We start from the raw sequence: 115,343 nt of genomic DNA, 5'->3' as shown, positions 1-115,343 counted from the left end.
ATTAAAGGTTCTTACAAATAATGAAGTAAGACCTTCTTGATTATTATTATTATTATTTTAGAATAATAATTTCATGTAACTTAAAAAAGTCCGTAAAGGGCTTTTTTGTTTGTACAATCCTAATAAACGTGACTGGTCCATCCATGGACTTCCTATAATAGCATAAGATTTTTTTGGAAGATAATATGGAACCATTGGTGGAAAGGTGATTGTGTTAGTATTTTTGAAGGTAGAGAATATTTTATAATAGATAATAATTTTCATTGACAGTGAAAATCATTCTCTATTATAATTGAAAATGTAAATGATAATCATTATCAAATAGAAAATCAAAACAAAACCGGGGGAAAACAACATGTCGATTAAATTTAAAATGCTAGCATCTTTGGCGGCCCTTTCATTAATGCTAGGGGCTTGCGGAAAAGCAGAAGAAACGGAAAGCAAACCAAAAGTGGAGAACAAGGAAAAAGCTTCGGAGAAGAAAGAAGCTGTGGAAAAAGAAGATGCAGCGTATGCTGATGTTTTTACAGAAGCATTAACAGAGCTTGAAAAAGCTAAAGAAGGTAAAGATGTTGATTTTGATAAAGTTACAACGTTATATAATGAAAATCTAAAAGAGTTGGTTAAAAAGAGAGACGCAGAATTTGAAGATACAATTGATGATAAAATCACAACAGCACTTACTGCTGGTAAAGATGGAACGATGGATAAAGTAGTAGTTAAACAAATTTTTGATAAATTAATGCAAAAAGTATTTTATACATCCATTAAACACGATTTTACAGAAGTAACAGAACTATGGGGTGAAACGGACGAAGTTAATGGTGAACTTGAAGAAGCAAAAGAGCACTATGCAATCCTAAAGACAACTGTTGAAAAGCGTGATGCAGCGTATGGAACAAATCTTGTCAGTGTTATTGATGGCGGATTTAACGAAATGGATGAAGCCGTAAAAAATAATGATCTACTTAGCTTTAACTTAGGAAAACAAGTCGTTGATAAAACCTTAATGAAGACTTTCTATCTTGCTACTGGCGCCCTTCCAAACGGATATGCGACTAAAGCGGCAGCTGAAGCGAAAAACGACGCAGCCCTAGCTAAAGTGGAGCAGGCAGAAGGCTGGGCGTTCTTCCAATCATTATCCAGTTATATAAACAGTCATGCCGCGGAGGAACATGCTTTTATTGAAAAATCTTTTACACTTGAATCTGATGTAAAGGCAATTGATCCAGATGCTGTAAATAAAGCCTTTGTTCGTGGGTTTGCTAAGATTGCCATTGATGAATATGGGGAAAGTAAAGAACTAATTGGCAAAGATGATAAAGCCGTTGTTACTGGTTTAGAAGGTGCATTATTTATTGACATTATCGGTGAGGATATCAAAACCCTTCTAGGTGAAGATGCTTACAAAACCTTAACTGAAAAAGCGCAAAAATATGTTGAAACTGCAAAAGCGAAAGATAAAGCAGCTGGGGAAGCGCAATTGAAAGAACTTATTTCCACTCTGAATACAATCGTAGAAAAAGCGAAATAATGCAGAGGAAAAACCTTGTTCTAGTTGTGCAAGGTTTTTCCTTTTTTCTTGTATATGAGAGAATAGGACTTATTGAACAATTTAGAGGTGTTTTTGATTGAAAATAATCGTAACTGGAGGGGCCGGATTTATTGGTTCCCATCTTACAAGAAGATTGATAAAAGAAGGGCACGAAGTACTAATTCTTGACGTCCTTCACCCATATTATTCGATTGAGAGAAAAAAGCGCCACCTTGAATTTGTGAGTGAAGCAGGGAAGTTTGATTTTTATCAAGAAAGCCTTATACATAATGAAAATAGAGTCAGAGAAATATTTATTTCCTTTAAACCGGAAATAGTCATTCACTTGGCTGCCATTCCTGGAGTACCACACTCTATTGCCGCCCCAAATGAGTATGTTGATTACGATATCAAAGCAACGATTAATGCTCTTCGCTTTGCTGGGGAATCCCATGTAAAACAGTTTATTTTCGCATCTTCGTCATCGGTTTATGGTGAACAAAAAAATGTTCCTCTTAAAGAGGAAATGGCAACGGGACGAGTTGTTTCTCCATATGCAGCGGCCAAGTTTGGTGCGGAAGCGTTTTGCCATTCTTATTCTTCTTTATTTGATTATAAAGTCTCAATCCTTCGCTTTTTTACAGTATATGGACCATGGGGCCGACCGGATATGGCGATTACAGGGTTTATCAAAAAGCTGATGGATAAACAGGAAATTACCCTTTTTGGAAATAGGACGGCTAGGGATTATACCTATATAGATGATTGTATAGAGGGAATCCTTCGTGCGTTTAACCAACAGGAAAAAGTGGGCACCTTTAATATTGGCTCTGGCAGCCCTATTTTCCTTGAAGAATTAGTAGATCACCTCAGGCTGTATTTTCCAGATTTAGCAGTAAAGCAGGCTGAATTTCGCCAAGGTGATGTTCATTCCACTTGGGCAGATACTTCGAAGGCAAGGGAGCAGCTTGGATTTCTACCATTGGTTTCTTTTTCAGAAGGCCTTTCCAAGACAATAGAATGGGCAAAAAAACATGAGTCGGAAATCAGTTAAGCGTCTACTGATAAGACTAATGGGGTTCATTCTTGCAGGGATATTTATTGTTCTGTCACTGCGCTATTTGCATGTTAAAAAGTTATTTAATGCAATGCAGGAGTTTTTTGTTGGAAACCCTTTTATTATTGCAGCTGTGACGGTTTCTTACCTGTTATCTTTTATTCTAAGGGCTGAAGCATGGAGATTATACTTAGGAAAGAAAGTAAGATTCTATAGCTGTCTGCAGGGAGTGCTCCTAAGCCTTTTCGTGAATCATATTACTCCAATTAAGGTGGGAGATGCAGTTAGAATTGGCGTTCTATCCTGGAGGGAAAAAAACATAAGTCCGGAAATTTCAGCCCATTCTGTTATTGTCCTTCGAGCAATAGATATGTTTTTTCTCCTTATGTTTTCATTTATTGGACTCATTGCCTTTTCAAGGCCATTTGTCTTTCGTTATTCACTAGGGTTGTTGTTTATTTTAGTCATCATGATTTTAATGGGATTCTTTTTCGTCAAAAAACATCGTCCGCGGTTTGTGGAAAAGCATATACAAATCATAAAAACAAGCTTAGCTGGGAAAAATTTTATTTTAATTATGCTTTTCATTGCGTTTAGTTGGGCACTTGAAGGAGCTGTTGTCTGGAGTGTAACCGCATCGATAGGTAATGGTCTGCCGCTTTACAAGGCCATTTGGGTTAACTCGATCACGGTAGGGGGACAGGTTTTTCAGATTACGCCTGGTGGGATTTCAACCTATGAATCCGTCATGACTGCTGCTCTAGCAAGTTTTCATTATCCATTAAAAGATGGGTATATGGTGGCACTTATCAGCCATAGTTATAAATTTATTTTTTCCTATCTAGTTGGATGCCTATTATTAATCCGTTCACCGGTAACGAAAATAAGGCAAATAAGAGAGATTTTATTAAGGAGGGGAAGACCTGAATGAAAAAAGCATCATCATTTGAAAAATTTGCCGCCAGGTGCTGGAACCTTTTAAACGAGGGAAAGCCATTTACACCGATTTTTACCATTGGAATCATGCTGATCTATTCCATTTCAAAGCTTGGCAATCCTTCATTTTTAGGAGATCTAACCCTTGGGTTCCTCGCAATCCTGCCAATGCTGATTATTTACTATTTGTTCGATTACCCATTATTCTTAAGAAATTATTTATGGATTCCCTTTACGGTATACCTAATTATCTGGGATCATGTGAATCTCAGTTTGCTGCTGACAGCGGTGGGATTATATTTCTTCTTTACCGTATTTTTTTGGGGAACGTTTTATTATCATTTGCGAATTGGCACGTCATGGCTTAATTTTACGCGCTTCTGGAAACTTGTGCTAAAAAATAGCGATTCAACAAGCGGAAATGCTCAAGAGCAATTGCCTAAGTTTCTTTTATTATTGTCACTTTGGAATTTAGTCACTTCGGAGCAGTCATGGACTGGCGGGGAAGTTGGAGTACTAATCTTTTTTTATGCCGGCGTCCTCTTATTCTCATGGATTCTCCATAAAAACCTATTTGATTGGAAGCCGAAAATTATTCCAACCTATACGTCCAATATAGAGGAGCGGACATCTGCCATTAATGAAAAAGTGATTGTGATAGTCATCGATGGTATGCGGAAAGAACGCTTTGAAGAAGCCAATACGCCGTTTCTCGACTTCTTGAGGAAAAATGGTACAGAGTATACGAATATGGAAACCGTTTACCCTGCAAGAACCGTTGTATGCTTTTCCTCTATGTTTACAGGAACGTATCCCTTCGAACACGGCATAAAGTCCAATATGGTGTGGAAGCTAGGGATCAAAGTCGAAAGTGTTTTTGATAGTCTGCGAAAAGTAGGGAAAAAGGGTTCATTATTAGCTGTAGCCCATCTCGTTGATTCCTTTGGTAAGGATGTTGAGACATTCACTGCTGTTATGAAAAATAATTTAGTGGATCGCGGGATTATTGAACGAGCTAAAAATATCATGGAAGAGCAGGATCCAGACCTGCAAATTGTTCAATTAATAAGTACAGACCAAACTGGGCACAGCCGTGGTGTTTTATATGATGAATATATTCAAAAGATTGAAGAAGCCGATTCTCTGGTAGAAGAATATTTTCATTGGTTAAAGGATAGAGGAAAGCTAGAAAATTACACGTTTATTGTTTGTGCCGATCATGGTCAGGCAGATGGTATCGGCGGGCATGGGCATTTGGATGAAGGTGAAAGATTTGTTCCCTTTTTCATGTATGGCCCTTCGATCGAGAAAGGAAAGAGTGTGGAGGAGAAGCATAGTTTAGTATCCCTCGCATCTACCATCTCTTACTTACTGGGTGCACCATTCCCTGATAAAGCCCGAGGCCCAGTATTAATTGATGCAGTAAGGAAGGAAGTTATTGATTATGAAGCAGCAAAAAGTAATAGTTTTTCTGCCAGCCTATAATGAAGAGGACTCCATTACAGAGGTCATTCGAAAAATACCGAGAAATTTTAATTCCCATGTGTGTGTAGAGGTCCTAGTGGTAAATGATGGTTCTAGTGATCGGACAGAAGAGCTATCATGGGCAGCGGGAGCAAATTATGTTCACACGTTTGTTAGAAATCAAGGTTTAGGGGCAGCCGTGAGAAAAGGGCTGGAACTGTGTGTCTCATATGGAGCAGATATTGGTGTGATGATTGATGCCGATAATGAATACCCAGCTGAACAAATTCCGGAATTAATTGAACCGATTCTTTTGGGAACTTCTGATTATGTGATGGGGTCCCGTTTTCTTGGATCGATTGATGGGATGAAATGGAACAGAAGAATCGGAAATTACTGTTTTACCATGCTACAAGCGCTTCTCCTCCGTAAATGGATCTATGATGGTCAATCTGGTATGAGAGCATTTTCTAGACAGGCCATGGAGGAAGCGGAAATTATTCATGATTACAATTATGCCCAAGTGGTCACATTAAATTTAATTCGAAAAGGGTTTCGCATGAAGGAAATTCCGATTCGATATCAGGTTCGTAAAACAGGTGAATCATTTATTAAGTTTCGTTCTTATATGACCTCAGTCTTACCGGCTATTTTAAAAGAAATGAGAAGGCCAGTAAAAAAAGTACACACCAAAAAGCAGACCTATCGGACGCAAGTCGGCAGGGTGTTTCCAATCATAGATAGAAAACAGGATTAATTTATCAGATAAGTACGATAAATATGTGACAATCTTCATTGCTATATTGACAGCGAGGATGATAATCATTATCATTAACCACAGGAGGGAATTTGGATGAAAAAACTCTCAGTTTTATTTTTTATTGTAATAATAATTGTTAACAGCCTTTCCATTCGTGATGCCCGTGCTTACTCATATGGTGACCCGAATGAAGAAAAGGTTGCTGAGGTATATAAGGAAATGGTCACTAAGCTTGATGAGACCCCTCCGAATTTCACATCTGCGAAAAAGCACTTTGATACCGTTAAAGAAGAAATTGATATGCATATGGGTCCTGAGCCTGCCAAGTTGATTTTGAAAAATATCGAAGCAGAAGATAAAAAAGCTACTTTAGAAAATATGGAAAAACTTCTTGTTTTAAATATTGCCAGACGTTTGGAGAATATTGAGAATAATTTCAAGGAATATGACACAACGAAACGACTACTTGCGAAAGGGTTTGCTACATACGAAGCTTTATCCCCAAAGGTTGAAACTGAAAACCCTGATAATGATAAAAAAATCCGAACCGATTTTGATCAGGCGCTGGAAGCATTGGGGAACCCTGGTTTGTTTGGGGTAGGAAAAAAAGAGGCAAATTTAGAGGCTTTTAAGGAAAATAAAGAAGAAATTCTGGATAGCTTACAATCAGAATTTAAACTAAAAAGCCTTGAAGTAGGGCATTTTTCTGAAAGTGCCACAGAACAACAAAGCACTGGGAAAAAAGATTGGACGGATATATCAAATATCCGTAACTGGATCCCGCTCATTTTAATTGTAGTAGTTATTATCGCTGTTATTATCTTTGTCATCCGCAAAAGAAGAAAGTAAACGAAGGCACCATGGGGGAGGAGAAGGACTGTGGAAATTCAGGCACTGTTAATCACATTCCGGGAAGTGTTAGAGGCCTTATTAATTGTAGGAATCATTACAACCTATCTGAAAAGAGTAGATCATAAGCAGTACACAAAATATGTTTGGATGGGGGCAGGTCTTGCCGTATTGGCAAGTATCGGAGTAGCCCTATTATTCCAAATTGTATTTACAGGGTTTGCAGCCATGGGAAGCGAAATGTATCTAAAAATAGGAATTATGCTTGTATCGGCCGTTTTACTGACCCAAATGGTTTTCTGGATGGCTAGTCACAGTCGTGATATAAAAGGGAATATGGAAGGGAAAATGAATAAGTTTATTTCCACTGGAAATGTTGTAGGTATGGTCGTCCATTCCTTTCTTGTTGTTCTACGCGAAGGTGTGGAAACGGTATTCTTCTTTGCCGCCATTACTGGAGGAAACATCGGTGCCGCGATGGAAGGCTGGGGTGCGATTACAGGTGTAGTCATAGCAGTTATCGTTTCTTATTTGTTCTTTAAAGGAACAATGAGGATTCCATTAAGCAGCTTCTTTAAATTAACAGGAGCTTTCATTATTCTTATTTCAGCCGGACTGTTGGTTCAAGCTATCTCCATGATGCAGGATATTAACATCATTGGAAGTGTCCTGCCGCATGTGTACGATCTTACTTGGTTTTTACCAGAGCATCCGATTGATTATACTCATTATCTTCGTGATACTGGGACAGCGCCCATCCTTTCAGGAGATATTGGAGTTTTCTTGAAAGCATTATTTGGTTATTCTTCCATGCCTTCGATTGAAGAAGTTCTGGCCTATATCGGATATTTTGTAGCCATTTTTCTGCTAACCTCCTCCAAACCAGCAGCAAGTCAGCGGAAAAAAGAAGATGCTTCACAGAATGGTCACATTCTTAAGACACAAGTGAAATAACCATAAACAAAAAGTACAAGGCTTTTGCCTTGTACTTTTTCTCTGAAAAGGCGTGTGAATGAATGAAATTATCCGATAAGTTAAAAAAAAGCCTAGTAATAGGCTTAAGTATTACAGCAATAATGATTGTTTTTCTATCACAGCTTCTTTATGTAAATCCTTATACTTCCTCGTGGGACCAGGTTGATTTTTCTCTTGCTGTGCAACGCTTTGATTTAATGGCTATGCAGCCGCATTTCCCTGGCTATCCTTTATTTATTTTAGGAGGCAAATTCATTCATCTATTTGTGAATGATCCATCAAAGGCACTGACTTTGTTTAACATTCTTTTTTATGCCAGTACTGTGTTTCCAATATATAAATTATGCAGGAGCTTTTTAAGCGACGGCTATTCATGGCTATCTGCTGCGATCATTTATTCTAGCAGTTTTTGCATCATCATGGTTAACCAACCAATGTCTGAAGGTGCGGCGCTTGCTGCCTTTTGGTGGTATTTGTTGAGTTTGTTTTTTGCTTTTAAGAAGACGAATTCAACATTTATTTTGATCCCCTTAGCCATATTAAGCCTTATGCTGGGAATTCGGCTTTCTTATCTGCCATTTTCCATCGGCATTCTTTTTCTTTTTTATCTTAAAGATAAAAATAAAACGATTACCAGGGTAGATTTAATTTATTACTGTCTGTTTGGCGTCGCTTTTCAAGCCTGCTGGATCGTTGCTCTTATTGTTTCAGAAGGTAGTTTGATTGGTTTTATCAAGCTATCATTAGCCTTTACATCTGGTCATTTTAATGATTGGGGCGGTGCAATAGAAACATCCAAAATAAGTTTTTTGGAGAGGCTGTCGAAATTCTCATGGGGGAATATTGTCTGGACAGGCATCGCTGGCAAATCTCTTATCACTTTAGTTATATTCATTTTTTTTCTGGGGGTCATCCTATTTCACCGCTATAAAAAGCAGGAAACAAAGCCTAATCACCCCTTTATACAGCTACTTTACCTCATGTTTTCCTGCTATTTTGTTTGGGGATTGCTCGGACAAAACATTGAAAAGGCCCGGCACGCACTTCCATTAATCATTCTGTTGGTCTTCATTATTTGTATCCATCTTTTTTCAAAAAGGGTATCCTATCTAATACTAGGACTAGCGTTCATCCTCTTAGGACATCAAGTTTGGAAAGATGTTATATTATTAAAGGCAGAAGGAACAGAAAGTCCTGCTGTCTATAAGATGAATGAATATATATCGAAAATGGATCAACCTGTGATTCTATATACATGGGAAGAAACAAGGGTACTCCAGTATTTAAATGCACCATATCCGCATAAAAGACTCGAAACGTTTGATTTTTTCAAGTCCGATTCAAAATATTTCAGAGGAAGAACGATCCTTCTAACGGATAAAGTAGTAGAGGGATTCCTCACACAAGGCCATTCATTGGATGGCAAAATAATAAAAGTAGCAAGCTTTCAATCAAATGAACTTTTTGATCCGGTTTATCATGATATTACTTTATATAAATGGATTGGAAATGAAGCAGTTCATTAAGAATTAGAAGATATTCATAAAGGAAGGGAAAAATGCTTTGAAAAAAATAGCCATTGCTGGTACAGGGTATGTTGGACTTGTCACAGGGGTGTGTTTAGCGGAGATCGGCCATGATGTCATTTGCGTGGATCGTGACCCTCAAAAAATAAATACTCTTCTTAAAGGCGAAGCAACCTTCTATGAACCGGGATTAGAAGAGTTAATGAAAAACAATCTCGAGGCAGGAAGACTTATCTTTACAACCAGCCCGACTATCGGTTATCAGGATGCAGATATCATCATGATCACAGTTGGAACGCCAAATGATCCAAATGGTTCGCTTGATTTACAATATATTGAACAGATTTCAAAAGAGATTGGCAGAACAATCACTAGAAATAATATCCTAATTGTAACGAAAAGCACGGTACCATTAGGAACAAATGAGAAAATTAAAGAATGGATTCAGTCTGAATTGCGTTCACCCCTTTATTTTCATTTAGCAGCCAACCCAGAATTCCTTAGGCAGGGTGCTGCCGTTTATGATACTTTCCATGGCGACCGTATCATCATCGGATCGGACAGTAAGGAAGCGCTCCATACATTAGAAGAGTTATATAAACCACTGCACATTCCAATTATTAAAACAGATACAAAAAGTGCAGAACTGATTAAAATTGCCTCCAATTCATTTTTAGCCTTAAAAATTAGTTATGTAAATGCTCTTTCTAGTATTTGTGAACAAATAGGTGGAAATATAGAAGAAGTCACCCTGGGGATGGGGATGGATGCAAGAATTGGAACCTCGTTTCTAAATGCTGGAGTAGGTTTTGGAGGCTCTTGTCTGCCTAAAGATACGAAGGAAGTTACTCATTTAGCAAATGAAGTGGGAGAACCAATCAGACTTCTAGATGAGGTTCTGGAAATTAATAAAAGGCAAGAATTAAGGCTAATTGACAAAGCCTTAGCTCGGTTTAAAAGCTTAAAGGGAAAAAAGGCCGCATTGTTAGGGTTATCCTTTAAGCCTAATACTGATGATGTCCGTGAGTCTGTTTCTATCAAGATGGCAAAAAGATTGGTGATGGAGGGGGCAATCGTCACTGCTTATGATCCTGTTGCAATAAGAAATGCCAAAAGAGAATTGGGAGAGATCATTTCATATTCTGATACATTGGAACAGGCTTTGATGAATGCGGATCTTGCGTTCATTGGAACGGAATGGGAAGAGATAAAAAATATTCCGATTACTATGTTTTCTGAATGGATGACAGAGCCTGTTATTTTTGATGGCAGAAATTGCTTTCAGCTTGATGCCATGAAAGGCTTCCCGATTGAATACCATTCCATTGGGCGACCATGTGTGATTGGGAAAGAAAACATCATAAAAACATTCGGTTTAGGCCTTGGATAGGGAAAAGGCTCCAATTGTAATATGAAAGATTTTACACTACAATATGTAATGGAAGGGAGGATGTTAAATGACAGTCAATAATTTTCGTTTTGACCAAGAAGGGCTTAATCGTTTTTTCGGTCCGCTTGAGTCTAAAATAATGGACATTCTTTGGGACGGCAATGAAAAGAGTATAAAGGACGTTCAGCAAAAATTAGAAAATGACAAACCTCTCAACTTTAATACGGTCATGACCGTTATGAACCGTCTTGTCGATAAAAACATCCTTACGAAAAGATTGGAAGGAAGAACATCTCTCTTTAAACCAATAAAGACGAAAGAGGATTTTATTAGCGACCAATCAAAAAAACTAACAGATAACCTTTTGGACGAATTTGGCGGATTAGTGGTTAATCATATGCTTGATTCTTTAAATGAAGTGGATGATCATTTACTTCAGAAACTGGAACAAAAAATTGAACAATTAAAAAAGGGCCGAAAGTAATATGATCTGGAAACAAAAATCCACTGCCGTGTTAGGATTAGCCCTTTTCTTTGCGATTATTTTATTTGTTCAAATGGCTATGTTTCTAGTTAATACTTTATTTGGCCCATTAGAGCTATTTAATATTTTTAACTTTTGCGTCAGCATATTTGAAAAAGGCACGTTTGCCTACTATGCTGTCTTAATAATTGTGAATGTGTATATTTTTTATACAGTTTTCATGATTGGTAAAAAGATTATCCAGCAAGTTCTAGTCTTACAATCATTTCAAAGTAAAATTCATCACCTGATGAATAAGGGTAAATCCCAACAAATAAATCAAATCTATAACAGAAAAAATGATGATATTGTTGTGATCAATCACAACAATCCGTTGGCATTTACCTTTGGGTTTGCGAATCCAGTAATTGTCCTTTCTACCACACTAATTGAAATGTTAGATGCAAAGGAATTAGAAGCAGTTATCTATCACGAGACATCGCACCAAAGGTATTATGATGGAATAAAGGTATTTATTTTACAAATGATTTCAGAATCTATCTGGTATATCCCGCTGACGAGATGGTCCTATCAGAATTATCGGATTATGATTGAACTAGTCGCAGATATATATGCGATTAATCGAATGGGTTCAGAACTGGGATTGGGCAGCGCTCTTTTAAAACTAATCAAGAAGCAGCTGAAGATTAATACGAATCTAACTCCAGCTATGGTGCATTTTGCAGATAGTACAGTTGATTACCGCCTTCAGCAATTGATTAATCCGCAGCAATCGATTCCGGTTAAAGTAGAAACACGAACAATCGTCATCTCATTAAATGTATTTATTTTAATACTATTGCTATTAGTTATTGCCTAATAAGGATTGGAGGTTAAATCCAATCCTTATTAAATAGGCTGTGTTAATTTGTCTGTTGATTTCCGTTCCAGGCACTTCGCTTTCCGCGGGCGTGCCGGGGAGCCTCCTCGTCGCTTTGCTCCTGCGGGGTCTCCCCTGCCCCGTACTCCCGCAGGAGTCTTCGTGCCTTCCACTCCAATCAACAGACGAAGTAATAATCACTTGACCATTTGCAACAACTTACACTACAATTAGTAGTGTAAAATAGATTAGTTCGTGTAAATAGAAGAGCTTGTTACTCTTTTACACTACAATCTGTAGTGTTGGTTACATACAATTTTACAATACTTTGAGAAATTAGAGGGTGAATAGATGTCTTCAGGAAAAAGGAAAACAACAAAACCGAAAAATCAATCATCTAAATTTATATTCTGGGTGATTGGTTTAATCGCCGTTTGTCTCGTCGGGTTAATTTTTTTATCCAATACGGCTAAAAAAGAAGCAATGAACTATGAGGGACAGCCATTTTTAGGGGAAAAATCAGCCCCTGTAAAAATCGTTGAATTTGGTGATTATAAATGTCCTTATTGCAAAAATTTTAATGATACACTACTTCCAAATATCGAAAAGGATTTGATCGATACAGGAAAAGCTTCGTTCTATTTTATGAATTATTCGTTTATCAATGTGGACTCTACGCGTTCTGCCAAATTTGCGGAAACCGTCTTTAAGGAACTAGGAAATGAAACGTTTTGGAAGTTTCATGAACTGCTATATGAAAAACAGCCTGATGATACGAAAGCGGAGCAAATGGATATCTATACGGAAGCCTTTCTTAAGGACACTTTAGGTGAAATTGCCTCTGAAGCAGAGGTGAAAAAAGTGGTCAATGCCTTTAATAATGACCAATCAAAAGAGGCATGGGAGAAAGATATGAGTGCAGCTAATAAGTTAAGTATTACAAGCACCCCTTCCATTTTTATTAATGGTGTGAAATTTGAAGGGAACACCTATAATGATTTCAAGAAAAGAGTAAACGAAGCAGCAAATGAATAAGGAATACAACAAAAAAGGTGGTACATCGTCTTGGAGATGTATCACCTTGATTCCTTCTAATTATTTTACGAAAAAAGCCGTAAAATACATGATTAATAGTCCAAGTGTAAAACCAGTAAAATTCATCCATGATACAACTGGTTCCATCTTCTTTTTGTGTTCTTCAATCAGCATTTTGGAGATAACAAATATTACCTGTAAAATGGCCCCCGCACCAATTCCTAAAAATATGGCACCCCAAATTGGTGAAAAGATAAAACCGCCAAACCATGTTCCCAAAATGGCGGGAGCACCAGCAATCGTACCTAATAAAACAAAAGAACTAAATTTTGGTTTGCTTTTTAACAATGGGGCAGCAATCCCTATCCCCTCAGTAATATTATGCAAAGTAAAACCGATGACTAAAAAAGTACCTAGTGCAGCCTCTCCGAGGGCAAAAGAAGAACCAATAGCCAACCCTTCACCAAAATTATGAAGGCCAATTCCTGTTGCCATCAATAATGAAATTCCCAGCGGTGAATAACCCGTTCGTTTTTGTCTTTGACGTTGATATTGATCAAATCCGACCAGTAAAAGAAACGAAAGGACGGTACAAATAATCACCACCATGTTGCCCTGGAAGACAGACGGTGCTTCAGCGCCAATTTCAAATCCATCAAATAACGTACCAAAAAATAAGAATAATAGAAGTCCTACAGTTAGGGCAAGAATGGCATTAATCCAGCTTTTTTTCAAACGCTTCATAAATGGATACCACAATAAACCTAGAGTAATCGGTACAATTCCGACATAGAAGCCGATAAATCCGTAGTTCAACACATTATCCCATGAAAATTCGGGAGTTAATGTGGCCGCATCAATCACAGCTTCCGTTATGATCCCATTCTCTGATATTAATAGAATGGTATGGGGGTCGCCTTCAACCCACGGATAATTTATGGTTACCTTTCCATCTTGAAACCTTTTGAGCTTTGAACTAGGAGTCATCGAAAAATTCCATACAGAATCATCAACAATCACTTGAGAAATCGTCAGTGTTTCTGGGCCTGTATTACTTACATCTAACTCAAAACCAGATGGAACAATTTTAATTTGTTCCACATTAAGCACTTCGATGGGAGCGGCAGGATCTCGTTCTACTCCGGCCCCATTCTTAAATACCCATCCCAATACAAGTATTAAAAGAACCAGCGGGATAAGACCAGTAATCACCCATTTTGATTTCATGGTTTTCACTCCTTCCTATTCAACCTCAAAGAATCCCATCCAGCCTAGTTCCGCAAATTCGCTGACATGTGCGTGAAACATATATTTTCCCTTGTATGGGAAACGAACTTCAATAATTCCACGTTCTCCTTGGCACTGCATAATGGTATCGGTAAATTGACTGGGGTTGTCATTTCTACCTGTTGGTATATACGTAAAAAAGTTGGCATGTAAATGGAAAGAGTTTACTAAGTCAAACTCGGTTAAATTACTTAAATAGATTCGGACAAGTTGATCCTTTTTTATCTTTATCGGATGATTCATAAAGGCAAACGCATACCCATTCACCGTATAAAATTCATTTGCCCCATCTAAATCTAAATCAAAGGCATTCATGACCATATTTAATTCTAGTGCTGGTTCTCTTGGTGTTTTGGGATCAATAATAAAATTTCCATATAGGCCTTTATGAATATGCCGGCGCAAAGGTAAAACATGACAATGGTAAAGCTGTAATCCATATGGTTTTGCTTCAAATTCATACGTAAAGGACTGACCTGGAGCGATAGGGTCTAATCCATCCATTTCTGGGGGATGAATACCATGAAAATGAATCGAGTGTGGATGACTTCCTTGGTTAATAAAATGAAATCGTAGTAGATCCCCCTCAGTACAACGGAATGTTGGTCCTGGAATCGTTCCATTATAGGTCCATCCAGGGAACTTAATCCCCTTTGCGATTTCTATTTCTTTATCAACTGCAACTATTTGATATTCACGCAAAGTACGACCGTCTAATTGTTTGGTAGTTTTTCCATAATCAAACTCGGTTAAAAGACGTTTAGCCATTTTATACCCTTCTGTTTTCGTAGAATCATACATGTTTGAGTGATTTGCAGAATGATTATGGTGACTTGTTGATGCATGGTCCTCAGCATGAACTACTTTAGAAATGGGTGCAACTTTATTTAAATAAATACTTCCTGCTATCCCTAATGCTCCGGTCGTTCCCATTTTTAAAATATCTCTTCGAGAAATATTATTTTTCGACATGTTTTTACCCCCTCCTAAAAAGTTTCCTTCAAGCAACTTTATTGTCCTTGTCAATACTTTAAGATGCGGACATTCTTCTTGTCAATACATAAATCAAAAAACATTCAAATAATTATTTGACCATTTATACGTAATTACATATACTGATAATCAAATAGGCGTTTGAATATGGGGGTATGGAACTTTTGAAGCACGATGATGTATGTGAAGTAACCTGCGTGGATGGAGAAAAGGTAAAAAGGGTAAAAGAATCGGTATCCCAACAAAATACAATGGCCGTTTCACAAATATTTAAAGCTTTGTCCGATGATACTAGGATTAAAATTGCCTTGGCTTTAAGCGAAGAAGAGGAATTATGTGTATGTGATGTAGCCAATATCGTAGGTAGTACCACCGCTACTGCCTCCCATCATTTACGGCTTCTTCGTAATTTAGGATTAGCGAAATATCGAAAAGAGGGAAAATTAGTTTTCTATTCTTTGGATGATGATCATGTAAAACAATTGATTCAAATTGCATTTGAGCATCAAAAGGAGGTGAAATCATGAGTGCCGCTTTGGAAAAATCCAATGAAAAAACCGTGTACCGTGTGCAAGGATTCACCTGAGCAGGCTGTGCGGCAAAGTTCGAAAAGAACGTACAGCACCTGGATGGTGTTGCTAATGCAAGTATAAATTTTGGAGCTTCTAAACTCACCGTTTATGGTGAAACGACCATAGAAGAATTAGAAAAAGCAGGGGCGTTTGAGAAGATAAAAGTCATCCCTGAGAAAGAACGATTTGATGTGAAAAAAGAACCGTTCCTGAAACAATATTCAACGGTTTTCGCCTCATTTGTATTCTTGCTTATTGGATGGATTTCATCACAAATCAATGGGGAAGAAAGTATATCTTCGATCCTGCCCTATGGGGCTGCCATCCTAGTAGGTGGTTATCGCCTTTTCACCACAGGAATAAAAAATATTTTTCGCCTGGATTTTGATATGAGAACTCTCATGACCATCGCCGTAATTGGGGCGGCGATTATCGGTGAGTGGGGAGAAGGTGCAACGGTTGTCATCCTGTTCGCCATCAGTGAGGTTCTAGAGTCTTACTCGATGGATAAAGCAAGACAATCCATTCGTTCCTTAATGGATATAGCTCCGAAAGAGGCCTTCATTCGCAGGGGCGATAAAGAGTTTACAGTAGACGTGGACGATATTCGAATTGGAGATATCTTAATCGTAAAGCCTGGACAGAAAATCGCGATGGATGGAAGGGTGGTAAAAGGATTATCGTCTGTGAATCAGGCAGCGATTACTGGGGAATCTGTTCCAGTTTCCAAAACTGTGGATGATGAAGTATTTGCTGGAACTCTTAATGAAGAGGGACTTCTTGAGGTCAAAGTTACCAAACATGTGGACGATACTACGATTGCAAAAATCATTCATTTGGTGGAGGAGGCACAAGCGGAAAAGGCCCCGTCACAAGCATTTGTTGATCGGTTTGCGAAATATTATACTCCTGTCATCATATTGATTTCGCTATTAGTAGCCGTACTGCCGCCTTTATTCTTTGATGGGGATTGGAGCAAATGGATCTACCAGGGGCTGGCCGTATTAGTGGTAGGTTGTCCTTGCGCACTCGTTATTTCCACACCGGTTTCGATTGTAACCGCTATTGGGAATGCGGCCAGAAATGGGGTCTTGATTAAGGGAGGAATTCACTTAGAGGAAATGGGCGCGATTAAAGCCATTGCCTTTGATAAGACAGGAACCTTAACAGAAGGAATTCCAGTTGTAACGGATTATCTTCCACAAGAGAATACAAATCCAAAGGAACTTCTATCCATTATCGCTGCATTAGAAAATGGTTCACAACATCCTTTAGCTTCAGCAATCTTGAAAAAGGCTGAACAAGAACAATTACCTTATCAAGACCTGGCGATTGAAGACTTTTCTTCTATTACAGGGAAAGGCATTATGGGTAGAGTTAAGGATCAAATATATTATGTGGGAAGCCCTCATTTATTCGATGAACTATTAAGCAATGGAATACCAGCGAAGCTTAGGGAGACGATATCTAAACTCCAAAATAAAGGAAAAACAGTTATGGCGGCTGGGACTGAATCACAACTATTAGCCCTGTTGGCAGTTGCCGATGAAGTAAGAGGAAACAGCCGAACAGTTATCCAGAAACTTCACTCATTAGGTATTCAAAAAACGATCATGTTAACGGGTGATAATAAAGGAACGGCCATTGCAATTGGCCAACAGGTGGGCGTTTCTGATATTCAGGCTGACCTTTTACCTCAAGATAAACTTGCCTTTATTATACAATTAAGAAATAAATACGACCGTGTGGCCATGGTTGGGGATGGTGTGAATGATGCCCCAGCTCTTGCAGCATCGACTGTCGGTATTGCTATGGGTGGAGCTGGAACGGATACAGCTCTTGAAACAGCCGATATTGCATTAATGGCAGATGATTTAGGTAAACTGCCATTTACGTTAAAACTAAGCAGAAAAGCCTTATTTATCATCAAACAAAATATTACTTTTTCATTAGGAATTAAACTCTTCGCCCTATTATTAGTGATCCCCGGCTGGTTAACCCTATGGATTGCAATATTTGCCGATATGGGAGCGACACTTATCGTGACACTTAATGGTTTGCGGCTTCTCCGGGTAAAGGACAAATAAAACGGGGCTCCCCATATTGGGGAGCCTTTTAATGGGAAGGGCCAATCGTGAATAATGACTCATTATTAAATTACCCGGTACCGATTGGATTCGATAGTTAAAATGTGAATAAAGTAGTTGAAAAACAAAGCATTTTGATTCAAGATGAAAAAGTTATGTTGAAAAGATTGTATAGAAAAATATCGACTGCCAAGAAAGGATATACAAAATGAAAAAATTACTTTTCGTACTAATTGTTATGTTGGTCACGCTTCCTTCGATTGCAAGCGCCCATACGGAATTAACCACATCCAATCCAACTTCGGGACAAGTTGTTAAAGAGGACCTTAAGGAAATCGTGCTTACCTATGAAGGAAAGATTGAATCATTAAGCACCATGACATTAGTAAAAGATGGTAAGAAAATACCATTAGTAAGTGTTACTCCAAACGACAATCAACTAATCGGTTCATTATCAACACCCTTAGAAAATGGTACCTATTCCATTCAGTGGAGTATTGCTGGTGAAGATGGTCACCCTATATCTGGTGAAATCCCCTTTACGGTGCAAAAAGTAGTGAAGGAAGAACCGAAGGCGGAAACAAAACAGCCCGTTACTCCAAAAAAAGAAGAACCTAAAAAAGAGAATTCTAACCAGGAAAAAACAAAAAATGATTCGGTAGATTCTACATCCAATATGAAGAATATTATTATTAGTGTGGTCGTCCTCATTTTAATCATTGGAGTATTCCTTTTATTTAGAAGGAAGCGTTAGTAATGGGACTGTTAATTCCTATCGCAGAATTCGGTAATTATTTGTTGTATTCGATTCTTGTTGGACATGTGGCTTTGCGGTTTGTACCTGAATCCAATAAACCAAAAATCAATATTCCAATACCTGTTTTACTGCTTTCCACACTTGGAATTATTATTTTCTCATTAGGACCTGTTGTTCAGACGGTTTCCTATTTTCAAGGTGGAGTGGGTCTTCCTTTAGCCATTAAATCTGTGTTGTTGGACTTCCAAGTAGGAAAAGCATGGATTTTTATTGGGTTTATGGCGACCTTCTTATATCTAGCCATTTTGCTAAAGGGCTCCAAATATGTGCAATCCATTTTGCTGTTCCTGATGATAGTAGCTGTTGGATATTCCAGTCATTCTGCTTCACTGTCATTTTGGCCAGGATTGCTGTCACATAGCACTCATTTTCTAATCATTACATTATGGACAGGGATCCTTATTCAAGTTGCTTGGTTCTCGACAGAGTGGTCAAATTGGTCTAAATTTTTACGGTGGTTTACGCCTTTTGCCATTTTCTGTATCCTCATCATACTTTTTAGCGGGATTTATCTAATGCTATTTGTAGTTGAACCTAGAGATTATGTTCGAACTTGGGTTTTGCCGTATGGACAAATGCTTCTATTAAAGCATATAAGTATCGTTCCCGTATTGGTTTTTGCCTTAATAAATGGTGTGCTTTCAAGGAAAACAGTAAAACTCCCTGCCTTTAATCCGAAACCGTGGGTAAAAGCAGAAAGTATTATTTTATTGTTCGTTTTCTATTTTACAGCGGTGATGGGAACGCTGTCGCCGCCACATGAGGTTGAATTTACGGTGAAGTCGGAAGGAGCATCAAAGTGGGTAGAATGGTTATTGGGAAAGAATATTCTTTCCACCTTACAGTTGAATTTAGTACCATCCCTTCAAACGGGACTACTAATCATTGTTTCTATCCTATTTTTGTTCCTGATTATCATTAGTTTTAAAAGGGTAAAGCCTATTCTAGGAGTCGTCTTTGGTGTCGGTTTTATCGCAGCATTGTATTTTGGTTTAATTCTGTCTATTGCCATATAAGTACAGTTAGTAAACACTAACAACACATACGTTAGAAATAGCGAGGGTTTATACCCTTGCTATTTTTGTTATTAATTGCTATTTCATCATTTTACGAATTACGATGTAGCAAACCATTTTCGCAGTCTCCGTACGATTTCGTGTAGGTATGAGAAATCATAGGCGGAGAATTTCCGGCTATTGTATAAAGAGGGGGCTTAAGAAGCAGATATAAGCGGAGATATTCCGGTTAACTTCTCTTTATAAGACAAAATCCAAAGATTTGGATAATATAACCGGAAAAACTTCCCTTATTCTTAAGGAAATATAGGTATTTCCCAATTTAGCCGGAAATTTTCCGTTTATTTTCCATATACATTGAAATCACCAGTCAGTTCTAACAGATCCTAACCTTAATTTCAAGAAAATTCAGTTGACTTATTTTTTAGTTGTTTTAATATATAATTATAAAACAATGTTTTACTTATAAAACAAACTTCGTTTGGAGGGGAAAGCATGCCATTTTTACAAGTAGAAGATCTACAGATTCATTATGAAATTGGGGGAGAGGGACCTCCATTAATCATCTTACATGGAATGGGTAACAACTCGCAGTCCTGGAAAAAACAATTACAGGGCTTAGCTAAGCAGTTCACGGTGATTGCCTGGGATGCGCCTGGATACGGGAAAAGTTCAGATCCTGTAGTAGAATTGAAAGAATTTAGTCAGTTTGCGGATGTGTTAAAAGGATTTATTGAAAAATTAAACTATCCATCCGTCACGCTCCTAGGACATTCTATGGGTTCGGCGATTGCGCTTGACTTTTGTTACCGCTTTCCTGAAATGGTGGATGCGTTGATTATTTCAGATGCAACCAGAGGGGCAGCAGCCCTGAGTAAAGAAGAGAATGAACGAAGATTAAACAACCGTCTCCATAATATTGATATTCTAGATCCAAAAGAACTTGCCAAGCTACGTGTACAGGAACTTTTATCACCGCAGCCGGATCCTGAAATACTGAAAGAGGCAGAAAGAATCTATTCGCAAATCAGACCGATGGGCTTCCGCTCTGTCGCCTATTCGCTTTCTTCCCTAAATCAAATGGATATTCTTCCATCGATCCATGTTCCTACGCTGGTTATTTGCGGAGAATTAGATCGGGTGACACCTGTTAGTGAATCGCAGATATTTCATGAGGGAATTAAGGAGTCCACTTTTGTGACGATCCCTGGAACCGGACATTTGTGTTATCAAGAAGACCCTGCTCGTTTTAACGAAATCGTCCGAGACTTTCTAACCTCTTTACCGATAAATCAATAAGGGAATATCTTTCTTTGCGTAAATTTTGATAAAATAGTAGTATAAGTAAATTAACAATGAGTTGGTGAATTGCTGATGGCAAAAGAAGAAAAGGACAGATATAATGCCAATTCGCTAGTAAGGGGATTGGAGATTTTAAAGTTATTTAGTGAAGAGCGTCCGACATTATCCTTAGTAGAAATCGCAAAAGAACTGGATGTGAGCCGAACCGTTCCGTTCCGATTATTGTATACACTCCAAACACTTGGCTATCTCGACCAGGATGAACACACGAAACGCTACAGTTTAACTCCAAAAGTGCTTGAATTAGGTTTTGCCTACTTAAGTACATTAAAACTCCCGGAAATTGCGCAGCCTTATTTGGAAAAATTACGGGATGAAACAGGGGCATCTTGTCATTTATCCATTTTGGATGGACAAGAAGTCGTGTATGTTGGCAGTGCACCTGTCCGCGGGGTGTCCGCGGTTAATGTGAATATTGGGTTAAGACTGCCCGCCCATGCGGTCGCCAATGGAAAGGTCCAGCTGGCGTACCAGTCACAAGAAAAACTGAACCAAATATTATTTGGTTCGAATTTAAAACCTTATACGGAGCGAACACAAACCGATTTTATGGATTTTGGACAGGATTTAGCATCAATCCGTGAAAAAGGGTATGCGATTACAAAGGGAGAATTCCACCATGGAATTCAGTCTGTGGCAGCACCTGTCTTTGAGCGGACAGGCAAAGTAATGGCCGCGATTAATTTGGTTGCAACTGAGGCTACGTTCAACCAAGAATTTATTGAGAAAATTGCTGTACCTAAAGTGCTGGAAACTTCCAGAATTCTATCTGGTTTTATGGGCTGCCATACAAAAGTGAACTAGAAAGCTTGCGAACAATCGCAAGCTTTTTTGTTGTATGTTTTACATACAAAACGTATTTTATTTAATAAAACAAATTGCATTATTACTGTTGACACAATTTTCTTAAAACTTTAAAATAAACATAGTAGCAAACCTTGTTTTGCATATGAAACGTTTTCATTGCTGCTGGAAAATATTAAAGGAGGGATAAAAGTCGGGTTGGGACATCGAACTATTGTATAATAAGATCCTGTGGAAGCGTATTCATTGGAATTCAAAACTAAAAGGGGGCACTTTTCTTGCTGAAAACGAATAAACGTTGGATTTATATTGCCATGCCTATTTTCTTTTTTTGGTTTTTTGGACAAATTGATAAATTAGGGATTTCGATTATTCAAACCGATCAAGGTTTCTTAACGGATCTAGGATTAACTGGTGACGATAAGAACGCAAAAATTGGATTGATTACTTTTATCTTTACGATTTCTTATGCCATATCCAACATCTTCTGGGGATTTATCATAGACAAGCTTGGGGCAAGGAAGACAGGGATCATCGGTCTCATTGTATGGGCGATTACAATGGTGATTGGCGGGTTATCTACTTCCTATGAGATGTTTATCTTGAGCCGTGTCATTCTTGGTATTGGTGAAGGAATGATGATCCCAATTTGTGGGAAATTTATCTCCAATTGGTTCCACCAGCGTGAACTGGGTCGGGCGCAATCTTCCTGGCTGTCAGGAAACTATTTAGGACCGGCGTGTGGAGCCATTATCTTAACACTTGTGATTGCTACTTTTCATTGGCAAGCCGCCTTTTTTGTTTTAGCAGCGTTTAATATTTTCATTGTTCTTCCTATGTTTATCTTCCTTACACGTGATACACCTGAAGAACATCCACGTTTAGATCCACAGGAATTAGCGTATATTCGTCAGTCAGATTCCAATGCACCAACGAAAAAACAGAACTTTGCTCAGGACTACCGTTATTGGATTGTTTGGTTCGGCATGTTAGTATCATCGTTCTTATTTTTTGGAATTAGTATTTGGCTTCCTACTTATTTAGTTGGCGCGAAAGGATTCTCAAGAGAGGCGATGACTGGAATCACCTCGTTATCTTGGCTCTTTGCCTTGGGATTCGTTCTCCTTTGCGGGTATTTGGCCGATAAAACAAAGCGTCCTAGCTTGCTTGCGACGATTCTATTTCTTTTGACAGCGACCTTTTTAACGGCAGCGATTCTTTCTCCGCAGCCAGTGATGGCAGGGGTTTGCATGGGCTTAGCGATGGGAACGCAAGGAGGAGTATTCCATTTAAGTAACCTATTTATGGTTAAATTCTCGACACCTGAAACAGCCGGCCGTGCAGCAGGATTAATGGGTTTCACGAACATTCTAGGCGGGTTTTCCAGCTATATTATGGGCTTTATGGTTGATATCGCTGGCGGGGACTTTGGACCGTCCATTGTGATGTTGATTATCGCAGCGGCGCTCGGATTCGTTGCGTATCTGTTTACATTGAAAAGAGAAGCCTCTGAACTCAAGATTGAGAGTATACCTCCCAACCGGGTGACGATTTAATATGTTTATCGAAATTAATGTTACGTATATAAAACATAGTTTTAAATATTAAATTTTCTCAATATTTTTAATTGACAATTAGAGTATTGGGATTTATTATTGGTTTATAAAGAAAACAATGTTTTATATACAAAACAAAAGGAGTGTTATTAATGTCTGAGGAAAAATTTTCGGTAGAAGCATTTGAGAAAAAATATGTGGCGAGGTTACAAGATCGAAAGCTTGATTGGAATGTGTTGAAGTTCCAGGAAGAAATTGATCCAGCTTATCGCCGAGCACAAATGAGATATATTGGCCGCGGTGCCACAGCGAATAATGATTCGAATGTGATTGCAGCTGAACACTTTACCTTAAGCACAATGGTTTTACCAGCAGGGTGCATGGGCCCGCTTCATTTACATGATGATGTCGAAGAAGTTTTCTTTGTGATCAAAGGAAGTGTAACTGCTCTTATTCAAGAAGAGGGCGAAAGTGAAGTCCATGAAATTGTCTTAAATGAAAGGGATTGCATTAGCTCTCCGCCAGGCGTCTACCGCGGCCTTCGCAACGATACGGCGGAAGAGGCATTAATGCTTGTCATGTTAGGCGCAGTAAAGCCGAATTTACCGACCTATCCAAAAGACAGTCCGTTAGAAGAACTTCGTATTCAGCGGGCAAAAGAAAGAGAAGCAATTATTAACGGAAAGTAATTTGACAATTAGGCAGATGTTTAAGGGAAACGTACTCCCTGATTACTTTGTTGACAGGGATGGTCCGCTTACTTTTTAACGGGATCATCCCTGTTTTTAAAAATTGGAGGTGGCGAATGTGTTAGGGATTACTCATTTACGGCATATCAGCTTAATTACCCCTGTTCTCCAGGAACAAGCTGATTTTTATGAAAAGATATGGGGCCTAGATAAAGTGGCGCAAGATGAACATTCGGTTTATTTTCGCGGCGCTGGCCCTGAAAACCATATATTAAGCTTGCATGCAGGTGAGAAAAGAGGACTGCACCATATCGCGTTTGGAATGGTCGATAAAAATGCTGTCGACCGTGCAGCGGAAATCCTTGCTTCAAAGGGTGTCAAGATAGTTTCCCCGCCAGGATATTTAGACGAAGAAGGAAAAGGATATGGCTTGCGCTTTGTCGATCCAGAAAATCGCTGCATTGAATTATCCGCTTGGGTTGAAATTCATACGTCGATTTGGAACAAGAAAAACGTCGATCCGGTCAAACTGAACCACGTCGTAATGAACACGAAAGACCTGGATATGATTACGGATTTTTATACGAACGTCTTAGGGTTTAAGGTGACGGACTGGAGTGAGCACCAAATGTCCTTCTTGCGCTGTAACCGAAAACACCACTCGATTGCTTTTAATCAAGATGCTCACGCCTCTGTGAACCATATCGCCTATGAAGTGGATACCGTAGACGAGGTCATGAGAGGAATCAGTAATGTAAGAAAAGCAGGCTATCAAGAGATTTGGGGCCCAGGCCGCCATGGTCCTGGTAACAATGTATTTTGTTATTTCCAAGATCCCGGGAAGTTTGTCATGGAGTATACCTGTTACTTAGAAACAATTGAAGATGAGTCTGAATGGAGAGCGCGTGTCTGGAAGCGGGTCCCACATCTAATGGACCAATGGGGCATTGCCGGACCGCCAAAACCGGAAACAAGAGCGGCGATGGGTGGAGTACCGGATCCTGGATGGGTCGATGTAAAAACATTGGTATAGCTAAAAAAGGGGTGTCATGATGGATTTAGGATTAAAGGGTAAGGTAGCGGTCGTTATGGGCGGAACCTCTGGTGTTGGCTTAAAAACAGCAGAAATGTTTCTTCAGGAAGGGGCCAGCGTCGCGGTTTGCGGCAGAAATAGTGAGCGCAAAGACCAAGCTTATGATCACCTCACAAAGTTTGGAACAGCAGCCTCCATTTTTGCCGCAACCTGTGACGTCACCAATAAAGAGGAAGTCAACGAATTTATCAGCGGTGCAGCAGACTATTTTGGCGGAATTGATATTCTTGTCAATGCAGCCGGACAAAGCGTGATGGGACATTTCTTTGATGTTACCGATGAACAATGGCAGCAGCAAATCCAGTTGAAATACTTTGCGATTATTTATGCGGTGAAGGCAGTTCATCCTTATTTGGTTCAACGGGGCGGCGGCCGCATTGTTAATATTAACGCAACCTTAGCAAAAGAACCGGAAAGACATATGATTGCCACGGCGGCAACGAGAGCTGGCTTATTAAATCTAAGCAAGACATTATCGCAAGAACTTGCTTCCGATAATATTTTAGTCAACTCTGTCAGCTTAGGCTTAATACGAACCGATCAATGGGAACGGCGCAGATTGAAAAATGCTCCGGATATAAAAGCCGAAGATTATTATGCAGACTTAGCCAAAAAGCGAAATATCCCTCTAGGCAGAGTAGGAGAAGCAGAAGAAGTAGCTAGCGTGATTTTATTTTTATCCTCAAGTAAAGCAAGCTATGTATCAGGTTCAACCATTGAAACAGCAGGAGCGCTCGGGAAAGCGCTTTAATTAGATGCAAATGGATAACTCATTGTTGATTGGAACGGAAGGCGCGAGACTCCTGCAGGAGTACGGGGCAGGGGAGACCCCGCAGGAGCGCAGCGACGAGGAGGCTCCCCGTCACGCCTGCGGAAAGCGAAGCGCCTGGAGTGGAAATCAACAATCTATTAACATAGCTAAAATCATAGATAAAGGCAGGAATGAATAATGAGTGAAGATAAGCAATTAGAATTTACAACAGCTGACGCAGTGGTCCAAGAACTTATTCGTGCTGGTGTAGAGGTAGCGTTTGGAATTGTGAGTATCCACAATATGCCGATTTATGATGCAATTCTCCGCGAAGGAAGTATTCATTTAGTTTGTTCCCGCGGGGAAAGTGGAGCAGCCAATATGGCGGATGGCTATGCAAGAGCAACAGGGAAATTGGGCGTCGTGATTACGAGTACGGGAACAGGGGCCGGAAATGCAGCCGGTTCGCTAATTGAAGCATGGGCCGCAGGCGTACCGGTTCTTCATCTGACCGGCGAGGTGGCCTCCCCTTACTTAGGAACGGGCAGAGGCTATATACACGAATGTAAAGACCAGTTATCGATGATGGAAGGCGCTTGTAAAAAGGCCGTTCGGTTACGAAAACCTGAGCAAGCAGGTGCCGTCGTTAGACAAGCGATCCAAGAGGCATTGGCTTATCCAGCAGGACCTGTAACACTTGAAATCCCCATTGATTTTCAATCGGCGATTATTCCTAATCATTCGATTGAGGAAATCAGCGTAATTGCTCCAACCAATCAAACCATCCCAACCTTACCTGAAGAGGTAGTAAGCAAAATTAGTCATGCTCGCCGTCCGGTCATTTGGGCAGGAGGAGGGGTGATTACTTCTGGTGCATCGAAAGAGGTGACAGCGCTTGCCGAAAAGATTGGGGCAGCCGTGATCACCAGCCAATCGGGTAAAGGAAGTATATCTGAAGATCATCCACAATGTATCGGCCACTTTGCTGCGAATGAATTAACGAAAAACCTCTTGAAAGATGCTGATTTGTTGATCAGTATTGGTGTGAGATTTAGAGGGAATGAAACAGCGAACTGGAAAGTTCCTGCTCCAAAAGAACATATCGCAATTGATGCTGACTTCCAGGCGATGAATCGAAACTATGAAACTAGCTATGGACTTGTCGGCGATGCCAAACAAATTTTACAAGGTTTAAATCAAGCATTAGCTCAAACGTCAGTGGCTCCGGATCCTTCTTATCTTGATGAAGTGCAGTCCGTTCGCGAAGAATTGCGGACTCAGTTACGAGCGACACTTGGTCCTTATGAGCAAATCCTCGATGGCATGCGAAAAGTATTGCCTAAAAACACCATTTTAGTCCGGGATGTAACCGTTCAGGCAAATGTATGGGGAAGCCGGTTATTTGAAATCTATGAGCCAAGAACATCGATTCACGCATCAGGCGGGGGAATTGGTCAAGGGCTGCCAACAGCCATTGGTGCACAAATGGCCAATAAGGATCAGTCTGTTGTATTAATGGCAGGAGATGGCGGCTTTATGGTTAATGTCGGTGAAATGGCCACAGCTGCCCAAGAGAAACTGCCGTTGATTGTTGTTCTATTTGATGATGCTGGCTACGGAGTGCTTCGAAATATTCAAGATGCGGCATATGGCCGTCAGGTAGCGGTTGATTTAATGAGTCCTGACTTTGTGTTATTAGCGCAATCAATGGGATTTGACGCCGCGCGAATTGGTTCAGCTGCAGAATTTGTCACAGAACTGGAAAAGGCCGTCGCAAGTAAAAAGCCTAACATGATTGTGGTCGATATGGAAGCGGTCGGACCGATGGCAAAACCATTTGGAGGTCCTCCTGGGGCAGCCGATGCTTTTAAACCGAAAAAGTTGTAGGGAGGAATAAACGTGATTTCAACACATCCATATGTTTCAGGAAAATACTTAATTGGCGGTCAGTGGATCCAAGCTGAAAAAACAGTAAAAGTCATCAATCCAGCACAGACGAGTGAAGTGGTCGGCGAAGTGGCACTATGTTCAAAAGCGGATGTAGAAGAAGCAGTGGGAACCGCAGCGAAAGCCTATGAAAGCTGGTCGCAAAGTGAGATTGAAGACCGGGCCAACCAGATGAGGCTTGCAGCGGAAGAGATTAAGGCCATCGTGGAAGAGAATGTTAGTTTACTAGTTCGCGAGAATGGCAAGGTACTTGTTGAAGCGAAGAAAGATTTGCTGCGTTGTGTCGATATCATGAAGCAAGGAGCAGACGAACTTCTTGAATGGTGGCAGCCGGAAAGCCTGCCAGGGGGTCAAAAGGTGCAGATCCGCAAGCGTCCACGCGGGGTAGCGGCAATTATCTCTCCGTGGAACTCCCCGCTGATTCTTACCTTTAAGCGAGTTATTCCTGCGGTGCTGGCAGGAAATACCGTCGTGGTGAAGCCGGCAACGAGTTGCCCTTTAACGATTATGACGTTTTTAAAAGTGGTCGCTTCCTATTTTCCTGCTGGGGTCATTAATATCGTGACAGGTTCAGGCGGTGTGATTGGGGATGCACTTTGTTCCGACCCGCGGGTGCGCACGATTGCATTCGTTGGCAGTACCGAAACGGGCAAAGAAATTATGCGCGCTGCTGCCGGGACCGTCAAAAAATTGTACATGGAACTGGGCGGGAATGATGCAGCGATTCTTCTTGCTGATGCGAATTTAGATGATGAAGCGGTGAAGCGTCTTCGGTTTGGTGTTCTCCGTGCGGCAGGGCAAGTGTGCTCCGCCATTAAAAGGATCTATGTGCACGAATCACGTTATGAAGAGGTCGTTGAAAAATTAACGAAGGAATTCAGCCGCATTCGGGTAGGAAATGGGATTCAACCGGATGTCGAAATGGGTCCATTAAATAACAAATCCCAATATGACTATGTAAACGGCTTGATCAAACAGGCTGCTGATGCAGGCGCAAATGTGATAACAGGCGGAATTCAGCTCGACCCAGAATCGTGGGAACAAGGTTATTTTATTGCACCAACGATTATTACTGGAGTAGCGCAATCCAGTGAAATTGTGCGTGCGGAACAATTTGGTCCGGTGATTCCGATTTTACCGTTCTCAGATGTGGATGAGGTCGTACGACTAGCTAATGACAGTGAATTTGGTTTAAGGGCGTCTGTTTGGACAGAGGATGAAGCATTGGCCGTGAAGTTAGCGGACCGGTTGGAGGCAGGGGCTGTTTTTCATAATAATCATACGGTTTTCCAAGACCTTCATCTTGATTTTCCTGGATTAAAGGAAAGCGGTCTTTCTCGTGAAACAAGGCATTGCGGGCTCGAATATTTCGCAGATTCATATGGTTTGGCTAACTAAGGGGGAGTCGGGATGAGAATAGGGTTAATTGGGGGAGGAAATATTGGCAAGTTCCTTCTTCAACGCATCAATATCGAAGGACTTCTTCCGGATGGTAAAATTGTCGGCCTCTATACAAGGAACAATCAAACGGCAGAGCAGCTTGCTGCTGAGTTTGATACAGCAAATTTTCAGGATGTTCAACTGTTAATCGAAGATCCTGCGATTGACGTAGTGATTGAAGCTGCGACCATTGAAGTGGTGAAAGACCATGCGGCTTCTATTCTGGCAAAGGGAAAAGATTTAGTGTTAAGCAGTGTGGGTGCCCTGGCCGATGTGGATTTTTATAGGGAACTTGAAGGAATCTGTCAAGCAAGCGGCACGAGAATCCATTTACCTGCAGGGGCCATCGGAGGCTTGGATGTCTTGAAAGCAGCTAAATCGATAGGCGAACTAGAATCGGTTTCGATTATTACAAGGAAACCGCCGCAAGCATTGCCTGGAGCACCTGCTGACCGAGAACAAGTGATGTTCGAAGGCTCGGCAAATGAAGCAATTGAATTATTCCCGAAGAATATTAATGTATCGATTATTTTGTCTTTGGCGGGGCTGGGTCCAGAACAAACTGGTGTGAAAATTATCTCTGATCCAACCGTGAGGAAAAATAGTCATTCCATTGAGGCAACAGGATCTTTCGGAAAACTATCACTACAAGTGGAAAATGATCCAATGCCGAATAATCCGAAGACAAGTTACTTGGCTGCGCTGAGTGTGTTGTCTGTTTTGAAAAATAAAGATGCGGTTGTTAAAGTGGGATAATGATAAAATAATTTTATAATAGTAAAAAAACAGGGGGAACCCGAAGAGTTGATCTCATTCTCCTGTAAATATGAGAAAAATTAGGGGGATAGGCCTATGATTAAAACGAACATCAATCTTGAAGAAATGTCACAAAAAGAAGCCATTGAATACTTAATCGAATCCGTTCGACCAGAAGAGGGCTCCATTCCTGCCTCGCTTTTAGGCGACCCAAAGATTTATGACATTGAACATAAGAAGGTATTTTTAAAAACCTGGTTGTTTATTGGTCATGAATCGGAAATCCCCAATAAAAATGATTTCATTACGAGAGATGTAGCGGGTTATTCTGTCATTCTTACACGCGGTGCGGATGGTGAAATTCGCGGCCTCTATAATATGTGTACCCATCGCGGCATGAAGCTTTGCCGGGCGGATGCTGGAAATAAATCTTCCTTTACATGTCCATATCATGGCTTTAATTTTAAAAACAATGGCGATTGTGTCGGCGTACCGCTACAAAAGGATATTTACGGTGAAGGCTTTGATAAATCGGGTTTAGGGCTTCATAAAGTCAGAATCGAAACCTATAAAGGCCTGATCTTTGGTACATGGAATGACGAGGCAGAATCATTGGAAGATTTTCTAGGAGATTTTAAATGGTATCTTGATATTTTAGTGGGACGTGCCGAAATGGAAGTGGTCGGGCCGCCGCAACGGTTTATTATTCAATCGAACTGGAAAATTGGTGCCGACAATTTTGTCGGTGATTCCTACCATACGATGGTGACGCATGGGTCGATTGTTAAATTGGGAATGGTTCCAAGTGCTACCTATTCCAAAAAAGGGTATCAAATCCATACAAGTCATGGACATGGCTTAAATCTTGGGACACCGAATCCGGATTTTGCTTTCCCTGAAGAGCTGAAAGATGAATATAAATCCAATTTAACCGAAGAACAATTTGACGTCTTGTCCAATTTAAAAAATATGATTGGTAATATTTTTCCGAATCTCTCCTTCTTAATTTCTCATACAAAGGTAAAGGGCCAGTTGATCTCGAATACTTCAGTTCGTCTCTGGAGGCCGGTGGGTGTCGACAAAATGGAGGTCATTACTTGGTTTTTAGTCGAGAAAAATGCATCACTTGATTGGAAAAAGCGTTCTCGTGAGTCGTTTATATTAACCTTCAGTCCGTCTGGTATCTTTGAACAGGATGATACAGAGGTATTTACGGATATTACCGCAGCTGCCACTGGGACAATGCCGTTAGTGAAACAATTGACCTTTAACTATACGATGGGGTTGCATCGTCAACCTATCGGAGATTTTGTAGGACCTGGTGTGGTTTTTGATGATAAATTCACGGAGGCCAATCAACGGAATTTTTATCGGTACTGGCTCGATCTAATGACTACCTGATGGATGAGAGCCTTTTGAAATACGTGTGAATGATGGGAGGAGTCATGTATGAGTTTAGAGAAAATGCTGGCAACTTATGAATTTGAACAATGGCTGTATGAAGAGGCAAAGTTCCTTGATGATATTGATTTTGATGGCTGGTTTAACATGCTGCATCCAGCTATCTCCTATCAAATGCCGGTTCGGGTCAATAAGGAAGGGATTGAGCGTCCCGATTATTCCTTAGATATGTTTGCGTTTGATGATGATATTGAATTATTGAAAATTCGCGTTGACCGTTTAAAAACCGATTACGCTTGGGCTGAGATACCGCCGTCGCGGACACGGAGGTCTGTCAATAACGTGCGTCTCATCGAGTACGTTCCGAATGAAAAGGCAGTCGTCCACAGTTATTTAACCATCTACCGCAGCCGCAGTACCGATATCCATCACGATCTAATCTCTGGCGAACGGCAAGATGAATTTACCTATGTGGAGGGGGAATGGAAGCTTTCTAAGCGGGTATTCATTGTGGATCAAACGACATTAAATACTAGGAATCTGGCTATTTTTGTATAGTAGCTAAAGTAGAAAGGAGCACCATGATGGCTCAACTCACAGGAAAATCAGTCTATTTGACCGGAGGTGCCTCCGGGATTGGAAAAGCTGTCACTGAGGCATTTGTGAAGGAAGGCGCGGCTGTCACCATTCTTGATCGGTCACTAGTCGGACTAAATGAGCTCAAACAGCAATTTGGAGAACAGGTTCAATGCATTGAAGGTGACGTGACTGTCTATGAAGACCATGTGCGAGCCGTACAAACAGCAGTTGAAACCTATGGAAAATTAGATGTGTTTGTGGCGAATGCCGGTGTATTCGATGGATTCGCCAAATTTGAAAATGTCACTCCTGAAGCAATGTCTGCGGCCTATGACCTCCTATTTACGATCAATGTAAAGGGATATTTCCATGGGGCAAAAGCAGCCACTGCGGAGCTGAAGAAAACAGCCGGGAACATGATTTTCACCGTTTCTGGCGCCGGTTTCTATCCAGATGGGGGCGGTGTTTGGTATACGGCGAGCAAGCATGCCCAAATTGGGTTAATGCGACAACTTGCGTTTGAATTAGCACCTGACATTCGAGTCAATGCGGTTGCGCCTGGAGGAACGTTAACCGCGCTTCATGTCATTCCGCCGCTGCAGCCCTTTGTAAAAATCGTCGATAATGAGACAAAAGAGAAGAGTATAAAGAAACGGAATCCACTCCAAATTGCGATGCAATCGGAAGATCATGTCGGAGCCTATCTCCTGCTCGCTTCTGATCAGGCCCGCGCAATTACAGGTGAAGTGATTTCAAGTGATGGAGGCTTGGCCGTGCGCGGACTAGGTTGATATTAGCATGAAAAACTGGGGGAATATAAATGACCGAAAAATCATTGACAGAATTAAAGCCGTTAGCTGGAAATAACGTCATTAATCAAATTGCATTCGTCGTTCGAGATATTGAGCAGGCTTCCGAAGCATTTGCGAAACTTCTGGGGATCCCGACACCGAAGTGGTTTCTAACAGGCGACCGTGATGTTTCTAAAGTGGTCTTTCGCGGTCAGCCAACCGATTCCCGAAGTAAACTCGTATTCTTAAACACACCAACCGTACAAATCGAATTGATTGAACCTGACACCGAACCTGGCACGATGCGTGAATTTTTGGATACGGCGGGGGAAGGAATCCATCATATCGCTTTTGATGTGGACTCTATTAAAGAGAAGCTGCCTGTTTTTGAAGAGAACGGATTTCCGTTGCTGCAAAGCGGGGAATTTACATCTAGTGATGGAAGATATGTATATGTGGATACGTTAAATAGTCATAAGACACTCATGGAACTACTAGAAAGTGCTGAGCCGAGAGATACGGCACCTGCTGCAGATGTATTCACTCCCTTGTTAGGAACCAATAAAGTTGAGCAGCTAGCCATTGTTGTGAGAGATTTGGACGCTGCAGCTGATGCATATTGCAAGTTACTAGGTGTCGAAAAGCCACCCGTGATTCAATCTGGCCCAAGTGAGCTTACACAGGTTACTTTTGAAGGAAAGCCAACGGAGGCTGACTCCAAATACATGTTTATCAATACCCCATTACTTCAACTAGAATTAATCGAGCCGGGTGATTCACCAAGCACGTGGAAAAAGCACCTTGAAACATATGGCGAAGGAGTTCACCATATTTCCTTCGTGGTCGATGACATGGAGGAAAAGATGAGATTACTAGAGGACATGGGCCATCCCGTCATTCAGAGAGGTAATTTCTGGAATGGGAAAGGTAGATATGCCTACATGGACACGACATCTACATATAAAGTAATCATAGAATTACTTGAGAGATTTTAATTTCAACAACTGCAAGAAAAGCCCTAATCGTGACCGATAAGGGCTTTTTTTCATGGAAATGGTCACAAATAACTGCTAATCGTTCCCGTCTAGGGCTTTTTTCCATGGAAATGGTCACGAATAACTACTAATCATTACCGTCAGCCTCGTTTTTCAAAGGGAACGGTCACAAATTAGCGCGATCCTTTCACACAACAGATAAACTCCTTTCATTCCCGCCCGATTTTTGTCGAAGTTTAAGAAGTTTTTAGCTTTATAGATAATGATAGAATGAAAAAATAATATACTACCGTTTTTATAGTAGTAACCAAATGAATCAGCAATGGGGCGGATAACAATGAATATTCTCGTCGTTGGAAGTATAAATATGGATATTGTTAATCGGGTTGCAAAGCACCCGCTTCCAGGTGAAACCATTAAAGGGCAGGGGACTGATTACTCACCAGGAGGAAAAGGGGCCAATCAGGCGGTGGCTGCTGCATTAGCAGGTGGTCAAGTGACGATGCTGGGTGCCGTTGGGAAGGATCCGTTTAGTTTGGAGCTTGTCGCTTCGTTAGAGAAATCAAATGTCGATACAAGTGAAATTATCAAAAAAGACGGAACATCAGGAATGGCCTTTATCACCGTTGACGAGTCTGGAGAAAATACGATTATCTTATCGGAAGGCTCTAATGGAAAACTCTCGATAATAGATGTAGAAAAGAGGCTGCAGTTATTAGAAGAGGTGGATATTCTTTTATTACAAAATGAGGTACCGTTAGCAACCACCCTATTTGTTCTAAAAGAAGCTGCAAGGCATAATGTCCAAACGTATTTTAATCCAGCCCCAGCATTGGAGATTCCTATCGATGTTTTTCCGTTCATTGATTTTCTTATTTTAAATGAAACCGAAATGGAAGTGGTCACTGGTATACGTATTGACACAGAGAAGGAACAAGAGCGGGCGATTAATTGGCTGATTGAAAAAGGAGTAAAGTCAGTCATTTTAACGCTTGGTGAGCTAGGTTCGCACTATTATTCTAGGGAAGAAGGCAGGATTATTACAAATGGATTTAAAGTGAACGTAATTGATACAACAGCAGCCGGGGACACGTTTATCGGTTCTTTTGCATCCGCTAAAGCATCTGGACAGGATACAAAGGACGCCCTATTGTTCGCTACAGCTGCATCAGCAATCACTGTTACACGGAAGGGAGCGCAACACTCGATTCCCGTGAAGAAAGAAATTACCGATTTTTTAGAAGTGAATAAGGAAGGCATCGATCAGTAAAAGGCAGAGTATTTTTCATGGGAGTAGCCAGTTTAGGAAAAGGAACTATAAAACTAGTTCCTTTTCTTTTTGGAAGGCTGTGTTAAAGGATAATGGTGATTTTTGCACACTGTTGACCTTCGTTTCAGGCGGCGAAGACTCCTGCGGGAGTACGGGACAGGAGAAACTCCGCAGGCGCTGAAAGCGAAGCCGCCTGGAACGAACGGAAATCAACAGACTAGTTTAATGTAGCCAAATAAAAAAGGCGGGAAAAAAATGTTTCCATTGTCAGGCCCCTTTTTGCTTTTGGATTCTCCTAGATTACCTTCATAAAACCTTAAGCACCCTGGGGAAATTGTTCTTTGTCTGCTTTTTTAATTAATCTTTTTCTTAACAATGGCATGGACCAGCGATCCAATCCAATTCTCCCAGCATTTATTCCAGCGATTAAAATAAACAATCCTAGTAAAACCATTTGAGGATTTGTACTGGTTGTTCCAGATAACATATAAGCAAAGTTCATCGTAAGACCCATTATTATAGAAAATGACGTGAAAATACCCAAAATTAATCCGAGACCTACTAAAAATTCGCCCCAAGGAACTAATATATTAAAAAGATCCACATATGGTAATGCTACCTCACTTAAAAAATTCCCCCACCAAGGTTGAACAGCAGGGTGTTCTCCAGACATGTTTTTAATGGCTCCAATCATAAAGCCGCTGGCATCAAATTTCCCACTAGAGATTTTTCCCCACCCAGCAGTTACCCACTGCCAGCCAAGATAGAGACGAAGAATTGTAAGTAGCGGTGACACATAACGGTTTTCCTTTAAAAATTGAATAAACATAATAACCTCCCTTGAATAATTGATAACGATTATCATTATCGTTTAAACGAATATCTTCGTCAACAAGTGAAAAGTACTAAGTTTTTTCGTTAGGATAGATAAATATCCCTATTACTAAGAAAAGGATATGTAAGCAGCGTTGAGTGAGGAAGAGCATATTTTTTAAAAATAGCTGAAAATTCGCTCTTTATTATTGACGTTGATAATCATTTTCAATTATTATTTATATTAGGTATTGATAATGATTATCAATAAGGTCTGCGATTGATAATGAGTAAAGTACAAAGTGTAAAGTCTATATGAAGTTATTGGAGTTAATGATCTCCTTTAAATTATCCTGAATGGCATTAAGGAAATTTGCTGAAAGTAGGTATCATCGTGTTTGTTTGTAAAAAACATGTAAGGGAAGCACTCAAAGGACTGGAAGTTCCTCATGTTGTTAAAGTTGATAATTATCATTGCACCTGCTCATTTTGTCATAAAGAAGCAAATCTAAGAATCTTTTATTCAATTCCTTTCTTTCAAACATCTAGTAAAAAAACAAATAATAGTTGGAACTGAACTAGATTACTAGTGATATGACTTGAATGTATTCGTAAAATAACAAATCAAAACTACTAATCGTTCACCATGAAAAAATGTAAAATAAGGAAGTGATTCATGGGTAAAAATAAATTAATGAAAGGGGGATGTGTATGGATTTATCAATAAACTGGAAAGGGAAAATGGCATTTTCGGGGGTCACCCCCACCGGGCATGAATTTATTATGGATGCGGCACCAGAAGTGGGCGGGGAGAATTCCGGTCCAAGACCGACGGAGCTGCTGCTAGAGGCGGTTGCCGGCTGTACGGGGATTGATATTATCTCGATCTTGAACAAAATGCGTCTTGAGCCATCCGCATTTCAAATGGATGTAAAAGGAGAACGTGCCGAGGAGCATCCGAAGCGCTTTACGACGATTAATATTCATTATGCGTTAGACGGAGAGCTGCCTGAAGATAAAGTGGTCCGGGCGATACAATTGTCGAAAGACAAATACTGCTCCGTCTCCCATTCCTTGAAAGCAGAGATCACCGTCAGCTATTCGATCAATGGGGTTAAAGGGGAAAAAGCGATATAACATCAATAAGAAGTAACGGCAATGGGTTGTTACTTCTTATTGATGATCATTAATTACCGATTATCCGTAATCAACATATATCTTAATACCGCAGCAAGTCCAGCGCCATGCTTGAATTCGCCTTTTTCAATTAAAGACTTCACTTCGTGCATCGTCAATTTATGTAATTCGATTTGTTCGCTGCTTTCCAGTCGTTGCTCGACAGCGTGAAGGCCGGTAGCTGCGAATAAATAAATTTCCTCGCTGGTAGAGCCAGGTGACGGATAAAAACTGCCTAAATCGAGCCAATAGTCAGCTGTATTACCAGTCTCTTCTTCCAATTCTCTTTTCGCCGTTTCGATGGGAGCATCGTTTGCGTTGTCAATCATTCCAGCGGGCAATTCCCATTCCCAGCTTTTAATCGCATGGCGATATTGTTTTAGACAAATGATTTCTTTATCCGCCGTGATAGGAAGGATACAGACGCCCTTTGCAAAATCTAAATAGGAAAAATTCCTTTCCTCCCCGTTTGGGACAATGACCTTTTCAATCACTACCCCAAAACGATCCACTTGTTCTTTTCTTGAACTATTAATCTTCCAAACCATCTTCCTTCATCCCAACCTTTCATGAACATAAACCTATTGTACACTCTTTTTGGAAATTGGCTAATTCCAGCTGGGTATGGATATTTATGACATTATTTGTAAACACTAGCTGAGACATATGTTTTTTGAAGGGGGAAAGGACAACAAGTGAATCAAATACCTCCGTTTCGAAGGCAGCGATCATATCTTTCCCAATTTACAACGGGACAATTACATTTAAAGAATCCTTGGATTACCGCTTTCTTTTCCTTCTCCTATCCCGGGTTTGGTCATATCATGCTGCATCGCTACATGGCTGGCTATATTCTTATTCTTTGGGAGACTTTCATAAACGAACAAGCGAAAGTGAACCTTGGCATTTTATATACGTTAATAGGTGAATTTGAAAAGGCAAAAGATGTTCTGGATAATCGGTGGTTAATTCTGTATCTGGCGATTTACATGTTTGGTATTTGGGATAGCTATCGGACAACCATTGATCTCAATAAGCAGTATGTCTTGGCCGACCGCGAGGACGCGCCAATCTTAAACATAAAAATGGGAACATGGGACACGAACTTTTTAGATAAACGAAAACCTATCAATGCGTTGATCTGGTCCGCTTTATTTCCTGGTCTTGGTCATCTATATCTCCATCATGTTATTACGGGGTTCTTTATTTTTGTTTATACCGTGGCGATCACGTATTTGGGGCATATTCCACATGCCATCCATGCCTCGATGACTGGAAATTTTGCTCATGCTAAAGAAATATTAGATATGCAATGGGCTTTGTATTTTCCTTCGATTTACTTTTTCATTATTTATGATTCTTATGCTTCTGCCATTGAGCACAACAAATTGTGTGAAAAAGAAATGTCAAAATTTCTACGGCAAAGATATCAAAGTAAAGACTTTATTTTTCCTCTATAGAAAGTGAGTGTTAATCAGGTGTATGTCATAGCCACTTTCGAGAATTCCTTATTTATTGAGTTAGCTATCTCTGCGATCGAACAAAAGGGGATACCTAAAGAAAAGATTCTCGCTGCCCCGCTTGATAAACGTTCGGAGCCAAGGCAGTTATTTGATACGATCCACCGGGCGGATGGTTTGAGTTTGTTTGACGGTGCTGCGATGCTGGGAACTTGTTTTATGCTGCTCGGTGCCATTTACGGATATGTTCTAAAATGGGGACCGATTATTTGGGGAATTATTGGTGCGGTCAGCGGGTTACTTTTGGGCTTTTTCATTAAAATACTCCTTGTCAAAAATAAGCAGCGAGGAGGAAAAGGCATCACAGCGGAAATTGTTTTAATAATTCGATGTGAAGATCATCAATGGGAAACCATTGAAAAGATTTTATGGGATCATACGGCTCTTGGAATAACGAGAATACATAATGGGATTAGCGCTATACTTACCCAAAGTTAAGGAGCGAAAACACAGATTTTTTTCTTATTCTAGATTATTTGTCAAGAATGTGAACTTTTTTGCACAAAGTTACCAAGTTTTCGGCATATTCCGAGGAACAATTTAGGAGTAGGTGTCATAAACAACGTGATGATAGTTAATAATGTCGATATTTGATGACGAAAACTAGTTACTTGTAGGCGCTTTCAATTGATAAACTTTTAAGTACATAGTTCATATATTAAGGAGTTTAGTGATGATGAATAACGACGATCTTTTTGTACAAATCGAAAATTTGAGAAATAAAATGATAGGAGTGGGGCTATCGGAAGGTTTAAATTCAGTGGAAACTGTAAAGCTAAGCGAAAGACTTGATAAGTTAATTAACTTACAAATGGGGTTATTTACGAAGATTTCTGCTTGAGTAATTATTTTGGGTTTAGCTAATACTATGAAAGCAACTAGAATCATAATCATATCCCAGTAAAAAAAGCGTACAAGTCCTCTCTGTTGGGATCTTGTACGCTTTTTTTACTTAGATCTACTAATGCGGGCAGTCTCTATAGGATAAGGCTGCAAGAATTTAATGTCTAATCCTATTCAATCATGATCTTATTTCTTGCTATAATAGGTAAATGATGTAAATGGGGGAGGGGGTTGTTAACGTATGAAAATAAAGGTCATCATCGCAGATGATAACTCATTTATTCGGGAAGGCCTGAAAATTATTTTATCTACATACGAAGAATTTACCGTGCTCGACACCGTGAGTGATGGAAAAGAGGCAGTCGATTACTGTCTCGCTCATGAAGTTGATCTTGCCTTGCTTGATGTTCGCATGCCCATTATGAACGGAGTGGAAGCAACGAAGCTGATTGCCGAGCAAACAAGCACTAAGCCGATTATTTTAACGACCTTTGATGATGATGAATATATTCTTGATGCCATTAAAAATGGGGCAAAAGGCTATTTGTTAAAAAATAATGATCCGGAACAAATCCGGGATGCAATGAAGAGTGTGTTCCACGGAAACAGCATTCTTCAGGATGTCATTTTTGAAAAAATAAAATCCAATTTGTCTCCGGTCAATAATGGAGCTGAAACAAAGATTGACCTCACCCAGTTTACCGAGCGGGAACGTGATATCCTCTCATTAATTGCGAAGGGATATTCCAATAAAGCCATCTCCAAGGAATTATTTATCTCAGAAGGGACAGTCGCGAATTACATCACGTCTATTTTAGGAAAGACAGGTCTAGAGCATCGCACTCAAATCGCGATTTACTACCTCACCGGGAAAATCGATTAAGATGGAAATTTGGATTATTATTACGAAGATGATTTTGCTTGTATATATCGCGATTCAATGTGCGCAGGTCAATGTCAGCCATATCTCCTGGGTGGTTCTTGCGTTTTTGGTTTATTTTTGCGCCAATATCACACTCTATCTTTTTAAAAATCATACCGTTAAAAAGGTTCTGCATGTCCTGTCCATTGGTATTTTGACAGTGGCTTATCTAATCGTAAATCCTTTATTTTATTTGCTGTTGCCACTTACAATTATCGAGCTTGCGGCCAGTTTTATCGATAAGAAACTTGCGGTTTTATTGTTATCTTTGCTTCCCATCCTCTATATGAAAGCGTGGCTGCAGCCTATTTATGGCTTAGCCGCTTGTCTTTCATTTATGATTTTTTCAATCACGTCCATTTATGGAGAGAAACTAGTGAAAAATGAAGCGCAAAAGGATGAGATGCGAAAGCAGCTCCAGAAACTAACCAAACATATTCATGAAAATAGCGAATACATCCGCCAGTCAGAATACACCTTTAAATTAGAGGAGCGCAATCGAATTTCACAAGAAATCCATGATAAAATTGGCCACTCAATGACGGGGGCTCTTTTTCAAATGGAAGCGGCAAAACGGCTGGTGGAAACAGATCAACATAAAGCCACCGAGCTCCTCCAAAATGCTATCAATATATCCAAAGAGGGGATTGAAAACATCCGCCTGACCTTAAAAAATATGAAACCGCCGACAGAACAGGTGGGGATTCACCGCTTGAAGTTGCTGGTAGATGATTTCAATGCCAAACAGACAATCAAAACGGTCCTTACCCATGAAGGCAATCTCGATATCATCGCACCGATTCATTGGAAAATCATCCATGAAAATGTCACGGAGGCACTGACGAATGCAATGAAATATTCTTATGCCACGCAAGTATCGGTCAATCTAATGATCCTGAATAAAATGATTCGAGTCGAAGTGAAGGATAATGGAGCAGGAACGGAGATGATCAAAAAAGGTCTAGGCATTATTGGGATGGAAGAGCGGACGGCTGCCGTCAATGGAAAGATCATCGTTGATAGCACGAATGGTTTTTCCGTCACCACTCTTCTTCCGTTGGGCACATGAGGATCACATGAACATCTCACGTTGAAAATATGAATATTCTCATATGAAAAGAATGAACGATTGCACTTATGCGCGTTCATTCTTTTTCTATATACTGGAAGCAGACAAACGAATTAGGGGTGAGAGGATGAATGTTTTAGAAATTAAAAATTTAACGAAAAAATTCGCTGACTTTATTGCAGTTGATAATATGAGTTTATCTGTGGCCGAAGGTGAAATCTTTGGTTTTCTTGGCGCCAATGGAGCTGGGAAAAGTACGACGATTAATATGATTTCGGGCCTGCTCCGCAGCAATGAAGGGACGATTAACATACTAGGTAAAAATAGTGCCAAATACAGCCGCTTTGCCAAAATGAATATTGGCATGGTTCCGCAGGATCTCGCTATTTATGAGGATATGACTGCTTATGAAAATGTGAAATTCTTTGCGGGACTTTACGGCCTGCGTGGTGCTGAACTCAATGAGCGAGTCGAGGAGGCCCTTGAATTTGTTGGTCTCCAGGATAAGCATAAAAGCTATCCGAAGAGTTTTTCGGGCGGGATGAAACGGCGCCTCAATATCGCCTGTGCGATTGCCCACCGTCCGAAGCTGATCATTATGGATGAACCAACGGTCGGGATTGACCCGCAATCCAGGAACTATATTCTTACGTCGGTCCGTAAGTTAAACGAAATGGGCTGTACCATCATTTACACGAGCCACTATATGGAAGAAGTCGAAGAGATTTGCTCACGGATAGCGATTATTGATCATGGAAAAATCATTGCCGAAGGAACGAAGGAGCAGCTGAAATCGATTATTACCAATACGAAGGACGTTTGGATTGAGGTCAAATCGACGGAAAAAGTGGACCTAGCAGCGATTAAAAGCATTCATGGTGTCGAAGCTGTTTCCGTGGATGAACACATGATTAAAATTAACTCCGATACCGGGGTCAATAACCTAAACAAAATCATTGAACACTTTATGAGCAGCCACATGGAAATTCGCTCCTTACAAGAAAAAGCTCCAAACTTGGAGACGGTATTTTTAACATTAACGGGCAGAAATTTGCGTGACCAATAAGGGGGATTCACTTTGAATATACTCAATATCGCCTGGAAGGGAATTAAAACAGACTTCCGGGATACCCGAACGTTGTTTTTCATGTTACTTTTTCCGATTTTATTAATGTTGGTCCTCGGAACGGCATTGTCGAACACATTTACAACCAGTCTCATTGTCGATGATATCGATGTTTTATATAAAGATACAACGAACGGTGAGTTTTTTCCTCATTTTATTAATGAAGTCGAAAAATCGGGGCTTCATTTTACAAAAGCAGCCGGTTCTACGGATGGCGAAAAAGAAGTAAAGCAGGGTACCTATGATGGCTATGTCGAAGTAACGGATCAAGGAATTCAGCTCTATGTTAATAATGGAACCAGTATTGAAGGGACTATCCTTCAAGGCATGCTCGCCTCGTTTGTCGATCAATACAATATCACATCGGAGATAATAAAGGTGGCACCGGAAAAGCTGGAGAGTGCCTTTACACGTGAGAAGCCGGCGGATTTTATTAAGGAGACCTCCCTCCTTCCCAATCAGCAGCCTGGTTCCATGGATTATTATGCGATTGTAATCACGACGATGATTATTCTGTACGGGGCGATGTCGGCTAGTTCGTTAATTGTGAGCGAACGTGTACGAAAGACGGGTGACCGGCTAATCGCTTCACCGGTTTTAAAGAGTGAAATTTTCATAGGAAAAGTGCTCGGGAGTCTTGTCAGTAACAGCATTTGTATCGTTCTGGTCCTCCTTTTTAGCAAACTCATTTTCAAAGCAAATTGGGGCGATCATTTAGGCTTGGTATTCCTGGTTCTCCTAACAGAAGTGGTGTTTGCGGTCAGCATGGGGATTGGCGTTAGTTTCTTGTCAAAAACGAGTGCGGGTCCAAAGGTAATTATCATGTTATTTGTTCAATTATCGTCCTTTTTTGGGGGAGCCTATTTTAAAATTGAGAATCCTGAGGGTATTTTTAAATTAATCACTGATCTCTCACCGCTGACTTGGATGAATACAGCGGTGACGAAGATTATTTACGCGAATGATTTTGCGGCGGCCATTCCGGCGCTCACCATTAATCTATCCGGGGCGCTGCTATTCTTGCTTGTAGCGATCGTCTCATTGCAACGACGGGAGGGAATATAATGAAGGATATCCTCTGGTTAATTCAGAACACACTCCGTGTAACGTTTCGGAAAAAGAAAAACATTATTATGTACCTGTGTATGCCGTTAATTGGGATCCTCGTTGCCCTGCTCGTCTATGGCGGTGATCAAAAAACAATCCTGCATGTCGGGATTGTTAAAGAGGACAAAAGCGTAATCACTGCGGATACCATCGACTTTTTAAAGGGATTGGAGAATGTCGAGATTTCAATGATTGCTGCTGGGCAAGTCCAGGATAAAATCTCTTCTGGGAAATTAGATAGTGTGATTACCTTTGAAAAAGGGTATGCAGACAGTGTCTTAGCAGGGAAGCCTGACCATATCGAATTGACCTCCATCAAGGGGGCAGCCATTACCGCTTACGTGAAATCGTATTTGCATCAGTATATCGATAATATCGCGACGATCAGTTATGTGGCGGGCGGAAATCAACAAAAGTTTGAGCAGATGTATAGCGATTTTCAGCAGACGAACTATAAGCTCACGACTCATTCTCTAGAAGACGGTTCGAAAAATAAAAATATGACCAACCAAACAATTGGCTTCTTGATCATGATCATGTTAATGTCAGCCGGGAATATGGCGGAAATCATACTGTTGGAAAAAGAAAGCCGCACCTATTTTCGATTGTTATCGACACCGATTAATGCGCGGAAATACATTTTCTCCAATATTGTGGTCAACATGATTGTAATGACGATCCAGGTAGTTATTACGTTAACCATCATGAAAGGCGTCTTTCATATTGGCATGAACATGTCGTTTTGGTCCGCAGCCTTTGTGATGTTACTGTTTTCATTAATATCAGTCGGGATCTCTTTAGTGATTGTTTCTTTTTCTAACAGCCGCAGTGCCGCTGGTGCTTTGCAAAATTTAATTATCACACCGACTGTCATGCTTTCCGGCTGTTTCTGGCCGGTGGAAGTAATGCCCAAATCCCTGCAAAAAATTGCTGATTTCCTGCCCCAGCGCTGGACCTTGGATACGTTAACAAAGCTGCAGGAAGGAAATGCGATGAGCGGCCTGTATATGAATGTCATTATCCTATTTGCCTTTGCCGCCGCCTTTTTCTTGATTGCGATTTATCGGTTTAGTAGAAATAATACGACACAGAATTTTGTCTAAAACGCATTTTCTGAAAAGGAACGACCAGCTTTTGACCGCTCGATTGGGCGGTTATTTTTTTGTGGTTTTTTAATATATGGAATTTTGGTAGGCGGAAATTAAGAATCTTTCACGAAACCAGACGTTTTTATTCGACTTTTTCTATAATTATTCTACATAACATTACAAATTCATTACATTTTCCCTAGTTCCATTGTTATTATTCTCTTGGAAACTTAAACTATAAATATATAAAACGGAAAAATTTACTTTTGGAAAAGGTGAGAATAGGAATGAAACGGAAACTAGTAATATATTCGGTAATGGTAGCTCTATTATCGACGATCTTTCAAGCAACCCCGACTTTTGCAAGTCCAACGGTTACTCAAGAACAAATCAATGAGACTGAAGGACAAATAACCGCAACACAAAATCAAATTGAAGAGATAGAAACAAAGATTCAACAACTTGACGACCGTATCGTCATTGGTATGGAGAAAAGCAAACAACTAAACAATGATATTAAAGTCCAACAAGGTCAAATCGTAAAAACGAAGGCAGACATTGAAAAAGCCAAAAAGGATTTAGAGACGAACAAAACCTACTATACTGCAAGATTGAAAACAATGCAGGAGCAAGGTCAGCAGCCGATGATCACATATGCTGAGTTCATTCTTTCTTCTGAAAGCTTTTCACAGTTACTAACTCGTTCTACAGCTATTATGCAAATTCTTGATAATAATACAGATATCATGAAGACGCTAGCTAAAAAAGAGGAAAACTTACTAGGTGCGGAGCAAAAGTTAGAAAACGAATTGGCGCAATTAAAAAAGAGCCAAAGTGACTTAGTTTCTGAACAAAAGCAGATTGAAGCAGATAAGGCCGAAATTAAAACCGTATTGGCAGAATCAAAAAATACCTTAAATCAACAACTAGCGCAACTTGCTAATCAAAAAACACTGAAAAGTGCACAAGATAAAGCACGTCAAGAAGCACAAGCAAGAGCAGTACGTGAAGCACAAGAGAGAGTTGCAGCTGAGGAAAGAGCACGTCAAGCAGCAGAAGAAAGTGCAAATCAACAAGCGCCTGAAAGCCCAGCGCAACCAAAACAAGAATCTCCGGTGGAAAAACCGGTGAAAAAATCAGTGAAAAAACCAGCGAAATCCGTTGATACACCGAAAGAAACAGTGACTAATTCAGGAGATGCCGATGCGTTAATCTCTTATGCTAAACAATTTTTGGGTGTTAAATACGTTTGGGGAGGAACAACTCCAAATGGGTTTGACTGTTCAGGGTTCACCCAATATGTGTTCCGTCATATTGGTATTTCCCTTCCGAGGGTCTCTCGTGACCAGCAGGATGTAGGAACTAGCATTTCTACTTATAATGTACAAAAAGGTGATTTAGTATTTAGGGGTAACCCTGCCCACCATGTTGGTATCTATATCGGCGGTGGGAAGTATATCCATGCACCACAAACAGGTGATGTAGTAAAGATTTCTGCGTATAATCCGTCTAAATTTACAACTGCAGCACGAGTATTGCGTTAAGAACAAGGCTTGGAGGAAAACTCCAAGCCTTTTTTGTGTGTTTTTGGGGAAGATAATCACATAGATTAGAAGAGGTGAAAAGAACATTTTTCTAAGAAGGTGTCTAAGATAACCACAACCGAGGAAATTGCTGCCATCCTTGCCGGCTTTGATCATCCACTGGCCCCGTATTGGCTTAATAACGACCTAATCAAGAAGACGATCGCAACCAGTTATGATTATTGGGTAGAAGATACAGAAATCCCAATGTCATTGGCCGACTTTGTGTTCCAATATCTTGAACATGCCGAATATCTCGGCGGAATTTTTTCAAACATACATGATCCCAGCTGATGGACAGCTGGGATTTTCTTTGGTGTCAGGCACCCTAAGACAAAGGTAAGCAAAATAGGTTCCAAAAAATTGGCCATTCCTGAGATAACCTTGTCATTATAGTGCAACTGTGGCCGTTCAAAAGTTCGCCATAACATTTCAAACAAAGTGTGAACTTGTCACTACACCCATATTGTTTATCCGAAAAAAGGAATATAGTGTAAATATAAAGAACAAATAAATTTTGAAAGGCGGAATCATTTATGTTTAATAAATTTTTAAGAGAAAATAAAATTGCAGCGGCCATCTTAACTGTCTTACGATTATATCTTGGTTATTCTTGGTTTACAGCAGGTTTTGGAAAATTATCTGGCGGCGGCTTTGATGCTTCTGGATTCTTAAAAGGAGCCATCGCCAACCCAGTAAAAGGTCCAGACGGCGCGGTCGTATTTGGCTGGTATGTAGACTTCTTAAAACACTTTGCACTGCCAAACGTGGATGTGTTCAACGTCATTGTTCCTTGGGGCGAAACTTTAATCGGTTTAGGATTGATATTAGGATGCTTAACAACAACAGCTATGTTCTTCGGCCTAGTGATGAACTTCAGCTTCTTCTTAGCAGGTACTGTATCTCATAACCCAAGAGACATTTTCCTTGGCTTCATCATTCTAACAGCAGGTTACAACGCTGGTAGAATCGGTTTAGACCGCTGGGTGGTTCCCTTCTTCAAAAAGACTAGCAAAAAAGGTACTGGGCATGAAAAAGCAAAGGTAAGTGCATAAATAATTTGTAAACAAAAGACGATTCGGGCTTCATACCGAATCGTCTTTTGTTCTATTTTGGTATAGAATGACCTGGTTAGTTATCGTGAACGATGGGTTGGTCAAATAGATCCGAATTTACTGAGGTCGTTGCACTTGATCCGTTAACAGTTGTGATATGAACCCCTGTATTGGAAGAACCTGAGCCATGTGCAGTTTTCACGGCGCTTTTAGGAGAAATAAACAAGGAATTGCCAAATTGGACAACCCCGCCACTAATTGTATCGATTTTCACTGGAAGTCGAAACTCAGACATAGAAGAACATCCTTTGCACTTTAATATTTTACTATATGTGAATCAGCAATCTTTTGTTCTCAGATTGCAATTGGGTGCCGTTCAAAAGTTCGTCATAACATTTCAAACAAACTGTGAACTTGTTACTATACCCATGTTGTTTAATGAAAAAAGGAATATAGTGTAAGTATAAAGAACAAATAAATTTAGAAGGGCGGAATCATTTATGTTTAATACATTTTTAAGAGAAAATAAAATTGCAGCGGCCATCTTAACTGTCTTACGATTATATCTTGGTTATTCTTGGTTTACAGCAGGTTTTGGAAAATTAACTGGCGGCGGCTTTGATGCTTCTGGATTCTTAAAAGGAGCCATCGCCAACCCAGTAAAAGGTCCAGACGGCGCGGTCGTATTTGGCTGGTATGTAGACTTCTTAAAACACTTTGCACTCCCAAACGTGGATGTGTTCAACGTTATTGTTCCTTGGGGCGAAACTTTAATCGGTTTAGGATTGATCTTAGGATGCTTAACAACAACAGCCATGTTCTTCGGCCTTGTAATGAATTTCAGCTTCTTCTTAGCAGGTACTGTATCTCATAACCCAAGAGACATCTTCCTTGGCTTCATCATTCTAACAGCAGGTTACAACGCTGGTAGAATCGGTTTAGACCGCTGGGTGGTTCCGTTCCTTACTAAAATGAACAAAAAAGGCACTGGTCACACTGGTCATGAAAAAGTAAAAGCTTAACATTAAGAAAAGCAGAAGCAGCTCGTGTGAGAGCTGAACTTCTGCTTTTCTTTTTAGTTAAAATATTCGTCTTCAATGGACGGTGAAATTTCGTTTAATATGGTGTCTTTATCGATTACATCTGAATGGATAAATTGGAATACTTCTTCGATCCCTGCTTGTATTTGTTCCTTTGGCAATCGGTGTATATGAGGAGACGGTCTAAAATATAGGTACAGGGGAAGCCCGCCATCGTTTGTGGGGAGTTTATAAGAGATATTTAGTCTTCTTGCACCCATTCGTTCGTAAAAGTTTATTCTTCGTATTTGTTGCTCTCGTGAGTCTGAATCTTCTTCTGGTATTTCCACTTCTACAAACGTCCCAATATACCCATCCCGCTTTGATTGAGTGATTTGATAAAAAAAGAGGGACCCATAGCCAGCATTCCGGAATTGCTGATCGATTGCCATATAATCAAGCCAAATTGCTGGTAAGTGCTCAAATTCATAAATTAAGGCATAGCCAACGATTTTTTCCTGTTGCCTTGCCCAGATGAGTTTGTATTTTTCGTTAGCTAAAAGCAATTGAAAATGCTTGTAATCTTTTAATTCATTGGCTGGGAAGTCCATTTGTAAGCGTTGATAGACGTTATGCAGCTCGCTTAAATTACCCTCCGTTATGCTAATTTCATTGACTCTCATTGGGGTTGCCTGCCTTTTTTGATGTTATAGGTAATAGTATCCTATAATTTCGAATTTGAAAACGAATTTGAAAGATTGCGCCAGTAAAAAGCTGTTATCCGCCAGTAATGTGGAGTTATCCGCCAGTAAAACCACACCACAAACCTGCATCATGGTGCCTGACACCATCATTGAATTACCAAAATTATTTAGAAAAACTAAATATTTCTTAGAATCAGTTCATTTGTCATAGTATAATAGTTTTATGAGTCTATTCGACATTTAAACTATTATATTAGGAGGAAAAATGAAGAAAGTTGTCATCTCTGTTTTGTCACTGTTACTTTTTATTTTAGTCCATCCCTCTCTTATGAGTGCAGCGGGTACAACCTATCCCAATGTGAATGATTATATCGCTTCTAAGAAACTAGTCCCTGCGAAAGGAGAGAATCAGCACCAAAGCATTTTTACAAAATTCGCGTATCGGAATGGGTATGGTGAGGTTGAGGGTGTTGTCGCCCATGAAACAGCCAACAGCAACTCGACGATTACAGGCGAAATTGCCTATATGACGAGAAACCATAGAAATGCCTTTGTTCATGCATTCGCAGATGGTTCGCGTGTCATTGAAATCCATAACCCGAATTATGGCGCTTGGGGTGCAGGGTACTACGCAAACCAGCGTTTTGTACATATTGAATTAGTACGTGTGAAGACGTTTGATCAATTTGCCCGTTCAATCAATAACTATGGGAATTACATCGCCTCCATACTCTATGAGTATAATTTACCTTTGATAAGTGCCGAAAGAACAGGTGTGGGTACTCTATGGTCGCATGGTGCAGTCACCAAGTATCTTGGTGCATCGACCCATACGGATCCACATGCTTATTTTAAAAAGTGGGGCTATAGTTGGGATCAATTTGTTCAGTTAGTGACGATGAAATATAAAGCTCTCCCTGATAAAACGGAGAATACGAATCGTTTAGGGCAAATTCCAAGCAGTAAAGTTTTGATTTATAAAGATTATAAAGATACGGCAGCCGCCTCTCCAGCAGGAGAAACGTATACGAATCAAACGTTTTATATTAAAAAATTAGCCTTTGTAAACGGACAAACGTATTATCTGCTAAGCGAGCAGGCTAGTAGTGTAAACGGAGTAATCGGCTGGGCCAAGGCCTCGGATTTGCTTACTAATCCAGAATCAAGTCTAAAGTCTACATCAAAAACATTGTATTTTACGGGGAAGGGCAGCGCCTATAGCAAGGCATGGGGGATGACGAAAGATGTCGTCTATTCTTCTCTATCTAAATATAAAGATCAAGAATTTAAGGTGAATGCAACAGAAACGGTTGGAAATATGGTTTGGTACCGTGGGAATTTGGACGGAAAAACCGTGTGGATTTATTCGAGCAGATTAGCACCAAAGGTGGAGCGATCGACCAGCAGGTTAGGTCAGATAAAAAATGGCAGTGTCAATATTTATAAAACGGTCGGCACTGAAACTGGAGCGTTTCCAGCCGGATCCACTTACACTGGAACCGTCTATTACATTAAGAAACAAGCGACCATCAACGATCAAACATATTATTTAATTAGTACACAGCCAAGTAGTGCAACAGGGGTCATTGGCTGGGTAAAAGCCAACGATATCACTACTTATTCCCATACTTCCTATGACAAATATGCAAAAACGATGTATTTAACGGGTAAAGGTATCGTTTATAGCAAGCCATGGGGCAGTACGAAGGATGTTGTCTTTAAAGACCTTTCGAAAAATAAAAACCAACAATTTAAGATTAATTTAACAGAAAAGGTTGGCACTAACACGTGGTATCGTGGTAGTTTCGCTAATAAAACGGTATGGATTCAAAGCGCCTACCTAAACCAAACGCTGGAAAGTGCAGAGAACCGTTTAGGCAATATCAAAAAAACCGGCATCAAGATTTATAGAAAGTTAGGTTTAAGTTCCTACTTTAAGGCCGGATCTACTTATACCAATAAGGTTTACTATATAAAAAGAAAAGGTAAGCTGAATGGTCAAACCTATTATTTAATTAGTAAAAGTTCCACTGGTGCGAACGCCATCGGCTGGGTACATTCCGCCGATATTTCCGATATAAGCTATGCTGTAGTAAGCCAAAAAGCCAAAACCATGAATATCAAAGGAACAGGCAGTGCCTACAGCAAAGCATGGGGCGGAAAGAAAGACGTGGTTTATAAAAAACTTTCTGCCTACAAAAATAAGAAATTCACGGCCGAGCTCACGGCAAAAGTAGGGAGCACGAACTGGTATAGAGGGAAATTAGCCGGTAAGACCGTGTGGTTGGTGCAGTAACTGCAATCTTACAAAGGAAAAAGGGGCTTATGGTAGCCCCTTTTTTCTATTATTCTATTGAATTTACCGTTTCTTCTTTGACAACTTGTGGCAGCGGTTTTTGCTTCTGGCTCAGGAAGAAGAACACACCGAGCAGGACGAGCATTCCTCCAACAATTTGCCAGGTGACGAGATGTTCATTTAAGAGAATCACTGCTAGAATTGTAGAACCAACGGGTTCACCTAAAATACTCATCGAAATCGTTGTTGCATTGACGTATTTTAAGAGCCAATTATTAATCACGTGACTAACGGTTGGAACGGTGGCGAGCAGTAGAAAGATACCCCATTCCTTAGCTGGATAGCCAGTTAAAGAAACACCTGCTGATACGTTATAGATCGTAAGGACGATCGCAGCAGCGAAAAACACACAAAAACTATAGAGCCAATGTGAGACTTTTTTGACGATGGATTGACCAATTAATAAGTATCCGACCACAGCAATGACACTAAAGAATGATAGTAAATCCCCCATCATCGCATCCGAGCTTAATCCGAAATCTCCCCAGCCTATCATCATCGCTCCGATAATGGCAATCCCCATCGTCATCAATGCAGATACAGTGGTTCGTTCCTTAAATAGAAGAAAGCCTCCGATCAATGAAACGATTGGCTGCAAGGCCAGGATGATGGTCGAACTTGCGACTGTCGTTAATTTCAAAGACCCGAACCAAAGGACAAAATGGAGAGCTAGAAAGACGCCTGAAAAAAATAAAAACAACCATTCTTTTTTTTCAATGTTCTTAAATTCTTTTCGTTTATTCCAGACGATCGGTACCATTAAGAGACTGGCAAACCACATCCGGTACATACTCAAAATCGAGGCTGGTGCGTCTGACCATTTGACAAAAATCGCCGAAAATGAAATGGCAATGATGGAAATGGTAAGCGGCAGCCCGATACCCCTTGAACCTACTTCTTGTTGTTTCATCATATCCCCCTCTGCCTTTTGACAGGTCTATTTCTTAATATAAAAATTCTTTCGCCATCCGAAATCTGCGCAAATATTGTTTATTATATCACATGGTGTCAGGCACCAGCACAGTAAATATTTTCATTAATAAAGGTTTGTTGGATTTTGCCTTCATCTACCATTGACGAATGGTGTGGTGTTCTATATGATATGAAGAAGAGATTACCCGTACTTGCGGGAGAGGTTCATAGCTGATACCCTCTATAAAAAACTATGGATACATGACTATTAGGCCATGTCCATATTGGACGTGGCTTTTTTGTTGGGTCCTGTTAGTTGAAGAGTAGAGCCACCGCGGAAACTCTTTCTTGGAAAAAGTGTGGGGCAGATTGCAAGGAGGTTTTTTTTATGTCTGGCAGAAGCCATGAGGAAGGTTTAAAAGATTTAACTTTATTAGGTAATCAGGGGACTACCTATTCATTTGAATATGCGCCGGAGGTATTGGAGGCGGTTGATAATCTTCACCCGGACCGTGATTATTTTGTGAAATTTAATTGCCCGGAGTTCACTAGTTTATGCCCGCTCACGCGCCAGCCGGATTTTGCAACGATGTATATTTCGTATGTTCCGGACAAAAAGATTGTTGAAAGCAAATCGTTGAAGTTATATTTGTTTAGTTTCAGGAATCATGGGGATTTCCATGAAGATTGTGTGAATATTATTATGAATGATTTAATTAAACTGCTTGACCCAAGGTATATTGAGGTGTGGGGCAAGTTCACTCCACGTGGTGGAATTTCCATCGATCCATGGTGCAATTATGGGAAGCCAGGGACCAAGTATGAAGAGATGGCCCATTTCCGTTTGATGAATCATGACATCTATCCTGAGAAAGTGGATAATCGTTAATTAGCAGGGGCCGGGTTTCCGGCCTCTTTTTTACGATCCGTTCTGTTTAGCAAGGGGAGCTTGTCCGCCAGTAAGTGTCGGGCATCCGCCAGTAAAAGCCGGTCGTCCGCCAGTAAGTGCTGGCCATCCGCCAGTTAAGCGCACTTATCCGCCAGTAATGCTGAAAAGCCACGGAGCCGTCCGTGGCTTTTGGTGTCTGGATTACCATGCGTAATCATCATGTTCTTCTTCTTGAAAGTCATCATCATCATTTAGTCGGTTGACTAGCCATTCGTCGTGGGTTATTCCGGTGAACATCATTTCGTTTTGAACTTCTTCGCTATTCCATTCATCTGCCAGCATATCCCCGCGTAAATTCGGATCTTTTGTCATCGTTTTTTCACCTCCTCTACTATCTATGCCCATTTTTTCGTGACTATAATAGAAAAAATGCGGTCATCTGAGATGAGCCGCATTTTTGTATTATCGAGAAAATTTTGTTTTCTCTATAATGGCTTTTCAGCCACTTAAACAAGTTCATAGTCAGTCACGCTGCGATCGATAACTCTCGCACCTTTAGAAGAGACAAACTTGCCGCTGCTTGTAGTGAAAACCTCAGCGGCAATAATCTGTGCCATCGATAGCTTGACGATTTCTTCGTCAATTGGATCTTTGGGATTATCAACCGTTAGACGTGCTGTCTTTCCAAGTTCAGTCGCAAATTGTAATTCTAATGTTTTTGCCATATTTATTCACCTCCATTCTTATCCTAATGTGCCTCTCTTACTAAGCGATGATCTCAGAACTGTCATTTCGCTCTACTTTGTTTAGCATGTCATTACACAAAACGGAAATGGCTATTGCTGCTTGAAAGATCTGATCTGTTGTCGCATCTTTTTTGACATTGCTAAACGTTTTGGCGTGTAAGATTGGTTCGCCATCATCGTCCATGCCTCCTTCAAACACTAAGCGAAGCTTCGTCCCTTCTAAAAGTGATTGTGCCATGTCCCTCACCTCCTTTCATCTTTTATATAGAAAAAAGTCGGTAAAAAGGACATGGTGTGGGAAAATAAATGGATAGACTTGGGCTCGTAATAAAACGGAGAGTATGCTGATTGTATGAATAATAAACGAAAAATTTCCGGCTAAATTGGGAAATGCCTATAAATAAAAGTAAACACCGCAATCAAAGATGGGTTTGCTTTGATTGCGGTGTTGTAAACAAACTTCTGGAACCTGATGCGAGTAAAATCCCGATTAGATCGATGGCTATATCAAAAATTCTCCCGTCCCGTGTGAAATATAATTGAAGGATTTCGGTTAAAGAAGCAAAGGAAATGGCCAGGAACAGAATCCATGCTTTGGAACGGAATTTGGTTTGCAGTAATATGGTCAAAATGAGAAAAGCAAGGGCGTGTCCGCATTTTTGAAGCAGGAAGTCATGGGTAAGCTCGAGCGGGAATGGTGCTAGAAGTTCAGAAAAGTTAGGATGACTGTCCCATTGAAAATGAACTTGGCCTGATTCCTTTAATGCAGAAAAGCTGGCGGTACAGGTTAAAATAAAGATTACTAGAGCCCATAATAAAATAAAAAATCCACGCATAGAAAAGACCTCCTGTTATCCTTCAGTGTGATCCTGTTTTTTCCCTAATATACCGCGAGCGGAGAAATTTAAAAAACAAATAGGAAAAGACCTCTTCTGAATGATTAAAAGAGGTCTTTTGCAGGGGGGGAGTGCCAGGCTTTATCCATGTAAGGAGGTGGAATTTGGAAAACTCCCACTATCCATTAGACTGAATGAATCATTTGTTGATAAAGGGCAAGAATGGATTGACCATAGGTTGTACCTGGAACAGCCCATTTTCCGTTTAAAGCTGTCCATGTTGGAGCAGAACCTCTATCGACAAGATGAAAGCGGGGATCAACTAATGGATATTGATTTGGCAGAGGCTTGGTTGTCGCATACGCATATAAATGCTGAAGCTGGGCAAGGACACCTTCTTCTGCACTTTCAAACCGTGCACCGCGCGTATCTCCACCTGTTGCTCCAATTCCTGCAAAGTTGTTCTGTTCAGGATTGACGACTCCGGTAAACCGAAAATAGTCTGTTTCGTGAATGGCTTGTGCAAAGGCTACATCTCCGCGAATCCCGTAATATTTTCCAAGCGTTTGATAAAATTCACCTAATGCAGGTGCTTTTGGATTGACCTTTTTTACAAATTGGTCCATCTGTTCGGCCGAGAGGAAAGTCGGGCCTAAAATAGTAAACTGTCCGGGGTCAGCGATGATGGGGATTTCTTTGGTAGTATTGTTTGGAGTCGTAGTTGGGTTTGTACTTGTACTGCCTTTGGCACTTGTAGTTGTAGTTGTTGATGGTTTACTGGTGCTCGTGGCCGGTGTAGATGTTGATGGTTTATTAGTGCTTGTTGCAGGTTTTGCTGTTGAACTGGTGCTTGCTGCAGGTTTGGTGGTTTCCGTTTTCGTTGTCGTGGTGGTTTCTTTTTCCGTAATAATAAATGCATCGTCATAGCCTGCTTTTTCAATTGCTTTTAGGCGTTTTTCTGCATTGGCGTTGGTCGAGTAGCTCGCAACTTTCACTCGGTACCATGTAGCTCCAGAGATTTTTGTGGTAACAATGGATGATTTAATGCTCTTTTTCTTCAATTCTGCGACCCTATCCTGGGCATTCTCTTTTGATTTATACGAGCCGACATAAACCGTATAGACTGTTTTTGTGGTAGTTTGAGTGGTTTTTGGTGTAGTGGTTGCTGTTTTCGGTGTCTCCTTCACAGCTTTACGTTTCAGGCCAAAGGCTTTGGCAATCCCGTTCACATGGCCTTGGGCCACTTTTTGCTGCCACGCCGAGTCTTTCATCAGTGCAGCATCATGTTTATTACTAATAAAGCCGTTTTCCGTTAGAATAGAAGGCATTTTCGTTTCTCTTATGACATGAAAATTGGCCTTTTTTTGCCCGCGGTCTTTCAACTGATTCACCTTGATGACCTCGGCATGGATAATATCTTGGTATTTTGCTGTTTTACTAGTATTCGATGCGCCATCGTAAATAAAATCCTCATATCCTTGGGCGGAACTGTCAGCGGAATTGATGTGAATAGCTAAGAAAAAGTCTGCGTCCCATGCGTTGGCTCCACTTGAGCGCTGGGCTAAGCTTCTGGTCGTATCGCTTGTACGGCTCATCTTTACCTGAACATTTTCATAATCATTGAGGATGATTTTTCGTATTTTAAGCGCAATAGCTAAGGTAATATCTTTTTCATTCAGCCCATTCCCTTGGGCACCGGGATCCTCACCGCCATGGCCTGGGTCTAAATATAGCTTCATACTTACTCCTCCATTTCATTTAAAATACGTTCATCTATATGTTATGGCAGATCCAATCTTGTGGACTCCATCTGCCTAACATAAACACAAAAACCATACAAAAGACCTTCGTATTGTTCGGGAATAGAAGGTCTTTTGTAGGGTGTTTATTCTGCTATGAGGAATGCATCATTTATTCCGGCTTTCTTTACTCCTATTAAACGATCTTCTGCATTTTCACGGCTGGAGAAGGCTCCGGCTTGGACTCGGTACCATGTTTCACCAGAGATTTTTGTGGTATTAACAAATGATTCAATGCCTTTCTTCTGAAGCAGCTCAACTCGCTCATCCGCATTTTCTTTGGACTTGAATGAACCTGCAATCACTTTGAATAGTGTGCCGTCATCGGGTGTATCAGGTTTTTGGGGCTCAGTTGGTTTACGTTTCAGCCCAAAAGCTTTGGCGATTCCATTGGCATGACCTTGTGCCACTTTTTGAATCCAAGAGGATTGTTTCATTAGTGCGGCGTCATGATCGTTACTGATAAAGCCGTTTTCCGATAAAAGTGCCGGCATATTTGTCTCACGTAATACATGGAAGTTCGCCTTTTTCTGGCCGCGGTCTTGTAGTTGATTTAGTTTTTTTACTTCCGCATGGATGATATCTTGATATTGGGCTGTCTTCGAAGAGTTAGACAAGCCACTGTAAATATAGTCCTCATAACCTTGGGCGGAGCCTGGCCCGGAATTAATGTGAATCGCTAAGAAAAAATCGGCATCCCAAGCATTGGCCTCACTGGATCGTTGTGCTAAGCTTTTAGTTGTATCGGTGCTTCGGCTCATTTTTACGTCAATGTTTTCATAATCATTTTGTAAAATGGACCGTAGTTTGAGCGCGATTGCTAATGTGACATCCTTTTCATCCAATCCATGCCCTTGAGCGCCAGGGTCTTGTCCACCATGACCTGGATCTAAATAAAGCTTCATTTCATCCTCTCCATTTCCTAAAATTGATTATCTATACATGCTATGTAGCAATGGACAAGTGTGTGCGGGTTCTTGTCACGGCGTTGGCTGATGGATACCTAAACAGTTGATTCTCTCCATTTTAATGTAACAAAAAGAACACCCCTTACCTATAGGCCAGGGGTTGTCCTGAGTATTTATATTCTTTCCTTCATGCGGTCGGGAAGATTCTGAATCGAGGTGACGACCATATCCAGCTTTGATTCAATGCGGTAAAGCAGATAAAGGGTCACGACAATAGGGAAACCAACTTCGCTGATGATCGGAATGAGCTGCTCCACTCTTTTCACCTCCTTTGTAAAAAAAGGCCGTCCCCAGGGGGAAACGGCCCTTCTGTTATTAAACTAGTTCATAATCCGTTACATTTCGGTCGACGACTCTTGCCCCTTTGGCCGCTACCAACTTCCCACTGGCAGTAGTGAAGATTTCAGAAGCAATAATTTGAGCCATCGATTGCTTGATGACTGCCTCATCAATTGGTTCCTTCGGATTTTCAATTGATAAGCTCGCTGTTTTTCCAAGCTCCGTATTAAAGTGTAATTCTAAGGTTTTTGCCATTTTTCTCACCTCCTATCGATTAATTCATTTACGAGCGTATTAAGCAATAATTTCTGAACTGTCGTTTCGTTCCACTTTGTTAAGTGTGTCCTTGGATAATACAGTAATTGCTTGTGCAGCTTGAGACAACTGATCTGTCGTTGCATCCTTTTTCACATTGCTGAATGTTTTTGCGCGGAGAATAGGGGCGCCATCTTCATCCATGCCAATCTCAAAAAGCAACCGAAGCTTCGTTCCTTCTAATAATGCTTGTGCCATGATTACTCACCACCTTTCACCTTCTATATAGAAAAAAGCTGGCCAAAAGGACATGGTCCGAGAAAATAAATAGTGATGATTTAGTAAAATCAAGTTTATTAATGCTATACTTGGAGAACGATTTAGTTCGTGGAAGGGGTTCATCATCTTATGAAGTATTTAAAATCACAAATGCAGCAGCTAATTAAGGATAATAAAGAATTGCATACACGCTTGAAAGAGTTGAAGGTGGAACACGGCCTCGAGAAAAACACAGCCCTAAAGGCGTTGTACCATTCAGAAGTAGCAGACGGCGGGAAGTATCAATTAGCCTACCAAGCACTTGATCAGCCGAAAAAATAGGGAACACAAAACACAAAAAGGGTGTCAGGCACCACACTGGTGCCTGACACCAAAAAATAACACCAAAAAAAGAACCACCCTGTGTCAAGGGATGGTTCCATTAATCTGTCTAATTATTGACTTTTGTATCGCAGAATCGAGGGAGGTGTTTTTTCTTTTGTGTACAGCTTTTTCCTTGTACATCTCCTGATCGGCCAGTTCTAGAACTTCCTCAGGGGTCAGGACAGTCCCTGGTTTATAGTGATAATAACCGTAACTGGCTGAGATCGAATAAGGCTTTTGCTGCGTGAAATTGATCTCCTCGAAACTTAGTTTAATCGTTTTCATTAAATCCCGCACATCATTCATTTGCTTTTGAAAGAACACAATGATAAATTCATCGCCGCCTAGGCGGAATAATATATCTACATCTGTAATATGACGGTTGATTGTGTCACAGCAAGTCTTGATGAGGTCATCCCCAATGGAATGGCTGAATCGATCATTTGTCTTTTTTAAATCGTTAATATCGATATAGCAGATAATAAATTCTTGGGATTCTGGACCAGCGGATAATTGCTGGTTAAGGATTTCCATCCCGCTTCTTCGGTTTAACACACCAGTAAGCATGTCCAGCGAAGCTTGTTTATAAAGCTCTTCCTCGTTTTTTTTCAAATCTGTGATGTCAGTGACACCGATCAGGACACAAGGTTCATCCATGTAATCTATCAATTCTAAACTGAGCATTACCCATTTTCTTATCGTAGGTGTGATTTGCTGCTCTATACAATAGTTTTTTATGCTTTGCTGCTCCATTAGACGTTGCAGGAGATCCTGTTTTTCCTCTTGATTCTGAAACAAGAATCTTGCGTCGATCTGGGCCATGTTGTTATCATGCAAATGGTAATATCCAAGGGCATGCTTGTTCATGAGCAAAATTTCTTCATTATATAACTTTGTAAGGATGAGTGGATGGGGATTAAGGTTAAATAGGCTCCTGAAATTTTCCTCATTCTGTCGCAGTTTCAGTTTGTTCATAAAATCATTTTTTCGAAATGAATAGAAAGATAAGGCAATCATAAAGGAAATGACCGCGGTCCCTGTCGAGTTAATCAGTTTCGATAAAAATGCGAAGTGGTCTGGTTCAAAAAAATAAAGCCCGATGATAAAGAAAATATGTATAACCATAAATTGAATGAATATGTGCCTTGGCTGGATCGGTAAAAATACGGCCACCCCTAATACGATAATGATATAGGCGTAAATATTCCCGGTAAATAATTGGCTATTAATAGAAGAGACTGCACCGATCAATAGATAGATAAGGATATAACTAGAGACGATGACTCCTCTAGGAGCCTTTAAATATTTATGATAAATGAATAGAAATAGAAGGGAGACAACAAGCCCTGTGATGTGAATGGCAGAAAGATTGAATTTAAAAGTCGGGCTGCTCAGTTTAGTAAACAGGAAAAAGTCAACGATAAAAAAACAGGGATAGGTGAAAATTAGCATATATGAAATGAGTTTTATTCGCTCATATAAAACAACGTAGTTATGATGAATAAACTCTCGATTAGTAATAGAATTCATTCTCTTTCTATTAAAAAAATCGATTGCAAAGGCCCTCAATTACTCCACCCCTTTTTTACCATTACCTCGAGTATTTTAGCATAATTGGGGATGTCTGTCACAAAAAAAAGGGTGTCAGGCACTCTCAAGAAGATTGGTGTCAGGCACCAGTGAAAGACACCAGTGAAAGACACCAGTGAAGGCACTAGTGAGGGAAACCACCAATAATACATAGGAAGAGCCCAATTCTGGCGGATGGAACTGTCAGAATTGGGCTCTTTTTTTGCTTGAAACTATTGGTTTAATTTTACTTCTTTTGTTTGTTTTTCGCCGTAGATCCCTTTTGATTCAAGAAATTTCTGGATTCTTTTTAGGGCTTCTTGCAACTGTGGCATTGAGGCTGCGTACGAGCAGCGGATGTAGCCTTCACCGCTTTCTCCAAACACATTGCCCGGCACGACGGCCACCTTTTCTTGCATTAAAAGTTCTTCGGCAAATTGTTCGGAGCTGAGGCCGGTTGCCTTAATGGAAGGGAAGACATAGAAGGCTCCTCCAGGTGTATGACAATCTAAACCTATTTTATTTAAGGTTTGCACGACATAGTTTCGTCTCATCCGGTAGCTTCGTTTCATCGCCTCCACTTCCTGGAAGGTATTCTTAAGGGCTTCAATCGCACCGTATTGGAGCATAGTTGGCGCACACATGGTAGTGTATTGGAAAATCTTCAACATTACCTCGATAAATTCCTTAGGGGCTGCGAGCATCCCTAAGCGCCAACCGGTCATCGCAAAGCCTTTTGAGAATCCATTGATTAAAATGGTTCGTTCATACATGCCTTCAATCGCTGCAAAACTGGTATAGGTTTCTTCGTAGGTTAATTCTGCGTAAATCTCATCAGAGACGACGATTAAATCATGCTTTTCAACAATTGCAGCAATTTCCATTAGTTCTTTTCGATTTAAGGTGCTGCCAGTTGGGTTGTTTGGCGAACAAAACAAAATCGCCTTGGTTTTTTCCGTAATTGCCCCTTCGAGCTGTTCGGGCGTTAATTTGAACCCATTCTCAGGTGAGGTGGAAATGGCGACAGGTGTCCCCCCGGCAATTGCTACCAATGGAGCGTAAGAAACGAAGGCTGGTTCTACAATTAATACTTCATCGCCTTCGTTTAAAATGGCTCGAAAGGCGAGGTCGATCGCCTGACTAGCTCCAACGGTGACGATGATTTGATTTTTGGGATCATAGTTGACAGCGAATCTTGTTCCAAGGTAATTAGAGATTTCCTGTCGTAATTCTAATAATCCCGGGTTTGCTGTATATGCAGTATAGCCCTGTTCCATCGATAAAATGGCCGCCTCGCGAATGTTCCAAGGCGTAATGAAGTCTGGTTCACCCACGCCTAAGGAAATGACGTCTTTCATACTGGCTGCTAAATCAAAGAACTTCCTAATCCCAGATGGCTGTAATTCTTTAGCGGTGTCAGATATATAGTGGGAATAATCCTTTTTCATGGTGTAATCACCATTCTCCGGTCTTTATCATCACCACTGCCAAAAACCACTCCATCATGTTTGTATTTCTTTAACATGAAATGCGTCGTGGTCGAGATGACATTTTCAATCGTCGAGAGTTTTTCCGATACAAACGTCGCAATTTGATTCATCGTTTGGCCTTCAATGGTAATCGACAAATCGTATGCACCACTCATGAGATAGAGAGAGGTTACTTCCGGAAAACGATAAATTCTCTCAGCGACCTCATCAAATCCTACACCGCGCTTTGGTGTTACCTTTACATCAATCATTGCGACGATATTTTCTTGACCTTCCACTTTGCTCCAATCGATGAGCGCTGGATAACTGACGATTACTTTTTCTTCTTCTAATTTTTTAATAGTCTTTCTAACAGATTCTTCACTGCACATCACCATTAAAGCAATCGTTTCTTCAGAGATTTTATGGTTTTCTTCGATGAGCTTTAATATTTCTAGTTCTTCATTCGATAATTTCATAAGGTGCCTCCTGATTTGAATTTCATATTATTGATTTTATAGGAGGATGGCTTCTAACTCAAATGAAAGTGTTGGGATAATTCTCTCTTTTTTGACAGTAAGATTGAATGGTGTCAGGCACCACGGTATATTTCATGATGATTCTAAATTTACAGATTACAAGAAAAATATATTGACGGTAATTCTAGTTGTGTTATATAGTTTAACAATACGATGTTAGGTTATATAACATAGAGCGAGGAGCCGATTCTCATGAAAAAAATAGAAGCAATTATTCGACCAGAACGACTCACAGAGACGATTAAGGGTTTGAAAAATATGGGGATTTTAGGTTTTACGGTTTCACAAGTAGTCGGCAGAGGAAAACAAAAGGATACACAAGGAGTCTACCGTGGGAAAAATTATCAGGTAACTCTGCATCCTAAAGTGAAACTGGAGATTGTCCTCTCGGATTATTTGGTAGAATCCACGATTCGGACGATTGTGGATTCGGCACAAACGGGTGAAGATGGCGACGGCAAAATATATGTTTATCCGATTTTGGAGGCCTATAACATTCGGACAGGGACAATAGATTATGATATCGAGGATTTAGCAAATAAGGAGGGATGACTTGTGGAAATAATGTATATAAATACCGTTTGGGTCGTCCTTGCAGCCGCGATGGTTTTATTCATGGAAGGCGGTTTTAGTTTACTAGAGGCAGGGTTGGTCCGTACGAAAAATGCCGTCAATGTGACAATGAAAATTTTTGTAGACTTGACGATTGGTGCTTTAGCGTTTTGGCTCATCGGATTTGGGGTCATGTTTGGAAACGATGCGTTTGGATTCGTTGGGACCAGCCTATTTGGAAGCCCTGAGAAAATTGCTCTTTCGATTGAACTGCCAAGTGTGGCTTTTGTGCTTTTTCAAATGGGATTTGCGGTGGCATCTGTCTCGATCATTTCAGGCGCTGTCGCAGAACGAATGAACTTTAAAGCCTATGTGGTAACAGCGGCACTTATTTGTATTATTATTTACCCTCTATCTGGTCATTGGATATGGAATAGCGATGGCTGGTTAGCCAAATTAGGAATGAAGGACTTTGCTGGATCTGCCGCGATTCATGCTGTCGGTGGTTTCGCTGCTTTTGCAATGGCAAAACTATTGGGTCCGAGAAAAGGAAGATTTAATTCGGATGGAAGCTCCAATGTCTTTGCCCCTAGTAACATTCCGTTAGCTTCTGCCGGTGCCTTTATCTTATGGTTCGGGTGGTTTGCGTTTAATGCCGGGAGTACGTTGGATGCTTCCAGTTCCGCGCTAGCTCCGATTGCTATCAACACGATGCTGGCGGGAGCAAGTGGGGGAGCGGCGGCACTATTTGTGACGATGAAAAAGTTTGGAAAAGCCGATCCAAGTATGACGATAAACGGGGTGTTGGCTGGACTAGTTGCAATCACCGCAGGCTGTGCCTATGTTTCAGAATGGAGCGCCGTTTTCATAGGCGCATTAAGTGGTACGCTCGTCATTTATACCACCCTTTTTGTGGATTATTTGAAAGTGGATGATCCGGTCGGTGCTGTTGCGGTCCATGGTTTCAGCGGGGTGTTCGGGACGATTGCGGTTGGATTATTTGATACAACGCAAGGATTATTGACAACGGGTCATACCTCATTATTAGAAGTGCAGCTTTTAGGCGCTGTTGTCGTGATTGTTTGGGGTTTACTCGGTGGTGCTTTTATCGCAAAGGTATGCGATAAAACAGTCGGTTTCAGAGCATCAGAGCGGGAAGAAGAAGAAGGCTTGGATATGTCCTACCATGGCATTCCGGCTTACAATGAATTAGAGCGGTTTACGGATTTGCCGACTAGCCTATTTAATTTTGAAGAAACCACAGGAATTACGGTAGCTTCTCCGGCCAGTCGAAAAGAAAAGGTAGTTTGAAAGTAACTAGAAAAATAAAGGGATCCTTATTTCATCATACAAAAGTCGAAAATAGATTAGTTCTACTTTAGAACCTGTCTATTTTCGGCTTTTTATTTTGGTTTTTTACCTAAATCCATGCACCCAAACGGTAAAAAAGAAAGGACGAAATGAACTAGTCTGTTTTAATATTTCGCTAAATTATCATAAAAATTGTAAATAGTTGGTTAATGGTTGTAAAGAATCAATGATACTTCTTCTTTTTCTCGCGAATTTTTATATCGTGGGATTGTACCAAATTTGGTACAGAAGACTCTGGGAAATAATATAAAAAATACTGGATTTGAAAGACTGATAACAAGGTGATCTAAACTTTTGGGCATCTTGTTTTTTTGTTTATTTTTCCGGGCACTCCACCATAGGTGGACTGTGCTAAAACTACTAATTATGAAAAACAATACTAAAATTTCCCTGTTTTTCTTTATATTTCTTTAACTCTACTTAACTTCTAGTTTACAAAGCGGGAGTAAGATGAAGCATGTAAGTAATACATATCAAAAGGGGATGTTTTTTTATGAAACGGAAAAAGATACTGGCAGTTTCGCTAGCTTCATTGATTCTTGGTTCAACGTCGGCCTATGCTGGATACACACAAATTGTCGGCCCTAAGGCAGATAGAACCGCGGTTACTTCTCATGGGTGGCCTGTTACTCCTTCTGGTCAGCAAATAACGCTTGGTGATTTCCCAATGGGTGGTGTGTTAAGCCAAGATCACCGTTATCTTATTGTTTCCAATGATGGGCAAGGTGAACAGTCTCTTCAAGTGGTGGACGTTAACACCCAGAAGGTCATACAGACCATTCCCTACAAATCTCCTGAATCGCTCTATTTTGGAGTCACATTCAGTAACGATGGAAAAACCGTCTATGCTTCAGCTGGAGGCAATAACAAAATCCGTGTCTATGGATTTGAAAATGGAACATTAACTGAAAAAGCTCCAATCATGCTTAAAGACAGCAGCAAAACTAACTTTTATCCTGCTGGAATTTCTGTTTCTAAGGATGGAAAGTCGCTCTTAGTTGCGAATAATTTAAATCATTCCGTTTCAAAAATTGACCTTGCCACAAATCAAATCGTAAATACAACTTCTGTTGGGAAACATCCTTATGCTGCAGTATTAAGTAATGATGGGAAATCCCTTTATGTCAGCAATTGGGGTGAAAGCAGCATTAGTGTGGTCGATCCAGAAACGCTGACGATCAAAAGTACCATTCCTGTTGGGCTACATCCTAATGCAATAATTGAAGATGCTGCGTCCGGCAAAATCTTTGTATCCAATTCTGATAGTGATTCCGTTTCGATTATCGATGCTAAACAACAAAAAGAAATCAAAACCATTTCACTCAGCCCATATAAAAATGCTCCTGCAGGTAGTCAGCCTAATGCTCTAACGTTAAGCGAGGATAGCAAAACTTTATACGTTACCAACGGTGGAAATAACGATGTCGCAGTCATAGATCTGCAAAAAGGAAAAGTGAAAGGGTTAATTCCAACAGCTTGGTATCCAAGCGGTATATTTTTACATGAAGACAAATTAATGGTTCTCAATGCCAAGGGCCTTGGTGCTGGATCCAACCGGGAGGGACAGTATATCGGGAATATGATGAAAGGAACCATGTCCTTTATCGACCTTCCGAGCGAAAAACAGCTGAAGAAATATACGAAACAAGTGGAAAAGAATAATGAAGAATTGAAACCAATAGGTTCCAGTGCAAGCAAAAAGTTCCCAATCCCTCGCTTTGAAGGCCAAGAATCACCGATTAAGCATGTCATTTATGTGATCAAGGAAAATCGTACGTATGACCAGGTATTTGGTGATATGGAAAAAGGAAATGGAGACCCGAGCTTAACCATTTTTGGCAAAGATATTACACCGAATATTCATAAGATGGCTGATCAATTCGTTTTATTAGATAATTTTTATGCGAATGCTGAAATCAGTGCGCAGGGACATAACTGGTCCACGGCAGCGCAGGCCAATGACTATGTAGAGAAAAACTGGCTTGCCAACTATTCGGGTCGTAACCGCGGCTATGACTTTGAAGGGGGCAATGAAGCGGCCTATCCGAAAGCAGGATTCTTATGGACGAATGCTGCTCGTTCAGGGGTATCCTTTAGAAGTTATGGAGAATTCGTTAATTATGACAGTAAGACGGGAAAATATGTGGCTGCAGAAGCTAGCCTAGGCAATAATTATGACCCTGACTATCCTTCCTATAATCTTAAAATTTCGGATTTGACCCGCTATGATGCGTGGGATGAAGAATTTAATCAATATGTAGATAATGGGAATCTTCCGCAGCTGCAAATCGTTCGATTGCCAAACGACCATACGCTCGGAACAAGACCCGGAGAACTAACACCGCAAGCCATGGTTGCACAGAACGACTATGCACTCGGTAAGCTAGTCGATAAGGTTAGTAACTCACCTTATTGGAAAGATACAGCCATTTTTGTTACCGAAGATGATGCACAGAATGGTTGGGACTCAGTGGACGCCCACCGCACGACATCTCTTGTGATTAGTCCATATACCCAAACAGGCAGAGTAGACAGCACCATGTATGATACAACATCCATGCTTCGTACCATGGAAATGATTTTAGGGATGAAACCAATGACACAGTTTGATGCATCAGCAGCGCCAATGGTTAATTCATTTACTCATAAACCTGACTTTTCGCCATTTAAGGTAGAAGAACCAACCTACCCACTTAACAGGAAAAATGGAGAAAATGCACCGATGGCTCAAGAATCTAAAAAGCTAGATTTCTCAGGCGTTGATCATGCCAATACGGATAAATTGAACAAGATTCTCTGGAAAGCAACAAAAGGAGAGAAACCTTATCCAGGCGATAAAAAGAATAATTAATTAATCTAAAGAGGGTGACCCGAAGCTGGGTGTCAGGCACTATTCGTAACATGCCGTAAATCGAAAAGAGTTCTATACAGTATTTTGTCAGTGATACCAGGTATCTTGGGTCACCCTTTTATTATTACATATGAACTTATTCTACTATTTTAAAAGGATGGTATTAAAAAATGATTCGATTTATTGAAGAATCGATGAAACGGTCGGTTTTGATCCTGACATGTGTTGCCCTGATTATCGCCTGGGGGGCCATTTCTGCAATTCAGATGCAGCGAGATTATTTACCACCGATTAACAACACTGCCTTGATGGTAACGATTCAAGCTGATAAATATCAATCGGATCAGGTCAAACAAATCCTTACCGCAAAGGTGGAGGAAGCGGTCGGATCTGTTGATAAGCTTGATTATTTGGAAACAAACTCATTTGATGGCGGTTTAATGGCCAGCCTCTATTTTCCTGGCCACACCGATATGGAAAAAGCGGAAAATGAAGTAAGGGCGGCTGTGGACAAAATTAGCTTACCAGTCGGTGTAAAAACACCATTGATTACACGGGTCAGTACGAACTCTTTCCCTGTTATGCGAGTAAGCTTGACGACTAATACAGAAAAAATCGATGAAAATCAATTGCGTACATCTATTCAAGATAAAGTGGCAAAGGAAATAAAGAGTGTTCCAGGTGTAAGAGAAGTCCGTGTCACAGGGGCAGGAAATTCCGGATACGTGTTAACATTGAAAGCAGATGCACTCCAAACATATGGGTTAACCATAAAAGATGTACAAAATGCTCTAGCATCCATTCATCCAGTATGGCCGCAGGGAACAATCAAAGAAAAGGGCGGACCCGATGGCCAAATATCCATGCCAATCCGTGTGACCGATTGGACGATCAATAGTGCAGACTTAAATGGTGTAAAGATTCCTGTTAGCGGAGGAAAAACAGTAAGTTTACAGGAAGTAGCGGAAATTAAGAGTAGTATTGTAGACTTACAGACGATATCCAGAACAGCAGGGCAGCCGAGTGTTCTGCTTGATGTCCTAAAGACACCATCTTCAAACATTACCGAAGTGACTGAACGGATCAACGAAAGGATCAAAGAAATTCCTGAAATCAAATCAGGAACAATCCATCTTTCTATCCTATTGGATCAAGGAAAAGACATAAATGCTGCTTTAAAGGGTCTGATCAAAGAGGGATTATTGGGGGTTTTGTTCTCCATTATCTGTGTATTTTTATTTTTCAGGAATGTCCGTTCCACATTGATTATTTCCTTATCCTTGCCTATTTGCCTTCTTGGTGCAACGGCGATTCTAAAAGCAATGGATGTCAGTTTGAATATCTTAACGATTTCCGGATTAATTGTAGCGATGGGTCGGGTCGTGGATGATTCAATCGTTGTCATCGATAATATGTACAGAAAACAAATGGAAAAATACAACGGACAGATCACTATTCAGGATATGGCTAGCGGGGTAGTAGAAATGATCCCAGCTATTGTTTCCTCCACTGCCACCACCGTTGCTGTGTTTCTACCTATTAGTATTATTGGTGGGATGATTAGTTCAGCTTTTTCTGGATTTGCCTGGTCGGTAGTCATCGCCCTTGTGACATCTCTTGTCGTATCTATTATTGTCGTACCGGCCTTAGCCCACATATTATGGAGAAAATGGCCATTGAATAAGTCAGTGGAAATAGAGACAAGGGCACAAAGTCTGCTTCATTGGCTGTTTTTGAAGAAAAAAATAGTAGTGGGAATTATCGTGGTGCTTTTTGCGATTACAATTACAGAAGCATTCGCTCTGCCAGTTAACTTTTTTCCAAGAGGAAATTCAAAGGATGTAGCTATCCAGGTCGAGCTGCCTGAAGGAGTACAGCTTTCTGATGTGGATGCGGAAGTGAAAAATATCGAAACCATCTTAAAAAATGATCCTGAGGTAGAAACGTATACTTCCACTCTTGGTTCGACATTTACACCGATGTTTGATGATGTCTTTGATGAAGGCGGTGGTTGGATGCAAAAGCAAAATATCGCCAATCTTTCAGTGGGGATCAAAGATAAAAGCGATATCGATTCATTCGTTAAAAAAATGCGCCAGCAGTTTGGCAGTTTATCAACATCTGCCGTCTATACTGTATCTAATCAAAATATTTCTGGAGATGATTCCCGCTTAAAGGTCATTTTAACGGGGGCTGAACAGCAAAATATTGCCAAAGCGGCGATTATGGTCAGAAGTAAGCTGCAGATGATTCCTGGTTTAAGTATTGAAGGAGCGGCAAATGATGCCGATGCAGCAATGAACCATTATCTCTCAATTAATCAGGAAAAGATCCAACGCTTGGGTATCAATGTCGATGAAGTTCTTAATCGAATCGATCACTATTTACCAAAAGACCTAAGGATGGATGTTTCTTCTAGCGACCGGAATACCCCAATTGCCATTCAGTTAGACAATGAGAAAAGTCTAGTGGCAGCGGGTGACCCAGATCCTGAAAAAACAATTCTATCTAAAATTGGCCATGAAATGTTTACAGCAAAGGACGGTTCGAAAGTGTCTTTAGCGGAGATTACGACATTGGAGACCAGTAACCAAACGCTTATCAGTGAGCAGGATGGTCATCCCTTTGCTGCCGTGACGGGAAACATTATTACAAGGGATATCGGAAAGGTAACAAAACAAGTAAATGAAACCATGAAAGGTTTGGACCTGCCTTCAGGCATTGACTATTCGCTTGGCGGGATCTCTCAGCAACTCAAGCAAATGGTGATTGAAATGAGCCTGGCTTTGGCACTGTCTCTTTTGCTAGTCTTGATGATTGTGAGCAGCGTTTTTCGCGGCTGGTATGCACCCGTTTCAGTCATCATATGCATTCCGCTGGCATTAATCGGATCGGTATGGAGCATGGCCATTTTCGGAATGGAGTGGAATCTCGCCGCTTTGATTGGGATCTTGATGCTCGCTGGTATTGTCGTCACCAACGGAATTGTGCTTGTCGATAAAATTGAACGGAACATTTCTGAAGGGATGGAAACAAAAAAAGCGATTCTGCTAGGAACCTCTACAAGGGTTCGACCAGTGTTAATGACTGCAGGGACTACCATCTTAACCTTGCTTCCTTTAGCTTTCTCAAGTACAGGAAACACGATTATTTCACAAACGCTTGGTGTTGTCGTCGTGGGCGGAATGATTAGCTCCACACTGATCAGCCTTGTGGTTATCCCGATTCTGTACGATTGGCTCAGTGGAAAGGTTAGAAAAATTCAGGCAAAACAACAACAGTTGTCAGCATAATAACTATAAAGCAAATATCACCTGCCTAAGAAGGTTGGTGATATTTCTATTTTTAAAGAAAGCTAGATTTTAAGAAGAAATCGACAAAAGTTTACAAACAACATCAAACCTTTACAAAACTATACAAAGCATTAATACTCACTTAACAAAAAAGGATTAATCTTATACCTGTAAACAACAACAATAATAATTCTTAGGGGGATTCAAACAAATGAAAAGATTGAAAAACTTAAGCCTACTTACATTGCTAGCTGCGTTAATGGTTTTCATGGCTGCTTGTGGAGGCGCAGCATCTACAGAGAAGACAGAAGGAACTGTGAAGAAAGAAACACCAAAGACTGAAGAAACGAAAGAACTTTCCGGCTCATTAACTATTTCTGGCTCTTCTGCGATGCAGCCTCTTGTGGCAGCTGCAGCTGAAGAATTTATGACTACTAATCCTAAAGTTGATATACAAGTAAATGCGGGTGGATCTGGTACGGGCTTATCACAAGTTGCTGAAGGATCAGTTCAAATTGGTAACTCTGACGTTTTTGCTGAAGAAAAAGAAGGAATTCCAGCTGATCAGATTGTTGACCATAAAGTTGCTGTAGTTGGGATGACTGCTGCTGTTAACCCTAAAGTAGGGATTAAAGATATTAAAAAAGAAGATTTAATTAAAGTTTTCACTGGGAAAATTACAAACTGGAAAGAACTTGGTGGAGCAGACCAAAAAATCGTTCTTGTAAACCGTCCTGATTCTTCTGGAACTCGTGCAATTTTTAATAAATTTGCTCTTGATGGTGCAACACCAGCTGAAGGAATCACAGAAGATTCTTCAAACACAGTTAAAAAGATTATTAATGAAACTGATGGTGCGATTGGTTACCTTGCTTTCTCCTATTTCACTGATGAAACAGTAACACCTCTTGCCATTGACGGTGTTGAACCAACTGAAGAAAATGTACAATCAGGTAAATTCCCAGTTTGGGCTTACCAACACTCATATACTAAGGGTGAGGCAACCGATCTTGCAAAAGCATTCCTTGATTATCTGATGTCAGATGATATCCAAAATAAGTTATTACCAGAGCAAGGATACCTTCCTGTAACAAAAATGCAAGTTGAACGTGATGCACAAGGCAATCAGAAAAATCTTTAAGACCAGTTTATAATGTAAAAGATTGATATAAAAGTAGGTAGGATTTTACCAATCCTTTCTACTTTTTTTCTAGGAACCTTAAAATTCAACTCTGTAATGAATATTACGTGTGTTTAGTAGATGATAGAAAAACTTATATCTAGGAGGATATCACAATGAATAAGATTAGCATGGTAAAAAAGGGTGCTGCTGTCGCTCTAACCCTTGCGTTAACCATTCCTGCCGTCACACCAGTGTTTGCTGCAGGTAATAGTCAAGTCAAGATTGACTCTGTTAAATTTAATGGAATGCCTGCCCCAACTACTATCGATAAAATGGTAGAAACGTATACAAGCGCTACTGTTGATGTTAAATACAGCAATGGAAAAGTTAAAACGTTCCCGCTATCATACAAACGACTTTTTAAATCAGAAGATAAAATCGCTATGAACAACGGTGAATTAATTCCAGCAGGAACTCCGATTGATTATTACGGAGATCCGATCATGGATACTAGTGCTCCTGGAAAATCAACACCATTTGTTTCAGATGCACCGGATTCAAACAGCTTACTAAATCCGATTAACGGAAAGATTTATATGGTTACACATTATGAATATCAGACATTAGATGCGGCTGGTAATTCTGCCTATGGAATCGTTCCTGCTTCCATGTCTTTAACGACTTTAGACCAAGATAAGAAGACTGGTGAATTGAAAGCTGAAGCGGTTAAGAAAATTGATTTTTCAGATGTGAATGGACTTTGGATTCCTTGTAATGGTTCCCTATCCCCATGGAATACTCATTTAGGGTCGGAAGAGTATGAGCCGGACGCACGCAACTATGAATTTGATGCGAAGTCATCGGCAAGAACTTCCGTTGAAAGCTTTTCACAGCTTTACTTTGGTGATAAATTAAAAGCAAATCCTTATTTCTATGGCTACGTTCCAGAAATCCAAGTGAAGAAAAACGGTAAAGTAAAAGTAGAAAAACATTACAGTCTGGGCCGCTTCTCTCATGAATTAATGAAAATGATGCCTGACAATCGTACAGCCTACTTTGGTGATGACGGCGGAAATACAGGTATGTTCATGTATGTAGCCGATAAAGCAAAAGATTTATCAGCTGGTACATTATACGCTGCTAAATTCGTCCAAACTGGGACTGAAAATGGCGGTTCAGGAAATTTAGAATGGGTTAAGCTAGGACATGCCAATGATAAGGAAATTCAAGCGATCATTGAGAACGATATTAAATTCAGTGACATCTTTGAAACGTCTGATACAGCTCAACCAGGTTTTAAAGCGATTAAACAATATTCCTACGGAAAAACAGAATATGTAAAACTTAAGCCTGGTATGGAAAAAGCGGCAGCATTTCTTGAATCACGTCGGTATGCAGCGTACCGTGGTGCTACTACAGAATTCAACAAAATGGAAGGTGTAACATATAACGCCAAAGATAACAAGGTGTATATCGCTATTTCCGACCAAAGCGGCAGCATGGAAAAAGACACCACAGGAACTGCACCTTCGGATGATATTCAATTGCCAAAAATTAAGTCCGGTGTAACTTATCAATTAGACTTAAAGAGCGCCCAAAAAGATAACAGCGGTCGCGGGATTCTGAGTAAATATGTAGCTACAACGATGTCAGGTTTACTTGCAGGTGAAGACCTTGCAACGGCTGATGCATACGGTAATACAGCAAATGTAGATAAAGTAGCTAGTCCTGACAACTTAAGCTACTCTGAAGAAATGAAAACCTTATTTATTGGCGAAGATAGCAGTAAGCATACGAATAACTATGTATGGGCTTATAATGTCGATACGAAAGAGTTAACACGCATTTTATCGAACCCAGCAGGAGCGGAATCTACTGGATTGTTCGCGGCTGATGATCGTAATGGTTTCTCTTATATTATGAGTAACTTCCAACATCCTGGTGATGAATTAGACGCTAAAGCTATTACTGCCGTTAATAAAGAAGAGTTAAAGAACGCAATGGAAAAAGAAATTGGTATTAATAAAACTGGCGGTGTGGGTTATATCTCTGGACTTCCGTCATTTACGAATATGCCAGATTTCACTGCTCCCGCTGCTCCAACGATTAACCAAGTAACGGATCAATCCACATCAGTTACTGGAAAAGCAGAAGCGAATGCGACGGCTAAGCTTTATGTAAATGGAAAATATCAAAAGAGTACCACTGTTGATAAAAATGGTAATTATAAATTTGTAATTGCTAAGCAACGTGCCGCAACAGAAATGAAGGTTACAGTGACAGATGAAGCTGGAAACGTAAGCACTGCAAAGAGTATAAAAGTTGTCGATAAGACAGCGCCCGCTAAACCTTCTGTAAATAAAGTAACCTATAAATCTACTATTGTTACAGGAAAATCAGAGATTGGCTCAACCGTCTATGTTTATAATGGAAAAAAATATGTAAGCAAAGCAGTTGTAGATGCAAAGGGAAATTACAAAGTAAAAATTAAAACGCAGAAAAAACATACAACCTTAACGATATTTGTTCTCGATAAGGCAGGTAATAAAAGCACTACTGTTACCATTAAAGTGAATTAGAAATTAACAAACAAGTTGGGTGTCAGGCACCATGTGAAATTTCACATGGTGCCTGACACCCTTTTTTTATCTTAAGGATATCTTAAGGAACGGACAAGATAATAGGCACATCAAATAAATCATTTTCCTGCTGGATGAGGGGTAATTACAGCGGGGAGTAAAGGAGTAGAGATTGTTGAAGAAAGTGATTTGGATACTTGCGAGTGTTTTGGTTATTGGATTTGTCGGGTTTCAGTATTATAAATCGAAAACGGTGAATACGGAGGCAGCAGCTCAAATTCGAACAGCTGTGGTCCAACAAGGAAAGCTGGAAGTGAAGATTAGTGGTTCAGGTACGGTTGAACCTGTAACAAGTGAAGATATTAAAGCAACAGATGATAATAATGAAATCGATGAAGTGTTGGTTTCAGCAGGGGATAAAGTAAGTGAAGGAGATGAATTAATTACCTTCACGGATGATAGTGATCCAATTACAGCTCCTGCTGACGGGACGATTACCACGGTTTCTGTTTTAGAAGGAGAACGGATAACGAAAGGTCAGGTAGTTGCCCATCTTACCGATTACAAGAATTTACAAACGGTTGTTGCCGTGGATGAGTTAGATATTACAAAAATTAAAAAGAAGCAGACGGTCAGCTTAACTGTAAGTGCGTATCCTGACACTACTTATACAGGAAAGGTAACGGCGATTGCTGCTGAAGGCACATCTGCAAACGGAACATCGACTTTTGATGTCACCATTCACATTGATAAACCAACGAATTTAAAAGTGGGGATGAGTACGGAAGCTAGTATTTTAACCCAAAGTAAGGAAAATGCTCTTTACGTTCCAGTCGATGGGGTCTATACAAACAAGAATGAGAAATATGTGATTGTGACTGCGGCTTCGACAGATTCAAGTTCCGATGCATCGGCAGGCACAAGCCAGCAAAAGACGGTTAAAACAGGAATTTCTACGGATGAGTATGTAGAACTAACAGAAGGAGTAACCGCAGGCGAAACGATTCAACTGCCGGAACTGGCTGCAAGCAGCTCGTCTAACAGACAAGGCGGTATGATGAGAGGCAACATGGGCGGCGTGGCGAATGGCGGCGGCATGCCTCCGGGTGGAAATGGACAAGTTGCGCCAAGCGGAAGGGGTGGCAATTAATGAGTAAGCCGATTATTCAAATTAAAAATATGATGAAAACCTATAAGCTTGGCGGAGAAATAGTTCATGCTCTTAATGATGTGTCATTAGAAATTCAAAAGGGTGAATTTCTAGCCATCATTGGTCCGTCTGGGTCAGGGAAATCCACCTTAATGAACATGCTAGGCTGCCTGGATCGGCCGAATAAAGGGACATATCACCTTGATGGCAGAGATATTGGGAAAATGGATGAAAATAGTTTAGCGACGATTCGGAATCGAAAAATCGGGTTTATTTTTCAAAACTTTAACTTATTAGGTAAGCTTTCCGCACTTGAAAATGTGGAATTGCCTTTGTTATATGCCGGGGTACCAACTCGTGAAAGACAGGAGCGGGCATTAGACGGATTGGATAAGGTCGGCTTGAAGGATCGCGCTGGCCACCTGCCCACTCAGCTTTCTGGAGGGCAGCAGCAGCGGGTGGCGATTGCGAGAGCCCTGGTTGGCCAGCCCTCGATTCTCCTCGCCGATGAACCAACCGGTGCCCTTGATAGTAAAACAAGCAAAGAGATCCTCCTATTAATGAAGGAATTGAATGAATTAGGCCATACGATTATTTTAATCACACATGACCTGGAAATCGCAAAACAAGCCAAAAGAATGGTCAGTATTCAAGACGGCCAACTTTATGAGAATGGAGGTGTCCTCCTTGGGAATGCTGCAATCCATTAAAATGGCTATAAAGAGTATCAGAAGCAATAAACTTCGGGCGGTTCTGACGATGCTCGGGATCATTATTGGTGTTTCGTCAGTCATCGTCCTAGTTTCGATTGCCCAAGGGTCAGCGAAAAACGTCACAAGTCAAATCAATCAATTAGGGACCAACCTTTTGACGGTAAATACCTATAGTACCGATATTGATTTAACAGAGGATAAAATTAGTCAGTTAGGTGAGATCGATGGTGTGAAAGCTGTTGCACCGGTTGTTTCAGGCCGTGTCTATGTGAAAAAGGAGCGGACATCCTCTCAGATTACCTTAACAGGAACAAATGCGGCCTATTCATCAGTACGTGATGCGAAGGTCACTCAAGGGCGCTTTATTACCGATTTAGATGTCGAGTACCGCCAAAAGATTGCCGTCCTTGGTTCGGAAACAGCGAGCACCTTTTTCGGCACAGAGAATCCAATTGGACAGTACATTCAGGTGTCAGGCACCTCGTTCAAAGTAGTAGGAATACTAGCTTCGAAGGGAAGCTCACTCGGTCAGAGCGGGGATAATGTGGTCATTGTCCCGTTGAGCACGGGTCAGCGTTTAGTCGGCAGCACGACGATTAGCACGGTTTATTTGCAGGGCAAAAGCGAGGATCAGATGGATTTCGTGATGAACGAGGTTAAAATGGCACTCGCTAGTATGTATCCTGGCAAAAGTGATTATTATGGTGTAACCAATCAGCAGGATGTGATGGACACGATGAGTTCAGTGTCTGACACCATGACCATGATGCTAGGCGGAATCGCGAGTATTTCCTTACTTGTCGGCGGGATTGGCATCATGAATATCATGCTTGTGTCGGTGTCAGAACGGACGAAGGAAATCGGGATTAGAAAAGCGATTGGCGCGAAACGTCGAGATGTGCTTTTACAATTTTTAATTGAGGCTGTCGTACTAAGTTCGATGGGTGGCTTGATTGGAATTCTGTTTGGAATAGGCGTAGGAAAAATTGTCTCATCTCTGATGAGCTTAAGTATCGCCTTCTCACCAACCTTCATTCTATCATCGTTCCTATTCTCGCTTGTCGTCGGTGTGGTCTTCGGGGTATTCCCGGCCAATAAAGCATCTAAATTAAATCCTATTCAGGCACTTCGCTATCAGTAGGGTTTCAGACAGAATAGAGCACGCTTTACACGAAATAGTCAAATCTTAAAAATGAGGGGAATATATATGAAGAAAACAAGAAAGGCACACTTATGGATTGGTTTAATCTGCTCAATCTTTATCTTAATCGAGTCGGTTACGGGGTTATTGATGAATGAGCCATGGTTAATCGGCCAGACACAAATGGAAGGAAATAGAGGCAATTTCCAGCCAGGGCAGTTTAATCGAGGAGCCATGCAGCAAGGAACAACGACTAATTCAGGCCAAACCCAAGGCACAGCTCAAGATCAATCCCAAGCTCAAGCACCAAATGGAGCAAACTCAAACGGTCAAGCTGGTCAACCGGGTCAATCTGGTCAAAATGCAGCAGCTAACCAATTTCCAGGTCGCCCAGGGGCTGGCGGTGAAGGTGGATCGACTTCTATCACAGGTATCATTAGAGGTCTTCACGAAGGAAAAATCGGCACAACCAATGTAAAATGGCTGGTAGACTTAGTGGCTATCGCATTGATCTTCTTAACCGGTACAGGCATATACCTTTCAATAAAAGTCCTCAAAGCCGACAAAAAAAGAAGAAGACGAAATGCTGAGGGGCAAGTGGCGTAAAACGGAGTACAGTTAAGTTAGGGTGTCAGGCACCATGTGAAAAAATTCACATGGTGCCTGACACCCTTTTTCAATGAAAGGGCGCCTGCGCTTTTCTTGTAAATTATGTTGTTTTTTCGACAAAATGTTATAATAGTGAAAGTAATTGAAATTCTAGCTAAGGGGAAATGAATATGATTCTCGTCGTTGGCGGAGCAGGCTATATTGGTAGCCATCTTGTGAAGGAATTAGTAGAAACAGAAGAAGTGGTTGTTCTTGATAATTTAACGACCGGTCACCGAGCGGCAGTGGACAGCCGGGCAGTCTTTGTTGAAGGTGATTTAGGTAATGAAGAAGATTTACAAATGATCTTCAAAAGTTACCCAATCAAGGCGGTCATGCACTTTGCAGCCTTTAGTTTGGTCGGGGAGTCTGTTGTTGATCCGTTGAAATATTATGAGAACAACGTGGCGTCTACTCTTACCTTGTTAAAAGTCATGATTAAAAACAATATTAAAAACTTTATTTTCTCTTCAACAGCTGCTACCTATGGAATTCCAGATGTAGAGTTGATTGATGAAACTACTCCCACTAGACCGATTAATCCTTATGGACATTCCAAACTGATGATTGAACAAATCCTGTCAGATTTCTCGAAATCCTATGGATTAAACTATGTGATTCTGCGATACTTCAATGCAGCAGGAGCCCATGCATCAGCAGTAATCGGCGAGAGTCATGACCCAGAGACTCATTTAATTCCGATTGTCCTTCAACAACTGTTAGGGCAGCGAGAAAAGATAGCTGTTTTCGGATCAGATTATGATACCGCTGACGGTACATGTATTCGTGACTATATCCATGTCACTGATTTAGCAAGTGCGCATATCCTTGCCCTCGAGGCGTTACTGGCTGGGAAGAAGTCAACTGAGATTTATAATCTTGGCAACGGTCTAGGTTATTCGGTGAAAGAAGTTATTGAAACATGTGAAAAAGTAACAGGTATAGAGGCGAACGTCGAAATGGCCGACCGCCGTGCCGGAGACCCAGCCATGCTTGTTGCTTCCTCCCAAAAGATTCATTCCGAACTTGGCTGGAAGGCTGAACGGAACTTAGAAAGAATTATTGAGGATGCCTGGAAATGGCACCAGCAGCAACAGTATTAAAATTGGTGCCTGACACCAACACCATAACTCTATTAAAAAACACTGGCCTCCAAAACTTTCGGGCCAGTGTTTTCTTTATTCAGCTAACAATACTGACCTCGCAGCCATTACCCATTGAAGTGTCAGAGTATAAATATCCGTAAAAAACCATGCTAATAACCAAATATACATAAAGAGTAACTCTCTCCTAGTGGGAGTAACCCTTTATTTTGTAATGAGATTATTTCTTCTTTAAACTTACTAACTCCATGACGGTTATTCCGTCGCGTACCGTTTTCACCTGCCCGATATTTTTCGCATAGTAGTAGATATACCCGGAATCTTCCTTTACCTCGATACAGTTTTTAAACGTCCCAGCTGGCGTTTTCACCGTCCTTTTTAAGGAGGTAATCCGAGCTTGTCCTTCTCCCTCATAGCCGATATCCCATTTCAGGCCGACCTTCGCTGGATATTTGATATCGATATAATATTCGGAGTCAATATACCCGGTATAGAGTCCTTTACTGTCTTCGCCGACAATGAATTTTTGCTTATCAGAAGAAGTGGCGTGGTACCAAATATCCCAAGAATCATATTTTTTTCCTGTCGGGATTAATTGGTAGCTTCCTTCCGTCCCTTTATAGGTATAGACTTTGGTCTTATCGATCAAGAAGCTGGCCCGTTTGGTAATAAACTTCAAATACTTTGTGGACACATACGCTTTTTTGGACTTGTATTTAATTTGCGACCAGCCCGATTTGGTTTTCGAATAAACTGTTACTTTGGTGCCTTTTTTGAGGACGCCTTTTTTCTTGGAATGAGTCGTAGGCTTTTCACGTACATTTAGCGCTTTCGTATTTACGGTTGCAGAAGATGTAGAGGCTGCGTAGGAAACCGTTTGAAAAGGTATGAGGATCGTTAGGAACAGTGTTAGTGCAATCAATACTTTTATGAATTTTTTCAGAATAATCCCTCCATTTCTATCTTAATTGTATGGAAGGGAGTTCTATTAATAAATGAATATAAATACAAAAATATAGACAATATCCGTGCTTGTCCGTGTTCGAAATTTGTAGAATTATAGGGGATGTGCATTTTTGTTGAAGTATTTTTCGTTCATAAGTTTCAAGGTTTAGACTTAATTGCTCATTTACCTGTCCGTCGAACTTAGGTATGATTTTCATAGGTACATATTGAAGGGCTGTGAAAGGTTTGAAATTATTCTATAAAAATTATCGATTTACCCTTATCTTGCTAACTGCTATTATCGTGGGCGGGGCGGCAGGTTTGATATTTGGACCAAAGGCTGCACTTGTTAAGCCGTTTGGGGATTTGTTCTTAAATTTAATGTTCATGATGATCGTCCCATTAGTGTTTTTCAGCATTGCTTCTGCAATTGCCAATATGAATGGGATGAAACGGCTTGGAAAAATCATGGGCAGTATTTTGGTTGTGTTCTTAGTAACAGCGTCAGTGGCAGCGATTTTAGGCTTAACAGGCGCCTCCATTATTCATCCGATTGAACATGCCGATATCGCCTCGATTAAAGCGGTAATGAGCCAAACATCTTTTGAGAATAATACTGAGAAATTGTCGTTTCTTGACCATCTCGTTGCCACCTTTACGGTAGGAGATTTCAATTTATTGTTATCAAGAAGTAATATGCTGCAATTGATTGTCTTTTCGCTGCTATTTGGGATTTCCACTGCGATGGTAGGGGAAAAAGCAAAACCTGTGGCTAACTTTTTATCGGCTGCAACGGCAGTCATGATGAAGATGGTCAGTATTATTATGTACTATGCACCGATTGGACTAGGCTGTTATTTTGCTACGGTGATTGGTGAACTTGGCCCGCAAATTCTAGAGGGGTATGCCCGCTCCTTTGTATTATATCTGATACTTGCCGTGATTTATTATTTCGGATTCTTTACCCTGTATGCCTTTATTGCTGGGGGCAAGGATGGTGTGAAGGTTTTTTGGAAGCATGCGATCACGCCATCGGTTACAGCGATTGCCACTTGCTCGAGTGCCGCCTGTATTCCGGTCAACTTGGCCACAGTCAGAAAGATGGGGGTGCCAAAGGATATCGCCGAAACGATTATTCCGCTTGGTGCCAATACGCATAAGGATGGATCTGTGTTTGGCGGTGTGCTGAAAATCGTCTTCTTATTTGCGTTGTTCGGGAAGGATTTAACGAGTATCCCGAATATTTTAAGCATCTTAGCGGTCGCCTTTTTAGTCGGTGCGGTGATGGGGGCGATTCCTGGCGGCGGGATGATTGGTGAGATGCTAATTATCAGTGTGTATGGCTTCCCGCCAGAAACCTTGCCCATTATCGCCGTAATCAGTACGATCATTGATGCCCCGGCGACACTGCTCAACTCCACCGGAAACACCGTGTGTGCAATGCTGGTCACACGCTTAGTCGAAGGGAAGAACTGGTTGAACAAAGCCTTTAAAAGCGAAGAACTTGGTGCCTGACACCATCAAATGATGAAAAAATCCTGCGAGAATGATTAGGTTCTTGCAGTATTTTTTTTGTTTCTTATGGCGCAAATGTTAATTGATGGCTAACATTTCTTAGGGTAAGATTAGGTGATATACAGAGAAACAAAAGGATGGTTTTTATGAAGAGGACGGTAAAGGATATTTTTTATATTTTACTAGGGGCGCTCATTTTTGCCTTAGGGGTCAATTATTTTACGATTCCCAATCATCTTTCAGAAGGCGGCATTTTAGGGATTACAATTATTGCCCACTATTTGTTTGACTGGTCACCGGGTGTCGTAAATTTTGTCTTGAATGTGGCGCTGTTAGCGGTGGGGTATAAATTTTTTGAAAAAAGAACCTTTATATATACGCTCATTTCGATTGCAGCCTGCTCGTTGTGTTTGTATGTAACGGAGGATGCTGGGCATCGACTGACCGAGGATACATTTTTGGCATCGATCTTTGCCGGTTTGCTGGTTGGTGTAGGGCTGGGGCTGATTTTCCGGACGGGAGGAACATCGGGAGGATCAACGATTTTAGCAAGACTGACCAACCAATTGCTAGGCTGGAGCATCGGCAAGGGGATGCTGATTATTGATATTGTAGTCGTAGTGGGATCGATTTTCATTATCGGATTAGAAAAAGGGATGTATACGCTGTTGATTGTGTTTATTGGGGCGAAAGCGATCGATTTCATTGTTGAGGGATTGGATGAAAAGGTAGCCGTACTGATTATTTCGAATACGCAGGAGCATGTGTTGACCAATATTACGAGTCGAATGTCCCGAGGGTTAACGGTGCTAGACGGGCGCGGCGGCTACACAGGGCAGAACAGAGAAGTCCTTTACATCGTCATCAATAAGCAGGAAATCGTCCAACTGAAAAGTATAATAAAAGAAACAGACAAGAACGCCTACGTCACCGTCCACAATGTCCACGAGATGATCGGGCATGGATATAAGGCGAGTTAAGTTTAAGTTTAAGTTGGTGCCTGACACCTAAATTGGTGTCAGGCACCATTTTTATCTTTTTGAAACACTTACACGCCCTGAGAAGAAGGTGGCGCCGCCGCCCATATCGGCGATTCGGTCGGGAGTAAGTGCGTTTACTAGCTGTTTCGAGTCGGCATTGGCTGTATCGGCCCAAAGACCTTGCGTCACCACGACTCCTGGCAGGACTTGCTCACCCACAGAAACCTTCAATTCACATTCACCGCGCTGATTCCAGATTCGAACCGTATCGCCATCTTCAATTCCCTCCGATAAAGCATCAAGATGATTCATATAGATTTTCGGCTCTTTTTCCAATGTTATATGTTTTTGATTGTTGGAAAAGGTAGAGTTTAAGAAATTATGATTTGGGCCCGGAACAAATTGGTATCGGTGGTCCCCATCGTCCTCTAAAGGTATGTAAGTTGGCAATGGGGGATACCCATCCTTTTTCATCTTCTCAGAAAATAACTCAATTTTTCCACTAGGGGTTGGCAGGTTGCCAGGAAATATCGGTTTTACCTTGGCCTTCATGAATGTTTGTTCCACTAATGATTCATAGCTAATCCCGTTTAAATAAGGGTTGCGTGGATTATCCAAGGCTTGTGCAATCATCACCGCTTCCGTTTCCTGAAAGAGTGGTTCCGTGAAATCCATCCCCTCGGCAAGCAATCGGAACACCTCAACATTGGATTTTGACTCAGCAAATGGTTCAATGATCGGCTGCTGCAACTGAATGTAATGATGCCAATACGATGTGTACATGTCAGTGTTTTCAAAAGAGGATGTTGCCGGTAAAACGATATCCGCATATTTGGCCGTTTCGGTTAAAAATAAATCATGGACCACCGTAAATAAATCTTCACGTTCTAAACCGTTTCTGACCTTATTTGTATTCGGTGCTACCACAGCAGGATTTGAGCCGTACACATAAAGTGACTTCACTGGCGGTTCTAGAGCAAGTAACGTGTCACCGAGAAGGTTCATATTGATCACGCGGGTCTGTTTATTTTTCAATAGATCCGGTCGTTGCAAGTGCGCGGTATTCGGTGCCAGATAGGCCGAATTTCCTTTGATTGCACCGCCGCCTTTGATAAGCCATTGGCCTGTAAGGGCGGGAAGGCAGGAGATCGTCCGGACGAACATGCCGCCATTGTCATGATGCTGAGGACCATTACCGATGCGAATAAACGCAGGTGATGTTTCACCGTACATACGGGCCAGTTTGTATATATCCTCTACTGGGACACCTGTGATCGCAGAAACGGTAATTGGGTCATATTGGATGACATGCTCACGCAGTTCCTCATGACCGATTGTATACTTTTCTAAAAAGTCTTGGTTGACCAGGTTTTCGGCAAATAGAATGTGCATCATTCCCAAAGCGAGGGCACTGTCCGTGCCAGGCAAAATCGGAATAAACCAATCTGCTAATCTGCCAGTTTGATTTTTGAGAACATCAATAACGATGATTTTAGCCCCGTTTTGTTTACGGGCTTTTTGAGCAAGGGCGACTTGATGCATGTTGGTGCTGGCCGCATTAATTCCCCAAAAAATGAAGAGCTTTGAATCAATTGTATCTTCCGGGTCGATGCCGATGCTGCCGCCCATGGTATACTTATAGCCTTCTGAGCCTGCTGCGGAACAAATGGTTTGATCTAATCGGGAAGCCCCCAGTCGATGGAAGAAACGGCGGTCCATTCCCTCGGCATTAAGCCGGCCCATATTTCCGTAAAAACTGTAGGGAAGGATGCTCTCCGGTCCGTTAGATTCTATTAAATTGCTCCACCGGGAGGTAATGGTCTCGATCGCTTCCGCCCAGCTGATTCGTTCGAACTTGCCTTCACCTTTAAGGCCGGTGCGTTTTAGCGGGTATTTCAAGCGATTTTCATCATAAATCCGTTCTGTCATATTTCGGACTTTGTTGCAAATATGCCCTTTGGTGACCGGATGTTCGGGGTCACCCTCCACTTTAATAATCCTCCCATTTTCCTTATGTAGAAGTAACCCACACTGATCCGGACAATCAAGCGGGCAAACCCCATGAAAAATACCTTCCCGTTCCTGAATAAAAGAACTCATAGCCCTATCCATCTCCTTTCGTGTTTGGTGTAAGTGTTTGGTGTAAATGTCGGTGTAGAGTTTGGTGTCAGGCACCGCTCGTGGACAACTGTTCCTCTGAGGGAGACAGTTCCACGCGTGTTAAATGCTAATTTCTAATATTGCTACTATCATAACATCAAATTCTTGGATATGAACAAATATGGTATGCTATTTTTAGTGGCCATCGAGAGGCAGGGATTGATTTATGAAGAAATGGAGAATGCTAGGAGTGGCGATTATGCTGGTATCACTAATGTCAGCATGTGCCCAAGAGATACCTCACACAAACACATCCAAAGATAATGTCATCGTTTTAGATAAAGAAACAATCAAAGGATTTGAAAAGGGGATTCTGGTCGGAACGCCGCTGCGATTAGATAAAAAAATCCACTTAGCAGATGTCGAAAAAGTTTGGGGCAAATATGAAGAAATGCATGATCACGAAGATATCCATACCTATGTCTATACGATAAAAAATCGACGGGTCGTAATTGATGAAGATGAATTAAAAACACTTTACATGTTTCACGTCGAGATGGGAATCACCAGAGAAGAGATTTTAGCGAAAATGGGGAACCCTACAAAAGGGAAAAAGACAGGGAAAACGCTTGTGTATCAAAAAAGGGATTACCGGGTCACCTTCGGATCTTTTGATGATAAAACGTGGAATTTAATCTTGTATAAGGTTCCACAAGATCATTAAGCCTATTTTATTTAGGAGAATACAAAAAATGAAATGGGCCACATTGAGAAGTTCCATTCAATGTGACCACATTCATAGAATACTTGAACTAAGGGTTCGAATTCGCTGTTACTGACCAAGTTGTTTTATTTGATCAAGGATGTTGCTTATTTCTTGGACACTTTGAAAAATTTCTGTGTTTTCAAGGGTAGAAGGGTCGAGTAACCCATTATGGATATTTTTTAAATATAGATCTATGCCAGCAGTTAATTTGTTGTTTTGGTCAACAAGTTGCTGATGTAAGTCGGCTGCTATTTCTGGTGCTTGAAGTTTATTGAATGAATTGATTTCTTGTTTCATTTCTTGAAGCATCGTTTGCAGTTTTTTTGTGGCCTGCTGATCGCTTACGGCTTGTTGCGCAATAGATGGAGCATCATTTGCAAAAGCTGTCGCTTTATTTAGATAGTCCGATGCATCATTTACATAGGAGAGAGTATCCTTCGCCTCATTTAGCAAGGAGCATCCACTCAGGATAAAAAGAATCGCCGCGGCTAAACCTAATACCTTCATTTTCATGTAGAAACCTCCGTTTTATCAGATTTTGTATTGGAAGAGTATGCTGAGTTAGGACCCGAACGTGATACTAAGTTAATCTACGTCCGTAAATAATCTAATCATTATCATATGGTTTGAGATTTATTTCGTTGCTGATGCATAAGCAGTTTAGGAAGCTAATATCAATAAAAATAGTAAGAACTTTGATTCATTAGAAATTCCGCTTACTTCTTGAAGCATCCCTTAACCCATTCTTTCTAAAAGTGTAAAATCCTAAACGGGTGTCAGGCACCATCGTTGATATTTTCATATTGTTTTTAGTGAAAAGTACAGAATAGTAAGCACCCTAGAGTCTCGTCTCACGTAGGATATTTTTGAGAGAAAACGGGGGAGGTTTTACTATGTATCCGTACACGAATTATTACGATGCTTTATATAGACAAAATAATAAATTGATTAGAGAAGTGGAAAAAGCGATTCATGGTGAGTATAACGCTATCCATTGTTATAGCAAATTAGCAAAATTAGCTACCAATGAGAAGGAGAAAGGTCAAATTCTTGAAATACGCCAAGATGAAATAAAACACCATAAACAATTTGAACACATTTATACTCAGCTAACCGGACGAAAGCCACAACAACCAAAGCTCAGTGAGGAATGTCCTGATGTTTACCTAGAGGGACTAGAATTTGCCTTGCAAGATGAGCAACTCACGGTGGATTTTTACCTGGAAGTCGCTGATGGTACTTCGGATCCAACTATAAAAGAAGTATTTCGGAGAGCGGCCGCCGATGAGCAAAATCATGCAGTCTGGTTTTTGTACTATTATGCTAAAAATAAGTAAAATTGGTATGGTTAACGGTCAAAAAACCACCCTTGTCACTGATGGCAAGGGTGGTTTTGAGTGTGTGTATTAGTGGTTATTAATCCCCGCCGCTGTCTCCACCGGAATCCCCGCCAGAATCGGTATCGCCATTATCATTCGAGTAGTCTGAATCATTGTGATAATCATTTACATAATCATTGCTATCAGATCCTTTTGGTCCTTTTCCAATGCTTGGAAAGATAAAAAAGGCCGCGATTATAGCTAAGGTTCCAAAGAACTCCTGCACTCCAAAAATAAGATAAACCCCATAGATGAGAAGCAATCCACCCAACAGCCATTGAATGATTCTTACCGCGTTCAGAGACAACCACCCCCAAATAAAAAGTAAGAAAAATAAAGCCATACAAAATAAATATTACATTTTAGGTCTTTTTATACATCTTTTATGGTGTTATGGTGATAAATGGTGTCAGGCACCATCCGTGGACACTTGTCTTTACTGGGTGGACAAAAGGTGCGGTGCTTAATGTTATCTGGGATATCGTGAATTTTGGTGTGTTGTGCAGGATTTTGGGAAGTGGTGTCGAATCAATGTGTTAGTGGTATACTTTTTCGTTTCCTGTATGGGGGAGCGGTCTTTCCCACATCTTCACACATCTACCCCTATCTCCCTCGACTCCACCTGTTTTTATCCCGCCCCATTAATTTTTAAGGAGTGATTTACAATGGTTCGCAGTGTTCGCCTTTGGTACAAAGGTGCGAAGTATCATGTTACGAGCAGAGGCATTAGAAGAAGTTCCCTTTTTTTCGACAATGATGATTTTGAGAAGTATCTGGCCCTATTGAAAGAAACAAAAGAGCGTTATCCCTTTAACCTTCACACATACTGCTTAATGACGAATCATATCCACCTGCAGCTTGAAACACTAGAAACCCCGCTAAGTACAATCATGAAACATCTCAACACTAAATTCGCTAAATATATTAATAAAAAATATAATTTCTCTGGTCATGTGTTCGAAAAGCGATACGGTGATGAACTTCTTAATTCTCCTGAATACGAGATAGACGTAAGTAAATACATTCATTTAAATCCAACTTCAGCAGGGATGGTGGTAAATCCTGAAGATTATCCTTGGAGCAGCTGCCGGGCCTATATCTTCGGTGAGAGTATCCCTTTAATTGACCCCCAACCACTTCTTTCCTATTTTCCCGATCCGCCCCTTTCACACTATGAAAATTATCTAAACGCACTACCCACAGACAAGTTTTTTTGGGAAGATGGAAAAATTCACATGCTCGATAAGGAGGATGTGAGATGTGGGCTAAAGTAACGAGTATCGCCTTAAAAGGGATGGAAGGATATCGTGTAAATGTAGAGGTTGGCTCTTATGTAGGGAACGATTCCTTTAAAATTGTCGGTCTGCCGGATGCGGCGGTGAAGGAATCCAAGGAGCGTATCATTGCTGCACTTCGAACATTAGGTTATCATCTATCAGGACAGAAAATTACCATTAATTTATCACCTGCAGATCAAAAAAAGTACGGTTCCATGTTTGATTTGCCGATGGCGATAGCGGTTCTGCAGAGTTTGCATGAACTCGATATAATAGTTGCCGAGGATACAGGATTCCTGGGAGCATTATCGTTAGATGGCTCCATTCAGCCAGTCGAAGGGATGCTGCCTGCTGTCCTTGCTGCAAAGAAACTAGGGATCCAAAAGCTTTATATCCCTTTTAATGAAGAATTGCCTGTATTAGAACTTGAACCAATGGAAATTATCTATGTTTCTAGTTTGCAGGAGTCGATCTCACATCTTTTAGGACAATGGGTTCCTTCTTTTAAAAAAAGACAAAAGGACGAGAGATTTACCAGCATTACTTATTTAGATATGAAGCAGATTATAGGGCATAAAGGGGCCAAGCACGCTTTAGAGATTGCAGCGGCAGGAGAACATCATGTGTTACTGACTGGCCCGCCCGGTTGTGGAAAAAGCATGTTAGCTGAATCTTTCCCTTCTATTTTGCCTTCACTAACTAAAGAGTCGTTACTTGAGGTTATCAGTTTGTATCAATTGAGTCAGAATCCTTATCCCCCATCCAATATGCCGCCTTATCGAAATCCGCATCACTCCGCTTCACTCCGCTTCAGGAGTTTCAATTATCGGCGGAGGACAATACCCAAAGCCTGGTGAAATATCCTTAGCCCATCGTGGTGTTTTGTTTCTTGATGAAATCGGGGAGTTTTCGAAAAAAACTTTAGATATGCTCCGTCAGCCATTAGAAAATGGATTGATCATGATTAGTAGAACGCATGCGACCATTACATACCCAGCATCGTTTATATTAATCGCAGCGATGAATCCATGCCCATGTGGCTATGAAGGATCAAATACGCATTATTGTACTTGTACAAGGAAGCAAATAATGGCTTACCAGAATAGGCTTTCTGGCCCGCTTAGGGATCGTTTTGATATTAATCTTACTTTAGGGCCGATTGATTTTAACTCTGCCGTACATGAAAAGGAAGGTGAGTCCTCTAAAATTGTCAGGGAACGAGTGGAGGAGGCGAGGGACAGACAATATGATCGATATGGGAGAGAGGTTTGTAACGGAAGAATCCCTTATGAAATGCTATTGGACAAAAGCCCTTTAACCGGTGCACAACAATCTAGGTTACAGCGACTAGCTCTTAAAAATAACTGGAGTAACCGGACACAAATCAAAATTATCCGGCTAGCTCGTACCATCTCAGATCTGCAATCAAGCCGTGCCATAACCGACCAAAGCATATGGGAAGCCATCCAATTGAATGAGGTGTGAACGCCCAAATAAAAGGACAGTATGGAGCAGCGACCTTCATTAATTTAGGTGTCAGGCACCATGTGAAAAATTCACATGGTGCCTGACACCAACACCAACATCCCCAACACCAGCTGACCGTAGTCTCTTATATAAATAATAACAGGCTGAGGGCCATTACTGCCATTCCTCCCATTAATCCGTAGATTGATAGATGTGCTTCGTCGTATCTTTTTGCAGCGGGCAGTAATTCGTCGAGGGAGATGAAGACCATGATCCCGGCAACCGCTGCAAAAATAATTCCGAACATGATTTCGTTTAGAAACGGCATTAAGAATAGGTAGGCGGCTAATGCCCCGACTGGTTCAGATAAACCAGACAAGAATGATAGTTTAAAGGCCCGCTTTTTATCCCCTGTCGCAAAATAGACAGGAACAGAAACGGCAATGCCCTCTGGTACATTGTGAATCGCAATCGCAACGGCAATGGCAATCCCAAGGGCAGGGTCTTGCAGCGCCGAAGTGAAGGTGGCAATCCCTTCCGGAAAGTTATGAATTCCGATTGCGAGGGCTGTAAATGTGCCCATTTTTAACAAATCTGGCTTTTCACCAGTACTCGTACTTCCTCCCCTCGTCATGTCCTCTACTTTCTTTAGTTCATGGGGGTTACTTTGCTTGGGAATAAATTTATCAATGCTGGCGATCAACAGCATCCCAGCAAAAAATCCGCCGACCGTTAACCAGTTTCCTAATCCAACGCCCAAGGAATCTACAAGAGCTACCTTGGCCTTTACAAAAATCTCAACCATCGACACATAGATCATCACACCTGCAGAGAATCCGAGAGTTACTGATAAAAATTTAGTATTGGTATGTGAGGTAAAGAACGCAAGGAGGCTGCCAATTCCTGTTGCCAGCCCTGCAAACAATGTTAACCCAAAAGCTAATAACAGATTTTCAGTCACTGTGATCACTCCTTCATGAACTGAATTCCGTATTTATAGAAAGGGGATGTAGTCTCCGCTACATCCCCTAAATCTATAGGTTTATACCAATATATTATATTGGTGTCAGGCACCAGATTATTCCTCGTCTTTTTTCTGCTTTTTCTGTGCCTCTTGGAGGGCGAGGAGGATGTCTTGGACGTCGATTTTCCCGTCGTTATTTAGGTCTGTTAGTGTATTTTCTGGCCCTGTTTCCGGCGGTGTTGCCGTTGTCGGGGTTGGAGAAGTCAGTGTCTGAGCAACAGCTGGCTGCTTCGGCCTAAAAGCAAAGGTAAACAACAATAGAATGATAATGAGAACTCCAGATACACCATCCACGATATAGAAGGTTGTGGCGTAATCGGACCAGAGTGTCTTGCTGCTTCCCATTTTCTTCTCAGCATTCGCGATATATTGTTTGATTTCGGAATGATTTGGGTAAATCCGCTGAACCGCCTCGAATTTTTCTAACGCATGCTTATAGTAGCCGCCCCAGTAAAGATTAAGTCCTTCTTGGTAAAGTTTATCCGTTTCGCTCTTTGCATTTTTCGCCCCAGCTTGGTTTACAAATTCTTTGACCGTATTAACAGGAACGGCAAAGTTAAAGCCTTGAACTTCCTGGCCATTAACTGTGTCACCCCTAAAGGTGAGCAGCCCAATGATTTCCCCTTTTGTGTTGATGACCGGCCCGCCGCTATTTCCATGCGTGGCAGCCGCATTAATTTGAATGACCGGGCTTCCTTGATCTGTCTTTTTGGAAGTAGCCGAAATTTGACCGGCATTCATCGAAGAAACCAGCGACGAATCAGGTGATAATAGATCCGAATCGGCAGCAGCAGGATATCCGCTGACCCAAACATTATCTTGGTTTTGGATATTATCTGAATCACCAAGAGGTAAAGTCGGCAGATTTTTGCCCTCAATTTTTAAAACCGCCACGTCTTTTCCTTCGTTAATTGGGGCACCATAGCTTTTTACTTCTCCATCAAGGACATCTCCGCTAGGTAAAATTACTTTTAAAACCTTTTGAATTCCCGAGTATTGTGTGTACTGGACCATATATTTATAGGCAGTTTCATAGTCGACTTTAAAATAATCCGCGATGATTGTTACTAGTTGTTCAAAGGCAGCATTGGCAATTTCCGCATCTTCCTGTTGGGTCGCTTCCACCACATGTGCATTCGTAACGATATAGCCGTTCGAGCTAATAATGGCCCCTGAGCCTGAGCCTCCCACAACAGATTGGTTATTTAACTTCTCTAATATGGCGATAACTTCAGGATCATACGGATTATTAAACTGCCATTGTACAACAGCATAATCTACGATTCGAACCACTGCTGGCTTCGAGTATTCCGCAAGTTTTTGGGCTTGAGCGATTTTGCCAGCCTGTGGTTTAAGATTGATTAGGAATATAGAAGCCACCATGACCGCAATAAGCAGCAAACTGATAGGGATGGTAATAAGGGCCCTTTTTTTCAAAACATTATTCACTCCTAGGTTGGGTATTTTTCGAAATTTACTCTGCAATATATTCGCCCTAGCGAGAAAAGTAATATTGTACAAAGAAATTTTTAGAAAACAATAAGGTGACATTGGAAGGGAAAGAATATGATTTTTTCATAAATGAGCAATCTTTGGTATCATGTTAGTGAATGAAATATTATGGATTGAAGGATACTTGGAGGCCGCTATGGATAATCAATTGAAGGTAATGACTGTATTTGGAACGAGACCGGAAGCGATAAAAATGGCTCCCTTGGTAAAAGAATTAGGGAAATACCCTGATCATATTAAACCGATTGTTACGGTTACTGCTCAGCACCGGGAGATGCTTGATCAGGTGTTGCAAATTTTTGAAATTACTCCTGATTATGATTTAAATATAATGAAAGAACGGCAAACCTTGCTAGAAGTAACAACCCGGAGTTTAGAAGGGCTCAATCAAGTTCTTGCGGACGTCAAGCCGGATATTGTCCTGGTCCATGGTGATACGACGACCACCTTTGTCGCGAGCTTAGCTGCTTTTTATCATTCGATTCCGATTGGACACGTTGAGGCTGGACTCCGGACTCATAATAAATATTCCCCGTACCCGGAGGAAATGAACCGTCAGTTGACAGGGGTGTTGGCAGATCTTCACTTCTCGCCAACTTCCCAATCGAAGCAAAATCTTTTGATGGAAAATAAGCGGGAAGCCGGGATTTATATCACTGGAAATACGGCCATCGATGCGCTAAAAACCACAGTGAGAGATAATTATACTCACCCTGTTTTAGACAAACTTGGGAATGACCGGTTAATTCTTATGACGGCCCACCGCAGGGAAAACACAGGGAAGCCAATGGAAAATATGTTCCGTGCGATTCGACGGTTGGTTGAAAAGCATGTGGATGTTCAGGTGGTGTATCCTGTCCATATGAATCCAGTGGTTCGTGAGATTGCTAATCGTGTACTGGGCAAACACGAAAGGATTCACCTCATCGAGCCGCTAGATGTGATCGATTTCCATAACTTTGCCTCAAGAGCCTATTTGATTTTAACGGACTCTGGCGGTGTCCAGGAAGAGGCGCCATCCCTAGGTGTACCCGTATTAGTATTGCGCGATACCACTGAACGGCCAGAAGGAATTGAAGCGGGCACGCTAAAACTTGCAGGAACAGATGAGGAAACAATCTTTGATCTTGCGGATGGGCTGCTGTCAGACCCTGCGGCCCATGACAAGATGGCTCATGCCTCGAACCCTTACGGAGATGGCTTTGCTTCTGAACGTATCGTCAAAGCTATCCTCCACCACTTCGGAAAAGAGGAACGGCCATCGGACTTAGGAGAATGATTGATTAAGGAGAAATGGTTAAATGAAGTTAAATAAGATTCATCATGTAGCGGTAATTTGTTCGGATTATGAAAAATCTAAGGATTTTTATATACGAGTCCTTGGGCTCACTCCGGTAAATGAGGTATATCGGGAGGAACGGGATTCCTATAAGCTTGATTTAGCAGTGAATGATCAATATCAAATTGAATTGTTTTCGTTCCCGTCCCCAGCTGAACGGCCAAGCTATCCTGAAGCAGCTGGATTGAGGCATCTTGCATTTGAAGTAGATGATATCGAAGAGGCAGTTCAATATATGTCCAATCATCATGTGAATGTTGAGGACGTCCGTGTAGACCCCATAACAAACAAGAAATTTACCTTCTTCGCAGACCCAGATGGGCTGCCGATTGAACTGTATGAGCGGTAGTTTTACCTAATTCAGTTTGTGACAACCCAATGAATTGCCAAAAAGAGCAGGACCCCCTGGTCTTGCTCTTTCTTTAAATGTAACGGAGTAGTTCTTGCCTTGCAACCAGAATTAAAATCTTCCCCAGTCATACCTTGGACTAGGCAGGCCATATTCACTTGGGGACCATGTGCCATAGCCGCTTAAACTGGGAGTTGGCTGGAACGGTTGCCCATACATGTTCATATTCGGTCCAACTCCTGGGTAACCCGGGCTGCCTCCAGTCGGATAGCCTAAGCCAATACCCCCGCCAAATGCTCCGCCAGGCCCGGGGCCGTATGGATTGAAACTTTGACTAGGTGCTCCAGGGAATCCTCCGAATCCACCATAACCAGGGAATCCTCCATAACTTCCTCCAAATCCGTATCCTCCTGGATTAGCTGCATTTGCCAGCCCAGCCCCACCTAAATACCCTAAACCAAGCCCAAGCAGGCTCGAGCTTAATGACCCAAGATTTAATCCTGGATGTCCCCCATGTCCTCCATGTCCGCCATGGTTATGGTGCCCGTCATGATTGTGATGCTGTCCACCGAAATGATGCTGTCCCCCGGAATGATGGTGCCCGTCATGATTGTGATGCACTCCGCCCCCATGATATTGTCTTTGAAAATTCAGCTCATTTCCTACACTATTTTGATACTCCATTGGCATATAATAAGGTTGATACATATCTATTCTCCTCTCTCCTCACTACCTGTATCTATCCTATGCATCTAACAAACTGACTCTTGGGCAGAAAGAAGCCTACAGTGGGGGTTCGACATCCGCCACTACCTAAAAAATACGTCTCAAGTCCTAGATTTCTTTCCGTTTGAAGTCTATGGCGGGGAGGAGTTTTTTCCTGTATTGTGGAAGTAGTTAATGGAAGTAATTTTCTTTTTGGCATATATTTTAGAGGGAAATGAAACATTCCATTGCATTCATTCGTAGGAATATAAAGATGTCTTAAGTCAGGAGTCGATCCAAATATGAACCCGATTTTGTCGTTTCTTATCCGCTCATCTGCGGCCGTCCCAATAACCATCTTAACGTGGCTGATCAGCTATTTTCCTTTTGACCAAACCTTTTGGGCAGCAACGGGAATCGCCTTAACAACAGGAATGCTTACTCATTTTATTCTTGGCATTGTGATGAACACCCGCTTTTTAAAAAAGCATCAAATATCCAGAAAAGAATATCGGTACATAAGGAAAAACCTTATGGAAGCCAAACAGAAAATCAATCGCTTGAATAAAAACCTATTTTCGATTCGCGATATTTCATCTGTCAAACAAAGAATTGATCTCATAAGAATTACAAAAAAGATACACAAGATGACAACCAAAGAACCGAAGCGTTTCTACCAAGCGGAGCAGTTTTATTTTTCCCATTTGGACTCCATTGTGGAACTTACCGAAAAATACAGCTTTCTATCTTCCCAGCCGAAAAAGAACATGGAGATGGGCCAATCTCTCATCGAAACCCGTCATACTCTTGATGAACTCACAAGGGTAGTGGAAGAGGATTTGTACAAAGTGATTTCAGATGACATTGATCACTTGAATTTTGAAATTGATGTTGCAAAGCATGCTCTCAATAAGGAAAAGAGCGCTAAATTCCCGGAAGAAAATAGGTGGCTAAAATGACCGAAAACAACCCAATTCAACCAAGTAAAACTGGTAATTTATTAGATGATATCCTTGCTGATCCTTTTGGAGGTCAACTGGAGACGGCTAAAAGTCCAATCCAGCAAACAAGCGAGGTGAAACCTGTCAAATTAATTGATGTGATTCCGGAAGAACATCGGGCCAAGGCTTATCAGATTGCCGAGCAAATCGATCCTACAAACCATCAGTCGATGATTCAATATGGTACCCAAGCCCAAGGTAAGCTGCTATCATTCTCACATACGATGCTTGAACATGTGCAGAAACAGGATGTGGGGGAAATCGGGCAGATCATTAGCGATTTAATGAAGCGGCTGGATGAAGTGAATCCCGATGATTTGAAGGATGGGAAGCCATCCTTATTTGCTCGTATGTTTGGAAAAATTTCAAGCTCGGTTCAAGAAGTGCTTTCCAAATATCAAAAAACGGGTGCACAAATTGACCGAATTAGTGTAAAACTAGACCGCAGCAAGAATGTCTTGATGTCCGATATAAAATTGCTCGAACAGTTGTATGAGACCAATAAGGAATACTTCCATGCCTTGAATGTCTATATTGCTGCTGGGGAGATTAAGCTGGAGGAAATGCAGGAAAAGACGATTCCTCAGCTGAAAAAAGCAGCGGAACAGACCAATGATCAAATGAAGTTTCAAGAAGTGAATGATATGATCCAGTTTGCGGATCGGTTGGATAAACGTCTGCATGATTTGAAATTAAGCCGAGAAATTACCATTCAAAGCGCACCGCAGATTCGTTTGATTCAAAATACGAATCAAGCGCTTGTGGAAAAAATCCAATCTTCGATCATGACGGCGATTCCATTATGGAAAAATCAAGTCGCGATCGCCTTAACCTTAATTCGCCAGCGTCATGCGGTTGAGGCGCAAAAGCAAGTTTCGAAAACAACGAATGAGCTGCTTTTGAAAAATGCAGAAATGCTAAAAACCAATACCATCGAGACGGCGAAAGAAAACGAACGAGGAATCGTTGATATTGAAACCTTAAAGAAAACACAGGAAAGCCTGATCACTACACTCGAAGAAACAATGCGAATCCAAGAGGAAGGCCGCCACAAGCGCCGCATAGCCGAGCAGGAACTAGCGTCAATGGAAAACGACCTTCGATTAAAACTACTAGAGATAAAAGGGAAATAAAAAATAGGCCCTCGCTGCAACCAAACATGTGCAGCTAGGGCCTATTTTATTAAAAATGATTTTGGTGTCAGGCACCAAAATCAAAATCAAAATCAAAATATATCAGTTATTCACTTATTCACAACGGTGGCGTCCACATATTCTTCAAGCGTGATGCCGCGTTCCATGATTTCTTTGGCGATTGTTTTACCGACGTAGCGTAGATGCCATGGTTCATATTGATAGCCGGTGATGTCGTCTTTGCCTTTCGGGTAGCGGATGATAAAGCCATATTCCGCTGCATGATCTTCGAGCCAAACCGCTTCATCAGTACCCCCGAAGCAGTCCTCGGCGGCACATTTGCCATCCCCGCCCGTAACATCAATGGCAAGGCCGGTTTCATGTTCGCTCGTTCCTGGAACGGCACTATATTTTCTTGCTGCCTCATATCCATCTTGGTTCACGTAGTGGTTGAACAACGCTGCTTGGGTAGCATGTGACCTGTAGGCCGACACACCTAACAGATTCACGCCCTGTTGTTTTGCGCCGGCAAATAATTTTTCAATTGCTGCACCGGCATCGGCTCTCATTTGCCGCTTTTCTGACTTTTGTTTAAAGGTAAAGGGGATATCTGGATAAATTAAATCGCTTGGCTGGAATTGATCGGGCAGTTTATTGCTTTTATTCACAAGAACAGGTATAACTTCTTGGGAGGAAACCGCTTGACTGCCAGCATTTTGTTGATGATCTTCAGCACGAGGAGAACTTTTCTTCGTCAAGTTCCCTTCATCCTGCAAAAAATGAAGTGTCCCTGTGCAGCCTGCTAATGAGAGTGTAAACACAACAAGAAATAGAAAAACATACCGTATCTTAAACATAGTCATAAATTCACCCCAGTAACATCATGGACAGGAACATAGACTTTAAAACGTTCTTTTTTAACTCTTGTCCCTATAAATGGTATAAGCGTGGCTTGTGAACTTTAAGTATGCGTCAACCAGCCCATCTATCATTTAGCTGTAAAAAAGGTAGAATAAGTTACCAGAAATTGATAGATTGTGGGTCTAAAGGCACTTTTATTTTATAAATTAGTTGCTTATATTCTAAATAAACACATAAATCGTACGAAACGGCAAAACCATTGAAAAGTGGTGACGCAAAACTATAGGGGCTAAGGTTTTAAGAACGATGCTTGCCAGTTACCGAACACGATCACTCCTGCGATTTATGTTCATCACTAATGAGGGGGATTTTTTGTGTTGAAAATGTTTATAAAGTGCAAATATTACTATCATTTACTCCAGCACCGCCACAATGAACTATTAAAGCAAGACTGTCTGGATGAGGAATTAAGAGCAAAGCTAATAGTTAAAGCAAGTTATCATAATAGTAAAGCATTTGAATTCGCCCTAAAAATGTAAGTGAAACCATATATGTAGAGAAAGCCAGTATTGTGATACCGGCTTTTTTTACGTTTTATGGTATAAAATACTTCCATAGGACAACCATTACAGGTAGAAACGTTAATGGCTGAGAGGGGATTTACTGAATGTACAATCGGACAAAATTTAAAATCATGAAACCAGTGAATGAGGTGTTTGAGGCTTTCGTGGACCCTGAGAAAATCAAGAATTTTTGGTTCTCATCAGCTGCAAGATGGGAACAGGGCCAGACCGTCACACTTAGATATGAAGAATACAATGCCGAAGTAGTTATTGAAGTCATCGAGGTCTTGCCCAACAAGAAAATTGTGTACCGCTGGGGCACAGATGGGAAAGGAAATATAGTAACGATTTCACTCGAAGAATTGGATTCTTCAAGCACCATCATTGAGATTACCGAAGAAGGATTTAGAGAAGATGACGACGAGTTCATGAGTAATCTTCTGGATAATAAAGAAGGCTGGGTCTTTATGCTGACCTGTCTAAAGGGATATTTGGAGTCTGGTATTAACCAATTAAGGGGAGCCATCGTTAAATAATGAAAGCAGCTTGGAGAAATCCAAGCTCTATTTAGTTAAAGTGAGTCTGTTGCTACGCACATCATTTACTCAAGACTTTGAACAAACTAACAATGAAAGCAGGCTCGTTCAAACAGTTGCTATGCGACAAGAATGTTTTCGGCAAAATCCTATAGAAATAGTTTCCATCAACATCGGGCACCCTATAAAAAAAGGGGGTGCCGCGATGAAGCAGAATGAAGAGAAAACTAGTGAAGGCTTAAATGAAATTTTTGAAATCATTAATGCAAAAGGTGACACGGGAGAGTTAAAGGAAATTGTGGATCGATATGACAGTGAAAATCCGGCAGAAGACTCGAATAGATAATGACAAAGGCCTAGCCATTTCGCTAGGCCTTTTGTAATGGGGAATGTGGATAATATTAATCGATACTGTGGATATATTAATATGAATTGTGGGTAAAATTGTTAATTTTGTGGATAAAACTGTGAGTTTTGTGGATAATTTCATCGATTGGTATGTATATTGAAAAAATTCATAATTTATTCACATTATCTGTGAATAAATGTTGAAAAATTGTGGATATTCCCGCAATTCATGTGCATATAATCAGTATTAATGTTGATAACGTTGTTAATATCTGCAAATTTAAAAGAAAAATTTATTAAATCATCGGCTATCGAGGTTTCCCGACAGCCTGAATAGCTTTCAAATAATTGGGTCAGTATAATTGTTCAAAGCTAAAATTAGAAATGAATATCAAAAGTATTCATAAACCAGCTATCATCATACTTACGACGATTAAAGTATAACTCTCGTTGTTTTAGTACGTTTGTTTTCAGAACCTCTGATTCTATTATAATGGGGTCACAATGTTTAATCAGCCCTCTGCATTTTTCTATTCGCTCTTCAGAAAAATGACTAAAGGCCATTCTCATCATATTAAAGTAAAAATCATCCCAACTTACCGTGTAGGGGTGTATAGAGCGGAACACATGCAGGATTTTCACTGCTGGCTCCACATAGCAACTATATCCAAACAGCCACAATTTTATTGAAATCTCGACATCCTCATAACCCCAAACTCTTAATTCGCTGTCAAAACCACCAATATCAGTAAACACTTCCTTGGATACTGCTAAACATCCTCCCGGCAGGATCGCAGTTGGAAAAAGCTCCTTTTTATCCAAATGCCATTGAACTTCTAGTGATTCATTTAAGGATTGTCCAAATCCAGGAGTCATAGGATTACTTACGTTGGCAATCCCGGGAGCTGCAGCATCTGCAATCCCCTTTTGCAAGGGGTCTAGCAGGCCTTCTATCCAGTGATCTTCAAAAAAAAGGTGGGCATCACAAAAAATCAGATAGGATCCGCTGGCATGTTGAACCCCTAGATTTCTAGCACATGCTGCTCCAATGCCTTTACTGTTTATAAGTTTTATTTGTTTTGTTCCATAAGAGGAGATAAATTCACAGCAATTGTCTGTTGATCCATCGTCCACTACGATGATTTCAAAAGGATACGCTGTTTTAACCTGAAGTGCGGACTCAATAGTATTTCTAACATTGCTGCCTTCGTTTTTAACGGGAATAATCAAGGATACCATCGGATCCTCAATATTTTTCATTAGATCACCTTTTCTGATTTTATTCGATAGAATAACCATTAGAAAAAATAAACGCATAAGGTTTATGTAGCTAACCAAAGGATGGACCTTTGGTTAGCTTTCGCTATCATGTGGCAGCAATTAGCATCTTACTAGAGTAACTAGAACATCAGTTGGAGTTAAAGCAACAATATCAACGATGTTAAAACCATTAGCTACTAGACAGCTGATAAAAGCTGTAGCAGCAGGTACTGGTGCAGGAGTTGGGGTTGGAACTGGTCCTGGAGAGATAGGAGGTAAACTACATGGAAGAATACTTCCAGCTACAAACACAGAAAGTACAGCATCGTTAGTTGGATTAAATCGTAAATTTACTACATCACCTGCACAACCACGACGTCTTCTAGTTCCAGTAGTTCCAGTAGTTCCAGTAGTCTCAGTCCCTGCAGTTTCAGTTCCATTATTAGTCCCTTTACCTTTTCCTTTTGCCATTTAAACACCTCCTTTTATAGTAAGTTAATTAATTTGTTCACTATATCTTATTTACATTTTCCATAGCGGTACAGGCTATATCCCCAAAGCAAAAACACATTTTTTAATTAAGTTTTAAGTTTCACATAAACAGCATTGGAAAATATTAAAAATCATCTATGGAGGATGACGCTGTTAGGATGCAAATTTAATAAATTATTGCAGCTTACGGTGGATACTCCCTTTAAATTCTTTAAAACAATTTTATCTTTGTCCAATTTTCAAAATTTTGTAGAATGACACAATCAAATGACAATATACTTCATATAATTTATTGTTACTATTTTACAAAAATGGAGGTGATTAATTTGGCAAAACAAATTGTTGATTTTAACGCAAGTGTTCCTAGTAACTTTAGTCAATCTTTAAACCGGCCGCTTCCCGCTGCTCCTGCGAATATTACGCTTGCTGCATTTGGACTTGCTGTACTCGAACCCGGAACCAATGTGTTATTAATTGGAACAGCAGAGTTCACTGCATCTTTGGGTGCTCCACAAATAGTAATTCGGATATTCAGAAACACAGCGGTAATTGGTACAGTTCGTGTTGAGACTCTAGCGCTAAACGAAGTGAGAAATACAACCTTCCAAATCGTAGATCTAAACGCACCAGTTGGATATCATAGCTATAAATTCACGGCTGAAGTAACAAATTCACTTATTACTAACCAAGCTTCCGCTGTTGGTCCTATCACGTTTTCAGGAACATCGATTTTATAATAGTGGAGAATCCCTAGAGTTTTTCTCTAGAGATTCTCTTTCAGTTAGGAAAAAAGACAAAAAGCATCCACAGATTTGGATAATAAATACAACAGTATCTCAAAAGTTACGAAAAGGGAGTTGAATTTCAGTTCTTTTTTTCTAACTTTTGATTCCTCAAAAGAGAAGGTGGTAAAACTTCATGAAAAATGAGTCTAATCCAATGGTATCGGTTATCATGCCCTTTTATAATTGTTCGTTCGTAAACCAAGCAATTGAAAGTGTCTTAAATCAGACCTATTCGAATATAGAACTGATCGTAGTCAATGATGGATCAACCATGTATGATGATCTAATAAAACCCTACCTCTATTTACCGCATGTCAAATACATTGAAAAAACAAATGGCGGTACAGCAAGTGCCTTAAATGAAGGAATTCGCCTGGCAACAGGTGAAATTTTTGCCTGGTTGAGTTCTGACGATCTATTTGATAGTAGAAAAGTGGAGGAACAAGTAGCCTTTATGATCAAAATGAATGCAGATGTCAGCTATACAAATTATCATCTTATCAATGAATACAATCAGATTATCCATGAAAACGCAGGGATCCATTTTGAACATGATGATGACTTCCTAACAAATTTAACAAAGGGTTGTCATATTAATGGCTGTACGGTTATGGCGAATTTAAACATTTTTAGGGAGATTGGCTTCTTTAATGAAAATTTGCGTTATGCACAGGACTATGATATGTGGTCCCGAATGGCACAACATTATGTTTTCCATTATTTAGATAAACCGCTTGTCAAGTATAGATACCATCAGTCGATGGGTTCCATATTACATCAAAATGATCAAATACAAGAAGCAGAAAATGTTAAAAATAAATACAATGAGTTACTAATCAATGCAATAGGCAGAAGAAATCAACAAAAATTAGCAACATTTCGACAGGAAAAAAAAATTGATGATTTTAATGTTAGTGTCTCGAGTAATTTTAGTGATTCTCTCCAGCTCATTATTCCATCCTCTCCAGAAAATATAATTCTTGCTGAATTTGGCCTAGCAATGATGAATGAAGGAACGAGAGTTCAGCTTATCGGGACAATAGAGGTTGCCGCTCCTCAAAGTAATGTTGATATTCTATTTAAAGTAGTTCGAGATATGGAAATAATCGCTACTATCAAGAGAAAAGTAAAATTCGGACGTGATTACCAGAATTTTACCTTTCAAGTGATCGATCTTGGTGCTTCAATCGGTTATCATCGTTATTTGATAACGGCTGAATGTATCAATACAGAGTCTAATCAAACAGCAGTTCGTGGACCTGTTACATTTTCGGGATTATCCCTTATCTAAGGAGTACCTTATTGGTATTAATCCTTTTCAATTACTTAATTTCCCTCAATCTCTAATTCTATTAGCCAAAAGTAAATTATCTTTGTAACAACATTAAAAAGGGTGCCAGATTATTTCTGACCCCCTTTTTTTATTTATTTTGTAGAATTTGTAAAATAGCCTGTTCAAAAGCAGATACGCTTTTTTCCCATGTCCACTTGGCTGCTTCTTGCTCCCCAGCAGAGGCTAATCTACTCCTTAATACCGGATCGTAGATAAGACGCATAATATCCTGAAAAAGACGATTTTCATAACGGTAAGAAAGCAGACAATTTTCTTCGTGACGGCAATAATCGAGATTGCCCCCGGCATAGGTGGTTACCAAAGCGGCACCGCATCTCATGGATTCAAGTCCAGGCAGACAGGCAGTATCATAGGTTGATGAATTCACAAAAATATCGGTATGGTTATAGTGATAGCATAATTCTGTGTCATTTCCCGGAGTGAAGAAACGGAAGGTGTTGCTGTTTTTTATTCCCTGCAAACTAGGAGAAGCGGCAAATTCTTTTGGAGGGCAAAATAGGTTAATAATGGCGTGGGGATAATGCATCTTGACTAATTTCAATTGCTCCAAAAGATATTCCTGTTCCCGATGCCATGAGTATCCCCCTTCCGGAATCCTTATAATTGCTGATATCTGCAGAGGGGCATTAGGATTACGTATATGAAGATTTTTAAAGGTTGGACTGACTCCCACTGGCACAATATGCCCCTTAATTCCATGATTTAAAAAGATAATTTGTTGCTGCCACTTGGACAAAACCAATAGATTTGGCATATGGTACGTACGAAATGTAACATTATTTTCTGGTAAAAAGGTTGGCTCGTAACATAAGCTTAGACGTACGTGGGTTCCTTTTCCATTTTCACTTGCTGATTGGGCAGATGGTACTATAGTATAAAAGTTCGATACGATGATATCGCTTTTGGGATAGTCGCTTTCTAATATTTCGTTCGTTGGCGTACGAATAACTTTCCCGAAAATATCATAATCAATGTCACCACTAGGCGGCATAAGAATGGTAACATCGTGACCTCGATTAACAAGACCATTCACTAGTTCAGCAAGCATTCGCTGAGCTCCGCCTTTGCACAAAGTTAAAATTGGGAACGTGATTTTCAAATTTATCCTCTCCTCTTTGATAGGATGTTTATAGTCAATCGATTCTTTACCATTTAACTTCCCATCCTTTTTTCATAAATGGATTCTATTGCTTTTATCATCTCCGATAAATAACGTGCCTTTGTGAAGTGCTGGGCACTTTGCAAACCACCTTTAATAAGTTTTTTTGCTAGCGTTTCGCTGAACATGATAGAAAGAATACCTGATGCAAGCGATTGTGGATTTTTAGGCATCGTAAGGAAGGCGCTCTCCAAATCTGTACAGAAATCTAACACACCTCCTGAGTTAGTGGTCACTACGGGTGTACCGCACGCCATGGCTTCGAGAGGAGGCAGGGAAAAAGCTTCGAACCATGAAGAAGAAACAAATAAATCAGCCGACCGATATAACTTGGCCATACCTTCTTCATCTTGGGCTGGAAAAATTTTATAGGGGATTTCTGGAAGAAAAAGTTCTCCATCGGGACTGATCATATGAACAATAAATGGCCCGGGATATTCTTTTTTTACAATTTTCATTGCTTCAGCGAAATCATTAAATCCTTTTAATTCATAATGTACTGCATCTCGTCCAATATATAGGATCACCTTGGGTTTGTTTGCTTCAAATTCCTTAGGCTGGGATCCGGGATGAAAAACGTTTGGATTAATTCCTAGATTGATGACTTGGCTCCTTTTGTTGACATGGTTAAAAATTTGCTCATCTAACCAGTGAGAAATACTGATGATGGGTATATCGTGTTGATAGGATCTTAGAGCTTCCGTTTTGTCTGGTACCCAGTACGGCTCGAATCCAAGGCTCAATCTAACGGTTTGTTCTGGCCATGCCTCAACCGAAGGGTGGACAGTCGTATAAAAATTAGTAACAATAATATCTCCATAAGGGATATACTCCTTCGACAATGACGGTATAAGTGTTAATTTACAACGGAGATCGTATTTAACGGTACCGGTATAAGGCATAACGATTTCAGTATCATGTCCACGATCAGCCAGTGTGTTAGCGATGTCGACAAGAACCTTGCACCCCCCGCCAACATGTAAATCTCCAACGGGAATGACGACTTTCATAATTTATTCGCTCCACTTCTTATTTAATTCAGTAAGTTATTATATGAAAATCTTATTTTTATTGTATATGTCTCTGCCTACATAGTGTTTTTTGTGTTCCAACCTATATTTCAGCAAAATAAAGTCATTTTCTAATTATCTTCGTATACTATCGTAAGCATGTTAGATTCATAGACAGTGCTTCTCGGTTATTCTAAAAAAATATTATTAAAAAAAGGAGGTTAATTACATGAATGAAAATATGAATCAATTGCCGCCATTTGTTATGTCTTCGGTTCCTAAAAGCGGAACTCATTTAATGCATCAAATTCTAAATGGACTTCCAAATATTACGAATGACATAAGTAATGCGGAAAAGAAATTTTTTATTGACCACCATGTGGAAAACATTAATATTTTTAAGGATCATTTTTATCGACTGGCCTATTTACAGCCAAATGAGTTTGGTTTAGGTCATATGTTTTACTCCGAACAGTACGCTTACATGTTAGAACGGTTAAAGCTAAAGCATATCTTTGTTTACCGTGATCCACGTGATGTTTTAATATCCTTAGCATACTTCATTCCGGCTAAATGGAATGAGCATCCTCTTTACCATAATTTCAACAATGAAAGAACAACTCAAAAGCAACGAATTATGGCATTGATAAAAGGAGTGGATGGACAGTGGCCTAGTTTTGATGCTTGGAATCGGCCCTTTTATCAATGGATGAAGGTACCGCATACTTTGGCTATCTCATTTGAAGATCTAATCCTTTCAAAAAAAACTAGACAAGCTGCCTTAACGGAAATCGTAAATTATCTTTGGGAGGAATTACCACTACCGGAACCTCTAGAGAGCATGATTGAGAAAATGGAGAACAATATTAATCCCAGCAAATCCAATACTTTTAGAAAAGGTAAAATCGGTGCTTGGATGGACGAGTTCGATCCTGAAATAAAACAAATATTTAAGGAGGAGGCTGGAAAATTACTGATTGATTCTGGTTATGAAAAAGATATGAATTGGTAGAAAGAAGCTTAAATATTGAAAAAAAGGAAGGAGAAATAGCATGTGTCTAATGATGTCCAATCTTATTATTTACTTATAGAAGAAGGTGATTTAGAAGATCTGCGGAGTGACATATGGAATGACATGCCTGTACCCGCTTATTTGACGGTAGAAGAAAAGACCTATGATATTGATATTTCGTACCGTGGTTCCTATACGAGGGAATTTCGTAAAAAATCGTACTGGATAGATTTCATCAAACCAAAAAGATTCTATGGTTACAGGGAAATTCATCTAAATGCTGAATACAAAGACCCTTCACTCATGCGCAATAAACTTTCTTTCGATTTCTTCCAGGAACTTGGGGTCCTTTCTCCAGAAAGTCAACATATAAATCTAACTCTAAATGGAACGTATCAAGGGGTCTATCTGCAATTGGAATCTGTAGACGATTTATTTTTAAAAAAGAGAGGCCTCCCTCCAGGTCCTATTTACTATGCTGTCAACAACAACGCGAATTTATCCTTGATGAGAGACAATAAGTTAAAACATTCCCTCCTTTCCGGTTATGAACGAAAAATTGGCAGTTATTCAGACGATGTATATATCGAAGAATTAATTTATAAAATAAACACCCCCCAATCTGATTTTCCACATATAATTATCGAGTATTTAAATATTGAAAAATATTTTCGCTGGCTCTGTGGAGCAGTTTGCACAATGAATAATGACGGATTCACACACAACTATGCTTTATATCGTAACAGTCAGACTGGATTGTTTGAAATCATTCCATGGGACTATGATGCAACTTGGGGAAGGAAGGTCAATGGGGGCATTATGAGGTATGACTACGTTCCAATTGAAGGTCATAAGGACAATCACCTACCCTTTTTTCTTCTGCAGGTACCTGAATTTCGTAAACTTTATCGTAATATGATGGAGGAAATTTTAGAGGTTCAGTTTACAGTCGAGTATTTGGAAGATAAAATCGTTTCGTTGCATCAAGCTATTCGACCTCACTTTCTCCTCGATCCTTATAAAAAGAAAAAAATAAGTATATTTGATTCTGAACCTGAATTTATCTTTCGATTTATCCGTGACCGTGGTATTTATTTGAAAAATCAACTCATGAAATTTGAAAAATAGAGTAAATCCTTAAACCCCGAGCATATTGGGGTTTTTATTTTACTGACATAATCCTATTGCACGTCTCTATAACGGTGGCCCTTTCTTGGAGTTGTAAATAAGCCTATTTTTCCAAAAAGTAGACTATTGTACTTACAAAAATTGTAAGTTGTTAATAGACTAATAGTGTGGACAAACACGTTAGGGGAAGCCCAACAAAAAGCAATAATTATATGTTGAAGTATTCAGAAAGGAGCTCACCATGGGATCGATTTATGTTAAAGATACTGGAAAATACGGGAGAGGGGTATTCGCTGTACGACCTATCAAAAAAGGTGAACTTATTGAGGAATCACCTGTTTTCGTATCACCTAAACGCGAACGTAAGTATCTCGAGAAGACTATTGTATTTAATTATTTCTTCAATTGGGGTAAAAAACACAATAAATCGGCTATAGCGCTTGGGTATGGATCCTTATTTAATCACTCGTATTCTCCGAACGCTATATTTTACAATAATCTGGAAAACCTAACCATTGATTTTTATGCTATTTCTGACATTCAAGAGGGAGAAGAAATTACTATCAACTATAATGGCGATCCTGAAGATAAATCACCATTATGGTTCGAGGTAATCGATTAATAGGTTTTAGTAAGCTGCATCACACCACCCTCTTTCTAGGTGGAAATTCGTATATCAGTAGTGTTTTCTATAGAAAACATGTTGCGAATAATAAAACGGTCTAGAACTATAAATTTTATTGAGCATAGATTATATTAAATCCAATTATTGGACCTGCTGTTACTTATCCGAATTCTTCAAAAAAACGATAAAGAGGTGGAATAAAATTGTTTAACGGTAAGACAATTCTGATCACTGGAGGGACAGGTTCATGGGGACATGAGTTAGTAAAACAACTTCTCCCGAAAAAACCAAAGGAAATCCGAATTTTTTCCAGAAATGAATTCAGCCAGGTAGAAATGAAAAGGAAATTTGATAATAAATTATTAACGTTTATCATTGGTGACATCAAAGAAAGGGAAGAGCTTACTAAAGCTTGTGCAGGTGTCGATTACATTTTCCATTTAGCAGCCTTAAAACATGTACCTGTCTGTGAAGCGCAGCCTGTTGAGGCATTGAAAACAAATGTAACAGGTACTCAAAACGTTATAGAAGCTGCACTAGCCAATTTTGTAAAAACGGTCGTATATATTTCAACTGACAAAGCCGCCAGTCCTTCTAATTTTTATGGGATGACTAAATCAATTGGAGAGAAACTGATTATACACGCTAACACATTTTCTTCTGATACTAAATTTGTTTGTGTCCGGGGCGGCAATGTACTTGGTACAAATGGAAGTGTGATCCATGTATTTAAGGACCAAATCAAGACGAAAAATCAAGTTGGTATAACCGATAACAATATGACAAGATTTTTTCTTACCCTTGAGGATGCTATTAATCTTCTTTTCAAAGCTACCTATGAAAGTATAGGCGGAGAAATCTTTGTGATGAAAATGCCTACGTGTAAAATTGTAGATTTAGCTCAAGTACTTATTGAATCCATGGGAAAAAAGGATGTTCAGTTTGTCCAACTTGGGATAAGGCCGGGAGAAAAAATTCATGAAATTCTTTTCTCCGAATATGAGAGTCAAACGACAATATATTTTGATGAGGATTATTATGTGATTCTACCAACGGTTGAGATTCAAGAAATAAAGGAATATTATGCAAAATATAAAGTTGTTGGTATGAAAGATTATCATTCTAACCAATCGCTAATGACAAAAGAAGAAATAAAAGCCCTGTTGAGAAAGGGCGGGTTTATCGAATGAAGGTATTAGTGTTAGGCGGAAGTGGAATGGCAGGTCATATGATTACCCAGTATTTTAGAAAATGTTCAAAACATACTGTTTTTTCAGCTAGCCGTAAGGTTACTAATATGGGTGACATTGAACTCGATGTCAGGAATCAAGGGAATCTGGAAAAAGTGATTGATACTTTAATTCCAGATGTCATCATAAATTGTGTAGGTCTATTAAATGAGAATGCTAGTCAGAATCCATTAGATGCACTTCTTGTTAATAGTATACTACCGCATACACTAACAAAGCTAATGAATCGGCATGGAGGCAGGTTAATCCACATCAGTACGGACTGTGTTTTTTCTGGTGAGAAAGGTAACTATGAAGAGAATGACCCGACAGATGGGGAAACAGTATATGCGAAAACAAAATCATTGGGTGAAATCATTGACCCTAAGCATTTAACGATTCGAACATCAATTGTTGGTCCTGAGATTAGGGAAAATGGGATAGGCTTGCTTCACTGGTTTATGCAGCAGAGTGGGGAAATTAAAGGATACACTAATGTTTTTTGGAACGGGGTTACAACACTAGAACTTGCTAAAGTGATTGATCAAATGATTGAGCAAAATATCTTTGGCTTATACCATCTAAGTGCTCCTCAAAAAATATCAAAATACGAATTGCTCAAATTTTTCAAAGAGGTATTTGATAAGCAGGATGTTATGATTATTCCTTATGAAACTGTTATGTCAGATAAAACCTTAAAAAATACCCGCAAGGACTTTCAATATCAAGTACCTGGATACAAACAAATGCTCGTTGAATTAAGAGATTGGTTGGATCAGCAGTGAGTTCACCCAAAATTTTGATAACTGGAGCGAGTGGATTTACTGGCCGTCATGCCATCGATTATTTTTCAAATAATGGGATGGAGGTTGTTGCTGTTGTAAGAACAAAAACTACATTCCAGCATAACATGAACTACCATATCGAAGAGTGTGACTTAATAAATGGACAGGCTGTAAACCAGCTTATCGAAAAAATTAAACCGGATTATGTGCTGCATCTAGCTGGTAGAAGTTCAGTGGAGGAGTCATGGAAATCTCCAGCTTATTATATAATGACAAATGTTATTTCTACTTTAAATTTGCTGGAGGCTCTACGATTTCATTGTTCTGAATCAAGAACAGTTATTGTGGGTTCGGCTTTGCAATTTGATCCTCGCATTACACCTAATCCCGTTCACCCTTATGGCTTTAGTAAGGGAATACAAATTTTGGTGGCAGAATCATGGAAAAGATTGTTCGGTTTAAATATCACGATTGCTAAACCATCTAACCTCATCGGTCCAGGATTTTCAAATGGTGTTTGTTCTGTATTTGCCCGAAAAATAAGTGATATGGAGATGGGCAAAATACAGCCAATTCTAGAGGTGTCTAATCTTACATCCGGAAGAGATTTTCTGGATGTAAGAGATGCAGTCCGTGCCTATGATTATTTGCTTAAAATGAATACCATAGAAGATGCATATGAGATTTGTACAGGAATAACCCGTCCCTTGGAACAGGTTATAAGTACCTTTCAGTCGCTGACAGAGATTACTCTTACAATAAAGGATAAAAAGGTTACTTCGACACAATTTAGTCCGATGATGGATAATAGTAAAATGAGAGCTTTACACTGGGAGCCGCTTATTCCTTTTGAGCAATCTTTATACGAAACGCTTCAATTTTACCGAGTGAACGAATCGAGTTAGTTATTTTTTGTGTTCTTAAGTTGAGGGCCTTTCACACTAGGAGAAAGGCTTGTTTTTATTGCTATTTTTTTTACTGTTACTCGGTAATCTTAGCTTTTAACGTGATGGAGTCCCCCCAAAACCATGTTGACCACTTTACTCGATACATTTGGGTCATCATATCCTTCAGGTAATTTCCATGAACGGCCAGACTGTATCATCAAATTCACGCTGTCTAAGATTGTTTTAGAATGAACACCGGAAATTACGTTACTTCCGCAGATAACCGTCTCAGGTCTTTCTGTACTATTCCTTATGGTCACCGACGGTACCCCAAGAATGCAGCTTTCCTCTTGAACCGTTCCACTGTCTGTGATGACACAGCGTGCATGTTTTTGGAGGTGGACGAAATCAAAAAAACCAAATGGTTGACTAAAGTGGATTAGAGGCTCTTGAGTATCGATCGCAAATTTTTGCATCCGATCACGTGTTCGTGGATGTACACTACATATAATCGGAATTTGGTGTTGTTTGGCGATGAACTGAAGCGCATCTACGATGTGACGGAGTCGTGTTTCATTGTCTACATTTTCGGCGCGGTGGGCCGTCACCACAATATATCCATTTGCAGTAATATTCAACTTCGTTAAGATGTCACTTTTGTCAATTTCCTGCATATAGTGCTGCAGTACTTCATAAATAGGATTTCCAGAAACCCAGATTCGATGATTAGGAACGCCTTCACGTATCAGATTTTCTCGGCTAAACATGGTATAGGGCAAATTATAAGTTGAAATGGAATCGATGGCCTTTCGATTAATTTCTTCGGGTACAGACATATCAAAACAACGATTTCCTGCCTCCATATGAAAGACTGGTATGCCCATTCTTTCACCGAGTAATGCACAAAGACCGCTGTTTGTGTCTCCGAGTAGAAGAATCTTATCTGGTTTCTCTTTGGTGATGATTTTTTCCATTTCTGAAAACATATATCCTACCTGTTGGCCAAAGGTATTAGAGTTTAAAGATATTTTGTAGTTTGGCTGCCGGATTCTTAATTGTTCAAAAAACACATCGCTGAGAGAACGGTCATAGTTCTGTCCGGTATGAACAAGGAAGTGATTTGTTAAAGCATCTAATTTTTGAATAATCAAGCTCAATCGAATGATTTCTGGGCGTGTCCCAAGTATTGTCATTACTTTCAAAAGTCTTCAACCCTTTCCCTTATATTGTTAGGGGAACGAAAAACTAACAAACATAGGATTAAATCTACTCCCCCTTGAAAATTTAAGAATTCAAATTTCAGAAATCTCTAACATTGTTTTTCTTTTTCGACTCATTGCTGGTGTAATATTAAAAATTATCATTCTCTAAAAATCCTTTTATTAAGGTTCTTATTTTTAACATATTTTAAGTAAGCCAGTCTTATGCAAGACATGATGCAATAAGCATTTTTTAATGAGGTGAAGGTCTACGGTCTAAGAACATAAAATAACCGTGAGATCAGACTTCTAAAATGAAGAGCATGAAACGGCTATAGGAACTTTGATATAAAGGGATGAAGGTATTGGAAAGTAATCGAGTATCCTTGAGAAGTTCTCTTCTGTATTTAACACGAATAAATTTTACCAAAAATAGGTGATCGGTTATTCATTTTGTGTTTGTATTTTCATAAATTAATATTATCAAAGGGAAAGAAGGTGAGTTATTGTATAAAGATAAAGTGTTAATCTTTGTGCATATACCGAAAACCGCTGGTTCCTCATTAAGCGGTATTATTTATACCAAGTACAATCCACATGAAGTTTTTTCTGTGAGCAATCCAGCATTGAACATAGTAAGTCAAATAAATAACAACACAAAATGTGTTTTAGGGCATAACCTTTTTGGTCAACACCAGGAGCTGGGACCCCGTATTTACGTTACAATGCTAAGAGATCCAATAGATCGTGTAATCTCACATTATTATTACATCAAATATATTCTAAACGATGATAGCATAGGAAAATATAGCCTAGGAGAATTTGCACAATTAGATGGGTTTCCCAACATGCAGACACGCTTTATCACTGGTGACAAACCAGACTTAGAACAGGCGATTAACAATTTAAAAACTTTTGCATTTTTTGGTATTACAGAGATGTTTACGGAATCTTTATTTTTAATAAAAAAGACAATGGGATGGAAAGATATTCATTATGTAAAAAACAATGTAAATCCCAAAAAACAAAAAAAAGAAACTATATCGACGGAAACTATTAAACAAATAGAAATAGCGAACAGTCTCGATATACAACTATATCAATGGGCGAAAGAAAATTTTGAAAATCGTTTAAAGAATTTAGATAGTACATCGAAAATAGAACTTGAAACTTGGAAGGAATCATTAAAATAAAGTACCTTTATTAACCGCCTTTTTGTTCTTCAACAAACTGGAGTGCATTAGTTGAAGAACATATAATAATTTTGTTGATGTAAAACTTAAATGTTGTAGTAGATGTCATATGTAGTACAAAAAAGGATAGATAAGACAAATATTAACTGTCTTATCTATCCTTCTCTTATGTTTAGTATAATCTGCAACATTTTATAAATATTCTCCTCTTTTTTAGGTGTTTTTAAACCCTTCTATCAGTACTTCAATTACTTCTGGACGGCTAAATTCTGAGGGAGGTGTTATTCCCTTTCGTAACATTTCACGGACCTTTGTTCCAGAAAGATGTAAATGATCTTCTTTGGAGTGAGGGCAGGTTTTACTTGAAGCCATGGTTTTGCACTTATTACAATAAAAACTGTGCTCAAAACAAAGAATGGTTATTCCGATTTCATCCTCAGTAAATTGTGAGAAGATTTTTTGTGAATCATAGGTTCCATAATAGTCACCAACTCCTGCGTGATCCCGGCCAACGATAAAGTGAGTACAGCCATAATTTTTACGAATGATGGCATGAAAAATTGCTTCTTTTGGGCCAGCATACCTCATGGCTGCTGGAAACACTGCTAAAAACACTCTGTCCATTGGATAATAATTCTTAAGTAGAACTTCATAGCTTTTCATTCTTATATCAGCAGGGATATCATCGGATTTTGTTTCTCCTACTAAAGGGTTAAGGAACAAACCGTCTACAATTTCTAAAGCAGATTTTTGGATATACTCATGCGCTCTATGGACAGGATTTCTCGTTTGAAACCCGACTACTGTTCTCCATTTATTTTTCTTAAACTCTTTTCTTGTTTCTAGAGGTGTTTTAAAAAATTGAGTAAAGTTTTCATTCTTGGGTGGAATTTTTATTAAAGAAATGGGTCCAGCGAGATATATACTTGGTCGATTAAGTAATTTTTTCACTCCTGGATGATTAGGATCAATTGTTTGAAACACTTTTTTGGCTTCTTCTAATTTATTTGGTACGTATTTTTCTTGTAATTCTAATACTCCGTAAACAACGTTTTTATAAGTTAACTTTACCTTTTCGCCAATTTTCGCCTTATCTGCTTCTGACTCAGTTACAGGGAGAGTAATAGGAATACTCCAAACTAAACCGTTTTTTAATCGCATCGATTGCAGGACAGATTGATAATCATCTTTCCCAAGAAAACCTGTGATAGGACTGTAAGCTCCGTTTGCTATTAATTCTAGGTCTGATAAGGCCATCGTATCTATTTCAATTTCATTGACAATAGAAGAAACATTATAGCTGGTGTCCGTTCTATTTATTAATTTCCCGCCGTGAGGAATACCTGATGTCAATATAATCATTCCTTTGTTTTTTTAATGAGTCCAACTTTGTTAAAAAGATGGGATGTAATGATTTCAACGCATTCTTGTATAGATAATACATTTGTATCAATGATGATTTCAGGATTTGTTGGCTCTTCATAAGGTTGATCAATACCTGTAAATTGTCTTATTTCACCTTGTCGTGCTTTTTTATACAGTCCTTTCGGATCACGATTTTCGCATTCTTCAAGGGGACACTTTACATAGATTTCTATAAATTCTTCCTTTATAAAAATGGATCTAGCGTTTTGGCGGTCCTTTTCATAGGGTGAGATTAGTGCAGCAAGAACCACCATCCCAGCATCAACAAAAAGTTTACCAATTTCCGCCGTTCTTCTTATATTTTCTTTTCGATCATCTTCAGTAAATGTGAGACCCTTATTAATGCCGTGGCGAAGATTATCCCCATCTAACAAATACACACTTACTCTCTTTTTATATAACTCAAGCTGAAGTGCATTGGCGATTGTCGATTTTCCAGATCCTGAAAGACCAGTAAACCAAATCATCAAACTTTTATGCCCATGTAATTTTTGTTTATCTTCTTTATTTACCGTTGATGTATGCCAAATGACATTTTTATCGGAATTACTATTTTGCAAGATTGCATTCTCCTTTCTACATAATATTATGTTTATGCTGTAATTAAAGAGTTGTCCATGATATATGATTCAGTTTAATTCATTTTTTTGGACATGTACTCGATAATTTTTTTAGGAAAAATGATTAGCGAAATTGTTCTTCAAAATCTGGTTCATCCATATTTTAATAATTTTGATTTTTAATAAATGGAAAATATTTTAGTGGACATTCCGATTTCGTGGTGATAATATATAGAAGTTGCCAATGAGACTATTAATCTTTCGGAAAAACATTAATTAGTTATTGACAACGATTGTGATTTGCGATAAGATATAAAAGTTTTCTTGTTAAATTGTTCTTTGAAAACTAAACAAACAATTCGTGCAAACAAACAATATTAATCATGTTTCTTCTATAATAATATGGAGAACATGAGCCAACGTAACTTTTATGAGCTAATCAACTTTCTTGGAGAGTTTGATCCTGGCTCAGGACGAACGCTGGCGGCGTGCCTAATACATGCAAGTCGAGCGAGACTCTTCGGAGTCTAGCGGCGGACGGGTGAGTAACACGTGGG

117 protein-coding genes, 1 rRNA gene and 2 riboswitches (1 of these 120 running past the window's edge) are annotated in these 115,343 nt (G+C 40.2%); of the genes, 83 read left to right on the top strand and 35 right to left on the bottom strand.

Going from position 1 to position 115,343, the window contains the following annotated elements; genetic code table 11:
* From M3610_RS18165 to M3610_RS18110, 12 genes are all read left to right on the top strand, one after another.
* Positions 1 to 40 carry the final stretch of a DUF1259 domain-containing protein gene (locus M3610_RS18165; protein WP_251461284.1) on the top strand. The gene continues 824 nt to the left of window position 1, outside the view, so 40 of the gene's 864 nt are visible here — the last part of the coding sequence; the start codon falls outside the window, past its left edge; it ends in the stop codon at positions 38 to 40.
* 315 nt (positions 41 to 355) lie between these two features.
* On the top strand, positions 356 to 1,534 hold the full coding sequence (locus M3610_RS18160) for a hypothetical protein (protein WP_251461220.1): 1,179 nt from the start codon (positions 356 to 358) through the stop codon (positions 1,532 to 1,534).
* A gap of 97 nt (positions 1,535 to 1,631) precedes the next feature.
* A complete protein-coding gene (locus M3610_RS18155) occupies positions 1,632 to 2,588 on the top strand; it encodes an NAD-dependent epimerase/dehydratase family protein (RefSeq protein ID WP_251461218.1) in 957 nt (318 codons plus the stop codon).
* The gene (locus M3610_RS18150) at positions 2,569 to 3,522 is read left to right on the top strand and encodes a lysylphosphatidylglycerol synthase transmembrane domain-containing protein (RefSeq protein WP_251461216.1); all 954 of its coding nucleotides are present in this window, start codon (positions 2,569 to 2,571) and stop codon (positions 3,520 to 3,522) included. The genes M3610_RS18155 and M3610_RS18150 overlap by 20 nt, the downstream gene beginning before the upstream one ends.
* Entirely contained in the window at positions 3,519 to 5,012 is a 1,494-nt protein-coding gene (locus M3610_RS18145; protein WP_251461214.1) for an alkaline phosphatase family protein, read from the top strand. The genes M3610_RS18150 and M3610_RS18145 overlap by 4 nt, the downstream gene beginning before the upstream one ends.
* Entirely contained in the window at positions 4,972 to 5,748 is a 777-nt protein-coding gene (locus tag M3610_RS18140; protein ID WP_251461206.1) for a glycosyltransferase family 2 protein, read from the top strand. Before M3610_RS18145 ends, M3610_RS18140 begins: the two co-directional genes overlap by 41 nt.
* Positions 5,749 to 5,844: 96 nt before the next feature.
* Positions 5,845 to 6,600 (top strand): hypothetical protein, encoded by a 756-nt coding sequence (locus tag M3610_RS18135; protein WP_251461205.1) that lies wholly within the window; start codon positions 5,845 to 5,847, stop codon positions 6,598 to 6,600.
* Between the two features lie 30 nt (positions 6,601 to 6,630).
* Complete coding sequence (locus M3610_RS18130) at positions 6,631 to 7,554, top strand: FTR1 family iron permease (protein ID WP_251461203.1); 924 nt, start codon at positions 6,631 to 6,633, stop codon at positions 7,552 to 7,554.
* A 62-nt stretch (positions 7,555 to 7,616) separates the two neighbouring features.
* Entirely contained in the window at positions 7,617 to 9,101 is a 1,485-nt protein-coding gene (locus M3610_RS18125; protein WP_251461201.1) for a hypothetical protein, read from the top strand.
* Positions 9,102 to 9,138: 37 nt separating this feature from the next.
* Positions 9,139 to 10,491: a UDP-glucose dehydrogenase family protein gene (locus tag M3610_RS18120; protein WP_251461199.1), complete on the top strand. Its 1,353-nt coding sequence runs from the start codon at positions 9,139 to 9,141 to the stop codon at positions 10,489 to 10,491.
* Between the two features lie 67 nt (positions 10,492 to 10,558).
* Positions 10,559 to 10,975, top strand: a complete 417-nt coding sequence (locus tag M3610_RS18115) for a BlaI/MecI/CopY family transcriptional regulator (protein ID WP_251461197.1) — start codon at positions 10,559 to 10,561, stop codon at positions 10,973 to 10,975.
* A gap of 1 nt (position 10,976) precedes the next feature.
* A complete protein-coding gene (locus M3610_RS18110; RefSeq protein ID WP_251461195.1) occupies positions 10,977 to 11,834 on the top strand; it encodes a M56 family metallopeptidase in 858 nt (285 codons plus the stop codon).
* 29 nt (positions 11,835 to 11,863) lie between these two features.
* Here M3610_RS18110 and M3610_RS18105 read toward each other — a convergent pair whose 3' ends face one another.
* Positions 11,864 to 12,007 (bottom strand): hypothetical protein, encoded by a 144-nt coding sequence (locus M3610_RS18105; protein ID WP_251461193.1) that lies wholly within the window; start codon positions 12,005 to 12,007, stop codon positions 11,864 to 11,866.
* Positions 12,008 to 12,185: 178 nt separating this feature from the next.
* On the opposite strand from M3610_RS18105, the gene M3610_RS18100 reads away from it, so the two are divergent.
* Positions 12,186 to 12,869 (top strand): DsbA family protein, encoded by a 684-nt coding sequence (locus M3610_RS18100; protein WP_251461192.1) that lies wholly within the window; start codon positions 12,186 to 12,188, stop codon positions 12,867 to 12,869.
* Positions 12,870 to 12,929: 60 nt separating this feature from the next.
* On the opposite strand, the gene M3610_RS18095 is transcribed toward M3610_RS18100, so the two are convergent.
* Both M3610_RS18095 and M3610_RS18090 read right to left on the bottom strand, forming a co-directional pair.
* A complete protein-coding gene (locus tag M3610_RS18095) occupies positions 12,930 to 14,096 on the bottom strand; it encodes a ZIP family metal transporter (RefSeq protein ID WP_251461190.1) in 1,167 nt (388 codons plus the stop codon).
* Positions 14,097 to 14,111: 15 nt separating this feature from the next.
* Positions 14,112 to 15,128 (bottom strand): multicopper oxidase domain-containing protein, encoded by a 1,017-nt coding sequence (locus tag M3610_RS18090; RefSeq protein ID WP_251461188.1) that lies wholly within the window; start codon positions 15,126 to 15,128, stop codon positions 14,112 to 14,114.
* 185 nt (positions 15,129 to 15,313) lie between these two features.
* On the opposite strand from M3610_RS18090, the gene M3610_RS18085 reads away from it, so the two are divergent.
* From M3610_RS18085 to rbsK, 19 genes are all read left to right on the top strand, one after another.
* On the top strand, positions 15,314 to 15,676 hold the full coding sequence (locus M3610_RS18085) for an ArsR/SmtB family transcription factor (RefSeq protein WP_251461186.1): 363 nt from the start codon (positions 15,314 to 15,316) through the stop codon (positions 15,674 to 15,676).
* Positions 15,673 to 17,808, top strand: coding sequence for a heavy metal translocating P-type ATPase (locus tag M3610_RS18080; RefSeq protein WP_251461184.1), 2,136 nt, complete (start codon positions 15,673 to 15,675; stop codon positions 17,806 to 17,808). The genes M3610_RS18085 and M3610_RS18080 overlap by 4 nt, the downstream gene beginning before the upstream one ends.
* A gap of 208 nt (positions 17,809 to 18,016) precedes the next feature.
* Positions 18,017 to 18,562, top strand: coding sequence for a copper resistance CopC family protein (locus M3610_RS18075; protein WP_251461182.1), 546 nt, complete (start codon positions 18,017 to 18,019; stop codon positions 18,560 to 18,562).
* 2 nt (positions 18,563 to 18,564) lie between these two features.
* Positions 18,565 to 19,641, top strand: a complete 1,077-nt coding sequence (locus M3610_RS18070) for a copper resistance D family protein (protein WP_098574019.1) — start codon at positions 18,565 to 18,567, stop codon at positions 19,639 to 19,641.
* 495 nt (positions 19,642 to 20,136) lie between these two features.
* Positions 20,137 to 20,940 carry an alpha/beta fold hydrolase gene (locus M3610_RS18065; protein ID WP_251461180.1) on the top strand — a complete coding sequence of 268 codons (804 nt, stop codon included), beginning with the start codon at positions 20,137 to 20,139 and terminating at the stop codon, positions 20,938 to 20,940.
* Positions 20,941 to 21,015: 75 nt separating this feature from the next.
* On the top strand, positions 21,016 to 21,807 hold the full coding sequence (locus M3610_RS18060; protein WP_251461178.1) for an IclR family transcriptional regulator: 792 nt from the start codon (positions 21,016 to 21,018) through the stop codon (positions 21,805 to 21,807).
* Between the two features lie 278 nt (positions 21,808 to 22,085).
* Complete coding sequence (locus M3610_RS18055) at positions 22,086 to 23,363, top strand: MFS transporter (protein WP_251461176.1); 1,278 nt, start codon at positions 22,086 to 22,088, stop codon at positions 23,361 to 23,363.
* 152 nt (positions 23,364 to 23,515) lie between these two features.
* A complete protein-coding gene (locus M3610_RS18050) occupies positions 23,516 to 24,052 on the top strand; it encodes a cupin domain-containing protein (RefSeq protein WP_251461174.1) in 537 nt (178 codons plus the stop codon).
* Between the two features lie 118 nt (positions 24,053 to 24,170).
* Positions 24,171 to 25,085 (top strand): VOC family protein, encoded by a 915-nt coding sequence (locus M3610_RS18045; RefSeq protein ID WP_251461173.1) that lies wholly within the window; start codon positions 24,171 to 24,173, stop codon positions 25,083 to 25,085.
* Between the two features lie 16 nt (positions 25,086 to 25,101).
* Entirely contained in the window at positions 25,102 to 25,896 is a 795-nt protein-coding gene (locus M3610_RS18040) for an SDR family oxidoreductase (RefSeq protein WP_251461171.1), read from the top strand.
* Between the two features lie 4 nt (positions 25,897 to 25,900).
* Positions 25,901 to 26,095 carry a hypothetical protein gene (locus tag M3610_RS18035; protein ID WP_251461169.1) on the top strand — a complete coding sequence of 65 codons (195 nt, stop codon included), beginning with the start codon at positions 25,901 to 25,903 and terminating at the stop codon, positions 26,093 to 26,095.
* Positions 26,095 to 27,783 carry a thiamine pyrophosphate-binding protein gene (locus M3610_RS18030; RefSeq protein ID WP_251461167.1) on the top strand — a complete coding sequence of 563 codons (1,689 nt, stop codon included), beginning with the start codon at positions 26,095 to 26,097 and terminating at the stop codon, positions 27,781 to 27,783. The genes M3610_RS18035 and M3610_RS18030 overlap by 1 nt, the downstream gene beginning before the upstream one ends.
* A 12-nt stretch (positions 27,784 to 27,795) precedes the next feature.
* Positions 27,796 to 29,241, top strand: a complete 1,446-nt coding sequence (locus M3610_RS18025; protein WP_251461165.1) for an aldehyde dehydrogenase family protein — start codon at positions 27,796 to 27,798, stop codon at positions 29,239 to 29,241.
* 12 nt (positions 29,242 to 29,253) lie between these two features.
* The gene (nadX, locus tag M3610_RS18020; RefSeq protein ID WP_251461163.1) at positions 29,254 to 30,039 is read left to right on the top strand and encodes an aspartate dehydrogenase; all 786 of its coding nucleotides are present in this window, start codon (positions 29,254 to 29,256) and stop codon (positions 30,037 to 30,039) included.
* Positions 30,040 to 30,135: 96 nt separating this feature from the next.
* Complete coding sequence (locus M3610_RS18015) at positions 30,136 to 31,440, top strand: aromatic ring-hydroxylating oxygenase subunit alpha (protein ID WP_251461161.1); 1,305 nt, start codon at positions 30,136 to 30,138, stop codon at positions 31,438 to 31,440.
* Positions 31,441 to 31,488: 48 nt separating this feature from the next.
* The gene (locus tag M3610_RS18010) at positions 31,489 to 31,998 is read left to right on the top strand and encodes an aromatic-ring-hydroxylating dioxygenase subunit beta (protein WP_251461159.1); all 510 of its coding nucleotides are present in this window, start codon (positions 31,489 to 31,491) and stop codon (positions 31,996 to 31,998) included.
* A 23-nt stretch (positions 31,999 to 32,021) separates the two neighbouring features.
* Positions 32,022 to 32,810 carry an SDR family NAD(P)-dependent oxidoreductase gene (locus M3610_RS18005; protein WP_251461157.1) on the top strand — a complete coding sequence of 263 codons (789 nt, stop codon included), beginning with the start codon at positions 32,022 to 32,024 and terminating at the stop codon, positions 32,808 to 32,810.
* A gap of 29 nt (positions 32,811 to 32,839) precedes the next feature.
* The gene (locus M3610_RS18000; RefSeq protein ID WP_251461155.1) at positions 32,840 to 33,805 is read left to right on the top strand and encodes a VOC family protein; all 966 of its coding nucleotides are present in this window, start codon (positions 32,840 to 32,842) and stop codon (positions 33,803 to 33,805) included.
* Between the two features lie 337 nt (positions 33,806 to 34,142).
* Positions 34,143 to 35,075 carry a ribokinase gene (gene rbsK, locus M3610_RS17995; RefSeq protein WP_251461153.1) on the top strand — a complete coding sequence of 311 codons (933 nt, stop codon included), beginning with the start codon at positions 34,143 to 34,145 and terminating at the stop codon, positions 35,073 to 35,075.
* Positions 35,076 to 35,391: 316 nt separating this feature from the next.
* Here rbsK and M3610_RS17990 read toward each other — a convergent pair whose 3' ends face one another.
* Positions 35,392 to 35,904 carry a DoxX family protein gene (locus M3610_RS17990; protein WP_251461151.1) on the bottom strand — a complete coding sequence of 171 codons (513 nt, stop codon included), beginning with the start codon at positions 35,902 to 35,904 and terminating at the stop codon, positions 35,392 to 35,394.
* Positions 35,905 to 36,599: 695 nt separating this feature from the next.
* Here M3610_RS17990 and M3610_RS17985 point away from each other — a divergent pair.
* Complete coding sequence (locus M3610_RS17985; protein ID WP_251461149.1) at positions 36,600 to 37,025, top strand: OsmC family protein; 426 nt, start codon at positions 36,600 to 36,602, stop codon at positions 37,023 to 37,025.
* Positions 37,026 to 37,078: 53 nt separating this feature from the next.
* On the opposite strand, the gene M3610_RS17980 is transcribed toward M3610_RS17985, so the two are convergent.
* Positions 37,079 to 37,612, bottom strand: coding sequence for an NUDIX hydrolase (locus M3610_RS17980; protein WP_251461147.1), 534 nt, complete (start codon positions 37,610 to 37,612; stop codon positions 37,079 to 37,081).
* Positions 37,613 to 37,759: 147 nt separating this feature from the next.
* Between M3610_RS17980 and M3610_RS17975 the strand changes: the two genes are divergently transcribed.
* The 11 genes from M3610_RS17975 (at position 37,760) to M3610_RS17925 (ending at position 47,377) form a co-directional block, all read left to right on the top strand.
* On the top strand, positions 37,760 to 38,524 hold the full coding sequence (locus M3610_RS17975; protein ID WP_251461145.1) for a hypothetical protein: 765 nt from the start codon (positions 37,760 to 37,762) through the stop codon (positions 38,522 to 38,524).
* An 18-nt stretch (positions 38,525 to 38,542) separates the two neighbouring features.
* Positions 38,543 to 39,022 (top strand): hypothetical protein, encoded by a 480-nt coding sequence (locus M3610_RS17970; protein WP_251461143.1) that lies wholly within the window; start codon positions 38,543 to 38,545, stop codon positions 39,020 to 39,022.
* 235 nt (positions 39,023 to 39,257) lie between these two features.
* Complete coding sequence (locus M3610_RS17965) at positions 39,258 to 39,425, top strand: aspartyl-phosphate phosphatase Spo0E family protein (RefSeq protein ID WP_098574071.1); 168 nt, start codon at positions 39,258 to 39,260, stop codon at positions 39,423 to 39,425.
* 243 nt (positions 39,426 to 39,668) lie between these two features.
* Entirely contained in the window at positions 39,669 to 40,310 is a 642-nt protein-coding gene (locus M3610_RS17960; protein ID WP_251461141.1) for a response regulator, read from the top strand.
* A 1-nt stretch (position 40,311) separates the two neighbouring features.
* Positions 40,312 to 41,418 (top strand): sensor histidine kinase, encoded by a 1,107-nt coding sequence (locus M3610_RS17955; protein WP_251461139.1) that lies wholly within the window; start codon positions 40,312 to 40,314, stop codon positions 41,416 to 41,418.
* Positions 41,419 to 41,545: 127 nt separating this feature from the next.
* Positions 41,546 to 42,484, top strand: a complete 939-nt coding sequence (locus tag M3610_RS17950; RefSeq protein ID WP_251461137.1) for an ABC transporter ATP-binding protein — start codon at positions 41,546 to 41,548, stop codon at positions 42,482 to 42,484.
* A gap of 12 nt (positions 42,485 to 42,496) precedes the next feature.
* Positions 42,497 to 43,609 carry an ABC transporter permease gene (locus M3610_RS17945; protein ID WP_251461135.1) on the top strand — a complete coding sequence of 371 codons (1,113 nt, stop codon included), beginning with the start codon at positions 42,497 to 42,499 and terminating at the stop codon, positions 43,607 to 43,609.
* Positions 43,609 to 44,754 (top strand): ABC transporter permease, encoded by a 1,146-nt coding sequence (locus M3610_RS17940; RefSeq protein ID WP_251461133.1) that lies wholly within the window; start codon positions 43,609 to 43,611, stop codon positions 44,752 to 44,754. Before M3610_RS17945 ends, M3610_RS17940 begins: the two co-directional genes overlap by 1 nt.
* Positions 44,755 to 45,026: 272 nt before the next feature.
* Positions 45,027 to 46,283, top strand: coding sequence for a C40 family peptidase (locus M3610_RS17935; protein ID WP_251461131.1), 1,257 nt, complete (start codon positions 45,027 to 45,029; stop codon positions 46,281 to 46,283).
* 99 nt (positions 46,284 to 46,382) lie between these two features.
* On the top strand, positions 46,383 to 46,616 hold the full coding sequence (locus M3610_RS17930) for a hypothetical protein (protein WP_251461129.1): 234 nt from the start codon (positions 46,383 to 46,385) through the stop codon (positions 46,614 to 46,616).
* A gap of 242 nt (positions 46,617 to 46,858) precedes the next feature.
* Positions 46,859 to 47,377 carry a DoxX family membrane protein gene (locus M3610_RS17925; protein ID WP_251461127.1) on the top strand — a complete coding sequence of 173 codons (519 nt, stop codon included), beginning with the start codon at positions 46,859 to 46,861 and terminating at the stop codon, positions 47,375 to 47,377.
* Positions 47,378 to 47,453: 76 nt separating this feature from the next.
* Here the strand turns inward: M3610_RS17925 and M3610_RS17920 are convergent, their stop codons facing one another.
* Positions 47,454 to 47,672, bottom strand: a complete 219-nt coding sequence (locus M3610_RS17920) for a spore germination protein (RefSeq protein WP_251461125.1) — start codon at positions 47,670 to 47,672, stop codon at positions 47,454 to 47,456.
* A gap of 205 nt (positions 47,673 to 47,877) precedes the next feature.
* On the opposite strand from M3610_RS17920, the gene M3610_RS17915 reads away from it, so the two are divergent.
* The gene (locus tag M3610_RS17915; protein WP_251461123.1) at positions 47,878 to 48,399 is read left to right on the top strand and encodes a DoxX family membrane protein; all 522 of its coding nucleotides are present in this window, start codon (positions 47,878 to 47,880) and stop codon (positions 48,397 to 48,399) included.
* Between the two features lie 53 nt (positions 48,400 to 48,452).
* Here the strand turns inward: M3610_RS17915 and M3610_RS17910 are convergent, their stop codons facing one another.
* Positions 48,453 to 49,079 carry a GNAT family N-acetyltransferase gene (locus M3610_RS17910; RefSeq protein WP_251461121.1) on the bottom strand — a complete coding sequence of 209 codons (627 nt, stop codon included), beginning with the start codon at positions 49,077 to 49,079 and terminating at the stop codon, positions 48,453 to 48,455.
* A gap of 286 nt (positions 49,080 to 49,365) precedes the next feature.
* On the opposite strand from M3610_RS17910, the gene M3610_RS17905 reads away from it, so the two are divergent.
* Positions 49,366 to 51,396, top strand: coding sequence for a peptidoglycan recognition protein family protein (locus tag M3610_RS17905; RefSeq protein WP_251461119.1), 2,031 nt, complete (start codon positions 49,366 to 49,368; stop codon positions 51,394 to 51,396).
* A gap of 49 nt (positions 51,397 to 51,445) precedes the next feature.
* Here M3610_RS17905 and M3610_RS17900 read toward each other — a convergent pair whose 3' ends face one another.
* A complete protein-coding gene (locus tag M3610_RS17900; RefSeq protein WP_251461283.1) occupies positions 51,446 to 52,366 on the bottom strand; it encodes a DMT family transporter in 921 nt (306 codons plus the stop codon).
* Positions 52,367 to 52,582: 216 nt separating this feature from the next.
* Positions 52,583 to 52,629, top strand: a riboswitch (PreQ1 riboswitch).
* Positions 52,630 to 52,756: 127 nt separating this feature from the next.
* Between M3610_RS17900 and queF the strand changes: the two genes are divergently transcribed.
* Positions 52,757 to 53,257 carry a preQ(1) synthase gene (gene queF, locus M3610_RS17895; protein WP_026564093.1) on the top strand — a complete coding sequence of 167 codons (501 nt, stop codon included), beginning with the start codon at positions 52,757 to 52,759 and terminating at the stop codon, positions 53,255 to 53,257.
* A gap of 201 nt (positions 53,258 to 53,458) precedes the next feature.
* On the opposite strand, the gene M3610_RS17890 is transcribed toward queF, so the two are convergent.
* The 9 genes from M3610_RS17890 to M3610_RS17850 form a co-directional block, all read right to left on the bottom strand.
* Positions 53,459 to 53,629 carry a hypothetical protein gene (locus M3610_RS17890; RefSeq protein ID WP_180230161.1) on the bottom strand — a complete coding sequence of 57 codons (171 nt, stop codon included), beginning with the start codon at positions 53,627 to 53,629 and terminating at the stop codon, positions 53,459 to 53,461.
* 134 nt (positions 53,630 to 53,763) lie between these two features.
* Complete coding sequence (locus M3610_RS17885; protein WP_098575083.1) at positions 53,764 to 53,982, bottom strand: DUF2922 domain-containing protein; 219 nt, start codon at positions 53,980 to 53,982, stop codon at positions 53,764 to 53,766.
* A 40-nt stretch (positions 53,983 to 54,022) separates the two neighbouring features.
* Positions 54,023 to 54,241 (bottom strand): DUF1659 domain-containing protein, encoded by a 219-nt coding sequence (locus M3610_RS17880; RefSeq protein WP_098575082.1) that lies wholly within the window; start codon positions 54,239 to 54,241, stop codon positions 54,023 to 54,025.
* 181 nt (positions 54,242 to 54,422) lie between these two features.
* Positions 54,423 to 54,839, bottom strand: a complete 417-nt coding sequence (locus M3610_RS17875; RefSeq protein WP_098575081.1) for a VanZ family protein — start codon at positions 54,837 to 54,839, stop codon at positions 54,423 to 54,425.
* A 185-nt stretch (positions 54,840 to 55,024) separates the two neighbouring features.
* Positions 55,025 to 56,578 carry an N-acetylmuramoyl-L-alanine amidase gene (locus M3610_RS17870; protein WP_251461117.1) on the bottom strand — a complete coding sequence of 518 codons (1,554 nt, stop codon included), beginning with the start codon at positions 56,576 to 56,578 and terminating at the stop codon, positions 55,025 to 55,027.
* A 146-nt stretch (positions 56,579 to 56,724) separates the two neighbouring features.
* Positions 56,725 to 57,543 carry an N-acetylmuramoyl-L-alanine amidase gene (locus tag M3610_RS17865; RefSeq protein WP_251461115.1) on the bottom strand — a complete coding sequence of 273 codons (819 nt, stop codon included), beginning with the start codon at positions 57,541 to 57,543 and terminating at the stop codon, positions 56,725 to 56,727.
* A 176-nt stretch (positions 57,544 to 57,719) separates the two neighbouring features.
* The gene (locus tag M3610_RS17860; protein WP_026564087.1) at positions 57,720 to 57,863 is read right to left on the bottom strand and encodes a YvrJ family protein; all 144 of its coding nucleotides are present in this window, start codon (positions 57,861 to 57,863) and stop codon (positions 57,720 to 57,722) included.
* Between the two features lie 58 nt (positions 57,864 to 57,921).
* Positions 57,922 to 58,140 (bottom strand): DUF2922 domain-containing protein, encoded by a 219-nt coding sequence (locus tag M3610_RS17855; protein ID WP_251461113.1) that lies wholly within the window; start codon positions 58,138 to 58,140, stop codon positions 57,922 to 57,924.
* 39 nt (positions 58,141 to 58,179) lie between these two features.
* Positions 58,180 to 58,398: a DUF1659 domain-containing protein gene (locus M3610_RS17850; protein ID WP_098575078.1), complete on the bottom strand. Its 219-nt coding sequence runs from the start codon at positions 58,396 to 58,398 to the stop codon at positions 58,180 to 58,182.
* 150 nt (positions 58,399 to 58,548) lie between these two features.
* Here M3610_RS17850 and M3610_RS17845 point away from each other — a divergent pair, with 150 nt between their 5' ends.
* A complete protein-coding gene (locus M3610_RS17845) occupies positions 58,549 to 58,740 on the top strand; it encodes a hypothetical protein (protein WP_026564084.1) in 192 nt (63 codons plus the stop codon).
* Positions 58,741 to 58,824: 84 nt separating this feature from the next.
* Here the strand turns inward: M3610_RS17845 and M3610_RS17840 are convergent, their stop codons facing one another.
* The 3 genes from M3610_RS17840 to M3610_RS17830 all read right to left on the bottom strand — a co-directional run bounded on the left by M3610_RS17840 (position 58,825) and on the right by M3610_RS17830 (position 62,299).
* Positions 58,825 to 60,312 (bottom strand): sensor domain-containing diguanylate cyclase, encoded by a 1,488-nt coding sequence (locus tag M3610_RS17840; protein ID WP_251461111.1) that lies wholly within the window; start codon positions 60,310 to 60,312, stop codon positions 58,825 to 58,827.
* A gap of 272 nt (positions 60,313 to 60,584) precedes the next feature.
* Positions 60,585 to 61,799 (bottom strand): aminotransferase, encoded by a 1,215-nt coding sequence (locus M3610_RS17835; RefSeq protein ID WP_251461109.1) that lies wholly within the window; start codon positions 61,797 to 61,799, stop codon positions 60,585 to 60,587.
* Complete coding sequence (locus M3610_RS17830) at positions 61,796 to 62,299, bottom strand: Lrp/AsnC family transcriptional regulator (protein WP_251461107.1); 504 nt, start codon at positions 62,297 to 62,299, stop codon at positions 61,796 to 61,798. Before M3610_RS17830 ends, M3610_RS17835 begins: the two co-directional genes overlap by 4 nt.
* A 252-nt stretch (positions 62,300 to 62,551) precedes the next feature.
* Here M3610_RS17830 and M3610_RS17825 point away from each other — a divergent pair, with 252 nt between their 5' ends.
* The 11 genes from M3610_RS17825 to galE all read left to right on the top strand — a co-directional run bounded on the left by M3610_RS17825 (position 62,552) and on the right by galE (position 78,883).
* Positions 62,552 to 62,911 carry a P-II family nitrogen regulator gene (locus tag M3610_RS17825; protein ID WP_098575074.1) on the top strand — a complete coding sequence of 120 codons (360 nt, stop codon included), beginning with the start codon at positions 62,552 to 62,554 and terminating at the stop codon, positions 62,909 to 62,911.
* A 3-nt stretch (positions 62,912 to 62,914) separates the two neighbouring features.
* Complete coding sequence (locus M3610_RS17820) at positions 62,915 to 64,222, top strand: ammonium transporter (protein ID WP_251461105.1); 1,308 nt, start codon at positions 62,915 to 62,917, stop codon at positions 64,220 to 64,222.
* A 553-nt stretch (positions 64,223 to 64,775) separates the two neighbouring features.
* Positions 64,776 to 67,133 (top strand): glutaminyl-peptide cyclotransferase, encoded by a 2,358-nt coding sequence (locus M3610_RS17815; RefSeq protein ID WP_251461103.1) that lies wholly within the window; start codon positions 64,776 to 64,778, stop codon positions 67,131 to 67,133.
* A 170-nt stretch (positions 67,134 to 67,303) separates the two neighbouring features.
* Complete coding sequence (locus M3610_RS17810) at positions 67,304 to 70,426, top strand: efflux RND transporter permease subunit (RefSeq protein WP_251461101.1); 3,123 nt, start codon at positions 67,304 to 67,306, stop codon at positions 70,424 to 70,426.
* 211 nt (positions 70,427 to 70,637) lie between these two features.
* Positions 70,638 to 71,567, top strand: a complete 930-nt coding sequence (locus M3610_RS17805; RefSeq protein ID WP_251461099.1) for a phosphate ABC transporter substrate-binding protein — start codon at positions 70,638 to 70,640, stop codon at positions 71,565 to 71,567.
* Positions 71,568 to 71,722: 155 nt separating this feature from the next.
* Positions 71,723 to 74,128 (top strand): Ig-like domain-containing protein, encoded by a 2,406-nt coding sequence (locus M3610_RS17800; protein ID WP_251461097.1) that lies wholly within the window; start codon positions 71,723 to 71,725, stop codon positions 74,126 to 74,128.
* Between the two features lie 184 nt (positions 74,129 to 74,312).
* Positions 74,313 to 75,278: a biotin/lipoyl-containing protein gene (locus M3610_RS17795; RefSeq protein WP_251461282.1), complete on the top strand. Its 966-nt coding sequence runs from the start codon at positions 74,313 to 74,315 to the stop codon at positions 75,276 to 75,278.
* On the top strand, positions 75,278 to 75,988 hold the full coding sequence (locus tag M3610_RS17790) for an ABC transporter ATP-binding protein (protein WP_098575069.1): 711 nt from the start codon (positions 75,278 to 75,280) through the stop codon (positions 75,986 to 75,988). Before M3610_RS17795 ends, M3610_RS17790 begins: the two co-directional genes overlap by 1 nt.
* Positions 75,972 to 77,132: an ABC transporter permease gene (locus tag M3610_RS17785; protein ID WP_311315838.1), complete on the top strand. Its 1,161-nt coding sequence runs from the start codon at positions 75,972 to 75,974 to the stop codon at positions 77,130 to 77,132. Before M3610_RS17790 ends, M3610_RS17785 begins: the two co-directional genes overlap by 17 nt.
* Positions 77,133 to 77,183: 51 nt before the next feature.
* Positions 77,184 to 77,738, top strand: a complete 555-nt coding sequence (locus M3610_RS17780; protein WP_396953656.1) for a PepSY-associated TM helix domain-containing protein — start codon at positions 77,184 to 77,186, stop codon at positions 77,736 to 77,738.
* A 173-nt stretch (positions 77,739 to 77,911) separates the two neighbouring features.
* Complete coding sequence (gene galE, locus M3610_RS17775) at positions 77,912 to 78,883, top strand: UDP-glucose 4-epimerase GalE (protein WP_251461091.1); 972 nt, start codon at positions 77,912 to 77,914, stop codon at positions 78,881 to 78,883.
* A gap of 220 nt (positions 78,884 to 79,103) precedes the next feature.
* Here the strand turns inward: galE and M3610_RS17770 are convergent, their stop codons facing one another.
* Positions 79,104 to 79,805, bottom strand: coding sequence for an SH3 domain-containing protein (locus M3610_RS17770; RefSeq protein ID WP_251461089.1), 702 nt, complete (start codon positions 79,803 to 79,805; stop codon positions 79,104 to 79,106).
* A gap of 269 nt (positions 79,806 to 80,074) precedes the next feature.
* Here M3610_RS17770 and M3610_RS17765 point away from each other — a divergent pair, with 269 nt between their 5' ends.
* Complete coding sequence (locus M3610_RS17765; protein ID WP_251461087.1) at positions 80,075 to 81,343, top strand: dicarboxylate/amino acid:cation symporter; 1,269 nt, start codon at positions 80,075 to 80,077, stop codon at positions 81,341 to 81,343.
* A gap of 146 nt (positions 81,344 to 81,489) precedes the next feature.
* Complete coding sequence (locus tag M3610_RS17760; protein ID WP_251461085.1) at positions 81,490 to 82,323, top strand: YitT family protein; 834 nt, start codon at positions 81,490 to 81,492, stop codon at positions 82,321 to 82,323.
* 51 nt (positions 82,324 to 82,374) lie between these two features.
* Here the strand turns inward: M3610_RS17760 and M3610_RS17755 are convergent, their stop codons facing one another.
* Entirely contained in the window at positions 82,375 to 84,423 is a 2,049-nt protein-coding gene (locus M3610_RS17755) for a molybdopterin oxidoreductase family protein (protein ID WP_251461082.1), read from the bottom strand.
* Between the two features lie 226 nt (positions 84,424 to 84,649).
* On the opposite strand from M3610_RS17755, the gene M3610_RS17750 reads away from it, so the two are divergent.
* Complete coding sequence (locus M3610_RS17750; RefSeq protein ID WP_251461080.1) at positions 84,650 to 85,147, top strand: hypothetical protein; 498 nt, start codon at positions 84,650 to 84,652, stop codon at positions 85,145 to 85,147.
* Positions 85,148 to 85,255: 108 nt separating this feature from the next.
* Here M3610_RS17750 and M3610_RS17745 read toward each other — a convergent pair whose 3' ends face one another.
* Complete coding sequence (locus tag M3610_RS17745; protein WP_251461078.1) at positions 85,256 to 85,702, bottom strand: DUF6376 family protein; 447 nt, start codon at positions 85,700 to 85,702, stop codon at positions 85,256 to 85,258.
* A 380-nt stretch (positions 85,703 to 86,082) separates the two neighbouring features.
* On the opposite strand from M3610_RS17745, the gene M3610_RS17740 reads away from it, so the two are divergent.
* Entirely contained in the window at positions 86,083 to 86,526 is a 444-nt protein-coding gene (locus M3610_RS17740) for a ferritin-like domain-containing protein (RefSeq protein WP_251461077.1), read from the top strand.
* A gap of 79 nt (positions 86,527 to 86,605) precedes the next feature.
* On the opposite strand, the gene M3610_RS17735 is transcribed toward M3610_RS17740, so the two are convergent.
* Positions 86,606 to 86,875, bottom strand: coding sequence for a hypothetical protein (locus M3610_RS17735; protein ID WP_251461074.1), 270 nt, complete (start codon positions 86,873 to 86,875; stop codon positions 86,606 to 86,608).
* Between the two features lie 358 nt (positions 86,876 to 87,233).
* On the opposite strand from M3610_RS17735, the gene M3610_RS17730 reads away from it, so the two are divergent.
* From M3610_RS17730 to M3610_RS28340, 3 genes are read left to right on the top strand one after another with little or no spacing between them, the layout of a single operon-like run.
* Complete coding sequence (locus tag M3610_RS17730) at positions 87,234 to 87,842, top strand: transposase (protein WP_251461072.1); 609 nt, start codon at positions 87,234 to 87,236, stop codon at positions 87,840 to 87,842.
* Positions 87,827 to 88,702 (top strand): magnesium chelatase domain-containing protein, encoded by an 876-nt coding sequence (locus M3610_RS28345; protein WP_311315835.1) that lies wholly within the window; start codon positions 87,827 to 87,829, stop codon positions 88,700 to 88,702. Before M3610_RS17730 ends, M3610_RS28345 begins: the two co-directional genes overlap by 16 nt.
* Positions 88,593 to 89,330, top strand: coding sequence for an ATP-binding protein (locus tag M3610_RS28340; protein WP_311315837.1), 738 nt, complete (start codon positions 88,593 to 88,595; stop codon positions 89,328 to 89,330). The genes M3610_RS28345 and M3610_RS28340 overlap by 110 nt, the downstream gene beginning before the upstream one ends.
* A gap of 127 nt (positions 89,331 to 89,457) precedes the next feature.
* On the opposite strand, the gene zupT is transcribed toward M3610_RS28340, so the two are convergent.
* On the bottom strand, positions 89,458 to 90,273 hold the full coding sequence (zupT, locus tag M3610_RS17720) for a zinc transporter ZupT (RefSeq protein ID WP_098575058.1): 816 nt from the start codon (positions 90,271 to 90,273) through the stop codon (positions 89,458 to 89,460).
* 117 nt (positions 90,274 to 90,390) lie between these two features.
* A complete protein-coding gene (locus tag M3610_RS17715) occupies positions 90,391 to 91,773 on the bottom strand; it encodes a S1C family serine protease (protein WP_251461070.1) in 1,383 nt (460 codons plus the stop codon).
* Between the two features lie 211 nt (positions 91,774 to 91,984).
* On the opposite strand from M3610_RS17715, the gene wecB (M3610_RS17710) reads away from it, so the two are divergent.
* Positions 91,985 to 93,127 carry a non-hydrolyzing UDP-N-acetylglucosamine 2-epimerase gene (wecB, locus tag M3610_RS17710; protein ID WP_251461068.1) on the top strand — a complete coding sequence of 381 codons (1,143 nt, stop codon included), beginning with the start codon at positions 91,985 to 91,987 and terminating at the stop codon, positions 93,125 to 93,127.
* 22 nt (positions 93,128 to 93,149) lie between these two features.
* The gene (gene gloA2 / locus M3610_RS17705) at positions 93,150 to 93,536 is read left to right on the top strand and encodes an SMU1112c/YaeR family gloxylase I-like metalloprotein (RefSeq protein WP_251461066.1); all 387 of its coding nucleotides are present in this window, start codon (positions 93,150 to 93,152) and stop codon (positions 93,534 to 93,536) included.
* A 111-nt stretch (positions 93,537 to 93,647) separates the two neighbouring features.
* Here the strand turns inward: gloA2 and M3610_RS17700 are convergent, their stop codons facing one another.
* A complete protein-coding gene (locus M3610_RS17700; protein ID WP_251461064.1) occupies positions 93,648 to 94,244 on the bottom strand; it encodes a hypothetical protein in 597 nt (198 codons plus the stop codon).
* A 299-nt stretch (positions 94,245 to 94,543) separates the two neighbouring features.
* On the opposite strand from M3610_RS17700, the gene M3610_RS17695 reads away from it, so the two are divergent.
* On the top strand, positions 94,544 to 95,200 hold the full coding sequence (locus tag M3610_RS17695; protein ID WP_251461062.1) for a 5-bromo-4-chloroindolyl phosphate hydrolysis family protein: 657 nt from the start codon (positions 94,544 to 94,546) through the stop codon (positions 95,198 to 95,200).
* Complete coding sequence (locus tag M3610_RS17690; protein WP_251461060.1) at positions 95,197 to 96,375, top strand: toxic anion resistance protein; 1,179 nt, start codon at positions 95,197 to 95,199, stop codon at positions 96,373 to 96,375. The genes M3610_RS17695 and M3610_RS17690 overlap by 4 nt, the downstream gene beginning before the upstream one ends.
* 110 nt (positions 96,376 to 96,485) lie before the next feature.
* On the opposite strand, the gene M3610_RS17685 is transcribed toward M3610_RS17690, so the two are convergent.
* Positions 96,486 to 97,232 (bottom strand): M15 family metallopeptidase, encoded by a 747-nt coding sequence (locus M3610_RS17685; RefSeq protein ID WP_251461058.1) that lies wholly within the window; start codon positions 97,230 to 97,232, stop codon positions 96,486 to 96,488.
* A 243-nt stretch (positions 97,233 to 97,475) separates the two neighbouring features.
* Positions 97,476 to 97,561: riboswitch (cyclic di-GMP riboswitch) on the top strand.
* Positions 97,562 to 97,610: 49 nt separating this feature from the next.
* Between M3610_RS17685 and M3610_RS17680 the strand changes: the two genes are divergently transcribed.
* The 3 genes from M3610_RS17680 to M3610_RS17670 all read left to right on the top strand — a co-directional run bounded on the left by M3610_RS17680 (position 97,611) and on the right by M3610_RS17670 (position 98,681).
* A complete protein-coding gene (locus tag M3610_RS17680) occupies positions 97,611 to 97,775 on the top strand; it encodes a hypothetical protein (protein WP_251461056.1) in 165 nt (54 codons plus the stop codon).
* 128 nt (positions 97,776 to 97,903) lie between these two features.
* Positions 97,904 to 98,335: an SRPBCC family protein gene (locus M3610_RS17675; protein ID WP_251461055.1), complete on the top strand. Its 432-nt coding sequence runs from the start codon at positions 97,904 to 97,906 to the stop codon at positions 98,333 to 98,335.
* A gap of 205 nt (positions 98,336 to 98,540) precedes the next feature.
* On the top strand, positions 98,541 to 98,681 hold the full coding sequence (locus tag M3610_RS17670; protein WP_251461053.1) for a hypothetical protein: 141 nt from the start codon (positions 98,541 to 98,543) through the stop codon (positions 98,679 to 98,681).
* 380 nt (positions 98,682 to 99,061) lie between these two features.
* Here the strand turns inward: M3610_RS17670 and M3610_RS17665 are convergent, their stop codons facing one another.
* Together M3610_RS17665 and M3610_RS17660 are read right to left on the bottom strand one after the other, a co-directional pair.
* Positions 99,062 to 99,943, bottom strand: a complete 882-nt coding sequence (locus M3610_RS17665; protein WP_251461051.1) for a glycosyltransferase family 2 protein — start codon at positions 99,941 to 99,943, stop codon at positions 99,062 to 99,064.
* Positions 99,944 to 100,063: 120 nt separating this feature from the next.
* Positions 100,064 to 100,414: a hypothetical protein gene (locus M3610_RS17660; RefSeq protein WP_251461050.1), complete on the bottom strand. Its 351-nt coding sequence runs from the start codon at positions 100,412 to 100,414 to the stop codon at positions 100,064 to 100,066.
* A gap of 347 nt (positions 100,415 to 100,761) precedes the next feature.
* Between M3610_RS17660 and M3610_RS17655 the strand changes: the two genes are divergently transcribed.
* On the top strand, positions 100,762 to 101,172 hold the full coding sequence (locus M3610_RS17655) for a hypothetical protein (RefSeq protein ID WP_251461048.1): 411 nt from the start codon (positions 100,762 to 100,764) through the stop codon (positions 101,170 to 101,172).
* Between the two features lie 181 nt (positions 101,173 to 101,353).
* On the top strand, positions 101,354 to 102,511 hold the full coding sequence (locus tag M3610_RS17650; RefSeq protein WP_251461046.1) for a glycosyltransferase: 1,158 nt from the start codon (positions 101,354 to 101,356) through the stop codon (positions 102,509 to 102,511).
* A gap of 130 nt (positions 102,512 to 102,641) precedes the next feature.
* On the opposite strand, the gene M3610_RS17645 is transcribed toward M3610_RS17650, so the two are convergent.
* Both M3610_RS17645 and M3610_RS17640 read right to left on the bottom strand, forming a co-directional pair.
* Entirely contained in the window at positions 102,642 to 103,673 is a 1,032-nt protein-coding gene (locus M3610_RS17645) for a glycosyltransferase family 4 protein (protein ID WP_251461045.1), read from the bottom strand.
* 53 nt (positions 103,674 to 103,726) lie between these two features.
* On the bottom strand, positions 103,727 to 104,743 hold the full coding sequence (locus M3610_RS17640) for a glycosyltransferase family 4 protein (protein WP_251461042.1): 1,017 nt from the start codon (positions 104,741 to 104,743) through the stop codon (positions 103,727 to 103,729).
* 229 nt (positions 104,744 to 104,972) lie between these two features.
* Between M3610_RS17640 and M3610_RS17635 the strand changes: the two genes are divergently transcribed.
* The 6 genes from M3610_RS17635 to M3610_RS17610 all read left to right on the top strand — a co-directional run bounded on the left by M3610_RS17635 (position 104,973) and on the right by M3610_RS17610 (position 110,427).
* Positions 104,973 to 105,755 carry a sulfotransferase domain-containing protein gene (locus M3610_RS17635; RefSeq protein WP_251461040.1) on the top strand — a complete coding sequence of 261 codons (783 nt, stop codon included), beginning with the start codon at positions 104,973 to 104,975 and terminating at the stop codon, positions 105,753 to 105,755.
* Positions 105,756 to 105,797: 42 nt separating this feature from the next.
* The gene (locus M3610_RS17630) at positions 105,798 to 106,883 is read left to right on the top strand and encodes a CotH kinase family protein (protein WP_251461038.1); all 1,086 of its coding nucleotides are present in this window, start codon (positions 105,798 to 105,800) and stop codon (positions 106,881 to 106,883) included.
* A gap of 241 nt (positions 106,884 to 107,124) precedes the next feature.
* Positions 107,125 to 107,505 carry an SET domain-containing protein gene (locus M3610_RS17625; RefSeq protein ID WP_251461036.1) on the top strand — a complete coding sequence of 127 codons (381 nt, stop codon included), beginning with the start codon at positions 107,125 to 107,127 and terminating at the stop codon, positions 107,503 to 107,505.
* 206 nt (positions 107,506 to 107,711) lie between these two features.
* Positions 107,712 to 108,698 carry a polysaccharide biosynthesis protein gene (locus tag M3610_RS17620; RefSeq protein ID WP_251461035.1) on the top strand — a complete coding sequence of 329 codons (987 nt, stop codon included), beginning with the start codon at positions 107,712 to 107,714 and terminating at the stop codon, positions 108,696 to 108,698.
* Positions 108,695 to 109,522 (top strand): dTDP-4-dehydrorhamnose reductase family protein, encoded by an 828-nt coding sequence (locus tag M3610_RS17615; RefSeq protein WP_251461033.1) that lies wholly within the window; start codon positions 108,695 to 108,697, stop codon positions 109,520 to 109,522. The genes M3610_RS17620 and M3610_RS17615 overlap by 4 nt, the downstream gene beginning before the upstream one ends.
* Complete coding sequence (locus tag M3610_RS17610; RefSeq protein ID WP_251461031.1) at positions 109,519 to 110,427, top strand: NAD-dependent epimerase/dehydratase family protein; 909 nt, start codon at positions 109,519 to 109,521, stop codon at positions 110,425 to 110,427. The genes M3610_RS17615 and M3610_RS17610 overlap by 4 nt, the downstream gene beginning before the upstream one ends.
* An 89-nt stretch (positions 110,428 to 110,516) precedes the next feature.
* Here M3610_RS17610 and wecB (M3610_RS17605) read toward each other — a convergent pair whose 3' ends face one another.
* A complete protein-coding gene (wecB, locus tag M3610_RS17605; RefSeq protein WP_251461030.1) occupies positions 110,517 to 111,611 on the bottom strand; it encodes a non-hydrolyzing UDP-N-acetylglucosamine 2-epimerase in 1,095 nt (364 codons plus the stop codon).
* 503 nt (positions 111,612 to 112,114) lie between these two features.
* On the opposite strand from wecB (M3610_RS17605), the gene M3610_RS17600 reads away from it, so the two are divergent.
* Entirely contained in the window at positions 112,115 to 112,801 is a 687-nt protein-coding gene (locus tag M3610_RS17600; RefSeq protein WP_251461029.1) for a sulfotransferase family 2 domain-containing protein, read from the top strand.
* Positions 112,802 to 113,014: 213 nt separating this feature from the next.
* On the opposite strand, the gene sat is transcribed toward M3610_RS17600, so the two are convergent.
* Both sat and cysC read right to left on the bottom strand, forming a co-directional pair.
* Entirely contained in the window at positions 113,015 to 114,163 is a 1,149-nt protein-coding gene (sat, locus tag M3610_RS17595; protein WP_251461028.1) for a sulfate adenylyltransferase, read from the bottom strand.
* Positions 114,160 to 114,789 (bottom strand): adenylyl-sulfate kinase, encoded by a 630-nt coding sequence (gene cysC / locus M3610_RS17590; RefSeq protein WP_396953657.1) that lies wholly within the window; start codon positions 114,787 to 114,789, stop codon positions 114,160 to 114,162. Before cysC ends, sat begins: the two co-directional genes overlap by 4 nt.
* Before the next feature lie 442 nt (positions 114,790 to 115,231).
* Between cysC and M3610_RS17585 the strand changes: the two genes are divergently transcribed.
* Positions 115,232 to 115,343 (top strand): 16S ribosomal RNA (locus tag M3610_RS17585); the annotation flags it as partial.

This window comes from Neobacillus sp. MER 74 (genome assembly GCF_023714155.1).
The sequence above is the reverse complement of the archived record's forward strand: the minus strand, read 5'-3'. Positions and strand labels throughout refer to the sequence as shown.

Coding starts and splice junctions, on each gene's coding strand:
- M3610_RS18050 (WP_251461174.1), top strand. CDS start 23,516: ATGTCTGAGGAAAAATTTTCGGTAGAAGCATTTGAGAAAAAATATGTG.
- rbsK (WP_251461153.1), top strand. CDS start 34,143: ATGAATATTCTCGTCGTTGGAAGTATAAATATGGATATTGTTAATCGG.
- M3610_RS17625 (WP_251461036.1), top strand. CDS start 107,125: ATGGGATCGATTTATGTTAAAGATACTGGAAAATACGGGAGAGGGGTA.
- M3610_RS17985 (WP_251461149.1), top strand. CDS start 36,600: ATGGATTTATCAATAAACTGGAAAGGGAAAATGGCATTTTCGGGGGTC.
- M3610_RS18090 (WP_251461188.1), bottom strand. CDS start 15,128: ATGTCGAAAAATAATATTTCTCGAAGAGATATTTTAAAAATGGGAACG.
- M3610_RS18100 (WP_251461192.1), top strand. CDS start 12,186: ATGTCTTCAGGAAAAAGGAAAACAACAAAACCGAAAAATCAATCATCT.
- M3610_RS18095 (WP_251461190.1), bottom strand. CDS start 14,096: ATGAAATCAAAATGGGTGATTACTGGTCTTATCCCGCTGGTTCTTTTA.
- M3610_RS17880 (WP_098575082.1), bottom strand. CDS start 54,241: ATGGCACAATCACTTTTAGAAGGGACGAAGCTTCGCTTAGTGTTTGAA.
- M3610_RS17905 (WP_251461119.1), top strand. CDS start 49,366: ATGAAGAAAGTTGTCATCTCTGTTTTGTCACTGTTACTTTTTATTTTA.
- M3610_RS18035 (WP_251461169.1), top strand. CDS start 25,901: ATGCAAATGGATAACTCATTGTTGATTGGAACGGAAGGCGCGAGACTC.
- M3610_RS17870 (WP_251461117.1), bottom strand. CDS start 56,578: ATGAAGCTATATTTAGACCCAGGCCATGGCGGTGAGGATCCCGGTGCC.
- M3610_RS18125 (WP_251461201.1), top strand. CDS start 7,617: ATGAAATTATCCGATAAGTTAAAAAAAAGCCTAGTAATAGGCTTAAGT.
- M3610_RS17920 (WP_251461125.1), bottom strand. CDS start 47,672: ATGTCTGAGTTTCGACTTCCAGTGAAAATCGATACAATTAGTGGCGGG.
- M3610_RS17935 (WP_251461131.1), top strand. CDS start 45,027: ATGAAACGGAAACTAGTAATATATTCGGTAATGGTAGCTCTATTATCG.
- M3610_RS17865 (WP_251461115.1), bottom strand. CDS start 57,543: ATGAAGCTTTATTTAGATCCAGGTCATGGTGGACAAGACCCTGGCGCT.
- sat (WP_251461028.1), bottom strand. CDS start 114,163: ATGATTATATTGACATCAGGTATTCCTCACGGCGGGAAATTAATAAAT.
- M3610_RS18015 (WP_251461161.1), top strand. CDS start 30,136: ATGATTAAAACGAACATCAATCTTGAAGAAATGTCACAAAAAGAAGCC.
- M3610_RS17800 (WP_251461097.1), top strand. CDS start 71,723: ATGAATAAGATTAGCATGGTAAAAAAGGGTGCTGCTGTCGCTCTAACC.
- M3610_RS17730 (WP_251461072.1), top strand. CDS start 87,234: ATGGTTCGCAGTGTTCGCCTTTGGTACAAAGGTGCGAAGTATCATGTT.
- M3610_RS18000 (WP_251461155.1), top strand. CDS start 32,840: ATGACCGAAAAATCATTGACAGAATTAAAGCCGTTAGCTGGAAATAAC.
- M3610_RS17950 (WP_251461137.1), top strand. CDS start 41,546: ATGAATGTTTTAGAAATTAAAAATTTAACGAAAAAATTCGCTGACTTT.
- M3610_RS17805 (WP_251461099.1), top strand. CDS start 70,638: ATGAAAAGATTGAAAAACTTAAGCCTACTTACATTGCTAGCTGCGTTA.
- M3610_RS17760 (WP_251461085.1), top strand. CDS start 81,490: ATGAAGAGGACGGTAAAGGATATTTTTTATATTTTACTAGGGGCGCTC.
- M3610_RS17755 (WP_251461082.1), bottom strand. CDS start 84,423: ATGAGTTCTTTTATTCAGGAACGGGAAGGTATTTTTCATGGGGTTTGC.
- M3610_RS18060 (WP_251461178.1), top strand. CDS start 21,016: ATGGCAAAAGAAGAAAAGGACAGATATAATGCCAATTCGCTAGTAAGG.
- M3610_RS17960 (WP_251461141.1), top strand. CDS start 39,669: ATGAAAATAAAGGTCATCATCGCAGATGATAACTCATTTATTCGGGAA.
- M3610_RS17925 (WP_251461127.1), top strand. CDS start 46,859: ATGTTTAATAAATTTTTAAGAGAAAATAAAATTGCAGCGGCCATCTTA.
- M3610_RS18145 (WP_251461214.1), top strand. CDS start 3,519: ATGAAAAAAGCATCATCATTTGAAAAATTTGCCGCCAGGTGCTGGAAC.
- gloA2 (WP_251461066.1), top strand. CDS start 93,150: ATGAAGTTAAATAAGATTCATCATGTAGCGGTAATTTGTTCGGATTAT.
- M3610_RS18135 (WP_251461205.1), top strand. CDS start 5,845: ATGAAAAAACTCTCAGTTTTATTTTTTATTGTAATAATAATTGTTAAC.
- M3610_RS18075 (WP_251461182.1), top strand. CDS start 18,017: ATGAAAAAATTACTTTTCGTACTAATTGTTATGTTGGTCACGCTTCCT.
- M3610_RS17790 (WP_098575069.1), top strand. CDS start 75,278: ATGAGTAAGCCGATTATTCAAATTAAAAATATGATGAAAACCTATAAG.
- M3610_RS18005 (WP_251461157.1), top strand. CDS start 32,022: ATGATGGCTCAACTCACAGGAAAATCAGTCTATTTGACCGGAGGTGCC.
- M3610_RS17955 (WP_251461139.1), top strand. CDS start 40,312: ATGGAAATTTGGATTATTATTACGAAGATGATTTTGCTTGTATATATC.
- M3610_RS17690 (WP_251461060.1), top strand. CDS start 95,197: ATGACCGAAAACAACCCAATTCAACCAAGTAAAACTGGTAATTTATTA.
- M3610_RS17855 (WP_251461113.1), bottom strand. CDS start 58,140: ATGGCAAAAACCTTAGAATTACACTTTAATACGGAGCTTGGAAAAACA.
- M3610_RS17915 (WP_251461123.1), top strand. CDS start 47,878: ATGTTTAATACATTTTTAAGAGAAAATAAAATTGCAGCGGCCATCTTA.
- M3610_RS17850 (WP_098575078.1), bottom strand. CDS start 58,398: ATGGCACAAGCATTATTAGAAGGAACGAAGCTTCGGTTGCTTTTTGAG.
- M3610_RS17615 (WP_251461033.1), top strand. CDS start 108,695: ATGAAGGTATTAGTGTTAGGCGGAAGTGGAATGGCAGGTCATATGATT.
- M3610_RS17635 (WP_251461040.1), top strand. CDS start 104,973: ATGAATGAAAATATGAATCAATTGCCGCCATTTGTTATGTCTTCGGTT.
- M3610_RS17675 (WP_251461055.1), top strand. CDS start 97,904: ATGTACAATCGGACAAAATTTAAAATCATGAAACCAGTGAATGAGGTG.
- queF (WP_026564093.1), top strand. CDS start 52,757: ATGTCTGGCAGAAGCCATGAGGAAGGTTTAAAAGATTTAACTTTATTA.
- M3610_RS17670 (WP_251461053.1), top strand. CDS start 98,541: ATGAAGCAGAATGAAGAGAAAACTAGTGAAGGCTTAAATGAAATTTTT.
- M3610_RS17780 (WP_396953656.1), top strand. CDS start 77,184: ATGAGGGGAATATATATGAAGAAAACAAGAAAGGCACACTTATGGATT.
- M3610_RS17845 (WP_026564084.1), top strand. CDS start 58,549: ATGAAGTATTTAAAATCACAAATGCAGCAGCTAATTAAGGATAATAAA.
- M3610_RS17640 (WP_251461042.1), bottom strand. CDS start 104,743: ATGAAAGTCGTCATTCCCGTTGGAGATTTACATGTTGGCGGGGGGTGC.
- M3610_RS17940 (WP_251461133.1), top strand. CDS start 43,609: ATGAAGGATATCCTCTGGTTAATTCAGAACACACTCCGTGTAACGTTT.
- M3610_RS18030 (WP_251461167.1), top strand. CDS start 26,095: ATGAGTGAAGATAAGCAATTAGAATTTACAACAGCTGACGCAGTGGTC.
- M3610_RS17900 (WP_251461283.1), bottom strand. CDS start 52,366: ATGAAACAACAAGAAGTAGGTTCAAGGGGTATCGGGCTGCCGCTTACC.
- wecB (WP_251461068.1), top strand. CDS start 91,985: ATGGATAATCAATTGAAGGTAATGACTGTATTTGGAACGAGACCGGAA.
- M3610_RS17835 (WP_251461109.1), bottom strand. CDS start 61,799: ATGAAAAAGGATTATTCCCACTATATATCTGACACCGCTAAAGAATTA.
- M3610_RS17990 (WP_251461151.1), bottom strand. CDS start 35,904: ATGTTTATTCAATTTTTAAAGGAAAACCGTTATGTGTCACCGCTACTT.
- M3610_RS17810 (WP_251461101.1), top strand. CDS start 67,304: ATGATTCGATTTATTGAAGAATCGATGAAACGGTCGGTTTTGATCCTG.
- M3610_RS18140 (WP_251461206.1), top strand. CDS start 4,972: ATGAAGCAGCAAAAAGTAATAGTTTTTCTGCCAGCCTATAATGAAGAG.
- M3610_RS18040 (WP_251461171.1), top strand. CDS start 25,102: ATGATGGATTTAGGATTAAAGGGTAAGGTAGCGGTCGTTATGGGCGGA.
- M3610_RS17740 (WP_251461077.1), top strand. CDS start 86,083: ATGTATCCGTACACGAATTATTACGATGCTTTATATAGACAAAATAAT.
- nadX (WP_251461163.1), top strand. CDS start 29,254: ATGAGAATAGGGTTAATTGGGGGAGGAAATATTGGCAAGTTCCTTCTT.
- M3610_RS18115 (WP_251461197.1), top strand. CDS start 10,559: ATGACAGTCAATAATTTTCGTTTTGACCAAGAAGGGCTTAATCGTTTT.
- M3610_RS18010 (WP_251461159.1), top strand. CDS start 31,489: ATGAGTTTAGAGAAAATGCTGGCAACTTATGAATTTGAACAATGGCTG.
- M3610_RS17685 (WP_251461058.1), bottom strand. CDS start 97,232: ATGTTTAAGATACGGTATGTTTTTCTATTTCTTGTTGTGTTTACACTC.
- M3610_RS18110 (WP_251461195.1), top strand. CDS start 10,977: ATGATCTGGAAACAAAAATCCACTGCCGTGTTAGGATTAGCCCTTTTC.
- M3610_RS17650 (WP_251461046.1), top strand. CDS start 101,354: ATGAAAAATGAGTCTAATCCAATGGTATCGGTTATCATGCCCTTTTAT.
- M3610_RS17875 (WP_098575081.1), bottom strand. CDS start 54,839: ATGCGTGGATTTTTTATTTTATTATGGGCTCTAGTAATCTTTATTTTA.
- M3610_RS17700 (WP_251461064.1), bottom strand. CDS start 94,244: ATGTATCAACCTTATTATATGCCAATGGAGTATCAAAATAGTGTAGGA.
- galE (WP_251461091.1), top strand. CDS start 77,912: ATGATTCTCGTCGTTGGCGGAGCAGGCTATATTGGTAGCCATCTTGTG.
- M3610_RS18150 (WP_251461216.1), top strand. CDS start 2,569: ATGAGTCGGAAATCAGTTAAGCGTCTACTGATAAGACTAATGGGGTTC.
- M3610_RS17910 (WP_251461121.1), bottom strand. CDS start 49,079: ATGAGAGTCAATGAAATTAGCATAACGGAGGGTAATTTAAGCGAGCTG.
- M3610_RS17660 (WP_251461050.1), bottom strand. CDS start 100,414: ATGGCAAAAGGAAAAGGTAAAGGGACTAATAATGGAACTGAAACTGCA.
- M3610_RS17840 (WP_251461111.1), bottom strand. CDS start 60,312: ATGAATTCTATTACTAATCGAGAGTTTATTCATCATAACTACGTTGTT.
- M3610_RS18065 (WP_251461180.1), top strand. CDS start 20,137: ATGCCATTTTTACAAGTAGAAGATCTACAGATTCATTATGAAATTGGG.
- M3610_RS18160 (WP_251461220.1), top strand. CDS start 356: ATGTCGATTAAATTTAAAATGCTAGCATCTTTGGCGGCCCTTTCATTA.
- M3610_RS17665 (WP_251461051.1), bottom strand. CDS start 99,943: ATGAAAAATATTGAGGATCCGATGGTATCCTTGATTATTCCCGTTAAA.
- M3610_RS17695 (WP_251461062.1), top strand. CDS start 94,544: ATGAACCCGATTTTGTCGTTTCTTATCCGCTCATCTGCGGCCGTCCCA.
- M3610_RS17830 (WP_251461107.1), bottom strand. CDS start 62,299: ATGAAATTATCGAATGAAGAACTAGAAATATTAAAGCTCATCGAAGAA.
- M3610_RS17750 (WP_251461080.1), top strand. CDS start 84,650: ATGAAGAAATGGAGAATGCTAGGAGTGGCGATTATGCTGGTATCACTA.
- M3610_RS28345 (WP_311315835.1), top strand. CDS start 87,827: ATGTGGGCTAAAGTAACGAGTATCGCCTTAAAAGGGATGGAAGGATAT.
- M3610_RS17825 (WP_098575074.1), top strand. CDS start 62,552: ATGAAAAAAATAGAAGCAATTATTCGACCAGAACGACTCACAGAGACG.
- M3610_RS17980 (WP_251461147.1), bottom strand. CDS start 37,612: ATGGTTTGGAAGATTAATAGTTCAAGAAAAGAACAAGTGGATCGTTTT.
- M3610_RS17890 (WP_180230161.1), bottom strand. CDS start 53,629: ATGACAAAAGATCCGAATTTACGCGGGGATATGCTGGCAGATGAATGG.
- M3610_RS17815 (WP_251461103.1), top strand. CDS start 64,776: ATGAAACGGAAAAAGATACTGGCAGTTTCGCTAGCTTCATTGATTCTT.
- M3610_RS17965 (WP_098574071.1), top strand. CDS start 39,258: ATGATGAATAACGACGATCTTTTTGTACAAATCGAAAATTTGAGAAAT.
- M3610_RS17745 (WP_251461078.1), bottom strand. CDS start 85,702: ATGAAAATGAAGGTATTAGGTTTAGCCGCGGCGATTCTTTTTATCCTG.
- M3610_RS17885 (WP_098575083.1), bottom strand. CDS start 53,982: ATGGCAAAAACATTAGAATTACAATTTGCGACTGAACTTGGAAAGACA.
- M3610_RS17785 (WP_311315838.1), top strand. CDS start 75,972: ATGCTGCAATCCATTAAAATGGCTATAAAGAGTATCAGAAGCAATAAA.
- M3610_RS18070 (WP_098574019.1), top strand. CDS start 18,565: ATGGGACTGTTAATTCCTATCGCAGAATTCGGTAATTATTTGTTGTAT.